The organism is Fastidiosibacter lacustris, assembly GCF_003428155.1.
Taxonomy (GTDB): domain Bacteria; phylum Pseudomonadota; class Gammaproteobacteria; order Francisellales; family Francisellaceae; genus Caedibacter; species Caedibacter lacustris.
This window is the reverse complement of sequence record NZ_QLIR01000003.1, coordinates 57,672-148,548: the sequence shown is the minus strand read 5'-3', so window position 1 is coordinate 148,548 and position 90,877 is coordinate 57,672. Positions and strand designations below refer to the sequence as shown.

At 35.5% G+C, this 90,877-nt stretch carries 82 protein-coding genes (1 of these 82 running past the window's edge); 54 read left to right on the top strand and 28 right to left on the bottom strand.

The genetic code is table 11. The features are described from left to right. From DNJ77_RS03045 to rpmA, 5 genes are all read left to right on the top strand, one after another. Positions 1-151: methylated-DNA--[protein]-cysteine S-methyltransferase (locus tag DNJ77_RS03045; protein ID WP_157966572.1), on the top strand; the 151-nt coding region annotated here is incomplete at its 5' end. 89 nt (positions 152-240) lie between these two features. Next, positions 241-819, top strand: coding sequence for an AAA domain-containing protein (locus DNJ77_RS03040; protein WP_116963528.1), 579 nt, complete (start codon positions 241-243; stop codon positions 817-819). A gap of 51 nt (positions 820-870) precedes the next feature. Continuing rightward, positions 871-2,871, top strand: a complete 2,001-nt coding sequence (locus DNJ77_RS03035; protein WP_116963527.1) for an AAA domain-containing protein — start codon at positions 871-873, stop codon at positions 2,869-2,871. Between the two features lie 221 nt (positions 2,872-3,092). Next, positions 3,093-3,404, top strand: coding sequence for a 50S ribosomal protein L21 (rplU, locus tag DNJ77_RS03030; RefSeq protein ID WP_116963526.1), 312 nt, complete (start codon positions 3,093-3,095; stop codon positions 3,402-3,404). 17 nt (positions 3,405-3,421) lie between these two features. Continuing rightward, positions 3,422-3,691: a 50S ribosomal protein L27 gene (gene rpmA / locus DNJ77_RS03025; protein ID WP_116963525.1), complete on the top strand. Its 270-nt coding sequence runs from the start codon at positions 3,422-3,424 to the stop codon at positions 3,689-3,691. 45 nt (positions 3,692-3,736) lie between these two features. Here the strand turns inward: rpmA and DNJ77_RS03020 are convergent, their stop codons facing one another. Together DNJ77_RS03020 and DNJ77_RS03015 are read right to left on the bottom strand one after the other, a co-directional pair. After that, positions 3,737-4,480: a 16S rRNA (uracil(1498)-N(3))-methyltransferase gene (locus DNJ77_RS03020; protein WP_157966571.1), complete on the bottom strand. Its 744-nt coding sequence runs from the start codon at positions 4,478-4,480 to the stop codon at positions 3,737-3,739. A gap of 142 nt (positions 4,481-4,622) precedes the next feature. Beyond that, positions 4,623-5,837 (bottom strand): amino acid permease, encoded by a 1,215-nt coding sequence (locus tag DNJ77_RS03015; RefSeq protein ID WP_116963523.1) that lies wholly within the window; start codon positions 5,835-5,837, stop codon positions 4,623-4,625. 324 nt (positions 5,838-6,161) lie between these two features. On the opposite strand from DNJ77_RS03015, the gene rpsB reads away from it, so the two are divergent. The 7 genes from rpsB (at position 6,162) to DNJ77_RS02980 (ending at position 11,450) form a co-directional block, all read left to right on the top strand. Then, positions 6,162-6,887 (top strand): 30S ribosomal protein S2, encoded by a 726-nt coding sequence (rpsB, locus tag DNJ77_RS03010; RefSeq protein ID WP_116963522.1) that lies wholly within the window; start codon positions 6,162-6,164, stop codon positions 6,885-6,887. Between the two features lie 29 nt (positions 6,888-6,916). After that, entirely contained in the window at positions 6,917-7,789 is an 873-nt protein-coding gene (gene tsf, locus DNJ77_RS03005; RefSeq protein ID WP_192877931.1) for a translation elongation factor Ts, read from the top strand. Positions 7,790-7,795: 6 nt separating this feature from the next. After that, on the top strand, positions 7,796-8,512 hold the full coding sequence (gene pyrH / locus DNJ77_RS03000; protein ID WP_116963520.1) for a UMP kinase: 717 nt from the start codon (positions 7,796-7,798) through the stop codon (positions 8,510-8,512). Between the two features lie 9 nt (positions 8,513-8,521). Further along, on the top strand, positions 8,522-9,079 hold the full coding sequence (gene frr / locus DNJ77_RS02995; RefSeq protein ID WP_116963519.1) for a ribosome recycling factor: 558 nt from the start codon (positions 8,522-8,524) through the stop codon (positions 9,077-9,079). A 3-nt stretch (positions 9,080-9,082) separates the two neighbouring features. Continuing rightward, positions 9,083-9,820, top strand: a complete 738-nt coding sequence (gene uppS / locus DNJ77_RS02990) for a polyprenyl diphosphate synthase (protein ID WP_239986734.1) — start codon at positions 9,083-9,085, stop codon at positions 9,818-9,820. After that, the gene (locus tag DNJ77_RS02985; RefSeq protein WP_116963518.1) at positions 9,817-10,623 is read left to right on the top strand and encodes a phosphatidate cytidylyltransferase; all 807 of its coding nucleotides are present in this window, start codon (positions 9,817-9,819) and stop codon (positions 10,621-10,623) included. Before uppS ends, DNJ77_RS02985 begins: the two co-directional genes overlap by 4 nt. 299 nt (positions 10,624-10,922) lie before the next feature. After that, positions 10,923-11,450: a DNA-methyltransferase gene (locus DNJ77_RS02980; protein ID WP_116963517.1), complete on the top strand. Its 528-nt coding sequence runs from the start codon at positions 10,923-10,925 to the stop codon at positions 11,448-11,450. A gap of 203 nt (positions 11,451-11,653) precedes the next feature. On the opposite strand, the gene DNJ77_RS02975 is transcribed toward DNJ77_RS02980, so the two are convergent. Further along, a complete protein-coding gene (locus tag DNJ77_RS02975; protein WP_116963516.1) occupies positions 11,654-12,187 on the bottom strand; it encodes a septation protein A in 534 nt (177 codons plus the stop codon). Between the two features lie 71 nt (positions 12,188-12,258). Here DNJ77_RS02975 and DNJ77_RS02970 point away from each other — a divergent pair, with 71 nt between their 5' ends. Then, the gene (locus tag DNJ77_RS02970; protein ID WP_116963515.1) at positions 12,259-12,882 is read left to right on the top strand and encodes an L-threonylcarbamoyladenylate synthase; all 624 of its coding nucleotides are present in this window, start codon (positions 12,259-12,261) and stop codon (positions 12,880-12,882) included. Between the two features lie 13 nt (positions 12,883-12,895). Beyond that, complete coding sequence (gene tldD / locus DNJ77_RS02965) at positions 12,896-14,341, top strand: metalloprotease TldD (RefSeq protein ID WP_116963514.1); 1,446 nt, start codon at positions 12,896-12,898, stop codon at positions 14,339-14,341. Positions 14,342-14,349: 8 nt separating this feature from the next. Here the strand turns inward: tldD and DNJ77_RS02960 are convergent, their stop codons facing one another. Beyond that, positions 14,350-14,691: an ArsR/SmtB family transcription factor gene (locus DNJ77_RS02960; RefSeq protein ID WP_116963513.1), complete on the bottom strand. Its 342-nt coding sequence runs from the start codon at positions 14,689-14,691 to the stop codon at positions 14,350-14,352. 245 nt (positions 14,692-14,936) lie between these two features. Here DNJ77_RS02960 and DNJ77_RS02955 point away from each other — a divergent pair, with 245 nt between their 5' ends. The 13 genes from DNJ77_RS02955 to DNJ77_RS02895 all read left to right on the top strand — a co-directional run bounded on the left by DNJ77_RS02955 (position 14,937) and on the right by DNJ77_RS02895 (position 32,091). Further along, complete coding sequence (locus DNJ77_RS02955; protein WP_157966570.1) at positions 14,937-15,731, top strand: ATP-binding cassette domain-containing protein; 795 nt, start codon at positions 14,937-14,939, stop codon at positions 15,729-15,731. A 55-nt stretch (positions 15,732-15,786) separates the two neighbouring features. After that, a complete protein-coding gene (gene pyrE / locus DNJ77_RS02950) occupies positions 15,787-16,434 on the top strand; it encodes an orotate phosphoribosyltransferase (protein ID WP_116963511.1) in 648 nt (215 codons plus the stop codon). Between the two features lie 150 nt (positions 16,435-16,584). Then, positions 16,585-16,851, top strand: a complete 267-nt coding sequence (gene rpsO, locus DNJ77_RS02945) for a 30S ribosomal protein S15 (protein ID WP_116963510.1) — start codon at positions 16,585-16,587, stop codon at positions 16,849-16,851. Between the two features lie 64 nt (positions 16,852-16,915). Continuing rightward, positions 16,916-18,991 carry a polyribonucleotide nucleotidyltransferase gene (gene pnp, locus DNJ77_RS02940; protein ID WP_116963509.1) on the top strand — a complete coding sequence of 692 codons (2,076 nt, stop codon included), beginning with the start codon at positions 16,916-16,918 and terminating at the stop codon, positions 18,989-18,991. A 26-nt stretch (positions 18,992-19,017) separates the two neighbouring features. Then, the gene (gene erpA / locus DNJ77_RS02935; RefSeq protein ID WP_157966569.1) at positions 19,018-19,368 is read left to right on the top strand and encodes an iron-sulfur cluster insertion protein ErpA; all 351 of its coding nucleotides are present in this window, start codon (positions 19,018-19,020) and stop codon (positions 19,366-19,368) included. 17 nt (positions 19,369-19,385) lie between these two features. Next, the gene (locus DNJ77_RS02930; RefSeq protein WP_116963537.1) at positions 19,386-20,006 is read left to right on the top strand and encodes a fumarylacetoacetate hydrolase family protein; all 621 of its coding nucleotides are present in this window, start codon (positions 19,386-19,388) and stop codon (positions 20,004-20,006) included. 45 nt (positions 20,007-20,051) lie between these two features. After that, positions 20,052-21,878, top strand: a complete 1,827-nt coding sequence (locus DNJ77_RS02925) for an alpha/beta hydrolase fold domain-containing protein (protein WP_116963507.1) — start codon at positions 20,052-20,054, stop codon at positions 21,876-21,878. Between the two features lie 86 nt (positions 21,879-21,964). Continuing rightward, positions 21,965-22,279, top strand: a complete 315-nt coding sequence (locus DNJ77_RS02920; RefSeq protein WP_116963506.1) for a type IV pilus modification PilV family protein — start codon at positions 21,965-21,967, stop codon at positions 22,277-22,279. 12 nt (positions 22,280-22,291) lie between these two features. Next, a complete protein-coding gene (locus DNJ77_RS02915) occupies positions 22,292-23,152 on the top strand; it encodes a PilW family protein (RefSeq protein WP_116963505.1) in 861 nt (286 codons plus the stop codon). Between the two features lie 106 nt (positions 23,153-23,258). After that, a complete protein-coding gene (locus DNJ77_RS02910; RefSeq protein WP_116963504.1) occupies positions 23,259-28,097 on the top strand; it encodes an NAD-glutamate dehydrogenase in 4,839 nt (1,612 codons plus the stop codon). A 291-nt stretch (positions 28,098-28,388) separates the two neighbouring features. Next, positions 28,389-29,708 carry an NCS2 family permease gene (locus DNJ77_RS02905; RefSeq protein ID WP_239986731.1) on the top strand — a complete coding sequence of 440 codons (1,320 nt, stop codon included), beginning with the start codon at positions 28,389-28,391 and terminating at the stop codon, positions 29,706-29,708. Positions 29,709-29,834: 126 nt separating this feature from the next. Further along, a complete protein-coding gene (locus tag DNJ77_RS02900; RefSeq protein ID WP_116963503.1) occupies positions 29,835-30,431 on the top strand; it encodes a UPF0149 family protein in 597 nt (198 codons plus the stop codon). 124 nt (positions 30,432-30,555) lie between these two features. Further along, on the top strand, positions 30,556-32,091 hold the full coding sequence (locus DNJ77_RS02895) for an NAD(P)H-hydrate dehydratase (RefSeq protein ID WP_157966568.1): 1,536 nt from the start codon (positions 30,556-30,558) through the stop codon (positions 32,089-32,091). Here DNJ77_RS02895 and DNJ77_RS02890 read toward each other — a convergent pair. Both DNJ77_RS02890 and rng read right to left on the bottom strand, forming a co-directional pair. Further along, positions 32,075-35,998, bottom strand: a complete 3,924-nt coding sequence (locus DNJ77_RS02890) for a YhdP family phospholipid transporter (RefSeq protein ID WP_116963501.1) — start codon at positions 35,996-35,998, stop codon at positions 32,075-32,077. The two genes, DNJ77_RS02895 and DNJ77_RS02890, sit on opposite strands and share 17 nt — an antisense overlap. Positions 35,999-36,022: 24 nt before the next feature. Further along, positions 36,023-37,501, bottom strand: a complete 1,479-nt coding sequence (rng, locus tag DNJ77_RS02885; RefSeq protein ID WP_239986729.1) for a ribonuclease G — start codon at positions 37,499-37,501, stop codon at positions 36,023-36,025. Positions 37,502-37,667: 166 nt separating this feature from the next. On the opposite strand from rng, the gene DNJ77_RS02880 reads away from it, so the two are divergent. The 5 genes from DNJ77_RS02880 to DNJ77_RS02860 all read left to right on the top strand — a co-directional run bounded on the left by DNJ77_RS02880 (position 37,668) and on the right by DNJ77_RS02860 (position 43,329). Next, positions 37,668-38,312, top strand: a complete 645-nt coding sequence (locus DNJ77_RS02880; protein WP_116963500.1) for a YfgM family protein — start codon at positions 37,668-37,670, stop codon at positions 38,310-38,312. Positions 38,313-38,332: 20 nt separating this feature from the next. Next, complete coding sequence (gene bamB, locus DNJ77_RS02875) at positions 38,333-39,487, top strand: outer membrane protein assembly factor BamB (protein WP_116963499.1); 1,155 nt, start codon at positions 38,333-38,335, stop codon at positions 39,485-39,487. A gap of 9 nt (positions 39,488-39,496) precedes the next feature. Next, complete coding sequence (locus tag DNJ77_RS02870) at positions 39,497-40,705, top strand: multidrug effflux MFS transporter (RefSeq protein WP_116963498.1); 1,209 nt, start codon at positions 39,497-39,499, stop codon at positions 40,703-40,705. A 136-nt stretch (positions 40,706-40,841) separates the two neighbouring features. After that, complete coding sequence (locus tag DNJ77_RS02865) at positions 40,842-41,894, top strand: methionine ABC transporter ATP-binding protein (protein ID WP_116963497.1); 1,053 nt, start codon at positions 40,842-40,844, stop codon at positions 41,892-41,894. After that, the gene (locus tag DNJ77_RS02860) at positions 41,872-43,329 is read left to right on the top strand and encodes a MetQ/NlpA family ABC transporter substrate-binding protein (RefSeq protein ID WP_116963496.1); all 1,458 of its coding nucleotides are present in this window, start codon (positions 41,872-41,874) and stop codon (positions 43,327-43,329) included. Before DNJ77_RS02865 ends, DNJ77_RS02860 begins: the two co-directional genes overlap by 23 nt. A 6-nt stretch (positions 43,330-43,335) precedes the next feature. On the opposite strand, the gene DNJ77_RS02855 is transcribed toward DNJ77_RS02860, so the two are convergent. The 14 genes from DNJ77_RS02855 to guaA form a co-directional block, all read right to left on the bottom strand. Further along, a complete protein-coding gene (locus tag DNJ77_RS02855) occupies positions 43,336-44,559 on the bottom strand; it encodes an aminotransferase class V-fold PLP-dependent enzyme (RefSeq protein WP_116963495.1) in 1,224 nt (407 codons plus the stop codon). A 109-nt stretch (positions 44,560-44,668) separates the two neighbouring features. Further along, complete coding sequence (locus DNJ77_RS02850; RefSeq protein WP_116963494.1) at positions 44,669-45,652, bottom strand: ABC transporter ATP-binding protein; 984 nt, start codon at positions 45,650-45,652, stop codon at positions 44,669-44,671. Next, the gene (locus DNJ77_RS02845) at positions 45,653-46,633 is read right to left on the bottom strand and encodes an ABC transporter ATP-binding protein (protein ID WP_116963493.1); all 981 of its coding nucleotides are present in this window, start codon (positions 46,631-46,633) and stop codon (positions 45,653-45,655) included. It lies immediately after the preceding gene. Between the two features lie 12 nt (positions 46,634-46,645). Then, on the bottom strand, positions 46,646-47,581 hold the full coding sequence (locus DNJ77_RS02840) for an ABC transporter permease (RefSeq protein ID WP_116963492.1): 936 nt from the start codon (positions 47,579-47,581) through the stop codon (positions 46,646-46,648). A gap of 12 nt (positions 47,582-47,593) precedes the next feature. Continuing rightward, entirely contained in the window at positions 47,594-48,532 is a 939-nt protein-coding gene (locus DNJ77_RS02835; protein WP_116963491.1) for an ABC transporter permease subunit, read from the bottom strand. Positions 48,533-48,661: 129 nt separating this feature from the next. Next, entirely contained in the window at positions 48,662-50,299 is a 1,638-nt protein-coding gene (locus tag DNJ77_RS02830) for a peptide ABC transporter substrate-binding protein (RefSeq protein ID WP_116963490.1), read from the bottom strand. A 138-nt stretch (positions 50,300-50,437) separates the two neighbouring features. Next, positions 50,438-51,685, bottom strand: coding sequence for an MFS transporter (locus tag DNJ77_RS02825; protein ID WP_116963489.1), 1,248 nt, complete (start codon positions 51,683-51,685; stop codon positions 50,438-50,440). A gap of 270 nt (positions 51,686-51,955) precedes the next feature. Beyond that, complete coding sequence (locus tag DNJ77_RS02820) at positions 51,956-53,161, bottom strand: MFS transporter (protein ID WP_116963488.1); 1,206 nt, start codon at positions 53,159-53,161, stop codon at positions 51,956-51,958. A 242-nt stretch (positions 53,162-53,403) separates the two neighbouring features. Next, the gene (locus tag DNJ77_RS02815; protein ID WP_116963487.1) at positions 53,404-54,012 is read right to left on the bottom strand and encodes a MarC family protein; all 609 of its coding nucleotides are present in this window, start codon (positions 54,010-54,012) and stop codon (positions 53,404-53,406) included. A gap of 108 nt (positions 54,013-54,120) precedes the next feature. Next, positions 54,121-54,561, bottom strand: coding sequence for a hypothetical protein (locus tag DNJ77_RS02810; protein WP_116963486.1), 441 nt, complete (start codon positions 54,559-54,561; stop codon positions 54,121-54,123). A gap of 69 nt (positions 54,562-54,630) precedes the next feature. Continuing rightward, complete coding sequence (locus DNJ77_RS02805; protein ID WP_116963485.1) at positions 54,631-55,716, bottom strand: 5-(carboxyamino)imidazole ribonucleotide synthase; 1,086 nt, start codon at positions 55,714-55,716, stop codon at positions 54,631-54,633. A gap of 132 nt (positions 55,717-55,848) precedes the next feature. Next, complete coding sequence (gene ligA, locus DNJ77_RS02800; protein WP_116963484.1) at positions 55,849-57,906, bottom strand: NAD-dependent DNA ligase LigA; 2,058 nt, start codon at positions 57,904-57,906, stop codon at positions 55,849-55,851. A gap of 184 nt (positions 57,907-58,090) precedes the next feature. Then, on the bottom strand, positions 58,091-59,968 hold the full coding sequence (gene dxs / locus DNJ77_RS02795; protein ID WP_116963483.1) for a 1-deoxy-D-xylulose-5-phosphate synthase: 1,878 nt from the start codon (positions 59,966-59,968) through the stop codon (positions 58,091-58,093). A gap of 86 nt (positions 59,969-60,054) precedes the next feature. Then, entirely contained in the window at positions 60,055-61,605 is a 1,551-nt protein-coding gene (guaA, locus tag DNJ77_RS02790) for a glutamine-hydrolyzing GMP synthase (protein ID WP_116963482.1), read from the bottom strand. Positions 61,606-61,771: 166 nt separating this feature from the next. Between guaA and DNJ77_RS02785 the strand changes: the two genes are divergently transcribed. Beyond that, on the top strand, positions 61,772-63,028 hold the full coding sequence (locus DNJ77_RS02785) for an HlyC/CorC family transporter (protein ID WP_116963481.1): 1,257 nt from the start codon (positions 61,772-61,774) through the stop codon (positions 63,026-63,028). On the opposite strand, the gene DNJ77_RS02780 is transcribed toward DNJ77_RS02785, so the two are convergent. Then, positions 63,019-64,062 (bottom strand): FUSC family protein, encoded by a 1,044-nt coding sequence (locus DNJ77_RS02780; RefSeq protein WP_116963480.1) that lies wholly within the window; start codon positions 64,060-64,062, stop codon positions 63,019-63,021. The two genes, DNJ77_RS02785 and DNJ77_RS02780, sit on opposite strands and share 10 nt — an antisense overlap. Positions 64,063-64,262: 200 nt before the next feature. Here DNJ77_RS02780 and DNJ77_RS02775 point away from each other — a divergent pair, with 200 nt between their 5' ends. From DNJ77_RS02775 to DNJ77_RS02695, 17 genes are all read left to right on the top strand, one after another. Beyond that, complete coding sequence (locus DNJ77_RS02775; RefSeq protein ID WP_116963479.1) at positions 64,263-65,612, top strand: SLC5/6 family protein; 1,350 nt, start codon at positions 64,263-64,265, stop codon at positions 65,610-65,612. A 66-nt stretch (positions 65,613-65,678) separates the two neighbouring features. After that, a complete protein-coding gene (gene ispB, locus DNJ77_RS02770) occupies positions 65,679-66,650 on the top strand; it encodes an octaprenyl diphosphate synthase (protein WP_116963478.1) in 972 nt (323 codons plus the stop codon). 1 nt (position 66,651) lies between these two features. Further along, positions 66,652-67,101 carry a YcgN family cysteine cluster protein gene (locus DNJ77_RS02765; protein WP_116963477.1) on the top strand — a complete coding sequence of 150 codons (450 nt, stop codon included), beginning with the start codon at positions 66,652-66,654 and terminating at the stop codon, positions 67,099-67,101. Between the two features lie 168 nt (positions 67,102-67,269). Then, positions 67,270-68,205, top strand: a complete 936-nt coding sequence (fabD, locus tag DNJ77_RS02760) for an ACP S-malonyltransferase (RefSeq protein ID WP_116963476.1) — start codon at positions 67,270-67,272, stop codon at positions 68,203-68,205. A 21-nt stretch (positions 68,206-68,226) separates the two neighbouring features. Further along, entirely contained in the window at positions 68,227-68,967 is a 741-nt protein-coding gene (fabG, locus tag DNJ77_RS02755; RefSeq protein WP_116963475.1) for a 3-oxoacyl-ACP reductase FabG, read from the top strand. Between the two features lie 115 nt (positions 68,968-69,082). Next, positions 69,083-70,075: a ribosome small subunit-dependent GTPase A gene (gene rsgA, locus DNJ77_RS02750; protein ID WP_116963474.1), complete on the top strand. Its 993-nt coding sequence runs from the start codon at positions 69,083-69,085 to the stop codon at positions 70,073-70,075. A gap of 163 nt (positions 70,076-70,238) precedes the next feature. Then, a complete protein-coding gene (ygfZ, locus tag DNJ77_RS02745) occupies positions 70,239-71,015 on the top strand; it encodes a CAF17-like 4Fe-4S cluster assembly/insertion protein YgfZ (protein ID WP_116963473.1) in 777 nt (258 codons plus the stop codon). After that, on the top strand, positions 71,015-73,036 hold the full coding sequence (locus DNJ77_RS02740; protein WP_192877930.1) for a UvrD-helicase domain-containing protein: 2,022 nt from the start codon (positions 71,015-71,017) through the stop codon (positions 73,034-73,036). Before ygfZ ends, DNJ77_RS02740 begins: the two co-directional genes overlap by 1 nt. Positions 73,037-73,196: 160 nt before the next feature. Next, a complete protein-coding gene (locus DNJ77_RS02735) occupies positions 73,197-74,315 on the top strand; it encodes an MlaE family ABC transporter permease (RefSeq protein ID WP_157966567.1) in 1,119 nt (372 codons plus the stop codon). Between the two features lie 2 nt (positions 74,316-74,317). Further along, positions 74,318-75,100: an ABC transporter ATP-binding protein gene (locus tag DNJ77_RS02730; protein WP_116963471.1), complete on the top strand. Its 783-nt coding sequence runs from the start codon at positions 74,318-74,320 to the stop codon at positions 75,098-75,100. A gap of 11 nt (positions 75,101-75,111) precedes the next feature. After that, positions 75,112-76,017: an MlaD family protein gene (locus DNJ77_RS02725; RefSeq protein ID WP_116963470.1), complete on the top strand. Its 906-nt coding sequence runs from the start codon at positions 75,112-75,114 to the stop codon at positions 76,015-76,017. A 2-nt stretch (positions 76,018-76,019) separates the two neighbouring features. Further along, positions 76,020-76,679: an ABC-type transport auxiliary lipoprotein family protein gene (locus tag DNJ77_RS02720; protein WP_116963469.1), complete on the top strand. Its 660-nt coding sequence runs from the start codon at positions 76,020-76,022 to the stop codon at positions 76,677-76,679. A 259-nt stretch (positions 76,680-76,938) separates the two neighbouring features. Next, a complete protein-coding gene (lptF, locus tag DNJ77_RS02715) occupies positions 76,939-78,033 on the top strand; it encodes an LPS export ABC transporter permease LptF (protein ID WP_116963468.1) in 1,095 nt (364 codons plus the stop codon). Next, positions 78,030-79,100, top strand: a complete 1,071-nt coding sequence (gene lptG, locus DNJ77_RS02710; RefSeq protein WP_116963467.1) for an LPS export ABC transporter permease LptG — start codon at positions 78,030-78,032, stop codon at positions 79,098-79,100. The genes lptF and lptG overlap by 4 nt, the downstream gene beginning before the upstream one ends. Before the next feature lie 5 nt (positions 79,101-79,105). Continuing rightward, positions 79,106-79,705, top strand: coding sequence for a 16S rRNA (guanine(966)-N(2))-methyltransferase RsmD (rsmD, locus tag DNJ77_RS02705; protein ID WP_157966566.1), 600 nt, complete (start codon positions 79,106-79,108; stop codon positions 79,703-79,705). Positions 79,706-79,750: 45 nt separating this feature from the next. After that, complete coding sequence (locus DNJ77_RS02700) at positions 79,751-80,419, top strand: trimeric intracellular cation channel family protein (protein WP_116963465.1); 669 nt, start codon at positions 79,751-79,753, stop codon at positions 80,417-80,419. A 67-nt stretch (positions 80,420-80,486) separates the two neighbouring features. Continuing rightward, a complete protein-coding gene (locus DNJ77_RS02695) occupies positions 80,487-81,149 on the top strand; it encodes a ComF family protein (RefSeq protein WP_116963464.1) in 663 nt (220 codons plus the stop codon). Positions 81,150-81,181: 32 nt separating this feature from the next. On the opposite strand, the gene udk is transcribed toward DNJ77_RS02695, so the two are convergent. The 4 genes from udk to DNJ77_RS02675 all read right to left on the bottom strand — a co-directional run bounded on the left by udk (position 81,182) and on the right by DNJ77_RS02675 (position 85,631). Beyond that, the gene (gene udk / locus DNJ77_RS02690) at positions 81,182-81,835 is read right to left on the bottom strand and encodes a uridine kinase (protein WP_116963463.1); all 654 of its coding nucleotides are present in this window, start codon (positions 81,833-81,835) and stop codon (positions 81,182-81,184) included. 113 nt (positions 81,836-81,948) lie between these two features. Next, the gene (locus DNJ77_RS02685) at positions 81,949-83,298 is read right to left on the bottom strand and encodes a S41 family peptidase (protein ID WP_116963462.1); all 1,350 of its coding nucleotides are present in this window, start codon (positions 83,296-83,298) and stop codon (positions 81,949-81,951) included. Between the two features lie 125 nt (positions 83,299-83,423). Continuing rightward, positions 83,424-84,701, bottom strand: a complete 1,278-nt coding sequence (locus DNJ77_RS02680; protein ID WP_116963461.1) for a replication-associated recombination protein A — start codon at positions 84,699-84,701, stop codon at positions 83,424-83,426. Further along, positions 84,702-85,631 carry a Ppx/GppA family phosphatase gene (locus tag DNJ77_RS02675; RefSeq protein WP_116963460.1) on the bottom strand — a complete coding sequence of 310 codons (930 nt, stop codon included), beginning with the start codon at positions 85,629-85,631 and terminating at the stop codon, positions 84,702-84,704. Between the two features lie 247 nt (positions 85,632-85,878). On the opposite strand from DNJ77_RS02675, the gene DNJ77_RS02670 reads away from it, so the two are divergent. Together DNJ77_RS02670 and DNJ77_RS02665 are read left to right on the top strand one after the other, a co-directional pair. Next, entirely contained in the window at positions 85,879-86,313 is a 435-nt protein-coding gene (locus tag DNJ77_RS02670; protein WP_116963459.1) for an Hsp20 family protein, read from the top strand. Positions 86,314-86,744: 431 nt separating this feature from the next. Further along, complete coding sequence (locus DNJ77_RS02665) at positions 86,745-87,035, top strand: hypothetical protein (RefSeq protein ID WP_116963458.1); 291 nt, start codon at positions 86,745-86,747, stop codon at positions 87,033-87,035. 81 nt (positions 87,036-87,116) lie between these two features. Here DNJ77_RS02665 and pyrB read toward each other — a convergent pair whose 3' ends face one another. Then, complete coding sequence (gene pyrB, locus DNJ77_RS02660) at positions 87,117-88,079, bottom strand: aspartate carbamoyltransferase (protein ID WP_239986728.1); 963 nt, start codon at positions 88,077-88,079, stop codon at positions 87,117-87,119. Positions 88,080-88,165: 86 nt separating this feature from the next. Here pyrB and coaE point away from each other — a divergent pair, with 86 nt between their 5' ends. Next, entirely contained in the window at positions 88,166-88,765 is a 600-nt protein-coding gene (gene coaE, locus DNJ77_RS02655) for a dephospho-CoA kinase (protein WP_116963457.1), read from the top strand. Here coaE and DNJ77_RS02650 read toward each other — a convergent pair. Together DNJ77_RS02650 and DNJ77_RS09990 are read right to left on the bottom strand one after the other, a co-directional pair. Further along, positions 88,762-89,448 (bottom strand): 5'-methylthioadenosine/adenosylhomocysteine nucleosidase, encoded by a 687-nt coding sequence (locus tag DNJ77_RS02650; protein WP_116963456.1) that lies wholly within the window; start codon positions 89,446-89,448, stop codon positions 88,762-88,764. The two genes, coaE and DNJ77_RS02650, sit on opposite strands and share 4 nt — an antisense overlap. 225 nt (positions 89,449-89,673) lie before the next feature. Next, on the bottom strand, positions 89,674-89,835 hold the full coding sequence (locus DNJ77_RS09990) for a hypothetical protein (RefSeq protein WP_192877927.1): 162 nt from the start codon (positions 89,833-89,835) through the stop codon (positions 89,674-89,676). Between the two features lie 252 nt (positions 89,836-90,087). Between DNJ77_RS09990 and DNJ77_RS02645 the strand changes: the two genes are divergently transcribed. Further along, positions 90,088-90,877 carry the 5' portion of an ATP-grasp domain-containing protein gene (locus DNJ77_RS02645; RefSeq protein ID WP_116963455.1) on the top strand. The gene runs 398 nt beyond the window's last position, so only the first 790 of its 1,188 coding nucleotides appear in the window; it begins with the start codon at positions 90,088-90,090; its stop codon lies off the right edge, out of view.

Genomic DNA, 90,877 nt, shown 5'->3' with positions numbered 1-90,877 from the left:
AAAAGCTGTCCGTGCAGTAGGAACTGCAAATGCTAAAAACCCGATATGTATTATCGTGCCGTGTCACCGAGTGATTAAAGCAGACGGAAAAATTGGTGGTTATGCTGGCGGTATTGCTTGTAAGCAGCAATTGCTAAAATTGGAAAGGTAAATTAATGTTAAAGAGTCATTATATCTAGTACACTGGATATGCTATTTTAGCTCAGAATCCATCTATACTCCTAAACTTCAACAGGAGATATTCTTGCAGTCAATGGACCTCCTGGCACAGGAAAGACAACGCTTTTGCTTTCGGTAGTCGCAACCCTCTGGGCAGAAGCTGCACTTAAAGGCGAAGAGCCCCCCTTAATTATGGCTTGCTCGTCAAACAATCAAGCGGTGACCAATATCCTTGAGTCATTTGGCAGAGACTTTTCAGTAGGCACTGGAGCATTTTCAGGGAGATGGTTTTCCGATTTCAAAGACAATAAAAGGGATGGTTTTGGCATATATATGGCCAGAAGCACAATAAAGGACAAGAGCCCGCACCAAACACAATTGTTCTTCAAAGAAAGAGAGAATGCAGGCTACTTTGAAAAAGCGAAGAGTAATTATCTAGAGCATGCAAACAAAGCTTTCAAAAAGCAAGATAAGATTGGGATTGATGAGAGCATCACTTTATTAAAGCGAGCCCTTCAAACCGAAGTGGAGAAGTTAAAACAGATTGAACAGGCATGGCGTGATTTTATTGCCATTGAAACTGAATTGGAAACGCGGAAAGATACTAAGTCTGATATTCCCAAAGTCATATATGAAGAGCTTGAGCGTCGATTAGGATAATTTCAAGGGAAAATATCTCAGAAGCTAGCGGAGCAATCCATATGGAATAAGTTGGTAGATTTTTTACCTACTGTTAAGAGAGTAAAACAAAAATCTATTGAACGATTGGTAAAGGAAAATGGTTATGCTTTTGGTGTGTTTGATGATTTTACGTCATTAACTAAGTTGAAAGAATTTGTTGATGATAAAGTAAACCAGCTTTCAACCGCATGGCAGAATTATCTGACTGCCCTTCAAGTTCTGGGTGTCGCTAAAGAGCTTGCTTCAAAGTTTATCGTGGAAATTGATGAACTGGCTGATACTAAAATTCGCTTCAAAATTTTCTTATTGACTTCCCATTATTGGGAAGGGCGTTGGTTACAAGATATGGAAGCTTATCTTAAACGTCAAAAATTATATGGAATTACTAAAGATGACGAGAAAAGCAAGACTCAGATTATGGAAGATTGGCGCCGTAGAATGAAACTAACGCCTTGTGCAGTCTCAACATGCTTTATGCTTCCAACGTTTCTACGAGGAAAAGAACACAATAACTCTGGGCAAGACGCTCCCAATCTGTATCTATATAATATGATAGACTTATTGATTGTGGATGAAGCAGGTCAGGTTTTGCCTGAGGTTGCGGGTGCTGCATTTACACTGGCTAAAAAAGCCTTAGTGATCGGGGATACCCGTCAGCTAGAGCCTATATGGTCAACCTCTGCTCATATTGATATTGGTAATTTGATTGAATCTGGTGTTATCCAAAAGGGCGAAAACAGCGATGAGAAATACAGAGAGCTTCAGGAACTGGGGATAAGCTCTGCAATGGGTAGTGCTATGATGATCGCACAACATGCAAGCAAATATCACTATAGTTCAGGTATGGAACGTGGTATGTATCTGTATGAACACCGCCGTTGTTATAATGAAATTATCGAGTACTGTAACGATTTATGCTATGACTGGAAGCTTGCAGCATTGCGTGGAAATGCTCCAGAGGATAACTTATCAGGATTAAGATACTTACATATTGATGGGAGGTGTGAGCAAGATAGCGGAGGGAGTCGTTATAACTTACTTGAGGCAGAAACGATTGCCGCCTGGATAAATGACAATCAAGAGCTCATCAAAGAAAGATATCCAACGAAATATCAAGAAGGGGGCTTGGGTGCAGTGCTTGCTGTGATCACTCCATTTTCTGTTCAAGTGGCAGCATTAAAACAAGCATGCACTCGATATGAGATAAAAGTAAAGGAAGAAGGGAAAAATGAAAAAAGTCATGGCATCATTGTAGATACTATCCACTCGCTTCAAGGGGCAGAGAAGGAAATCGTTATCTTCTCTAGTGTTTATTCCAAGCATGCAGATGGAAAGTTTATTGATGAGAGCCCAAGTATGTTAAATGTTGCGGTATCAAGAGCAAAGGATGGCTTTTTCGTGTTTGGTGATATGGATTTGTTCAATCCAGATACGTTTACTCCAAGAGGGAAATTAGCTCACTATTTGTTTAGGCACGCACACCAGCAAATTTATTTTTCAAAGCTGAAGGGGCTTGTAAGAAGCGATTTAAGAACCAGTCAAACGAATCCTTATTTGATAGAAAACGCAAAAGAACACGATGATTTCTTGTTAAAGACCTTATGTCAGGCAAAGTTTGAAGTTCATATTTTTTCTCCTTGGATGCAATTAAGAAAAATTCAAGCTATTAATGCCTACGCTATTATGATCGAGTGTGTTAAACGTGGTGTAAAAATCAATATCTACACCGATCCAAACAATATCAGCAATGAATATCAACAGCGGTTTTTGAAAGATAAGGCACACTTAGAAAGCCTTGGCATTGGAGTGAAATGTATTCGTAGAATGCATAGTAAGCTTTTGATTTGTGATGATATGATCTACTGTGTTGGCTCCTTCAATTGGTTTAGCGCCGCTAGAGAGCCTCACTATCAGAATCTTGAACATTCCTTGGTTTATACGGGAAGCAAGTTAAAAAATGAAATTGTGTTATTGAAACAGGAGCTTGAAAACAGAATAGTGAATATCAAAATCCCAGAGGAGCTCGTTTAGTGATCTAAATGTCCTAAAATTTGTGTTAGCTATTTCATGTATGCAGTATAGCTTAGTGTTTTTGAGCCAAATAAAGTATTTTTTAAAGGTATACTTGAATTTGGCTCTTGCTATTTAGCTCTAAAAACACTAAAATCCCAACGCTTTTTTATAAAGCTTTATTTTAAAAAATAACAAAAAGTCAAGCGGTGAAAAACCAGCTTGAGTAATCGGAGAATAATATGTTCGCAATTATTAAAAGTGGCGGTAAACAGCACAAAGCTAAAGAAGGTGCTGTGCTTAAGCTAGAAAAAATTGAAAAAGGCGTTGGTGAAATGGTTGAATTCACTGATGTACTAATGTTACAAAATGGTGATGAAATCAAAGTAGGTAATCCAGTTGTTCAGGGTGCCAAAGTCGTTGCTGAAATTATTGAGCAAGGTCGTCATAAGAAAGTACAAATTATTAAGTTTCGTCGCCGTAAGCACAGCATGAAGCATCAAGGTCATCGCCAATATTTCACGGCGGTTAAAATTACAGCAATTCAAGGTTAATTTAAGGAGTATAAAACATGGCTCATAAGAAAGCAGGCGGTAGTACTCGTAATGGTCGCGATTCGAATCCTAAGTACCTAGGTGTTAAGCGTTATGGTGGCGAGTTTGTTAAAGCAGGTACGATTATTGTTCGTCAGCGCGGAACAAAATTTCATCCAGGTGTAAACGTTGGTTGTGGTCGTGATCACACTTTATTTGCAATAGCGGATGGTATTGTCAAGTTCCACGTTGGTGGTGAGTTAAAACGTCAATATATTTCAATTGAAGAAAAGGCAACCAATGTTTAATTGAACATTTGTCTTATTCAATAACGGGCGCCATTGGCGCCTTTTTTATTTATTAAAATCCCCCCATAGTGCTTGTAAAATGGCGATAGTTGCAATCGGAGCGGTTTCTGTTCTTAAAATCCTTTGACCTAAAGCAATGCTTTGGCAGTCATGATGGGAGGCTAATTTTAGTTCATCTTCGCTAAAACCGCCTTCAGGACCAATATAAATATTAAACTGACTGACTTTAGGATATTGTTGTTTTAAGGCTTGGACATGATGTATTGCATAAGGCGATAACAAAAGCTTAAGCTCTACTGTAAGATTTAGTGCTTGCGAAAAGATAATAGGGGGATTTATTTTTGGAATAAAAACACGACCTGATTGCTCGCTTGCACTAATGGCAATTTTTTGCCAGTGTTCAAGTTTAGTGTTTATGCGTTCAAGCGAGAGTTTGTAGTCAACACGTTGGGTGATAATGGGCGTTATGTGCTTAACTCCAAGCTCAGTAGCTTTTTGAATAACAGTTTCTAGCTTATCACCTTTTGACAGTGATTGAAAAAGATGTATATCAAGTATGGATTCTCTCTCAATTAAATATTTGGTTGAAATATTGACAGTAACACTTTTAGGGTTAGCATCACAAATTTCAGCAAGGTATTCATAACCATCGTCATTATTGAATAAGATGACTTTATGCTTAACTTTATGGCGTAATACTTTAATAAGGTAATGACTGAGCTCTGTTGATAGTGAAAAAGTATTACTATGCATTACAACTTCAGGGCAAAAGATACGAGCAACTCTCATATGTATTATTAAATATTGTGATGAAGTAGGAGGTATGTTAGAAGAAATTTTCAAAAACTCAATCATATCCAGATCAAAAACTTTGATAAATACAATTAGAAGAAGGTAAATTTTCAATTTAGTTTAAAATCTGAACACAAAACTAAATAGAAAAATGGATCACAATGATGGCAATTCCTACTAGAAAAGAGGCAATCCACAAGAAACGAAACTGGCTGATTTTGTAATGAAAATGGTACCCTGATTGAGTGAGCTTAAAAGCAATAACAGCAGGCATCATTAACAAAAGTACAGCAATAAACACCCCAACATAACCAATAGCACTAATAAATAAGTTTGGATCGAGTAAGTTGACAAGTAACGGTATGATGAAGGTCAAGATGACTGCTGTTAAAAGTTTAAACTGAGTAGGTAAGCGGTTTAAACGATAGCTATCTACATTAAAGTGATAAAGAGCAAGACTCACCCCAAGATAAGATGTTATGACAGAAATATCCGTAAATATATTCATGCTGATGTTGGCAGATGAGTTTGTGATTTTTTCTTTTAAGGCATTTAACACATCACCAACGTTAGCAGAGCTAATGCTAACATGATCAAAAATAGAACTCATAAAGCTGACTGAGCCATGGAGTGGTAATACGCCAAGCACAGAAATAAGCCATAGGAAATATAAAAACAAAGGAATAATACTACCGATAAAAATCACTCTAAAGAGTGCTTTGACATCTTTATCAAGATATTCAGTAAGTGTTGGTATGATGATATGGGAGGTAAAAGAAGTAATGATAATAGGAATGGCAATAAATAGAGTAGGGGTGAGGTCAATTGGAGAAACGAGTAAATTTCTGATTTCAATATAATGTAGGAAGGTGATGCATACCAGTAATAAAAAAACGAGTTTTGTAGTTAATAATACACGATTAATGATATCTACAGCAGAAGTACCAATTACAACAATTGTACCAAATATAACAACAAAAATAAGTGCCCATGCGTTTTGTGAAATGTTTGGTAAAAGTGCATGAAAGGCAGAAGAAGCCCCAGAGATATAAGCAATACTAATACAATACATAAGCAATAAAAATGATATCCATGTCACGACAACGCCAGGCAGTCCCAAAGCGTGCTTTGCAATAGAAGCAAAGCTTGCGCCTTTTGGCATAGAAAGAGAAATATCAGCAAGTAGAAGTGCTGTATAAGTCATAATACACCATGCAATAAGCATAACAACACTACTTACAAGGAAGCCAAATTTTGCAGTAATAATTGGTAATGCTAAAATGCCTGCCCCAATTTCAGTACCTGTTACAATCATCGTGCAACCAAGTTGTTTTACCAGTGAATTATTTGTCATCTAAAGAAATTCCTAGTTTTTAAAATTCCTATGTTGGTAGTTTAACATTACATGATTTTACACCATCATAAAAGGTAAATGACCGAGATTGTTTGTACAGATTTTCTTGCAACTAAAGATTAATTCAATCTAGCAGCTGATGTCGATTTATGTTAAAATCCGCTCGCTTTTGCATGGCAATTATAAATTATCTATATCTGTCATTAGCAAAAAGCATAACGTTAAACAATAAAACACACGTCGCTCGACACACTTTTAGGGTGCCTTTATCAGGTTTGAAAGTGGGAGTGATGGCGGAATAACCCATACTTGGAGAATATATAAATGTCTTTAATGAAAGAAATGCTACAAGCTGGTGTGCATTATGGTCACCAAAAAAAGTTCTGGAATCCAAAAATGAACCAATATATCTTTGGCATTAATCATGGAATCCATATCATTAATTTGGAAAAAACTGTTCCATTATTTCAAGATGCAGTGAATTTTGTAAGTAAGAGTGCTGCAAAAAATGGCAAGATTTTATTTGTTGGTACAAAACGTCAAGCACAGGAAATTGTTTCTAAAGAAGCTTCGCGTTGTGGGATGCCATATGTTAACCATCGCTGGTTAGGAGGTATGTTGACCAACTATAAAACAATTCGTCAATCTATTAAGCGTTTACGTGACCTTGAGAAAATGCAAGAAGAAGGTGTTTTCGATCGAATGACTAAGAAAGAAGCACTGCATAATGAACGTGAAATCGAGAAACTTGAAAAAGCGCTAGGTGGCATTAAAGACATGGGTGGCTTGCCTGATTTATTAGTTGTGATTGATAGTAAAGAAGAACACATTGCAATTGAAGAAGCTAAGCGATTGGGGATCCCCGTTATTGCTGTTGTGGATACAAACTCAAGCCCGGATGATATTGACTATATTATCCCAGGCAATGATGATGCGGTAAAAGCAATTCATTTTTATTTGAGTCATTTTGCTGATGCAATTATTGATGCAAGAAAAGGTGCTCAAATAACAGAAGAAAAAACAGTAGATCTTTCTGAAGAAGAAGTCTAATTAAAATTTTATAAGGCGGAAGGAATTTTATAATGACAATTAGCGCACAATTAGTAAAAGAGCTTCGTGAGCGCACAGGCGCTGGTATGATGGAGTGTAAAAAAGCGTTGACACAAACAGGTGGTGATATTGAAAAGGCCATCGAAGAAATGCGTAAATCAGGTCAAGCAAAAGCAGATAAAAAAGCTTCGCGTATAGCAGCAGAAGGTGTTGTTGTAATGGCAAAGTCTGCCAATAAAGCAGTTATTATTGAAATCAATTCAGAAACAGATTTCGTTGCGCGTGATGAAAATTTTAAAGGGTTTGCGGATAAAGTTGTCAATGCAGTTGCAGCTTCAAATGCAAACACACTTGAAGAAGTATTAGCTTTACGACTCACAAATGGTGAGACAATTGAAGATACCCGTAAAGCATTGATTGCAAAAATTGGAGAGAATATTAACGTACGCCGTGTCGACAACTTGGAAGGAGAAACTTTAGGTGTATACAGTCATGGTGGTCGAATCGGTGTCATCCTTGCTATGAAAGGTGGTAACGAAGAACTGGCAAAAGACGTTGCAATGCATATTGCAGCTTCTAATCCACTTGTTGTATCTCAAAATCAAGTGCCAGCTGATTTGGTTGAGAAAGAAAAAGAGATTTTTATTGCCCAAGCACGTGAAAGTGGTAAACCAGATGATATTATTGAAAAAATGATTACTGGGCGTATTCGTAAGTTTTTGGATGAGCAAAGCTTGGCTGGTCAGCCATTTGTGAAGAATCCTGATCAAAAAGTTGAGCAACTCTTGAAAGCAAATAATGCGATAGTAACTGAGTTTATTCGTTTTGGTGTTGGTGAAGGCATTGAAAAAGAGGAAACGAATTTTGCTGCTGAAGTTATGAGTCAAGTTCAGGGGGCCTAAATAAATATGTCACACCCAAGTTTTAAACGTGTTTTAATCAAATTAAGTGGAGAATCTTTATCAATAAATGGTTTTGGTATTCAAGTTGAAGCCGTGAAAGAGATTATTCATGACATTAAACGAGCACAAGTAATGGGTGTGCAATTGGCAATAGTCATCGGCGCAGGCAATATTCTAAGAGGTAGTAAAGCACAATTTGGAGATCAAATTGAACGCAGTACAGCTGATACAATGGGGATGCTTGCGACGATGATTAACGCACTGGCGCTGTCGGATATTTTGACATCGAATGGTATTGACAATGAAGTACTCTCATCAAAAGGTATAGATGGTGTTATCCAAACATCTTGTCCTAAGCTTGCAAAATCTTATTTAAATACAGGGAAGGTCGTAATTTTTGCAGGAGGAACAGGCAATCCATTTGTAACAACAGACAGTACGGCAAGCTTACGTGCGGCAGAGATACAAGCAGATGCAATTTTGAAGATAACGACAGTTGATGGTGTTTATGACAAAGATCCAAAGGAGCATGATAATGCTAAGAAATTTGATGTACTTAGCTTTGCAGATGTTTTACGCAAAGAACTTGCAGTAATGGACCTTGGTGCATTTATCCAAGCACGAGATTTTAACATTCCAATTTGTGTTTTTAATTTAAATAATTCAGGTGCACTTATGCGAGTATTAAATAATGAGCAAGAAGGTACTTGGGTTAGAAATTAGGAGAAAAAAATGATCAAAGAAATTTTATTAGATGCTAAAGATCGTATGGAAAAAAGCTTAGAAAATTTACGTCACGACTTGGCAAAGATCAGAACAGGGCGAGCGCATCCAGACTTATTAGCGCATATAATTATTGATTACTATGGGGTAGAAACACCAATTTCTCAAGCAGCAAATATTACAGTATTAGATGCGAGAACCTTAGGTATTACACCTTGGGAGAAAGGGCTTACCGCAAAAATTGAAAAAGCTATTTTGATGTCGGATCTAGGATTAAATCCTGCTAATTTAGGTGATAGTTTACGCATCCCAATGCCTGCATTGAATGAGGAACGTCGTAAGGAGCTTGTAAAATTGGTACGGACAGAAGCAGAAAAAGGACGTGTTGCTATTCGTAACATTCGTCGTGACGCGAATTCAGATATTAAAGATTTACTCAAAGAGAAAGAAATTTCCGAAGATGATGCTAAAAAGGCGGAAGACAGTATTCAAAAACTAACAAATGATATGATTGCTAAAGCCGATGTCATCGTTCAAGAGAAAGAACAAGACTTAATGGAAATGTAACTTTTGAATATCTCAAGTCAGAGTTTGCCTAAGCATGTTGCTGTTATTATGGATGGTAATGGACGCTGGGCAAAAAAGCACTTTTTTCCGCGTACTTCAGGGCATAAAGCTGCAATTAAGAATGTGCGTTCAGCAATTGAGTTTGCTGTAGAAAAAAATATTGAAATCTTAACATTGTTTGCGTTTGGGCGCGAGAATTGGCAACGTCCAAAACAAGAAGTTGCAACACTTATGGAACTTTTTTCTGAAGTTTTGGTAAAAGAGATACCAATGATGCAGGAAAACAATGTTAAACTTTGTGTTGTTGGTGATCGCAGTCGCTTAGCATCAGATATTTTGGCTAACATCTTACAAGCAGAGCATGCAACGAAGTTAAATACAGGTCTAATTCTTAATGTTGCGATTGATTATAGTGGGCAATGGGAAATTGTATTAGCAACAAAGAAACTACTAAAAGCAATAATAAGTAATCAGTGTGATGTTGAGCAACTTTCAGAAGAGTGCTTTGAAAAATTTTTAATTGATAGTATTCAAACTCCTGTTGATCTTTTAATTCGTACCAGTGGTGAGCTAAGGATAAGCAATTTTATGATTTGGCAGTTATCTTATGCTGAATTATATTTTTGTCAAAAGTATTGGCCAGATTTTACAAAGAAAGATTTTCAGCGAGCATTAGATGATTATCAGCTACGCAAAAGGCGTTTTGGCAAAACGGATGAGCAGGTAAAAGGTGAAACGTGAAGGAACGGATTATTACAGGTGTTATTCTTGGGTTAATTGTCTTAGGGGCGATTTTTTGCTTAAGTAATACAATTTTTGATATTGCAGTAGCAGTTGTTTTGTTGTTTGCTGCTTGGGAGTGGACTGCTCTTGCAAATATAAAAAAAATCACTACAAAAATCATTTATTTAGCAATTAGTTTGGTGCTTATTTATCTATCACGGTATTCTCAGCTTACGGTTTTATTGATTTCACTTTTATTCTGGTTTTTTGCCTGCTATTTGGTATTGCGTTATCCTAATATTCCTTTTAAAGCCATTTCACCTGGTGCACGTTATGCAATGGGTTTTTTGGTTATTGTGCCAATGTGGATATCACTAAGCTTATTACATCAGCAAAAGCCTGCTCTACTGTTGCTGATGATGTTGGTGGTAACACTTGCTGATAGTGGTGCTTATTTTGTTGGTCGCCAATATGGTAAGAAAAAACTAGCGCCAATTATTAGCCCTAAAAAAACAGTTGAAGGGTTTGTGGGAGGTTTTGTATTTGGTGGTTTAGCAGGTGTTATCTGTGCACTTGTTATTAGTCATAGTCATTTTGAACAAACTATTTTAATCATCTTATCGTTTGCAATTGTAATAGTTGCTCTATTGGGAGACCTATTTGAAAGTATGATTAAACGTGAATGTGGTGTCAAAGACAGTGGCACGATTCTACCAGGACATGGAGGAATTCTTGATAGAATGGATAGCTTATTCTCAAGTTTTCCAATATTTGTTTTAATGCTAATTATATTTGGACTACTTGGTGTTGACTCCATGTAGCTTTTAGGAACTTTGTTTTTCATTTGTCAACGTTCAATTGATGTTGACATGAACAAACTCTGTGAGACAGTTATGTTTGTAGGGGTAGTGTTGTCATCTAGCATATTTTTTTATAATTTCAAATCAAAAATGACGAAGAAAATTGATGTACGCTGCATGAATTCCAACAGTTAAATCAGGTAAGAATCAATTGAAATCTAATCCAAATGGTGTGCGTAAAGGTACCGTTGCCGAGGTTATGGCAAATACTTTCAACTTGAATAACCATCTCGCAGAGAGCAAAGGCTGGGTTAAGAAAGATGATTAATTTGGAGCTAATAATAGGTGATGCAGTACAGAAATTAAAAGAAATGGAGGCAAGTTCTGTTGATTTGATAATTGCAGATCCACCATATAATCTAGGTAAAAATTATCAAAATAATATCGATAATAAAACATTTGAAGAATATCTATATTTTTCTAAAGAATGCCTTTTAGAAGCGAGTCGTGTATTAAAATCACATGGTACCATTTATGTCTTTATGGGATTTCGCTTTATATCTTATCTATACAATATTTTGGAGCGTGACTTAAACTTGCACTTCCATGGATGGATAGTATGGCACTATACTCAAGGAATCGGTAAAACAAAGGTGTTCTCTCCTAGGCACGATGATATTCTAATGTTTACAAAATCTCCAGCTTTTACATTCAATTTGGATGATATTCGTGTTCCACAAAAGTATTATAGACAAAGAAATAATATGCGAGGCGCAAATCCAGGAGATGTTTGGAAGTTTTCACATGTCCATTACTCTAATCCGATTCAAGGTGAGTATTTTTACTAAAAAGAATGTTTATAAATATTACATAGCTTTTGCTTGTCTAATGGAAAGTTCTAAAACTCAACTTATCGTTACAGTCCGTTAAAAATTACAGATTTATCACTCATTTAAACAATATTAAATACTACTGATTTTCAGGAGATAAAGAAGCATATAATTAAGAAACCTTAATCCAAACCAAAAGCGTCTTTTGGATTAGTGAAATGTTATTTATGATCAACATGCTTAGCCAGAAAAATTCCTTGGCCGATAACAAATATAAGCGTAATGCCAAGCATGCCAAAAAGTTTAAAATCAACCCAAATATCAGTCGAGAAAGTGTAAGCAACAAATAAATTAACAGTACCTAAAAATAAGAAAAATATTCCCCAAATGTTATTGAGTCTTTTCCAGATTTTTTCTGGTAGTTCAATATTTTCTTCCATTAATCGTTGAATAATTGGTTTTTGCATAAGGTAGGTTGAAAAAATAAAAATCATACCAAATAGCCAATTTACAATTGTCACTTTCCATTTGATTAAAGTTTCATCATGAAAATAAACAGTAGCACTACCTAGGGTTAATACCAATATAAATGTTACAACGTGCATCATAGAAACTTTTTTATAGCGAATAGTTTCATAGCTCAATTGAATGGCTGTAGCAATAATAAGTGCTATGGTTGCTGTATAGATATCATAAATTTTATACATGACAAAAAATATGATAATTGGGAAAAAATCAAAAAGCAGTTTTTTCATATTCTCTCCAGAGTGGGTTAATGGTACACTGAACTTAATTTTAGCGCTACAGTATAAATGAAGATTGTGCCATGAGCCAATATATTGAAATAAATCCCTATTCATCAAATAAAGCGCTGTTAAATGAGATCGTGGAAGCCCTACAATCAGGCAAAGTTATTGCTTATCCAACTGACTCAGGCTATGCTTTAGGCTGCAAAATGGGGTTAAAAAAACCATTACAGCAAATTAAAAAAATTCGTAACTTAGATGATAAACACAACTTCACTCTGATTTGTCGTGATTTATCAGAAATCTCTAACTATGCAAAGGTAGACAATAGTGTTTATAGATTACTAAAGCGCGCTACTCCAGGTAGTTATACTTTTATTTTACCAGCTACCAGCAAAGTGCCTGCACTTATGTTAAATAAAAGTAAAAAAACAATTGGCATTCGAATACCAGATCACTCTGTTCCACTTATAATTACTGAGGCATTAGGTGAACCCCTATTAAGTACAACGTTTATATTGCCAAATCAAGATAAAGTATTGATATATGCAGAAGAGTTTGCTAACGAGCCAAGTGCGCAACTAATCGATTATATTTTAGAAACAGATTATTGTGGATATGAACCAACAACGGTTGTTGATATGACTGAAATGCCAGCCAAAATCTTACGAACTGGCAGTGGTGATCCTACTATTTTCCAATAAATATGAGAAGTATATGCAGCAAGATTATTATTCAATTATAAATGAACATTTATTGCAACCTTTTGCTTTGAATTTAGAATCTCTAAAAGCACAGCTAGAGATTTTTAATCAAAAAACACTTGACTTTGGTGACCTATATTTACAGAAAATTATTGCAGAAAGTTGGATGTTAGAAGATGAAGTGGTAAAACATGGTAGTTTTGGTATTGAGCAGGGAATTGGAGTAAGAGCAGTCTATCAAGGGGAAACTGGTTTTGCTTATGCCGATGATTTAGCACTTTCTACTATTGAAAAACTTATTAAGACATCACTTTACTTATTAAAAAATGCAAACCCTTTAACCAAAACACAAAAACTATTTACACCAAAAATAAAGCGACTTTATCGTTCTATATCACCACTAAATAGTATATCTACTGAAGGTAAAATTGCATTTTTACATGAAGTTAATCGTTATACAAAGGCACTTGATAATAAAATCGAACAAGTCAGTATATCCTTGGCATCAAATATAGAAATGATTTTAATTTTAAATACCGATGGACTTTGCGTGATGGATGTGCGCCCCTTGGTGCGTATGAACATTAACTTAATCCTGCACAATGATGGCAAAAGAGAAAGCTATTCTGCAGGGGGTGGTGGACGCTATGATTATCATTTTTTTTTAGAAAACGAATTATGGAAGTCTTATGTTCATGAAGCATATGAAGGTGCCAAAACCAATCTAAATGCAAAACCCGCCCCTAGTGGTAAAATGCCCGTGGTTTTGGGTGCAGGTTGGCCAGCAGTACTATTGCATGAAGCAGTGGGACATGGCTTGGAAGGAGACTTTAATCGTAAAGGAAGTTCACATTTTTGTGGCAAAATAGGGCATAAAGTAGCATCTGAAAAATGCACTGTCATTGATGAAGGTTGTATTGAAAATCGACGAGGATCATTGAACGTTGATGACGAAGGGACACCAACTCAAAAAACCATTCTAATTGAGAATGGTATTCTAAAAAGCTACATTCATGATCGTATTTCAGCCAAAGCATTTAACGTCTCACTTACTGGAAATGGACGTCGCCAATCCTATGCGCATTTGCCTTTACCAAGGATGACTAATACTTATATGTTGCCAGGTGAGGATAAGTTTGAAGACATGATAGCAAGTATTGATCATGGTATTTATGCAACTCACTTTAACGGTGGTCAGGTAGACATTACATCGGGTCAGTTTGTTTTTGTAATGGATCAAGCATATTCAATAAAGAATGGTAAAATTTGTTACCCGATTAAAGGAGCCTCTTTAATTGGTCATGGACCACAAATTATGCAGAAAATCTCAATGATCGGAAAAGATTTTACTTTAGATAGCGGAGTGGGAGTTTGTGGCAAAGAAGGACAGTCAATACCTGTCGGAGTAGGGCAAGCAAGCTTAAAAATTGATGAAATTACCGTTGGTGGTAGTGAATAAAAAGGTGATTAATTAAACAGTTCAGCAATTGACTCAAATAATTGTCGAGTATAAGTTTTATTGATTTTACACATTCTAAATTGTGCTTTTCGTTCGCAAGTAATAATTCCTGCTTCTTCTAATTGTTGAATATATTGTGAGGTAACGGACTGCGATAGGTCGAGTTTCTGCATGATCATTCCGATAGTGACACCTTCTTTTTCAATATTAAGTTTCTCAGAAAAAAAGTTTTTTTTAGGTTCTAATAACCATAAAACGATATTAAGTCGATCTGGGTTAGCCAGTGCTTTGAACGCTTTTAAAGATAATTCTGTTTGATAAGTTGATCCTAGGCTCTTCAATATAGACATGATTAGATTTCTCCATCGTTAAGTTGATATCTATTTTTACCGATAGAATAGGGTGGAGTCAACTAATATACAAATAAGTGTTTAAATACTTATTTGTATTAACGCATATCCAAATATACACATATTCAAATATACGTATATTTGAATATACAAATATATTATTATATGAATTAGGGAATTTAACTATTGCTTTAACCTCTTTGTTTTAGGTATAGTTTTTTTATGATTTTGTTATGGTTTTTGTTGTGCTTAAAGTAGAAGATCTAGTCTTGCAGTTAAGACTAAAAAACATTACTGCTGAATTTATCCCTCGTAAAAAATATGCCATTATTGGCATCAATGGTGCAGGTAAATCTAGTTTATTAAATGCAATAACAGGAGTCTTTTCTCAAAAACTTTTATCGGGCAAAGTCTATATAAATGAAAAAGACATTTTGATGTTAAGTATAAAAGATCGTTCAAAATTGATCGCATGTTTATCTCAATATACAAAAGTATTATTTCAATACTCTGTTATGGATGTTGTTTTAATGGGTACCTATTCCTGTGCAATTCCACATGATAGTAAGCTTGAGGTTTTAGATTATATTTTTAAACTGTTAAGTTTATCTAAACAAAAAAATCAAAGTTTTCATACTCTTTCAGGTGGGCAAAAACAGCGTGTCCATCTTGCGCGCGTGCTTATTCAAATTATGGCAGATAACAATAATAGCGCTGAACGTTGGCTGTTGTTAGATGAGCATGCAACTGGTTTAGATTTATACCAACAAGCGCAAGTTTTCGAAACACTAAATCATATTTTAGCAACGCGTAACATTGGCGTTATTGCAGTGATGCACGATATTAATTCAGCAGCAAAATTTTGTGATGAAATGCTATTGATTCATGAAGGTAAACTTTTAAAAAAATCATCACCCAAAGAAGTAATACTTGATGATAATTTCGAAAGAGCATTCCAAATTAAGGTCAAATATCTTAGCAAGGAAGATGCTTTTTTATTTTATTCTAAGAAAGGTTCTGATGCTAAAAATTATATTTAAAGTCGGTCAGATTTTGCTATAGTGGCGTTATGAAAAAAAGTATGGTAACTAAACGATGATGAATCACATTTTCTTTGATGCAGCGATTAGCGCTAGTGCGCTTAAATTTGGTGAGTTTAGATTAAAATCTGGCAGAATAAGCCCCTATTTTTTTAATGCAGGGCTTTTTAATAGTGGTAAGACGCTGTATCAACTTGCGGAGTGTTATGTACAGAAAATCATGCAGGAGAAGGTTGCATTTGATGTAGTGTTCGGACCTGCCTATAAAGGTATTGCCCTAGCAGCACTTGTGGCTTCAATTTTATTTTCAAAATATAATATTGAAGTTGGATTTTGCTATAATCGTAAAGAAGTAAAAGACCATGGCGAGGGTGGGATATTAGTTGGTGCTAACATTACTGGTAAGCGTGTACTGATCATTGATGATGTAATTACCGCAGGTACTGCAATCAAAGAAGCTATTAACGTAATTTACGCACAAAATGGTCATATTGTCGGTGTCTGTGTAGCGCTTGATCGTCAAGAAATTGCGCCTGGTCAAAACGTTTCTGCTATTCAATCACTTACAGAGACATATCGGTTTCCTATTTACGCTGTAGCTACATTGCGTGACTTAATTGAATATATACAAGTTAAAGGTCAGATTGAAGAAACCTTATTAATACGCATGAAATCTTATCAAAAAAACTACGGAGTTACGTAAAAATAAGCCTTGGCTTTGCTTGTTGTTTCTAAAAAAAGCATGTATTATACTGCGTTGCTAAACTGTCACGGTTTTTTATGTTTCTAAACTAACAAGGAAAACTAAAAATGGGAAGTTTAACACAATACAAAATCTTAGGAGAAAAACTTTATGTTAAGCACCGAGCAAAAAAAGGTAATCGTCGTTGAACATCAACGTTCAGAGGGCGACACAGGCTCACCAGAAGTACAAATTGCATTATTAACTGCACGTATTGAAGATTTGCAAGGTCATTTCGAGCAGCATAAGCAAGATTTCCACTCAAGACGTGGATTATTACGCCTTGTTAGCCAACGCCGTAAGCTTTTAGATTACTTAAAGAGCAAAGATATTGAGCGCTATCGCGTATTGATCGATCGTTTAGGTCTACGTAGATAAGAAATAATAGTTGATATTCATTGGCACGACACATTGCAAAACAATGATAATTTAAGGTATACAAGTGAAAATATTTAAAGAAGTCTTTCAGTTAGGACAACATCAGGTTATTTTGGAAACAGGTGCGATGGCACGTCAAGCAGTAGGTTCTGTGACTGTTACAATTGGCGATACTGTTGTATTGGTAACCACAGCTGCTAACAAAGAGGTTAAGGAAGGTATCGACTTTTTCCCATTGACAGTTAACTACCAAGAAAAATCTTATGCAGCGGGCAAAATTCCAGGTGGTTTTCCACGTCGAGAAGGGCGTCCAACCGATTATGAAACACTCATTTCTCGTTTGATTGATCGTTCATTGAGACCACTATTTCCGGAAGGCTTTTATAATGAAGTTCAAGTTGTTGCAACCGTTTTATCATTTGATCCTGAGGTACCACCTGATATTCCAGCGCTGATCGGTGCTTCGGCTTCGTTGCTATTGTCTGGAGTTCCGTTTGAAGGACCAGTTGCAGGTGTGCGTGTTGGTTTTATCGATGGTCAATATATTTTAAATCCTTCATTTGCAAAGCAAGGGATTTCTGAGCTTGATCTGGTAGTTGCTGGTACAAAAGATGCCGTTTTAATGGTTGAATCAGAAGCTAAAAGCTTACCAGAAGATGTGATGTTAGGTGCCGTATTATATGGTCATCAACAAATGCAAGTAATTATTGAAGCGATTAATCATTTGGCAAAATATGCAGCAAAACCACGCTGGGAATTTACACCTAAAATTGAAAATAAAGCACTAAAAGAGCAAATTAAGACACGTTTCTTTAGCGAAATTAAAAGTGCATATCAAGCAACAGAAAAACAAAAGCGTACGCAATTATTAAATAATTTAAGAAAGACTGTTATTGAGTCGATTATTGTTGATGAAACCGAATTAGATGAAGTATCAGTTGACGAAATTAAAAACATCTTTCACGATATCGAAAAAGAATTGGTGCGTAAAAATATTTTAGATGGTTTCCCACGTATTGATGGTCGCGATACACGTACTGTGCGCCCAATCAATGTTAAGACAGGTGTATTGCCTAAAGCACATGGTTCTGCTTTGTTTACACGTGGTGAAACACAAGCATTAGTTGTCACAACGTTAGGTAACGACCGAGATGCCCAGTTTATCGAAACGCTAAGTGGTGACAAGAAAAATCGTTATATGCTCCACTATAATTTTCCACCGTTTTCTGTTGGTGAAACGGGCATGATTGGATCGCCTAAACGCCGTGAAATTGGTCATGCAAATCTAGCAAAACGTGCTACACAAGCGGTTTTTCCAAATGAAGAGATTTACCCTTACGTCGTGCGCGTAGTATCCGAAATCATGGAATCTAATGGCTCAAGTTCAATGGCAACCGTTTGTGGTGCATCTTTGTCGATGATGGATGCGGGCGTTCCACTTGCAGCCCCTGTTGCAGGCATTGCAATGGGACTGATAAAAGATGGTAGTAAATACGCTGTTTTATCTGATATTTTAGGTGATGAAGATCATTTGGGTGACATGGACTTTAAAGTAGCAGGTACACGTTATGGCATAACTGCGTTACAGATGGATATCAAAATAAAAGGGATTACGCGCGAAATCATGCATGCAGCTTTAGAGCAAGCAAAAGAAGGGCGTTTACATATTTTAGGTATTATGAATGAAGTCATTTCTGAATATAAAATGCAAACTGCTGATAATGCGCCACAGGTTGAAATCATTACGATTGATCCGGCTAAAATTCGTGATGTAATTGGTAAGGGTGGTGTAACCATAAAAGGTATTACTGAGAAAACAGGAGCTTCAATTGATACTTCAGATAATGGTGAAGTAAAAATTTTTGCAAGAAGTAAGGATGCATTAAATGCTGCAATTGCTGAAATTGAAGCATTAACGGCAAGTGCTGAAATTGGGCAAACTTATAGTGGGAAAGTGGTAAAAGCATTAGATTTTGGAGTATTTGTGAACATTCTGCCTGGTAAAGATGGGTTGTTGCCATTTTCTGAGCTTGAAAATATAGGTGTTAACCCAAATACTATGACTGAGGGTAAAACCCTTAAAGTAATGGTGCAAAACATTGATCGCATGGGAAAAATTAAGCTTGTACCAATACAATAAAAATATAGTTAATGATATTTAAGGATATGAAGATGGCTGTGCAACTTGCTCAACCACTTAATTTTACTAATGCTGCAGCATTAAAAGTGAAAGAGCTTATCAACGAAGAAGAAAACGTTAATTTGAAGTTACGCGTCTATATAACAGGCGGTGGCTGTTCTGGTTTTCAATATGGATTTACTTTTGATGAGGAGCGAAAAGAAGACGATATGATGTTTGAAAATCAGGGTGTTTGTCTATTAGTGGATGCAATGAGTTTTCAATACCTAATTGGTGCTGACATTGACTATAAAGAAGATGTAGAAGGGGCACATTTCATTATTCGCAACCCCAATGCTAAAACAACTTGTGGTTGTGGTTCATCTTTTTCAGTTTAACTCTTTATTTTATTTATATGCGTAGTGTTGCATTTAATCAAACTACAATAACACCTTCAAAAATCGTTTGTGTTGGTCGTAATTACCTTAAGCACATTCATGAATTAAACAATCAAGTACCTGATGAACCAGTACTTTTTATTAAACCAAATTCTTCACTATCCGATTGTTTAGTCATTCCAGCTAATAGAATATTACATTATGAAGCTGAATTAAGTTTTATGGTTATTGATCACCATCTAAAAGCTGTTGCTATTGGTTTGGATTTAACAGATAGAGCATTACAAACAACTTTAAAGCAAAAAGGATTGCCCTGGGAAAAGGCTAAGGCCTTTGATTCATCTGCAGTGTTTAGCAAGTTTATTCTACTTGAAGATGAAAGTCTTATTAAGCATTTATCATTTGCGTTATATATTAATAATCAACTTAAGCAAAAAGGTGATTATGCACATATGATTTATAAACCGCAAATGCTAATTTATCATATAGAACAATATTTCAGCATGTTATCTGGTGATATATTGATGACAGGTACACCAGAAGGCGTTGGAGAAATCAAATTAGGTGATACGTTTAAGGTTGAATTGTATTTAAATGAAAAAATGTTATTACGACAGTCTTGGCAAGCAAGTTTATAACCTAAATGTAAACTGATATGTTGAAAATAAGGATCAAATAAAGTTATGTGGGCAATTATTGGTAGCAGTGGTTTTGAAGAATTTGATGAGTTTGAAATAATCGAGCCCTTACCAAGAGAAACACCTTTTGGCTTGTGTTCAAATGGACTCTACCGTATCAAGGTTAATGATAAAGAAATGCTTTTCTTATGTCGAACAGGACAATCTGAAAATATTCTGCCTTCTAAAATTAATTATCGGGCTAATATTTATGTGCTTAAAAAATACGGAGCCACAGCGATTTTGGCACTATCGTCGGTACGAAGTTTACAAACCATCATCAAACCTGGAGAAATGGTAATTCCTTATCAATATATAGATCGTACTAAAGGGTTGCGTGAAGCTACTTTTTGTGATGATGGAATTTTAGCTTATGTATCACTAACACATCCAATTAGCGAAGAGGCGGCAAATAAAATAAAGCAGTATAAGAAAAACTTTGACTTCCCTATTCATTTTGGTCAAGTTTGTATTTGTATTGACGGACCTCAATTTCCAACGATGGTAGATGCAAAATGCTATCAGGCAATGGGAGGTGGTGTTATTGGTATGACGGCTTTTCCTGAATTTGTTTTAGCAAGAGAGGCAGGACTCCATTACTTGCCATGTAATTTTATTGTTGACTACGTGCCTTGGTCAAATAACATTATCAACAATGATTGTATTTTACAAACTCGTTTTGATAATCATGCTAAAGCTGTAATGCTAGTGAAATGGGTTGGTATGCACTTAACTGAATTTGCCCTATCTGATTGTAATGATTTAGGTATTGCAAGCAGTATAAGTGGTTTGGGTGATAGGATGACACCCAAACAGCAAAGTTGGTTTAGCGTTTTAGCGAAGTCAAATAGTGTATCAGTGCAGGTTAAACCAAAATCTGAACTAAGAGAAGTCACACTTTATCATGGTTTAAAGATGATTCCAGATAAATTACAAAACTTATTGGATTTCGTGAATAAATATAAAAAAGAGAGCCCACTTAACATTGAAAGTGTGCGTAGGTCCGCATCATCACTCATGTTATACGCTGGAGAAAAAATTGAACTTACCTCGATTAGGGATTTTGCACTTAAAATTGATAAACGTGAAATTAATGTACGTTTATACCATCCTGATCCCAGTAAATATCTTCCAATTATTATCTATACACATGGTGGTGGCTTTGTGTCTGGTACATTGAACTCTTTTGATTCACCTTGTCGGTATTTAGCTAAAATAACCAATCGTGTGGTTTTAGCTATTGACTATCGTTTGGCTCCTGAAAATCCTTACCCTTCAGGGCTAGATGATGTTTATATTGCTGCTAAATGGGCATATAACCATGCACATGATATCAAGGCAAGCAATGAAGATTTTACTTTGGCAGGAGATAGTTCTGGTGGTAATTACACAGTTTTATGCATTGAGAAATCATTACAAACAAGAGATTTTAATGTGACTAATCAGATACTGATTTATCCTACAACTGATCTTAGCCATAATACGGAGTCGATGTGTGAGTTTAGCCAGGGTTATTTGTTAGAATCACGCAATGTTAATTGGTATAATGAGCAATATCGACCAAAAGGTATAAATGCCGATGACTCACGTATATCACCACTTTATATTAAAAATCTCGAAAAAATGCCTCGCACCTTAGTTTTTACTGCAGGTTATGACCCATTAAGAGACGAAGGATTATTGTTTGCACAAGCATTAATGGAGCGGGGGGTAGATACTCATCATTATCATTTTGATAACATGATTCATGGGTTCATTAATTTTGGCAAATTGGTGCCGCAAGAATGCGAAATTCTTTATCAACGGATTGATCGGTTTTTAACAGCAAGGTAACACTATAAAAGTACCGTGATTAACTTTTAAAAAAGATGGTACTATCTATACTGAGTTTAGAATCTAGCAGTATTTAAGGTTCAGCCATGAAAATTGAATTAAAAAAACAAAATGGATTTAGCTTAATTGAGTCACTCGTTGCTCTTACCATTTTAGTCTTTGTTTTCAATTCATTTATAACCGTAATGCTGCGTTCAGCAATAGTTGCCAATCGTACTAACAGTCAAGTTGAGATTGAATTTTTACTTGACAATCGAGTTGAAGAGTCCTGGATAACAGGTCAAAACATGGATCTCTCGCCTACAGGAAACATTAACTTTTCAACAACAGCTACAGAATTAATTGGTAGAAACATCATGTTAAATATTGAACAAAAAAGAATTTATGCGGTGAGTCCTTAAGGAGCACACAGGATGGCTAGTTATCTAAAGAAACTAAAAAAACAACAAGGAGCATCGCTTATTCAAGTATTGATTGGTATCTCTGTGGGTGCCTTTGTTTTAGTGATTGCAGCAGAAATGTATTTTACGGTACGTAATAGTTATACGCGTACCGTAACACAAATGACGGATAATACGCGTGCAAATCTCGTTTCACAAGTTATCCGTAATACTATAGATAAAGCAACTTCACTTTCACCTTTTGGAATTTGGCCTTGGCAGCAAGTTGATGTGCGTACTTTAAGCTTTAATCCACTAGTTTATCCCCCTATCTATGCTGCAACTTTATTAAACTTCTATAATCCTCCTAACCAGGTATTAGGGACACATATCTTAATGTTACAAAGCATGGTTAGCAGTCAATTTACCACATCAGGAATTAATCAAGGTGACAATCCTATTCCAACAACTTTAGCAATTGGAAAAAATGATTTTGTATTACTTGCCGATCAGGCAGGATATCAGGTCATGAAAGCCACAGCTAATGCCTCAGGTAGCTTAGTTTCTGTTGAGCAAGGTCCAGCAAGATCCTATGCAATCAATAGTTTTTTAGCTCAATATCATGTTTATATCTTCTATTTGCGTGAACTTAATGGTGTAAGAAGCCTCATGCTTAATGTGGATGGGGAAAGCAAAAGTGATGAAGTGATCAGAAATGTTGAAGACTTTCAGATTCGCTATTTTATTAATGGCGCCTGGAGAAATATAGATAATGAAGGTACTCCAGGTTATCTAAATAGTTGGTATAAAGAAACAAAGGGTATTGAAATTCAATATCAAATTAATGCTCAGCAATATACACTTATTATCGCCTTAAAACCTAACCTTTTATAAGGTACTAAAAAGTTTAAACTAAAGTAAAGTAGGGTATTGAGAGACAGGCAAAACTCGCTTATTATGCTTGCGTCTTTTGTCAACAAAACAAACAGTAGGTTTAAAAATGCACTACAACGAGAGAACGCAAGCGCTTATCGAAAAATTAACAAGCATGTTCAAGGACAAATTTTCAGTACAAAATGCAAAGAATCTCGAGTCACTTTTAAAAGCATATATTCGAGTGATTTCAGAAAAAGAATTGTACAGTCGCGAACTTCTTGATTTATACGGCTCTATCGTATCTTTTTGGAAATACATTTACAAAAACAGTGATAATGATTTATTAGTACGTGTTTACAATCCAGTATATGAACAAAATGGCTGGGTATCACACCATACAGTCATAGAAATGTCATGTTATGATTCTCCTTTTATCGTTGATAGCTTAATGATGTTAATGTCTTCTATGGGTATTGGTATTCATTTTATGATGAATGTTGGGGGTATTGATTTAAAGCGCAATGCTAGAGGTGAGCTTACTGAGCTTGTTGATAATATTGGAGATAACGTTTCAATGCTAGATACTGCTAAATCATGCTTGGTTATAATGGAAATTGATCGTCAGAGCGATCAACGCCAGAATTTTGAGCTTATTGAAGCAAATGTTAGAGAAACCTATAAAAAGCTACAAGCAGTTATTCGTGATTTCGAACCAATGAAAAACGAATTACAAACCATGATTCAAGATGTCCAACGTCCGAAAAATAAAATTGCTAAAAACTATTATAATGAGGCAATTGACTTTCTAGAATTCTTAAAAAAAGACCATTTTATCTTTTTAGGTTATTGTGCATTTGCGGCAAAAAAAACTAAACACGGGAAGGTTTTTACAGCACAAAAAGATTGTGTCTTAGGATTATTCTCAGTGAATGATGACTATATTACTGCACTCAATGATATTCATGAAAAAAGTTTAAATATTAGTACAAATGTAGATGCAATTTTAACTGTTGCTAAGTCAGATCAGATTTCTCCAATTCATCGTCAAGCTTATATGGATGTTGTTTCTGTTGCTATTTATGATGATAAAAGTGAAATTATTGGCTATAAACGTTTGTTAGGTTTGTATACATCAACTGCCTATCATTCATCACCACAACATATCCCATTTTTACGCTTACGCAAAGAAATGGTATTAAAGCAATCAGGCTTTAGAAAGTTTGGTCATGCCTATAAAGCACTAAGTAATATTATTGACACTTATCCACGTGATGAGCTCTTTTTAAGCTCTGATGAAGAACTCTTTAATACTGCTCTTGGAATTTATCATATTCGTGAGCGCCAAATAATAAAGTTGTTCGTACGTAAGGACCAATTTAGTCGTTATTATTTTTGTATGCTTTATATGCCGAGGGATCGTTACAATTCCGATGTGCGTGAACGCGCCGAAAAGATATTGCTAAAAACTTTCAATGGTAACCGCATTGTGTTTAAAACAAACTTCTTAGAAAGTGTTCTATGCCGTATTGACTTTACAGTTTACTTAGATGGTAATTCAGCCTTTGAAAATATTGATTTTGAGCTGTTAGAAGAACAAATTAAAACAGCTGAGCGCCAATGGAGCGATTACCTTTTTGATGAATTAATTGAAGAGTATGGCGAAAATAAAGGTCGTTATTATTTCCAAGAATATGGACATGCTTTTTCTTCAGCATATAAAGATGATTACATTCCACGTAAAGCAGTTTCTGATGTTATTCATTTTGAAACCTCGCATAAAAATCGACTATCAATGTGCTTATACCAGGTTCTAGAAGAAAGCAGCAATAGATTACATTTTAAAGTTTTTTTACGTGATGAAATTATTCAGTTAAGCCAAGTGATGCCAATTTTAGAAAATTTTGGTCTTTGCGTATCGGAGGAGCGTCCATATAAAATTAGCCCAAAGTCAGGTGGATTTATATGGTTATCTGATTTTGGTTTAACCACTACTAAACCAGTTGATATTATGGAAGTAAGTGAATTATTAAAAGAAGCCTTTGCTGTTATATGGATTGGTATCACAGAAAATGATCGCCTTAACTCTTTAATCGTTTATGCTGGTTTAAATTGGCGTGAAGTTGCTTTAGTAAGGACCTACACACGCTATGTGGTACAAATTGGTATGCGTTTTAGTCAACAGCATATTGAAACCACATTTATAGAATACTCTGATATTATTCGAGAAATAATAAAATTATTTGATATACGTTTTAACCCAGAATATGCTAAAGAAATGCGTCAAGAAAAAGTAGAAGCTTATCGTCAGTCAATTAAAAATAAATTGAGTAACGTTGCAAGTTTAGATCAGGATAAGATCTTGCGCCGTTTATATGAAATCGTTGAGGCAACCCAACGCACAAACTTCTACCAAAAAACTGCAAATAATGAATATAAAGAATATATTTCTTTCAAGCTCATTCCAGCAAAAATTTCAGAAATGCCAAAGCCTGTACCTATGTTCGAAATTTTTATGTATTCACCACGAGTTGAAGGCATACATTTACGCGGTGCAAAAGTTGCTCGTGGTGGACTACGTTGGTCGGATCGAAAAGAAGATTATCGCACAGAAATATTAGGCTTAGTTAAAGCACAACAAGTTAAAAATGCTGTTATTGTCCCACTTGGTGCAAAGGGTGGATTTTTACCTAAAAAATTACCTGTTCACTTAGGGCGTGATGCCGTAATGGAGGAAGCTATAAGCTGTTATAGAATGTTTATTAGTTCTCTTTTAGATATCACTGATAATATTAAAAATAATGAAATTATCAAACCACAAAATGTCATTTGTTATGATGAAGATGATCCATATTTGGTTGTTGCAGCTGATAAAGGTACGGCGACTTTTTCAGATATTGCTAATGAAGTGGCTGTTCAATACGATTTTTGGCTAGGGGATGCGTTTGCTTCAGGTGGTTCAAATGGCTATGATCATAAGAAAATGGCAATTACTGCGCGTGGAGCATGGGAGTCAGTTAAACGTCACTTTAGAGAAAAAGGTAAAGATATCCAAAGCGAAGATTTTACAGTGGTTGGTATTGGTGATATGTCAGGGGATGTGTTTGGTAATGGAATGCTATTGTCTAAACATATTCGCCTAATCGCTGCTTTCAACCACATGCATATTTTCATTGATCCTAATCCAGATGCAACTTCTAGTTATGTAGAAAGAAAACGGTTATTTGATATGCCGCGCTCAACTTGGGAAGATTATGATAAATCTCTTATTTCACAAGGTGGTGGGATATTTAGTCGTCTAGTAAAAAGTATTAAGTTAAGCAATGAAATTAAAGCTTTACTGCAAACAGATGCTGATGAACTTGAACCAAACAAATTAATTCAACTTCTGCTTAAAGCAAACTTTGAATTACTATGGAATGGAGGAATTGGTACCTACGTTAAGGCGCATACTGAAAGTCATCAAGATGTAGGTGATCGAGCCAATGATTCATTACGTGTTAATGGTCGTGATCTAAACTGCTTAGTAGTGGGGGAGGGGGGGAATCTTGGTTTTACTCAATTAGGTCGTATTGAATATGCCTTAAAAGGTGGTGCAATCAACACTGATGCGATAGACAATGCCGCAGGAGTTGATTGTTCAGATCACGAAGTGAATATTAAAATTCTACTTAATGCAGCAGTCGAATGTGGTGATATTTCTATGCAAAGTAGGAATAAGTTATTGGCAGAAATGTCTGATGATGTAGCAAAGTTGGTGCTTGAAAATAATTATAGTCAAAACAGGACTATTGCTAATGAGTTGAAATATCAGGAACGCTACTTTGTTGAATCTTATGCACGCTTGATGCGTGAGCTTGAGCGTAAAATGCAACTTGATCGTGAAGTTGAATATTTGCCAACTGATAAGTTATTACAAACAAGAGCTGTATCTGGTAAAAGCTTAACTGCTCCTGAGTTTGCTGTGATTATGGCATACACCAAAACAATGATTAAACAACAAATCTTAAAGTCAGACTTGCCTGATGACCCTTATTTTTCATTCTTTTTATTATGGGAATTTCCAAAAGTATTACGCGAAAAGTATGTGAATTTAATGCAAAGTCATAAGCTTAAAAGAGAGATTATCGCGACTCAAATTACCAATGCTGTAACTTTATACATGGGTGTTACTTTTATTCAGAGACTATATGATGAAACTGGTGCTTCTGTTGCCGATATTATTAAGGCATTTTGTGCGATTGTTGAAATTTTTGGCTTGAATCAAATATGGCAAAAGGTTGAAAACCTAAATGGCAAAGTTTCTAGCGAAAGCCAACAAGAATGTTTGCAAATCTTATTTAGATTTGTTAGACGAAATTGCCGTTGGATATTACGTAATGAGACACGTGGTTTTGCAATTAATCAAACTATTGAAAAATATGCCATATCAGCAACTGAATCGTTAAAAGTTTTCCCAAGGCTTCTTATTTCATCTGAAAAACAACGTATTGAGCGTAAATCTGCTGCGTTGTTAGAAGCAGGCGTACCACAAGATATCATTGATAGTGTCTTGTCATTTAAAATGGCAACCTCGGTAATGGATTTAACTGCGGCAATTGAAGTAATTCAAGATGAGAAGCTATTTGAAGAAATTTCTATTTTGTTGAATCAAAAATTATGGTTGTCATGGTTTAGGGGATGTATTAATAACTTAGGTAGTAAACAATCGTATTGGGGTACGCTTTCAACTTCAGCATTAAGGGATGACTTAGATAAATTACAATATCGCCTTGTTAAGCGCGTGATTGAGCTATGTCTAGATATTGAAGGTGTTGAAGCAAAAATACAGTATTGGCTTGACCTTAATAAAAGCTACATTGCACGCTGGTTAGGTTTAATTGAAGATATGCGTGCCGATGAGCCTAACCTTGAATCCGTAAATATTGCTTTTAGAAGTTTAGATGACCTTGCTCGCGCAAGGTGAAACAGAGACAAGATAAAACAGAAATGAGCTCTACGGAAAGGAGTTTTTTCATTTTTTGTCTGAGTCTCACATCTGGGAAAAACCAGATATGTGTTTTTTTAGTTGTTAGGAGATAAAATTTATCTTTTATCTTTATTAGGTATTAATTTAACATAATATATATTATGAGAATCAAAGTAAATCAGCATATTGTAAGCAGGTTTAGGATTTAGGTACACTAGTATGTTTTTTATTTCATGATACAATACCGCGCTGGAATGTCTCAAAGGTAATAAGGTTTACTCAATAATTATGAATTTTTTACAAAATTACTTTCAATTTTCTAAATATAATACATCTTTACGCACTGAACTTATTGCAGGTTTAACCACCTTTTTGGCGACGCTGTATATTATTGTTGTTAATGCGAAAATTCTCTCACAAACTGGAATGCCAGAAAGTGCACTTGTGACAAGTACAGTGATTATTTCAGCCTTTGCCTCGATTGCTATGGGAGTTTATGCCAGAAACCCTTATGCTTTAGCACCAGCAATGGGAATGAATGTCTTTTTTACGTACACTATCGTTAAAGCTTGGGAGATTCCTTGGCAAGTTGCACTGGGTGCGGTTTTTTGGTCAGGTGTACTATTTGCACTTTTAGCTATTTTCAATGTTCGTACTAAAATTCTGGCTGGCATCCCTGATGGTGTAAAGCATGGTATTGGTGCAGGAATTGGTATTTTTATTGCTTTGGTTGGCTTTTATAATGCTGGTGTTATATACCAAGCACCATCTGGTTTGTTGGCAATCGCACCATTAACAGCAGAAACGCTTATATTTTTGATTTGTTTTTTTGCGCTTACCATTTTTCTAGCGCTACGCATTAAAGCTGCTATTTTATTGATGATTGTATTGGGTTGCATATTAGCTTTTCCAGTTGGACGCATATTTGGTGATAACATCATCATGCACTTACCAAACGATATTGTATCATGGCCAGATTTTTCACTCTTTTTTGCAATTGATTGGTCAGGTAGCCTAAAAGTAGCTGCTCTTCCTGCAATTTTTACTTTTCTATTTATCAATATTTTTGATAGCACTGGCACCTTAATCGGTCTTGCACAATCTTCTAATTGGTTTGATAAAGATGGTCAACCGATTCGTATCAAACAATCCCTTATCGTAGACTCATTTGCATCAGCAAGCTCTGGCCTCATGGGCAGCTCCCCTACTTCGATTTACGTTGAATCTGTGACGGGTATCTCCGTTGGTGGGCGTACTGGCTTAGTAGCAGTTATCGTCGGAATATTGTTTTTACCCTTTTTGTTTTTAGCACCCATTGTAATGATGGTCCCAATGTACGTTGTCGCACCTGCTTTAGTTATTGTGGGAAGTTTTATGTTATCCTCCGTTAAGCAAATTCAATGGGATGATACATCCCATGCCATTCCTGCATTTATGACTATTATTTTGATGCCACTTACGCTATCAATTTCAGAAGGCATCGTTTGGGGGATGGTAACATGGTTTATTATCACCATGATCCAAGATCGCAGCCAAATCACGCCAATGTCTTTAATTATTACCATTTGTTGTTTTTTAATCATGTTAGGCTCTCTCAAAGTCTTTTAAAATCATTTATACTATTTATTACTTTTAACCCCACTCTTATTAAATTAAAAATAACTTTATTACGTTCTCTCATGCGTTATAAATTCAGCATGGATATAAAAAAATGATACTAAAAACGGAGTATATATGAGCCCTAAAGCTGATAAAAAACGACCCTTAAAACTCGATCTTAAGAAAATCAATGAATTTGATGAATTACTATTAAACCTGTATCCTGAACCAGAACAAAACTTCACTGGTGATGAGCATATTTTTTCATTATCCATGTTAGATGGATATTTAACTGCAGTATTACTATGCCCTGAGTTTATAGATGAGCAAGATTGGTTAGAAGGTGTTTGGCAAGAAGGTTCCTTGCCACATTTCAAAGACCCAGCAGAGCAAACTAAATTGCTTGAAGGTATTGCTCAACACTACGATACACTTAAGCACTGTTTTGACAATGAACTTGTTGACTTTGAACCATTCGTTTATCATAAAATGTACAAAGGTCAAGCCATGCCTGCGATTGACCTTTGGCTAGATGGGTTTGAACGTGGCTTTGAGTATTTTGAAGCTGCATGGCACTTAAATCCACAAATTGAATCTGTTATTGATGAAATATTAGGCTTTGATGATGAATGTGATTTTGAGAATTTGTCTTTAGATCAACGTAACAAAGAACTTTCTAAGCTTTCTGATTTAATTATTCAACTGTATGCTTTAAAAAAGTCAAGCTCATGAATAAATCGAACTGTTAGATTCGTTATGAGTACCATTCTGACACGACAACCACTGCTGCCCTATTGCACTTTTGCTTTATAAAAAATATGCTTATCACACAAATTTATTGAATCAACAAAAAATCATGACTCATTTTAAAAGTCTCTATAGTGCCAAACAAGCTTATGATATAGATCAATATCTTATTCATAATAAAAGCATTAACAGTCTAGATCTTATGGCTAAAGCTGCTTTTGCTTGTTTTAATGAAATTCAAAAGCAATGTCCTCAACGCATTGTTGTGATTGCAGGTTATGGTAATAATGCAGGAGATGGCTTTATGATTGCAGCGCTTACACATATGGCCAATATTGACACACGTATATTCACTACTATTGATGATGATCGATTAACCCCAGATACCCAATATATGTTGAAGCATGCAAAAAGTTTAGGCATTGATATAAAATTGTTATCTTATGTTGATCATGATCTTTTTGAAGAAGCGATTAAACAAGCAAATGTTGTGGTTGACGCGCTTTTTGGCACTGGCATTAATCGTGATATCAGTGGTTATCTCAGTACAATTGTTAAAACGATTAATGCTCACAGTCGTTATACCTTAAGTGTTGATGTCCCATCAGGGGTGTGCGCTTCGACTGGTAAGTTATTTAGTTGCGCCATCAAGGCCAATACAACCGTAAGCTTTGTCTGCAACAAAATAGGACTCTATACAGGGGAAGCTCCTGATTATGTCGGTAATCTCATTTATGCTCCACTTGTTAGTGAGGATATGTTTGATTCTAGCCTTCAACCGCAAGCAACTCTATTAGACCATAGTGATCTAAAAAGCTATATTTCTCAATTACTCAAATGCAAAACTATTAACAAAAATGACAAAGGAAACGTTGGTATCATTGCAGGTGATAAAGGGATGTCTGGTGCTGCTATTATGACTGCAACTGCCGCATTAATCATAGGTGCAGGACGTGTAAGTTTATTTACTCATAAAGAGCATGCCACTTTTATCAACCTGAATCAACCTGAGATTATGTGTTATGGAGTTGAGCAATTCAGGGACGTTGAAATGCTAATAAATAAATTAGATGTTCTTGTAATTGGTCCAGGCATGGTTGAATCTATGCCTTGGTCACAACGTATTATCACTGAAGCACTTAAGTTTAATAAAACTATGATTATAGATGCCGGTGCATTAGATTTCTTGAAATCAATTCAACTTCGATGTAATCAAGATCAACTGCTCATTACACCACACGAAGGCGAAGCAGCAAGAATATTAAATACAACTGCAAGCATAGTTCGTAATAACCGTATTGAATTAACCAAAACACTGGCGGATCATTATCATACACAAGTCTTGCTAAAAGGTGCTGGAACTTTACTCTACACTGAGAATAAACTTAAGCTTTGCCGTTATGGACATCCTATTTTAGCAACTGCTGGCTCAGGTGATTTACTTACAGGCATGATTGCAGGTCTTGCTGCACAACTTCAATCCGTTAGTAAGGCTGCTGAGTTTGCTGTTCTTTTACAAGGGATAGCCAGTGAAAAATATGCTAAAGAAAAAGGTGTTTATGGCTTTAGCGCCACAAAATTACTACAAGCCGTGGTAGATGTGTTGAATGAGTACGCCTACCCCCCCGTTACTGAACTTGCTTAAGTGTCGGCTTATCCCAATTACCGACCACATCAAAGCTAACAAGACCCATATTTCTAAATAATGTATTGCCTAAAACCTTACCACCCAAATAGGTGGCAAGAGCAACTACTGGTCCCCCCAAAGCACCAGCTACAGCAGCTGTGGTGCCCGAAAAATGAGGTTGATATTTAATTCTTTGATTCAATGTTTTGTTTAAAATGTTAATATCTCCTTGCACAATAAGTGCAAAACCTGGCGTGTCAATCACAACTGAAGGCTGGCTTATGGCAATGCCATCCTTTAAGTCATATCTACCCGTGATATGGTTAAATGGCATCCCTTGATGCTCAAAATCGTTATAAGGTAAAAATAATCGTTTAAAATAAGCATCTAAACTTAGTAAACCTATGTATTTTGCAATACCTGCATCTATCGACAGAATTACGCCATTTAGTAAGTCGATACTTATGTTACCTTTTATGTTTGAGAAACTTGGCATGAGTTTTGACCAGCTGAAATTTGCATTTAGATCCCCAGATGTACTTTTAAGAAAGTTTTCATAGCCAAAACTATTAAGTAAATTTCCCCAATTTAGTGAAAATGCATTAAGTTGCAAGGTACTGCCTTGTGGTGATAACTGCACACTTGCTAAGAGTTTTGAGCTTGGATCATAGGCTGACAATACTGGAATAAATAAAACGCCAGCACGTATATTAACCGCTACTAAGATATTTGGAATACCATATCCACCTAGTTGTAAATTAGTTAATTTAATGTTGGCATTTGGAATTTTTTGTAGAGTATTAACGTTAAGCACCTTAGCTAAAACACCTTTAAACTGAGCATCGTTTCGAGTTTGTTGTTCTTTTTCTTTTTTAACTTTATCGCTAGATAACCTAAAGGATAAATTATCTGCGTTTACTTCTATTGGCTTTTGTAAAGCTTGTGGTATGTCAATAGTTATTTTAACTGAATTATTAGCCGTCAACTCAATATTTGTATAATGTTGACTTACTGCTGTTTTAAGGTTGACATCCTGGTAAATCGTATTACAAACATCAAGTAAACCTATATCCAAATTGATTTTTGGTTTAAGCCAATTACTTAAATTGCGATAGATGCAATTAGCATAATTTGCAACGATGAGACAATTATCATAACTTGTTTTTTTATCTTCCACCAAGGGAGTATTTAGTGCTGTTAGTTGTTGTAGTTGATTTTGAGCACGAAAGGTTAAGATTGCTTGGTCAACCATATTTGCTAGATTCAATAAGAAATCTAAACTGAGTTTATGGATGTGCCCTGTCATACTCAATGCGCCTATACCTTTGTTGCTAAAGTTAAATCCCGTTGTTAAATCTGTTTGATTTGCAATATTTAGTTTAGTTTCAACTTCAAATTGTGCTTTTGAAATTTGTTGAATGTCAATTGGTTTACCTATGTTATTGTCCTTTTGCCATGAAAGCTTAAGCTCAATTGGCAAAGATTCAAAAGCTGTTTTATTAAATGGAGCACCTAATGTACTTGTCAAACCTATAAAATTACTGTCTATTTTAAATTCGCCTTTATCAAAATTACTATTGAGTGCGAAGCTAATGGGCAAGGTTCCTGACAGTTTTTGTTTTGTACTAAACTTTGTTAATGGATTGAAGTTTCCTTCTGTAAATGGAATAGTCGTTTTGCCTGTTAGCATGACAGTCGGGTTTTTGGGATTTTCTACGTTAAGCGACCCTGTTAATGCGACAGGGAAATTCTTGTTTAACATAGCTTTTATTTGGTGTATAAAAACATTGCCATTATTGAATGCAATTTCACCTTCCATAGCATAGATGTTATATACAAATGGCTGATATATAGATAATAAACCATCATTGATTGAAACTTTACCATAAAAGCGATGATGACGTGACTGATCACCGAATGGAATCTCAATCCCTAGGCTTATACTTGTGTTAGCCTGTAATTTTGCATAATGGCTTAGCTCATTCACTAACTTGCCATATTCTGTACTTTCTAAATACGTGTAAGCTTGCTTACTATTTGTGTCAGCACTACCAGTGATAGTAAGAGTTGCTGGGGTGTTGCGAGCAATGTTATCAACACTGACGTGAGCTATTTTAATTGGAATTCCACCTAGCATTCCCCTATCGACCTTAGCGCTTAATTGTTCATTGTCAAAGTGAAGACTACCATTAAGCCCATAAGCAACACCTAAACCAAAATATGGTATAAGCTTTCCATCTTGAATATTAGCATCTATTTTAAAAACACCTGAATCATCTGCAAATGGAATATTACGTGCCACCCCTTTGATTTTAAGACTTGCATCAACTGCTTTTGCACCATATAAAGATTTCATTAACCAATCATAAAGCGCTATTGGAATACCATGTTTGGGTAAAAAAGATTGATATTCCGTTGTTACATGTTGTCCAGTTAGGTTTGCTTTGATATCTAATGTAAAATTTAATGGCTGATCAAGTGGAACGTCGATATTGCCTTTAGCAGAAAAATTAATTGTTTTGTTATTTAATTGAAGATTTGGCACATAAACGATGACTTTATCTTGTTGTTTGATGATATTTAATTCGCCAACAGCGTTAAATTGTGGCCATACTTTTGTAAACACCGTATTTTCACCCAAGGTAAAATTTGGTGCATTTAATAAAATTTTTGCACTATTTTTTTGCCACCAAAGTTGTCCAGTTAAACCGGTAAAATCAAAGCGTTTATCACTTTGTGTGACGCCTAAATCATTGAAGTTGGCACTTAGTTGCACACCATCCATATTCATTTCCTGTAAATCAAATGAAAGTTGTAGATTTGTGAGCTGCCCTGATAAAATTAAGTCTTTACGCCATTTAACAACATCTAACTGAGTCAAATTTGAAAAATCTGCCAAATTAAAGCGTGAAACATTCACCATTAAGCGATGATTATCCAAAGCCATGAGCGTAGATCTAAATATATAATGTTTATTGTGCGTTACGAAGGTTAAAGGATTTACGTCTAACATAAAGCGACCTTGGTAGCGAAATAGCCTTAAGTTAAAGGATATATTTTTAAACTTTGTTTTCTGCAGCAATTTAGTTTCTAATTCTAATTCAGATAACTCCCCGATCATAGAAATCTCATCCAAGCCTTTTATAGAACTTTGAATAAATAGATTAATTTGATTTCCTATCAATGGCTCAAACTTGATTTTATCACTAAGGTTATTAAGCACACTAATAAGTACATGTGCTTTATCCATTAAATTACTATCAAAGTAATATTTATCATCCTTTTGTTCGATAACTGCTGTTATTTCTACTTGTGTATTTTGCTTAGCTATCAAAGGTGAAATTGCTATGTTTAATAAGCCTTTTTGTTGCTTTCTTTTTGTATAATCCATATTTAACGTAAGTTCCCAGGCTATACCCTGACTTCTTAGATCAATGACAACTATCATTCCTTTTAAGCTTAACCGCTGTTGTTGAAGCAAGTAATCCAAAACTCTCGACCAACATCCACCTATCTGATTGATCTCTTCTACAGATAGTAACTGCAAAAATTGATTATCAATTTTATTTGTTTCTGAATAATACTTCAGTTTTGGTGAATCAATCACAATCGACTTCGTCACAAAATTCCAAGCGATTAAAGATCGAATTCCATCAATTCTAACTGTCATTTCAGGAATATTCAGTGAAAAATCATGGCCATTCACCATAATTTGACCAACCTTAACTACAGGATCAAGACCACGCCAATCAGCATATTCAATTTGTAATGATACTTTTGAACCTGTCACTTGAGAAAGCACATCTTCAATCGTATGTTGATAACTTGGCAACAGCCTTAATAATCCATATCCTACTAAGATCACAATCAGGAGAAAACTGGCAAAGACAATTCCAAGCCATAAAATAAAAACACGTCTTCTCATAAATTGTCACCTAAGTTTATTGATTTAGATTAATACAATATCATACATTTGTTGAGCATAGCTGAATTCTGCTTGCAGCTTAATGGGTTTCGAGATAATAATTTCAAGTTCTCCTAACCCAAATGATTCATCATTTTGCAAGGCATCAACAACTGCGCTTGATGCCACTATTAGAAAACCATTGCTTTGGTAAGTACAGGCTTCTCGTTTAATTTCTCTAAAAATTTCATAACAAATCGTTTGTACAGTTTTAATCCTACCTTTGCCTTGACACATTGGACAAGGTTCACATAAAAACTGAACGAGGCTTTCTTGAGTACGTTTACGCGTCATTTCGACAAGTCCCAATTCAGACAAACCAGAAAAAGTTGTTCGTGCATAGTCTAACTCTAGCACTTTAGCCAATGCATCTAAAACCTGTTCTTTATGCTCGTCATCTAACATGTCAATGAAATCAATAATGATGATTCCACCTAAATTACGTAATCTCAATTGTCTACCAATGACGCGTACCGCTTCTAAGTTGGTTTTGAAAATAGTTTCTTCTAGATTCACCATTCCAACGTATGCTCCTGTATTGACATCAATAGTTGTCATTGCTTCCGTTTGGTCAATGATAATGTAACCACCTGATTTTAAAGGTACTTTTCGATCTAATGCTCGCGCTAGTTCTTCTTCGACGCCATACATATCAAAGATAGGATTATCAGAACGATAAAGTTCAAGTTTTTCACGTACGCCAGGTACAAATTTGTCGCTAAATCGGCACAGCTCGCTATACATATCAATATTATCGATTCGAATACGCTCTACCTTATCATTAGCAAAGTCACGAAGCGTTCGCATCACTAAGCTTAAATCTTCATATACCACACCTGCCTTTGTTACCGTGCTTGCAGAATCAACAACACCTTGCCATAGATTTTGTAAGAAAATAATGTCTTTTCTTAACTCTTTAGAAGACAACCCCTCTGCTACAGTGCGAATAATAAAACCACGTGGATATTCATAGCCAAGCGCCTCTTTCATCACTTGTTGCAAACGCTCTCGTTCTTCTTCTGATTCAATACGAAGTGAAATCCCAATATGATCTAAATCCGGCATGTGGACAAGATAGCGTGAGGCTAGAGATAAATGTGCACTTAAACGTGCACCTTTGGTACCTAATGGATCCTTTAATACTTGGACTAAAATGCTTTGACCTTCTCTTAGCCAGTGGCGTACATCCGCCTCCTTACTATTTAAATCGATTCCAGCACTTTCATCTGAAGCAATTGGCATTACATCTGAAACATGTAGAAAACCTGCGCGCTCCAAGCCAATATCGACAAAAGCAGCTTGCATACCTGGTAACACACGTGTAATTTTACCTTTATATATATTACCAACTATGCCACGTTGATTCTCACGCTCTATATGTACTTCTTGCAAAACCCCATTCTCAATCACAGCCACACGCTTCTCATGTGCTGCTATATTCATTAATATTTCTGCTTTTACCATAACAGCTCACCATTTAAGATATCTTTATCCGCGCTTATTTTACTTAATTTCATCCATAGCTGTAGCGTTTTTTCAACAATTTTAAGATACCTTAATATTCCACTACAGTGCTACCAAGCTTTATGTTATATTTGCGACCAATGTCGTTACCTTACGTTTTATATTCATGACTGAACAATTGGATACTAATGAGTTTGATAAAACCAAGCTACTATGGAAAAAATATAGAACATCTGTTGTTACCATTATCTGTTTGGTCTTAATTGTCATTGTTAGTTGGCAATATTGGCAAAAAAGACAGCTGCAAAATGATGTTGAAGCAATTGAGCTTTATCAAAAAATGATGTTGATTTCTGAAAACGTTACTGGCAATAGTGATATTATAATCAACCAAGCACAAAATATTATTAATCTTTATCCTAAATCTATTTACTCAGATTTTGCGCGTTTAGAAATTGCAAGGCAATCTGTACTTAAAGATGATTTAGCGCAAGCAGTAGCAAGTTTACAGGAAATTGCAAACAATTCGATTAACCCAAACGTTCAAGCAATTGCAAAACTACGACTTGCACGTATTCAAATGGCTCAAAACCAAATAAATGACGCAATCACAACGCTCAATAGCATTAAACTTACGGGTTTTTCTTTATCCAAAGCCATGCTATTAGGTGATGCTTATTTTGCTAATAAAGATTATTCAGCAGCACAAACGCAATGGGAACTTGCACTCAAAGAGACACAAAAACCTGAGCTTACTGATATTAAAAACCTACTGCAAATAAAAATTGATAACCTTGCTGCACTTAAGTAACGTTTAATTTAGGAATATACATGAAAAAAGCTAAAAGAATTTTTATCGCTTCTCTATTAATCACCATTCTTGGCAGTACGCTCACTGGTTGTGGTAACAAGAGTAACGATATTCCGCCTAAACCACTTGTTGAGTTTAAACCTAACGTTGAAGTCAATTATGTTTGGGATAGGAGTATTGGTAATGGCAACGGTGGTCAAGTTGATTTAACATTAACGCCTGTAAGCTTTAATAATATTATATACACCACAAGCTTTGATGGTTACATGAGTGCTGTAAATGCTCAAACAGGCAAACTTTTATGGTCAACGAATACTGATCTTAAACTCAGCTCAGCTGCTAATGTCAGTGGTCAATACGTCGTGGCTGGCAGCTTGTGTGGCACAATTATTGCACTTGATCGTAACACAGGTAAAATCTTGTGGAAAAATGTCCTGCCAAGTAGCCTTTTTTCCAAACCCACAATTGTCGATAACGTTATTTATGTTCAGACACATGATGGTAGCCTCTCTGCTTATGCAATCAGTGATGGGCAGCAGTTATGGACACAAAGCACCCCTATCCCAGATGTCATGCTCATTGGCAACAGCTCTCCTATTCTTTATCAAGATTTAGTCATAGCAGGAACATCATCAGGTAGCTTATGGGGGCTTAAAGCTGACAGTGGAGAAAAACAATGGGATAACCCTATTGCACTTCCTCAATCTGGTTCCCCTGCTCAGCAAATGGTTGACATCACCGCCACTCCGATTATTGACAACGACAAACTTTATGTTGCTACTTTCCAAGGCAACTTAATTAGCTTTAATACTAAACTTGGTAGTATGAACTGGCAAAAAAAAGCCTCCATTTATCGTAATCTTGTCTTAAATAACGAAGCATTGTTTGCTGTTGATAGCAAAGGAAATATCACAGCTTATAACACTAAAACGGGTGACACACTCTGGCAAGCAATAGAATTAGAAGGTAGAAAACCCTCTGCGCCTTTATATATAGATGGTTTTATTGTTGTTGGTGACTATGAAGGCTACATTCATATACTTAATGCCAAAACAGGGAAATATCTCAATCGTGTTCAAGTTGGTGGGGATGGCATAAATGCTCAACCAATTGCAGTTGGCAAAACAATAGTCGTTCAAACTAATAATGGCACACTTGCAGCCATTGACCTTTAAAGTAAAAAGATGAATCAAACAACAAGTAAGGCTGCTGCTTTTATCACTCCATCACTCTTTATTTTGGTATTGATGATTTCAGTAGGTCCTTTTGGTGATACCATTTATGCACCTTCATTACCAAGTATTGCTGAAGCCTTCAACACTCCCTATCATAATGTTCAATTGACGATTACTTTTTATCTTTTAGGTTATTCTATCAGTCAAATCCTATATGGTCCGTTTTCAGATCGTTTTGGTCGTAAGCCAATTATGATTATTGGTTCTGTCATTTTCCTTATTGGTTCTACAATTTGTCTGATGAGCCCTAATATTGTGATTTTGATTTTTGCTCGTTTTTTACAAGGGTTTGGTGCATGTGCTGGGGCTGTTATTTCTAGCGCTGCCGTAAGAGATGCTTTTTTGCAAAAAGATCAAGGTAAAGTGTTTGCCAAGATGAATACTGCCTTTGCAATTGCACCAGGTGCTGGTGCAATCGTTGGAACCTTTGTGCCTTGGCAATTTAACTTTATTGTTTTATTTGTGCTGTCAATTATTTTGCTTATTTTTGTTATCTGGTTATTTCCAGAAACTTTAAAGCAAAAAAATTATGGTGCTACACGACCATACAAATTTGTCATTAATTATTGGAGCTTATATGGTACACGCGGCTATTTTGTCTATTTATGTATTTTAGGTTTAAATATTGGGATGGTTTATAGCTGTTTGGTTGAGGCACCTGGCATTGTAATTAACATTTTGCACTTACAAAAGATTTGGTTTATCGTCATCGCAGCAGGGATTGTATTTGCTTTTATGCTTGGTTCTATACTATGCACTTATCTTTGCCATAAAATGAGTCAAAATGGCATTTTACTTGTTGGCATGTTAATTAGTCTTTGTGGCGCATTATTGCTGTTAATTTTTATGCTATTTGACATAGTACATTTATATAGTTTACTAATTCCCGTTATTATTCTTTTCACTGGTATTGCCTTTGTCATACCGATTGCTACTGCTAAAGCCTTGGCACCTTTTACCATAACTGCAGGTTCAGCATCCGCAATGATGGGTTTTTTTCAAATGGGAACTGCTTCATTAATCACTGCAATTATAACGATATTGCCATTAAGTGATACGCTCTCAATGCCAATCAGTTTTACCATATTATCAGTTTTGAGTATTATTATTCTTATTGCTTATACTCATCGCAAATTCCCTCGCCATCAAACCCAATAAAATGCTTCGCAATTGGAATAGCACATGCTAAATAATAGCATTATACTTTTAACCACTTCAACTTTAAGGGTGTGACAAAAAATTATTCAAATCGAATTATATTTAATTTTTTATAAAAAAGAGGTGGAAAAATAGGATGATTGAAATTCAAAATCTAAAAAAAGAATACCTAACCAAGCATGCTCGTCACGTTGCCCTTAAAGGAATCAATCTTAAAATCCAAGATGGTCAAGTATTTGGCATTATTGGTAAAAGCGGCGCTGGTAAAAGTACACTTATTCGATGTATTAATTTGCTCGAAGCTCCAAGCGAAGGTCATATTTTGATTAATGGTGAAGATATTACCAAGCTTTCAAATGAGAAGCTAAGAAAAGCACGTCAAAAAATTGGTATGATCTTTCAACATTTTAACTTATTGTCTTCACGGACGGTTTATGACAATATTTCTTTTCCACTTGAATTGCAACATGTTAGCAAGGACAAAATTCACACCAAAGTAAATGAATTATTAACACTAGTTGGTTTAGATCAAAAAGCACGTAGTTATCCAGATGAGTTAAGTGGTGGTCAAAAACAACGTGTTGCTATTGCACGCGCTTTAGCGTCAGAACCAGTTGCGCTTTTATGTGATGAGGCGACTTCAGCGCTTGATCCTGAAACAACAGATCAAATTCTAACGCTGCTCAAAAGGCTAAATAAAGAGCTTAACCTTACTATCATTTTAATCACGCATGAAATGGACGTTATCCGTAAAATTTGTGATCAGGTAGCAATTATTGATGAAGGTGAAATTCAAGAAACTGGAACCGTTACAGAGCTTTTTTTAAGCCCCAAAACCGCTATTGCCAAAAGCTTTACTGAAAATAGCATGCACTTGAAATTACCTGAAGAAATTCAAAGCAAACTTTACAATGACCCTTATCAGGCTGAACACTTATCTCCTGTTATCAAAATGACTTTTCTAGGAGACAGTATTACTACACCTGTGATTGCTGAGCTAAATAGCAAATTTAAAGTCTCTTGTAACATTATTCAGGCCAACATCGAACGTATTCAAGCTCAATCAGTTGGGATCACTATTTGCCATATGTTAGGTGAGAAAGATAACTGGGAAAAGGCATTAGGCTTTTTGCATCAACAACAAATCAAAATCGAGGTAATCGGTTATGCTACAATCAATGCTTTCTAGTTTGGCACTTGCAACTTGGCAAACCATTTATATGGTATTTATTGCCACTGCTATTGCAATAATTGGCGGTTTAATATTGGGTGTGCTTCTGTATTTATCACACAACAAACAAAACTTAAGCATCCGTTTGTTTAACCAAGTGATTGGTTTTATTGTGAATATCACGCGTTCCATCCCATATATTATTTTATTGATATTGCTTTACCCAATAACAAAAATAATCGTTGGCACGACAATTGGCACAACTGCATCAATTGTGCCTTTAGCCATAGCTGCGCTACCATTTTATGCACGTTTAACCGAGTCAGCCATCTCAGAGGTAGATAAAGGTCTTATCGAAGCAGCCAATGCTATGGGAGCCACTAAACTGCAAATCATTTTTAAAGTTTTATTACCTGAAGCCAAAACGCTATTAGTAGATTCAGCTACCTTAACTACTATTGGTCTTATTGGTTATTCTGCAATGGCTGGGATCGTTGGTGGTGGTGGACTTGGTGACCTTACCTATTTCCAAGGTTATAACAATGGCAATTATTTCTTGTTATATGGTGGTGTCATCTTACTCATTGTTTTAGTGCAATTATGTCAATCTTATGGTAATTACTTAACAAATACGAAAAAACTTACCAGTATGTGGGTACTTGCTGGCATCTTAGTGTTAGCTTCAATTGCACAAATTGGCTATAACGCTTATCAGGACACACAAAATAAAAATATAATTACTGTTGGTTATGCACAATCATCTGAGCAGCAAAAGGTCATGGAAATGGCACAACAAGTAGCCAAAAATGAATATGGTTTAAATGTTAAACTTGTTTCATTTGGCGACTATAATCTTCCTAATCGTGCCTTAAATAATGGTGATATTGATGCTAATGTATTTCAACATATCCCATTTTTAGAAAACCAAATAAAAGAGTTTGGCTATAAGCTGACTGAAATTGGAAAAACCTTTATTTATCCTATGGGCGTCTTTTCAATTAAGATCAACTCACTGAAAGAAGTCCCTATGGGGGCTAAAGTAGCCATCCCAAATGATCCAACTAACAGAGGTCGTGCTTTAATGATACTTGCTGATGCAGGACTCATACAACTTAAAACTAGAGCAAGTTGGAAAGCAACGCTAAGCGATATCACTGATAATCCTTATAAACTGCAAATTATTCCATTACAAGCCGACCAAATACCAAATAACTTAAGTAGTGTAACCCTTGCAGTGATTAACAATGATTTTTTACCCAAAGCAAATTTAACGCTAAAACAAGCCCTTTTTGTTGAGTCTAAAGATTCGCCTTTTGCTAATATTATTGTCATTCGTGACAATAATAAAAATAATCCTCTATTAAGGAAATTTATCCAAGCCTACCAATCTCCCCAGGTCAAAAAATTAGCTGAAAAACTTTATCCAGATGATGCTGCGATTCCTGCTTGGTAAACGTCATCAGTTCAACATTTTCATTGCTTTATTCAGTCCTTTTATCAAGGCATCTACATCTTCTTGAGTATTATAAATACCAAATGAAGCACGCACCGTAGAAGGCACATTAAAGCGTTGTAATAACGGCTGTGCGCAATGATGTCCTGTGCGTACACATATCCCAGACAAATCTAACAAAGTCCCTAAATCATTAGCGTGAAAGCCATCAATGACAAATGTAATGACAGCTGCCTTGTGTTCACTTTCACCTAAAATTCGCAAACCTGGAATGGTTTTTAAAGATTTTGTTGCATATTGTAATAATGCTTGTTCATGTGCAGAAATATTATCCATTCCAACGCCTTGCACATATTCTATTGCTTTTGACAAACCAATCACACCAATAATATCAGGTGTCCCTGCTTCAAACTTATAGGGAGGATCAGCAAAAGTCGTTTGCTGCATCGTAACAAGTTTAATCATATCTCCCCCACCTTGATAAGGTGACATAAGCCAATGCCATTTTTCTTTAGCATAGAGTACTCCTACCCCTGTTGTACCATAAAGCTTATGAGATGAGAAAGCGAAAAAGTCACAATCTAAATCACGTACATCGACTTTTTGATGAACAATCGATTGTGCACCATCAACCATAATAGCAATATCAGGATAGTTTTGACGAATTTGTTGAATAATCTCTTTAATTGGATTTATCGTACCGAGCACATTTGAACAATGTGTTAAAGAAATAAGTTTGGTTTTAGCTTTTAAAAGTGAAGGTAAAGCCGACAAATCAAGCTCGCCTTTATCTGTCACAGGAATATATTTAATCACTAACGGCTTGTGTTTACTCATTAATTGCCAGGGTACGATATTGGCATGGTGCTCCATTTCGGTGATGAGAATTTCGTCACCAACTTCAAAATAATCATCTAATAGTGAGCTTGCCACCAGGTTAATCGACTCGGTTGTGCCTTTTGTAAAAATAATCTCCTCAAGCTTTTCTGCATTGAGAAAGTTCTGTACGACCTTGCGCGTACCTTCATATTTTTCAGTGGCTTGATCACTAAGATAATACACACCACGATGAACATTCGCATAGTCATTGGTATAACTTTCTTTAACGGCATCAATCACTACATTTGGTTTTTGCGCTGATGCGCCTGTATCTAAAAAAACAACTGGCTTGCCATGAACCATTTGTTTTAAAAAGGGGAAATCGCGACGAATGTTTTGAATGTCTAACATAAAAATTCACATCATTCTTAAGTCTTATCTATTAAGATATTGTAATCAAAAAAAATGTTGCTCTAAACAATTATTTTTAATTAACTTATTTCAACATTACTTACCCCGTTTATATCTTAATACATGCAGCTTTTCTGTCGTTGGTGACTTCATGAAGTTTAGGCTTCTCTTTAACACAAATCTCATCTGCTAATGGGCAACGTGTACGAAACACACATCCTGATGGTGGATTAATAGGCGAAGGCAAGTCACCTTCCAAAATTTGAATTTGTTTATTTCGTTCTAACGCTGGATCTGGTAAGGGTACAGCTGACAATAATGCTTTCGTATAAGGATGTTGAGGAGAATCACATAAAGACTTAGATTCACCAACTTCCATTACATTACCTAAATACATCACCATAATTCGATCGGAAATATGCTTTACCACACTTAAGTTGTGGGCAATGAATAAAATTGTCAACCCAAGCGTTTGTTGTAACTCTTTTAATAGGTTTACCACTTGTGCTTGAATTGAAACATCTAAAGCACTTACAGGCTCATCACAAACCAAGATAGAAGGCTTTAAAATCAAGGCACGAGCAATACCCACACGCTGGCATTGACCACCTGAAAACTGATGAGAATAACGGTTAATATGTTTGGGAGACAAACCTACCATCCGCATCATCTGCTCAACACGTTCACGCCTTTGTGATACTGACAAATGTGGTTCATGCACTTTTAGGGGTTCCGCAATAATATTACCAATAGTAATACGCGGATTAAGTGAAGCAAAAGGGTCTTGGAAGATCATTTGAATTTCTTTACGTACGGGTTGCCAAGATTTTTTACTTTTTAATGCAGTTAAGTCTTTGCCTGCCCACACGACTTTACCTTCTGTAGCCCCCACTAAACCTACAACAGCACGAATTAAGGTTGATTTACCACAACCAGACTCACCAACAATACCCAATGTTTCACCTTTTTTAACCTCAAATGATACACCATCAACTGCTTTAACAAATCTTGTCTGTTGCCAAGGCCAAGTTTTTTTAAGTGGAAAATATACTTTTAAATTTTCAATCGTCAATAATGCTTCTGCAGTGCTCATCTATACTGTCTCCAATCGTTGTTGTGTATAAAAACATGCAACTAAATGTGTATTTTCCTTGTCTAAATTTTTCAAAGTAGGTTTTTGCATCGCACACGTTGTCAATGTAAATGCACATCTTGGTGCAAACGCACAGCCCCGTGGTAAATTAGATAAATCAGGTGGTTCCCCGGGAATGGCTTGTAAACGTGTACTTGGGATATCAACGCGAGGCGTTGCAGCCATTAAGCCTTTAGTATAAGGATGATGACTATATATAAATAAATCATCTACAGCTGCCGACTCAACAGCTGAACCACCATACATCACCATCACCCGATCACAAGCACCTGCAACTACACCAATATCATGAGTAATCAAAATCGTTGCCATTTTAAATTCATTTTGCAATTCTTTTAATAGCTTTAAAATCTGTGCTTGAACAGTTACATCTAACGCAGTTGTTGGCTCATCTGCGATTAACAGTTTAGGTCGACACATTAAAGCCATTGCAATCATCACACGTTGTCGCATCCCACCTGAAAATTCATGTGGGTATAACTTAATACGATTCTTGGCATCTGGAATATGTACTGCATCTAACATTTCAATCGCCTTTCTTCTAGCTTCCGCTTTCGAGCAATTGCGATGGGTAATCAGGGTTTCACTTAATTGATTTTCAACTGTAAGATAAGGGTTTAACGAGGTCATTGGATCTTGGAAAATCATGGATATTTTATCCCCACGAACCTTATTTAATGCCGCTATTGGCATTCCAATTAGCTCTTCTTTATCAAACTTAACCGACCCTGAAATCACTGCATTTGAAGCTGATAACCCCATTAATGCCAAAACGGTTTGGCTTTTACCTGAACCTGATTCTCCTACGATTCCTAAAGTTTCGCCTTGGTTTAAGCTAAAGCTAATTTTGTTAACTGCACTAACGAGTCCATCGTTGGTTTTAAATTTTACTTCTAAATCTTTTGCGACTAATAGTGACATATTTCTTTCCTCCTAACGATGTTCACGTGGATCAAGTGCATCTCTTAAACCATTACCGACAAAATTAAAACATAACAAGGTCGTAGTTAAGAAAATTGAAGGAATAATAAGTAGCCACCAATAATTGAAAGCAATGACCTGTACACCATCACTGATAAGTCCACCCCAATCTGTCATTGGTGGTTGGACGCCTAACCCCAAAAAACTTAAAAATGCGGCTACCATAATCACAACAGGTACAGTTAATGTAATATACACAGCAATAATACCAATTAGATTTCTAACAATATGACGGGTAATGATAGTGTGCTCTTTTACGCCACACACATAAGCTGCTTCAATAAATTCTTTGCTCTTTAAACTTAAGGTTTGTCCACGCACAACACGTGCCATATCCAACCAACTTACCGCACCAATGGCAATAAACACCAACACAAAATTGCGCCCCAAAAGTGTGACCAATAAGATTGCAAAGAACATAAATGGTAAGCCATAAAGCACATCGACAATACGCATTAAAATATTATCAATTTTATTTCCAAAAAATCCCGCTGTAGCGCCTATTAATGTACCAATAATCACACTAACGAGGGTTGCCACCAAACCAATTTGCAAGGTCACACGTCCGCCAACCATTACTCTGGTAAATACATCACGTCCCAAACTATCCGTACCAAACCAATGCTTAGAACTTGGTGCTTGATAAACCTCTGTTAGGTTTTGATGAGCATAGGTATAAGGTGAAAACCAAGGTAATACAATCACTGCCAACACGATTAATCCTAATATCATAAGACTAATCATCGCTATTTTATTCTTTCTAAAACGCTCCCAAGCGTCATAATAAAGGCTCCTACCCTTAAACGATTGCTCATGTGAAGTATTAGCGACCTCTTCTAAGAAATTTGCATTTTTCTTTTTTTGTTCAACTGTGAAACTTTTTGCCATGATCGCTTCTCCCTAATAACGAATTTTTGGATCTAAAAAGGCATATATAATATCAACAATTAAGTTAAATAAAATCACCAATAAGCTATAAATAATCGTTAAGGTCAAGACAAGATTATAATCACGGTTTATTGCACCTTGTACCACTTGAACGCCAATACCAGGAATTGTGAAAACAGTTTCCACAACAACCGAACCTGTTAAGATCCCTGCAGCAGCTGGTCCTAAAAAAGATACCACGGGCATAAGTGAAGGCTTAAGCGCATGCCTCCAGACAATTCGTGGCATGGATAAACCCTTAGCTTTAGCAGTACGAATAAATGGAGAGCTCATGATTTCAATCAAGCTACTTCTTGTAATTTGGGTAATAATCGCAATATAAGGGATCGCCAATACGATCACAGGTAGAACCATATCGCTCCACGACCCCCAGCCTCCTGCCGGAAACAAACCTAGAATAACAGCAAATATAAGTACCGCTAAAGGCGCTGTTACTACGATAGGTGTTGAGATAAACGACATTGCAACCACACCGATAATGTGGTCTATAAAGTTAAATTTAGTATTACGTGTAAGCGCTGAGAAAGCACCAAAAATCACACCCAAAATACTTGCCAAAATAATACTAAACATACCCAACTGTACTGACACCCAAAAACCACCTTGAGCACCTGCTGGAAAAACAAGCTGATTAATTGATTGGCCTTGATACTTATAGGAATACCCCAAATTACCATGAATCAAATCATTTAAATAATATAAAAACTGTTTCCAAAGCGGTAAATCTAAACGATATTGATGATGAAGTTGTTTTAACACTTCTGGAGGCAGTGCACGCTCTGTTGCAAAAGGATCTCCAGGGGTCATATGCACCATTAAAAAGCTAATTAATACCACCACAAATAAGGTGGGAATGGCGCCACCTAAACGTCTCACTATATAACCAAACATTTAATTTTCCCTCTTTCATTTTATTTTATGTGCGCATAAACTGCTTACCAGTATGGTAAACTATTTTAGTTTTACATCGTATTTTCGCTTACAAAAAAACAAATTAAAAATATCATATTTTTATATTACTTATGATTGATATTTAAATGAAAACCACTTGTCATAAACATGATCAAGGTGATTCGTTTGCATATTGTAATTTTGAACGTATGGTTTGACCAAGTGAATAACTGGGTGGACAAAAAGTGGCGCAACTGGATAATCATTCTGTACGATATTTAAGGCTTTTGTATAATAAGAAACTACATCATCTACTATTAATTGCTTTCGCCCTTCCAATATCAAATTATCATATTCAGGATTGCAATATGCTACATTATTTTGTGGATTATTACACGTCCACATTGAGGCGAAATTATCAATGGTATTAAAATCAGCCGCCCAGCCATCACGTGCAACACCATCATAATTATGAGTTTGACGAATTTTTAAAAATACTTTAAATTCCGAATTTACCAAGTTGACTTTCACACCTAAATTTTGTGTCCACATCTGCGCAATCGCTTCCATAACTTTCTTATTTTTTTCATCTGTGTTGTATTCAATTGATATACGAAGTGGGTTAATTTTTGAGTAGCCTGCCTTTGTGTATAGTTGTTTAGCCAATTCTAAGCGTTTTTCTTGACCCCAATCACTCCATGTATATTTGATATCTTTATAACGCCCCTTATCTATATCAGCAGGGAAAAAGCTGTAAGCTGCAATACTACCATCTCGTATTACTTGCTTAACCAATGCTTCGCGATCAATAGCAAGAGATAATGCTTCACGTAAATCCTTATTATCCTTAAACGGTGGTCTGGTTAAATTAAAATCAAGATATTCTAATGCTAACCAAGAAGTTGCTTTCAACTGATCACCATATTTTTTTTCTAGTGTATCTAAATTAACAGACGGGACATACATCAAATAATCTACTTGCCCAGAAGCATAAGCATTTAACGCTGACATACGCTCAACGATTGGTAGAAATTTAACGTTTTGAATATGAACATTTTTTGCATCCCAATAATAAGAATTTTTGGTGACTAAAACATATCCATTAGGTACCCACTCTTTTAGCTTATACGCACCATTGCTAATGAGTTTACCCGCTTGGAAAAAGCTCTGCCCATATTGGTCAACACCTTCCTTATAAACTGGATAACTAATAGGGTCGGCTACAATGCTAAGAAAATAATAAACTGGATAATCTAACTGTATTTGTATAGTATGTGCATCTAATGCTTTAACACCGAGACTTGAAACAGGCTTCTTGCCATCCATAATCGCTTGCGCATTTTGAATTGGTGCAAGTTTATACGCCATCTCAGATGCCATGTTAGGATCTACTGCTCGCTTAAATGCATAAACAAAATCCTCAGCCGTAATTGACTCCCCATTAGACCATTTAGCATCATCACGTAAATAAAAAGTGTAAGTCATACCATCTTTAGAAACTTCATAAGACTTCGCCACTCCAGGCACAGGGTTATTCGCTTGATCCTCAGACATCAAACCTTCACCAACGTCATACAAAATTGAAGCTGCTGCATTCGTTTGTACATGTATAGGATCTAATGATTCAGGTTCAAAAGCATTTCCACGCACCAATGTGTCTTTGTCTTTTAATGCAAATTCTGAATGACTTGTACTACTGTTATCATTACCACAACTAACCAGTAATGCACTAGATAGAATAAATGTCATTAACTTAATATGTTTCATATTTCTCTCCCCAAGAATTTTTCTTTATGTGACACTATGTCACACTATATCACACTAAGTTAAAATTTTTTAATCTAGTTTTCACGGAAAAATAAGGAAAAAGTGTAAAATTCTTACTAGCTAAGATTCAAATGGTTTTTAAATACGAATATTTCGAAAGCTACAAAAACTAATAAGCAGTATTAAAAGCATAATAGTTGCAAACCCCATTGACCAAAACATATGCAGTGAAATGAAATATCCACCTAAAAATCCTGATACACCCCAGCCAAATCCTTTTGCTAAGGTATATAATACCCCAGAAATAAAGCCTTGATATGCAGAAGGTACCGCATTTGAAAATCCAACAACTAATAGTGAAAAAACTACCATATCACCAAATGCAACCATAAAGCTTACTGCGTAAATCCAAAACTTACTCAATTGCGGATAAAAAGTAATAAGCATAGCACCAAAGCTTCCTATAAGCATAGCGATCACAGCAATAATAAATAACATGTTATGATTTAAGAACCTTTGCAAAATAGGTAATAATACCAACGCTGATACCATTAATGATAAGCCAATAAAACTCACTAAATAACCAATATCACTGATTGAAAAACCTAAGCTTAATTTTGCTAATGGTTGAATAAATTGAAAATACATTCCCCAGGCAAGCTGATCTAGCAATAACAACCAAACCAAAACACCAACCTTTTTTTGTTTTAATAAATGCAACAAATCACATAAGACATTCTTTTGGTGTGTTACCCTTTGCTGCTGATAGTAATGCTCAGGATAATAACCAATTGCAACGATAAAAAACATCACTATTGCTAATAGGACCACAACGTAATATGGCGCCATATAGTTTGCATAATTAATCATCAATAAACTACCAACAGTGGGACCAATAACAAATGCTAATCCTGTAAAAAACTGCAAAAGACCAATCCAAATTAACTTTCTTTGACTTTGATATGCAGCACTAGAGACACTGGCAATCACCACAGGAAACATGCCATACAATGCGTGCCCCAAGATTGCCCCCGCCACAAATAAAGTGATCAGTTGCCAATGTTCTGCCAATATTGCAGTGATTGCCGTTATAATAAGTGCCACAGTTGAGATGGTCGCAATAGGTTTTCTACCCACATGATCTGAAATAACGCCCCACACAATATTTGCAACTAACCCTGCGATCTGTCCTCCTAGTAAAAAAATACCATAAATAATTGAGGCGTTATACTGATTAGCAAATGAACTACTAAAAGGAGATTTTGCGTCAAAGAATAATTGTACATAGCTAGGATTAATCAAAGCAAACATAAATTCTGTTGAGAAGATCAATAGGTAAGCCTGTAAAAAGAAGCGATATGAAACATTGGCAGATACCTGTCGCATAGGATCAAGTTCCTTAAAAATCGAGTATTATTCCAGGCTTGATATTAGACAAGACTACCATTGCAAAGTCAATTTAATTTTTAAAATTATGGCTTTTCAACTTCGGGTCTAGTCGGAATACGTCAGTAAACCTGTCATGGTTTTTTTAAAATAGCTCTCTATCCCTTATGTCATCTATCTTTGCGGGGATGCTGTTTAAATCTAGCACAAGCTCCCCATATTGTTTTAGATGATCAGTCATCGTGGCTCGTAACAAAATCCTGAGGGACGTTAATGATTAGGAAGAGCTGTGGGTTCGGTTTGTAGCGATTTTTTCAGTGTAAATATAAACAATAAGAATGTGGTTATGCTCAATAATGCATATGTAATAAACAAAGATACTAAATTGCTTTTATCGACCATAGATACTGGAATGCCCAATATAAAGACGATCAACATTCTAATAAAAGATAGCATTGATGATGATATTCCTGTTAAATTGAGCTTGTTGGTAACACACTTTTTATTCGCTATAGGCATTATTACACCGCTTCCAAAAATACAAACAAAACCACCAAAAGTTACTGAGAAAATACTTACAAAGTTGATAGAATGAAATAGCAGATAAATCATCGTTCCAACAAAAGTAGCACTTATACCAATAATTAATATTAAATTATCACTTATATGCTTTGTTATAATTCCGCAAGAATAAGTCCCTAAAAAGAATGCTATTGCGATGAATATATACATAAAACCATTTTCAGAAACATTTAAATTTAGTACGCCTTGAAATAAGAAAGGAGTAATCATAAGATATGCCATACCATAAAAAAAAGCTAAAGATGAGATTAATGCATAACTCATAAATTGTTTATCAACAAATAAAGAAATAAAATTTTTCGTCAAATATTTATAACTCTTAGGTTTAACTCTACCTTTCTGCATATCATTAATAATTAAAAATTTAACACATATATATGATAGAACTGAACAAACTATTAAAAAAATAAAACTGGATTGCCAACCTAAATAATTGTGTAAGTACCCACCTAATATTGGAGCAATAGCTAAAGCAGTGGTTGCAGCCATAGATAAATATGACAAGATTTTAGTTAATTTGTAATCTTGAAAATAATCAGCAGCTAATGCTCTAGTAATAACTGGTACAGAGCCTATTCCTATACCCACAACAAGTCTACTTGTCCAAAACAGAATCCCATTATACGCAACTAGAGTTACTACATTTCCAATTAAGCAAAGAAAAAGTCCAAACATTAGTATTATTTTTTTTCCATATTTTTCGGCGAAAAACCCATAAAATGGTGCAGATATTCCGCAGCCAAGTAAGCAGGCAGTGATAGAACCAGTAATCATAGATTGATTAGATGATAAATCTTTAACTATTTCAGGTAGTGATGGAATATAAATGTCACGTGAAAAAAGACTTAATAAAGTAATTATTAAAAATACGCAAAGCATTCTGGTATAAGTCATTTTCTAGATAGACCTCATGCTTTTTCTTCAGACATAATATTATCCCATTCATATTCCCATAAATAATCACCAAATTCAGCTTTATAGAATTTACGCTTCGTAAACCCTCCTCGTTTCATTAATAACTCCCTGTGTCATAAAGTTGTATTATAACTTTAACAAACTGTCAACTAGTATTTTTTGATTTTGTTACGTTCAATTTTTGCAGAGTCCTTTCAAGGTTTGCTGATAAAGCAAAGACCTTAGCTTCCCAAAACTGGGAATAAAAGTATTAAACCGCTTGCTGCCATTTGAATGGCAATAGCTGCCAATATTAATCCCATTATCCTTGATATAACCGCCATTGTTTCATCTCCTATATGGCTTGCAAATTTAGGTGTAAATTTCAAAAGCAGCCAAAAAAATACAGAAATAATCAAGCATATGACACTAGCATAGATAAATTGTGTAATCGTAAACTCATTAGCGTGGCTAATAATCACGACCATCGATCCTGGTCCTGCAATGACAGGTGTTGCCATTGGTACCACTGCAATAGACGGATATTTTAGTTGTTTTGTTTTCTCTTTATCATGCGTATGACTATGACCTTTAATCATCGACAAAGCGATTCTCAAAATAATCAAGCTTCCTGCAAACTCAAAAGCACCTATACTGATCCCAAAAAAATTTAATATTGGCCAGCCAATCCATAATGCAATCATTAATATGCTAAATATAGCAATAGCACAAGTTTTAGCGGTTTTATTGCATTCTTCTGTATTTCTATTTTCAATTAATGCACTATAAATCGCCAAGTTACCAATTGGATTCATAATAACAATAAGGGCAACCGCAAAGCTTAATAACATCTATTTTCTCCTATTTGGGAATCTAAGAAAAATTTGCAATATGCTGATTGAGGTGTTATTTTTTTGTTGATTTATTTGTGAAACATTTAAAAGAAAAAGCACCTCACCTTACTCAGTGATAACTAAAGACTCATTAAAAGCAAAAAAGCCCTCAAGTACAATTTGGTGTAAAATATCTTCACATTCTTCATTGTAATAATGCGCGAGTTTATCAAGTGCTTGTTGATAGTATTCTACAGATCGCGCAAGGTTGTTAATTTCAAATTTTTCCATAAGGTCAAGGTAAACTTGCAAACGAATAAGTGCCTCGTCTGCTGACGCCGTTGTAAAGAACACAGGAGCACCTTCATCCTCTACTTCACCCGCTATAATTGACACTGCATATAAGCTTGATTTATCACTTTGATTAATAATTTGAAAATCAACAGTTAAATTCCAATCCAAAAGATCACCAAGCTGATCTGCCATATCATCAATCGCACGCATTTTCTCGCGTATACTTTGATTTAAGTTATAATAACTTTCTATATTTTCAGATACTTCAAACATATTTTTCCTTTCTATTCATCGAATCTTTTAACATGGTTGTGACACCCCAAAGTATACAGTGCCTTCCAGCTAGAACTCCTCTAAGCATGATTTCGCTGCAACATTTTTATAGATTATATTCACGCTTTCAATAAATGTCTCTAATTCATTATCAACAATATTAATGTGCCCCATTTTACGCCCAGCTCTTAGTTCCTTGCCATAGCTTTTAACATAAACGTTTTCTGGTAATTGGCACTTAGGTACATTCTCTCCAATAAGGTTAATCATCATAATGTGTCGCGCATTCACTTTGACTTGGACAATCTCTTCTTTAGTAATTGCCAACATGTGATTTCTAAATTGACTGATGTTCGCACCATCTATAGACCAATGCCCTGAGTTATGTACACGTGGAGCAATTTCATTGGCATATAATGTATTACCTTTAACAAAAAATTCCATCGCAAAAGTCCCGACATAATTAAAATGGCGAATAAATCTTTTAACAACTTCTTGAGCAACCATACTTAATTCACTTGCATCAGTTAAAACATGTGTTTCACGTAAGATTCCTTCTCTATGCTCATTGCGCACTAAAGGATAAAACACGATATTGCTAAATTGATCACAACTTGCAACTTGTGACACCTCAAAGTCAAAATTAACAAAACTCTCTGCAATTAGGTCATATTGCCCTAAAGCATCCCATGCTTGTTGTAAATCAGCAGCCGCTTTAATGACAAACTGCCCTTTTCCATCGTAACCAAAACGACGTTTCTTTAATACAAAAGGAAAGCCCAACAGATCCTTTGCTAGCAACAAGTCTTCTTTTGAGTTTACTTCGATAAAATTGTTCGTTTCAATCTCTAATTCGGTAAATAGCTTCTTCTCTGCTAAACGATCTTGTGCTACCTTTAAGGCTCCAATTGCAGGATAAACTTGCGTTTCCTGTGCTACGGCTTTCAGTAATTCAACCGAAATATTTTCAATTTCATAGGTCACCACGTCATAGCTTTTAAGCTTATTTTGCCACATTACAATTTCATGAGCATTACTGTGCCCATTTTGATTAATTTCAGGTAAAGGGTATGCATCAATTTTAAAAGCTAAATCCTTCACACTTTCAATCAGCATTTGCGCTAACTGACCATTTCCAACTATCGCTATTTTCATTATTTTTCCGCTTTTTTATTCTTATGCTTTTGTTTGCATTTTATTTGCAATCACTTAATTAAATAGTATATGTCGCAAGGTAAAACGTTCTTATGTTACTAAAGTATTTGATCTCTTTTACTCATAACTTACTCACAAATCAACCGAAAATAAAATGTCTTTTAGCTTATCCTCTTCCATGACCAATACGTTTAGCGCTTGTGCCTTAGCAAGCTTTGAGCCTGCTTTTTCACCTGCAATCACAATATCGGTTTTTGCTGAAACATTACCAATACATTTAGCTCCTAAGCTCTCTAATTTAAGCTTTAGCTGATCACGAGAGAAATTACTAAAACTTCCAGTAATAACCACAGTTTTACCATAAAAAGGATTATCTTTTATTGCTTCTAGATTATTGCTTATAAGTTTTTCAGGATTGATAATGACTATGCCGTTAGCTAACAACGCATCAATCATCTTCTGGTTATAATCATCATACCAAAACTGAACCACACTCTTAGCCATGACCTCACCGACATCATGAATACTTTTAAATTCCTCAAGATCAGCTTTTTTAATTTCCTCCAATGATCCGAAGTGATTCGCAAGCGCCTTAGCACTTACCTCACCAATATCTTTAATGCCAAGTGCATAAATAAAACGGTGGAGTTGAACTGTTTTACTTTTTTCTATTGCCTCAAGCAGGTTTAATGAAGACTTACGCCCCATTCGCTGTAATTGCATCAACGCTGGTAGAGTTAGCTGATATAAATCACTTGGTAAACTAATTAAACATTTATCAACCAATTGATCAACGATTTTATCTCCCAGTCCATCGATATCCATGGCTTTACGAGAAGCAAAATGTTTAATTCGCTCTTTTCGCTGTGCTTGACAGTGCCAGCCACCTGTGCAACGAGCAATTGCCTGATCTTCGATCGTTTCTATTTTAGAGTAACAGACAGGACAATTTTTTGGCATCACAATTGCTATTAACGCATTTTGGCGATACTCTGGCAATGATCTTACTACTTCGGGGATGACATCACCTGCACGGCGTACAATAACCCTATCATGAATATGAATATCTTTACGTTTAATTTCACCCATATTATGTAGAGTTGCATTAGAAACAATTACCCCACCAACAGCAACAGGCTTTAACCTTGCTACAGGGGTAATTGCACCTGTTCTACCTACTTGAAAATCCACTGTTATAATTTCAGATTCCACTTCTTGGGCTGGGAATTTATGCGCTAACGCCCAGCGTGGTGCTTTAGCAATAAAACCTACTTTATTTTGTAAACTCAAAAGGTTCAGCTTATATACTAAACCATCAATATCATATGGTAAATCTGCGCGCTTATGACTCATATAAGCATAATAATCCATAAGTCCTTTTTCACCTGTGACAACTTTCACTTCATTTGTTAATTGAAACCCCCAATCCTTTAACTGTTGCATGAGCTCCAATTGCGTCTTAGGTAATTCAAAATCTAAGTATATGCCAATGCCATAAGCATACATTTTAAGCTTACGCTTAGCTGCAATACGAGAATCTAGCTGTCGAATACTACCTGATGCGGCATTTCTAGGATTAGCAAAAAGTTTGTCGCCTTTTTTTTGTGCCACTTCATTCAAAGCAAGAAAATCTGCTTTATTGATAATAATTTCCCCCCTTACTTCTAACTCAAGTGGAAGATCCTCACCATGCAGCTGCAAAGGAACATTACGAATTGTTTTGACATTTTCAGTGACTTTTTCACCTTCCACACCATCACCACGTGTTACGGCATAGTCTAGTAAGCCATTTTTATAAAAAATACTGATTGCTAAGCCATCAAGCTTTGGTTCACACTCAAAATCAAGATGAGTTTCATTTGTTAATTCACTTAAACGCTTATAAAAGCTCTTAACATCCTGTTCATCAAAACCATTTGATAATGATAACATTGGTACTTTATGCGCAATCACTTCAAAGTAGGGCAAGGGTTTACTCCCTACTCGTTGTGTTGGTGAGTATGAAATATCAAGCTCTTTTTTATGGATATTTTCAAACTCTACCAAAGTTTGATATTTTTTATCATAAACTTCATCACTAACGATAGGATTATCTAATGTGTGATATGCGTAGTCATAATAGTTAATTTCATCGCAAAGTGCTTGATACTGAGCTTGAATATGTTTTTGATTTTTGGTCACTAAATCCATAGAAAGATAGGCTAAAATGGAGTAACAACATCATACTAGAAAGTACATAGAATTGGAAAGTTTTTACCTAAGTTATCAGTCTCTTATTGGCAAACAAAAAAGTCAGGATTGAGCAGGCTTGTGATTGTTGTTTAGACATTTGATAGACTTTGAATATTGAATAATATAACGTCCTATTAAAATCTTAGGACTGTTTAACTTCCATTATTAACTCAATAATTTTGGCAGCTGAGATTCCAACTTCTGCTAGAAGTTCTTTTTTATCGCCATGATTTTGATAGTAATCTGGAAGACCAATATTACGAACTTTTAAGTTCGTCATTAAATCATGTGTCACTAAGTATTCATTAACTGCAGATCCTGCTCCACCCATCACCACATTTTCCTCTAGTGTGAGTAACAAACTATGTTGGCTAGCTAATTGCTCAATCATTTTTTCATCTATAGGTTTAACAAAACGCATATCGATAACTGTTGCATTAACTACTTCAGCTACCTCTAATGCAATAGGCAATAAAGTACCAAAGTTCAAAATTGCAACCACTTGACCTTGTCTTAGTAATTTGGCTTGACCTAATTTAAGGTCAAGCTCTGGTGTAATCCCTTTACCCACAACAGCTCCTCTTGGGTAGCGTACCATTGCTGGTCCTTTATGCTCATAACCTAAGCTTAGCATATGATAACATTCATTTTCATCGCTTGGTGTCATAATAACTGTATTGGGAATACAGCGCATAAAGCTTAAATCAAAACTTCCTGCATGTGTTGCACCATCTGGACCAACTAAACCTGCCCGATCGACAGCATAAAGCACATCCAAATTTTGAATGCTAACATCATGAATAACTTGATCATAAGCACGTTGCAAGAAAGTAGAATATATAGCCACCACTGGCTTAAAGCCCTCACAAGCCAATCCTGCAGCAAAGGTTATCGCATGCTGCTCAGCAATGGCAACGTCATAATAGCGATTAGGATATTCTTTGGAAAAACGCACTAAATCAGAACCTTCACGCATAGCGGGTGTAATACCAACAAGTTGACCACTCTTAGCTGCCATATCACATATCCAATTACCAAAAATATTAGAATATGTGGGCTTTGTAGCAACCTTAGCGGATTGTTCTACTTTTTGCTGTGAATTAAATTTAGGATTAACATGATGAAAAGCAATCGGGTCTTCTTCCGCCTTATCATAGCCTTTGCCTTTTTGGGTTAACACATGTAATAACTTAGGACCTTGATGATGTTTAAGGGTTTTTAAAGCTTCAACCAAACCATCTATATCATGCCCATTTATTGGCCCTACATAATAGAAATTAAGTGCTTCAAATAAATTTGCAGGAACAAACATGCCTTTAGCTTGCGTTTCTATACGCTTTGCAATTTCAAACGCGCCAGGCAATTTCTTAAGTATTCTTTTACCTGTTTCACGAAAATTGTTATAAGCAGAACCTGATAGTAATTTAGTCAAATGTGCAGTTAAGGCCCCCACGTTTTCAGAAATTGACATTTCATTATCGTTCAGTACCACCAATATATCGGCGTGCATACCACCTGCATGATTAAGTGCTTCAAACGCCATTCCTGCAGTGAGCGCCCCATCACCAATGACCGCAACAGATTTATAGTTCACACCTTTTAATTTATTGGCTTCAGCCATACCAAGAGCAGCTCCAATTGAAGTGCTAGAATGCCCAACACCAAAACTATCGTATTGACTTTCTGATCGCTTAGGAAATCCTGATAAACCACCTGACTTTTTAATAGTGATAAGTTCATCCGCACGCCCAGTCAAAATCTTATGGACATAGGTTTGATGTCCCACATCCCAAACCAAGCGGTCATTCGGTGTACCATAGACATAGTGTAATGCAATAGTAAGTTCCAAAGCACCTAAACTGCTGGCAAAATGCCCACCTGATACATCTAAAGTTTCAACAAGGAACATGCGTATTTCAGTTGCCAAAACAGATAACTGGCTAATAGACAATCTACGCACATCATGCGGTGAATTGATTTTTGAAAGGAGTGGATAATTAACACGATTGGTTTTTGACATAGTACCAAGTGGTTCTTTAGTTTGAGAATAGTATCCTTCACTATGCTTATTTTCTCAAGCAAAACAACTATTTTACTCGAGAAAAACTACTCCCATTCAATCGTTCCAGGTGGCTTTCCTGTTACATCGTAAACCACACGTGAAATGCCTTTGACTTCGTTGACAATACGATTAGAAATATGACCAATAAGTTCATAAGGTAAATGAGCCCAACGTGCAGTCATAAAATCTATAGTTTCAACTGCCCTTAATGCGACAACATAGTCATATTTACGCTGATCACCCATAACTCCCACTGATTTAACGGGTAAAAAAACCGTAAATGCTTGACTGACCTTGTCATACCAACCACTTTTTTCAAGCTCTTGCATATAAATTGCATCGGCTTGACGAAGAATATCAGCATATTCTTTTTTGACCTGCCCCAAAATACGCACACCTAAACCAGGTCCTGGGAATGGATGGCGATACACCATCCGATAAGGCAATCCAAGTTCAATACCAACCTTGCGTACTTCGTCCTTAAATAATTCTCTTAATGGTTCAATCAAAGCTAACTTCATATCTTCAGGTAAACCACCTACATTGTGATGTGATTTAATCACATGTGCTTTACCTGTAGCACTCCCTGCTGATTCAATTACATCAGGGTAAATTGTACCTTGTGCTAACCATTTAGCCCTCTTAAGCTTACTTGACTCTTCATTAAAGATATCGACAAATAAAGTCCCAATCAACTTACGTTTTTGTTCTGGGTCAGAGTTACTATTTAGTTTTTCAAAAAAACGCGATTCGGCATTTACTCGAATGACTTTAACGTGCATATTCTCAGCAAAAGTCTGCATGACCTGATCACCTTCATGCAAACGCAGTAATCCTGTATCGACAAATACACATGTTAATTGATCCCCAATCGCTTTGTGTAAAAGTGCTGCCACTACAGAAGAATCAACGCCTCCTGATAGACCAAGTATTACTTCATCTTCTCCAACTTGTTTGCGAATCTTATTAACCGCATCTTCAATGATGCTTGCTGGATTCCACCGTGCTTCACAACCACATATTTTGAATGCGAAGTTTTCTAATAGCTCTTTGCCATAAGCTGAATGTGTAACCTCAGGATGGTATTGCACTCCAAAGAAAGGTTGACATTTATGTGCCATAGCAGCAATAGGCGCATTTTCTGATGCTGCAATCACTTCAAAGTGCTCACCAAGCTCAACAACCTTATCGCCATGACTCATCCAAACATCTTGTACATCTGGAATGCCATTATATAAAACGCTTGTTGTTTTTAACTCGATCTTAGCATAGCCAAACTCACGCTTATCAGAGGAAGCTACCTTACCACCAAATTGATGCACCATCGTTTGCATCCCATAGCAAATTCCAAGTACAGGTACACCAAGCTCAAACACACATTCAGGTGCGCGAACACACTCTGACTCATTAACAGACTCAGGTCCACCTGAGAGAATAATTCCTTTAGCAGCAAAGCTTTTAATGTGTTCAATAGCCACATCATATGAATAAATTTCGCAATAAACACCAATCTCACGCACACGTCTGGCAATGAGTTGAGTATACTGAGAACCAAAGTCAAGAATTAGTAATTTATGTTGATGTATGTCTTTCATGACTAAAAGATTGCCCTAAGCCTTATTCAAAATTTTCAGGCGATTATATCACGCACGTAAAACTTTTCACCCATTTGCGAAAAATTGCCCACAAAAATACTGATTGCTCAATTAACACTTGCTATGATTAGCACCAGATTAACCTAACTTGTACATAGATTTTGTTATGGATATTAACCTCACTTTGATTGCTTTGGCTCTATTAATTTTATGTTCTGCGTTTTTTTCTGCTTCTGAAACCGCAATGATGTCGCTTAATAAATATAAGCTACGTCATCTTGCAAAGCGCAAAAATAAGGCAGCAAAACGCAGTTTAAATTTAATTAAACGCCCTGATCGCTTACTTGGTATGATTTTAGTAGGTAATACATTTGCTAATATTATTGCGTCTGCCATACTAACAAGCTATGCTGAGCAGAGCTTTGGTCAAATTGGACTTGTGGTTTCAACCATTAGCTTGACCATTATTATTTTGTTATTTGGTGAGATTATTCCTAAAACCTTGGCAGCCGTATTTCCAGAGCAACTTGCTTTTCCTGCCTCACCTATATTGTGGCTGCTACTTATGCTTTTCTATCCACTGGTATGGTTATTAAATAGCTTTGTTAATATCTTATTTAGATTATGTGGTCTTAAAATTAAACACAAAGAAACCAGTGAACCATTAAGCAGCGATGAAATTCACTCTGTTGTTCATGACTCAAAAAGCAAATTAGGACCCCGAAACAAAAACATGCTGCTTGGTGTGTTGGAGCTCAACCAAATTAAAGTATCCGATGTCATGATTCCACATCACAAAGTTGAATGCATTAACTTAAGCTTAGATATTAACAACATCATCAAACAAATCGTCAATGCTAAGCATTCTATCTTAATCGCATGCTATGATACGATCGAAAATATTGCAGGCATCATTTTAACAAGAGAAGCTTTGAAATTCATCACCAAAGATGACACCCCCACTTATGAAGAAATTTTAAGCTTACTCAATGAACCTTATTACACACCTGACAATATCTCTATTCAAACTCAATTGATTGACTTTCAAAAGAAAGGTATGCGTTTTGCTACTGTTGTTAATGAATATGGTGAAATCGAAGGTATTATAACCGTTGAAGATATCATTGAAGAAATTGTTGGTGAGTTTGCCGATACCTATAACTTAGAAACCCATATCAAAATTGGCTCTGACAATACACATACCACGACAGGAGATACAACCATTCGCGAGATTAACCGCCACTTGCACTTGCATTTGCCTACTCACGGCGCGAAAACAATCTCTGGTTTTATCATCGATGAACTGCGAGAAATTCCCATTGGGAATTGTTGTCTTAAAATAAATGATTATGTTGTTGAAGTAAAAAAAGTAGAAAACAATATGATCAAACTTGTCAAAATTAGGTATATACATCACGAATGATTTTGCAAACTATCTGTTTTTAAATTTTGTGTTTTTTCAATTGCCTGCAAAGTATCAACTATCATATTCAATGAAAAAATTAAGGTGCTTGCATAACGAAATTCCACTTGTATATTAAGGGTTTCTGTAAATGCTGCTAATAACTTGGTTAAGCACTTAAAATCATCACTATAATCATCGAACTTTTGTTGTTTAAAGCTATTGCTTATCTTCTCAAAAAGTACTCTAATTGCCTCATGTAATGCTTTAAACTCATTACTATTAGCAAAGCGTTCTCTTTTTTTGGGATACCGATTGATATACTCATATATCACACAAGTATAACGATAAAGTTGACGTAAATAACGCGTTGTTGCCTTGTACTGCTTTAAATGGATTTTTTCTTTCTCATATACAATTTCCTTTTGCAAGGTGATCTGTTTTGAAAAGTGTGTAAAAATCTCCACCAGGATGTCTTCATGATCATCACCTACAAATAACTTTTGATGCAATTTATTGATGCACATCATACTCTGTGAAAAAGACTGATATATGCGTCTACTGGCACGTATTGGAAAAAGATAACGATTAACGATAATAGCAATTGTAATACCAATGAACACTTCTGATGCTCGATAAATTGCAATCTCTAAACTCGCACGACTACCAAATAAAATAATTGCTATAGTAATAGCACCTAACACACCAGCGTACATATATTTAGTCGATGCCGTTGCAGTAAAGACACCAACAGCAATTAAACACAGCCCCAACATCATCTGCCAAATGGGAAAGCCTGGCATTAATAATAAAATCACAATTGAACATAATGTCGCAACAATAGTACCTAGAAATCGCATTTTTGCCTTCTCAAGCGCACCACCTAAATTAGGTTGGCTTGACATTACAACCAATATTGTTACCACAATCCAAGCATACATTTCTGGCACATCTAACCAAAACCCAAGCCAGCACCCTACTAAATAGCCAATTACAGTAGCTATAACCGCTTTAATTGCGTTGATCGAAGAATAAACGTTACTACCTAGAGTCATCTTTATATCTCTTTTAAATTAAATAATTACTACAAACTTTGATGATCACATAAGTTGATCACCCTTATAAAGGAAAACAGTATTTCATAGTAAAACATCCAATAGATGGCTATAAGTATAGCGATAAATATTAGTTGGTTTTAGATGACAAGCAAAATGAGATTGCTATCATAAGGACATTATTATTTACAGGAATTCATATGAACCAAATATCATCTATCCGTTCAGCACTTTACTCGTTGATTATTGTTGCTGCCGCAATTGGTTTGTTTTTATATTCACAAATTAGCAAATACCCAATCGAGTATAACAATATCAGTTTTATTTTTGCTTATATTCTGATGCTAGTTTTTATTAGCATGCCTGTTTTGATATCGGAATCTATATCCGGTTTTTTAAGTAAGAAAAAGCTTTCTGGAAGTTTACACTACATGACAAAATCTAACCGATTACGGTTTGTGAGTCTTCTCTCTTTGCTGCTTGCTGGCTTGATACTTATCATTGTTATTAACAATATGAGTTTACTAACCACAAGCCTAGTCTATACAAGTCACTGGTACATGGACCACTCACCTGAAAAAACGCTTTATATAATCCATCAGTATGCTTTGACAATTAGTGTTGCGTTGAGTGTTTTGATGATCGTTATTTTGTTTATTACTCAAACGGCTAAGCGTTTTTTAAATCTAAGTGCTGCTTTTTCCACTCTTGGTATCGCCTGCTTAATTGGGTTATTTATTATGAATTCAATCACCTTTAAAGCAGGTGTAATCACCACTGATTTCTTCATCCCAAATTTTTCTCTTTTGACCAAACAACAGGTCTGGATAAATGCTTTAACCCTTGCATTATTCTCAGGTCTCATTGGTTTAGGGATCAATACTGTTTTTGGCACCTATCTTACTGCACAATGCTCTATTCGTCGCTTTAGCTGGATATTTATTATTGGCAGTGTTATTGCAGCGATTGTGATTATGCTTATTCAAAACTTTTATGTTAAAAGCACCAAATCTGCTTCTGAGATTTTAGGCTTTGAATATGCCTACACATTGAATTTACTTGCATTTGGTTTATTTTTCTTCTGCTTGTTAACTGCTGCAATTTTACTATGCCAAACTTTTAAAGGACTTGTCACTCAAAATATCAAAAACACAAAATGGTATGTGTATCTACCCTTTTTTATTCTATTACTTGCTGCTGTTATCATCTATCAGCACATCGTAAAAGATGAGTTTAAACAAATAATCCAATCGGAGCTAATAATAAACCTAATCTTTGTAATTACTTATATAGAAATATTAATTTTTGGTTGGATTTTTGATGCCCAAAGACTCAGTTATCAGTTACAAAAAGCAACACAAATTAAACTATCTGCTATTTATAATCTAAGCTTACGTTTGATTGCACCTAGTATTATCCTAAGTGCTTTTATTCAAAAGATTTACAATATCTGGGTTGTAACGAACTGGTTGACCATGCTTGTTATATTTATTTTATCTCTTATTGTCACTACTCTCTTTGGTTCATTTTTACATCGCCACTTCCAGTAATCTACTTGACGCAAACTTATCATCACTTTATGCTCTCGGTTAGCGATATATTTAAGAAAAAAAAGAATGTTAAACCTAAAACAAATTCAACAACTCATTACTTATGATACTGAGCAAAATAACGATGTCATCGTTGAACAACTTGCTTCTGATGTTGTTTTAATTAATCAAATCAGTCAACATATTATTCACAGTGGTGGTAAGCGTTTGCGCCCATTATTACTCATGCTTGTTGCGCGAGCCCTTAACTATCAAGGTCAAGCTCACACCAAAGCCGCAGCCATTATTGAGTTTATTCATACTGCAACGCTTTTACATGATGATGTTGTTGATGAATCTGATATGCGTCGTGGTAAACAAACTGCTAATAATGTTTTTGGTAATGCCGCTTCAGTTCTTACTGGTGACTTTCTTTATTCACGCGCCTTTCAGATGATGGTTGAGTTAAATGAAATATCAATTATGCAAATACTCGCAGATGCCACTAATAAAATCGCAGAAGGCGAAGTTTTACAATTATTGAACTGTCATAACCCTAATGTTACAGAAGATGGGTATATGCAAGTAATCTATTGCAAAACAGCTAAACTTTTTGAAGCAGCATGTGATGTAGCAAGCATTATTGCAAAAGCCAATAGCATCGAAAAACAAGCACTCCACAACTATGGCATGAATTTAGGCAACGCCTTTCAAATTGCAGATGACATCTTAGACTATATCTCTGATGTAGACACTTTGGGTAAAAACATCGGTGATGACCTTACCGAAGGCAAAACCACACTACCTGTAATATATGCACTACGAAATGCCAATAATACAGATGCTAATCTTATCCGTAATGCAATAGAGCAAGGTCACCACCCACAAATGGATAAAATCATTAATATTATTAAACAAAGTGGCGCCATTGAATATGCCATAGGCAAAGCACAAGATGCAGCACAAAAAGCGATTGATGCAATTGAAAATTTAGCTCATTCTTCTTATAAAGAAGCACTTATTGCCTTAGCACATATTGCTGTTGAAAGGACACATTAACATGTCCCAAACCCTACGCCCAAACTTCTGGCAAAAAATTGCTCTTTCTGACATGACAGCTTCTGAATGGGAAGCGCTATGTGACGGTTGTGGGCTTTGTTGTTTACATAAACTGCAAGATGATGAAACCAATGAAATCTATTACACCAAGGTTGCTTGTAAATTATTAGATTGTAAAACATGTCAGTGCAGCAATTATCCAAAACGCAAACAACTTGTACCTAACTGTTTACAGTTAGATGTCTATCACCTACGACATGCTCAACATTGGTTGCCTAATAGTTGCGCTTACAAACGCCTATATCAAGGCAAAAATTTGCCCAGTTGGCATCCACTTATCACTCAAGATAAAAACAGTGTTCACAAGATTGGTATTTCAGCCGCACGTTTTGCTATATCTGAGCTTAAAATCAAAGGCAATTTAGAGGATTATCTTTTAGCAAAACCTTAAGTTTTCAAATACTGATAGATGTTTAGTGCATTTTATTGCCTAATCAAGCTGTCGTGCTGCCTAAAATACTACCAAGCCTTAAATTAAAGTTTAAACAAATAAACCTTTTGAAGATTGGCGTAAAATTCACTAGCATAATTACGTATTTTAAACTACAGGAATTAAGTTATGACGCATACTGCAATTGTTTTCCCAGGTCAGGGTTCACAAAAGATTGGAATGTTAAGCGATTACTATCAGCAATTTGATGAAGTTAGAAAAACGTTTGCTGAAGCAAATGACACACTTCAATTTGATCTGTGGGAAATTATTCAAAATGACGAAGAAAAGCTCAATAAAACTGAATACACTCAACCTGCGATACTTGCTGCAAGTATCGCAATTTGGCGTATTTTATCGATACACAGTAATACTCAAGCCAATGTTTTAGCTGGTCACAGTTTAGGTGAATATTCAGCATTATGTGCAGCTAATGGTATTCAGTTTTCTGATGCTTTGAAGCTTGTTCAACTTCGCGGGCAACTAATGCAATCTGCTGTTACAGACAAGGCTTGTGCAATGAGTGCCATTTTAGGATTGACTAATGAGCAAGTCATAGAATGCTGCAATACCGCAAACGATATGGGTATCGTCGAACCAGCTAACTTTAACTCGCAAGGTCAAGTCGTTATTTCAGGTGAGCTTCAAGCCGTCGAAAGAGCTAATGAAATCGCCAAGAAAATGGGAGCTAAGCGTGCACAAATTTTACCAGTGAGCGTGCCTTCTCACTGCTCTTTAATGAAGGAAGCTGCAAAAAAGTTTGCCATTGCGTTAGATAAAATAAATATTAAAAAACCTGAAATAAAAGTATTACATAATTATGACGTTGTCTCACATACTGATGTTAAAGAAATTAAACACACCTTAATCAAACAGTTGTATTGCCCTGTTAAGTGGACTCAAACTATTGAACAAATGGCTAAAGATGGAATAAATACTGTGATTGAATGTGGTGCCAGTAAAGTATTAACTGGCTTAAATAAGCGCATTATTAAAGAGCTTAACTATTATGACACTTCAACAGTTGATACATTTGAAAAACTCATTGAACAAGTAAAAGCATAAAACTAAATACAAGGATAAATTATGGATTTTAAAAACAAAATCGTGTTCGTTACTGGTGCTAGCCGTGGAATTGGCGCTGCGATTGCTAAAAATTTCGCCGAACAAGGTGCTATAGTCATAGGCACTGCCACCTCAGAAACTGGAGCACAACAAATCACTGAAAGCTTGCAACAACATGGTAAATGTTATGGCTTAAAGCTAAATGTTACGAATACCGCTGAAATTGAAGTTGCTTTTAACTGGATGAAAGATAACACAGGTCATCCTGATATTATTATTAATAATGCTGGTATCACAAAGGATAATCTCACGATGCGCTTGTCTGAAGAAGACTGGTTAGATGTCATTCGCACCAACTTGGATTCAGTATTTAATATTTCAAAAGCAGGAATTCGTCATATGATAAAAAAACGCTGGGGTCGTATTATTACGATTGGCTCTGTTGTTGGTACTTCTGGCAATCCAGGACAAGCTAACTATTGTGCAAGTAAAGCTGGCGTTATTGGTTTTTCTAAATCATTAGCTCAAGAAATTGCCTCTCGCAATATTACAGTTAATGTTGTTGCACCTGGTTTTATCCAAACCGATATGACTGATAAGCTTACCAACGAGCAAAAAGCCACCATCATTAAGCAAATCCCTGCCCAAATTTTAGGTCAACCTAAAGATATTTCAGCAACTGTTTTATTCTTGGCATCAGAAGGTGCACGTTATATCACAGGTCAAACTATTCATGTCAATGGTGGCATATACATGGCTTAGTTTATATTGATTAAAAAAACATAGAGTAGAACCTATTATTTAATTTCTATTCTAGTTATATGTAGTTATACTAACCAACAATATAAGTTTTTTTACTCAATATCGTTACAAGTGCATGGTCAAACGGAAATTAAGCAAGCAGCAATTACGAAATATTCAAAACAACAAAGCAAATCAACTTTCTGAAGATTTATCTTCCATTTTGAGCGGACTTGCTATCTCGCACAGAGGTAAGTTTATTGAAGTTGAGGCAGAAAATGGGCAACCTATTTTTTGCCAATATCGCCAGAATTTAGGCACCATTGTCGCAGGTGATAAAGTGCTTTATATGCCACAACTTAATAGTGCGTATGGCATTATTTACCAAGTTTTAGCACGTAAAAATGCGCTTATTCGCCCAAGTAAACTCTCGCATACGCATAAAACCATGGCTGCAAATATTGATCAACTTGTCATTATGATTGCTGTGAACCCCCTTCCTATTGAGCATTATATTGATCGCTATTTAGTTGCAGCTTGGCACATGCAAATCACGCCAATTATTGTGCTTAATAAAATGGATCTGTTTGACAATTCTGATAACAAACTTCAGTTAAAAGAGATCATGACTTTATATCACACACTAGGCTACATTTGCATTAGCTGCTCGGCATTATGCGATAAAAACTTACAAGCATTAAAAGATATGCTCAGTCATAAAACATCTATTATCGTTGGTCAATCTGGTGTAGGTAAATCCGAAACTCTCAACGCCCTTTTTGGTAAGCAAATTGCCCAAACTGGTGAAATATCCGAACAAAATAATCGTGGTAAACATACCACGACCACCGCCAGACTGTTTCACTTAGATCAAAATACCAATATCATTGACTCCCCTGGTATTCGAGAGTTTGGCATTTGGCACCTTACTGAAACGGATATTTTTAATGGATTTAACGAATTTATTGAACTTGATAATAAGTGTCAGTTTAGGAACTGTCAACACCTTGAAAATACCAAGGGTTGCGCACTTGATCAAGCTGTGAAATCTGGAAAAATTTCAAGGCAACGTCTGATTAACTATCATCGCTTAATTCAGGAAGTAAAAGAAAATTACAATCAATGGTAATATTACCCACCATAAAAATACAATTGACCTTATTATTTTTTGTTCTTTGATAAGCTAGATTGCAATACCTAATTTTAAATGTTACAAGCAAAAGTAACAACTTTACTTTACACTCTAAATCCGTTATTTTGCCAGCAATAAATAACCGTTTACCGTACCATCTATGAATTACCATATTTATCAAAACATCCATATTGTTCGCGCTCATGGCGTTGATTGCATTAAATTTTTACAGAGCCAATTGACAAATGATTTGGCACTTTTAAATCACGACAACCTAATGCAGTTAAATGGTCTATGCAATCAAAAGGGTCGCCTTATCGCATTATTTTTCACTTACTTTATAGATGAGCAAACGCTTTTATTAGCACTACCTGATAACCTAACTGATCAGGTGTTAAGTGCATTAAGAAAATATGCTGTATTTTCTAAGATTAGTTTTGATCCCTGTGATAACCACCAGTTAGTATATAGTAACCTTCCCGCACAAGAAGGTTTTTTATTTCAACACAGTATTATTGTCAATACTAAGCTTAAAGAAATAAACTCCAAGCTTGATTATAAAACTGTCTGTAAAGAAAATATTTGCCAACAACTGCCCTATATTGATATCAAAAATAGTGAAGTCTTTTTGCCTGCTGAGCTTAATTTAGATCAATTCAATGCTATATCCTATCAAAAAGGTTGTTTTATGGGACAAGAAATTATTGCGCGTATGAAGTATCGTGGCACATTGAAAAAATCACTTCTTAGCCTTGAAACAGAAACCGCTTTGCCTATCACAGATAAACTGCAAGATTTAGAACTAAAAAACGTTGCCGATGTGGTTAACCAAGTCAATATCGATAACAAAAGTTATATCCTTGCTGTACTTAAGCATGCCGTAAATGAAACACCTATTATCTTAAACGGTGACATAGAAGCCAAGATTATTGCATGATTATGCATAAACTTAATCCTGAGCAGCAACAAGCAGTCAAATATATCAGTGGTCCTCTCTTAGTTTTAGCTGGAGCAGGCAGTGGTAAAACACGTGTCATTACTGAGAAAATTGCGTATTTGATTCAAACCTGTCATTACAGTGCAAGTAGTATTCTTGCTGTTACATTTACCAATAAAACCGCTAAAGAGATGAAAACACGTGTATTATCACGCTTAGAAAATGACAATACACGCGGCTTATGCATTTCGACTTTTCATAACTTAGGACTTAACCTGCTTCGTAAACACCATGCAAAACTTGGCTATAAAGCAAATTTCACATTATTTGACGAACAAGATTCACTTACACTCATCCATGAAATCGCATATAGCGCTTTTCAAGTAACCAAGCAAGTTGCAGCTGAAATTAAACATCAAATTTCTCTGTGGAAAAATGCTCTTTTGACGCCTGATCAAGTCAACCTTTCTACTAAAAATAGTAATATCAAACAAGCACATGAAATCTATATCCAATATCAACGATATCTTAAGGCTTATAATGCTGTTGATTTTGATGATTTAATCTTTATTCCTGTACAACTCTTACAAACTCATTCTGAAGTAGCCGAATATTGGAGTAACAAATTGCATTATGTTTTAATCGATGAATATCAAGACACTAATGAAAGCCAATATCAGCTTATGCAACTTTTGGTTGCCAGGCGCAAACAATTTACCGTCGTTGGTGATGATGATCAATCAATCTATGCTTGGCGTGGCGCACGACCTGAAAATCTATTCGCATTACAACAAGATTACCCTACATTAAAAGTTATTAAACTTGAGCAAAATTATCGTTCCAGCGGTCGCATTTTACATGCTGCTAACACCCTTATTGGCAATAATCCACATCTCTTTAATAAAAAACTGTGGTCAGTGCATAATTATGGCGAACCAATTCGCGTACTAATCACCAAAAATGAAGAGGATGAAGCACAACGCATTGCAAGTGAAATCATGACACATAAAATTAAAAATAATACTTATTTTAAAGATTATGCGGTCCTTATACGTGGTAATCACCAATCTTTTTTGTTAGAACGTTATTTTCAACTGTATAAAATTCCTTATGCGATCAGTGGTGGCAGCTCATTTTTTGCCAAAACAGAAATAAAAGATGTTTTAGCTTATTTTAAACTTTTGATCAATAGTAACGATGATTGTGCTTTTTTACGTATAATTAATACTCCCAGGCGTGAAATTGGTCCTTCTACCTTAGAAAAGCTTGGTCAATATGCCAGTCGCCGTCAGATAGCGCTTTTTGATGCAATCACTGAAATAGGCTTAGAAAATGAGCTTAAACCTATTGCACTTCATAAACTTAAACAATTCCATCAATTTATCTGCCACTATCAACAAAAAATTAAACATCCTGATACGCTTCGCCAAAGCTTAATTTCACTTATGACAGATATTCACTATGAACAATGGCTTACTGATAACGCAAGTAGCCTCCAGCAGGCAGAAAAACGCTTTAAGAATATCCTTGATTTAATTGATTGGATTACTGAAAAACCACAAGACGATGAGAAAGAGCTCCATTTTGCTGAAATTATTAATCGTATGCTTCTACTGGATATTATCGATCGTCAGCAAGAGCAAAAACAAGACGAAAAAGTTCAAATTCTAACCGTCCACGCATCAAAAGGTTTAGAGTATCCTCATGTCTATATTATGGGAGTTGAAGAAGGACTATTACCTCATCAGCAAAGCATTGATGATGACTTTATTGAAGAAGAGCGTCGCTTAGCTTATGTTGCGATTACACGAGCGAAATACACTCTCACCTTAACGTTAACCAAAGCACGCAAAAAGTTTGGTGAATCCATCGTTTCATACCCCAGTCGCTTTCTTGATGAACTGCCACAAGATGATTTAAGCTGGAGTGGGAAATCCGAGTCTAACCACCAAGAACGTAAAGATATTGCTAAAAGTAACCTAGCTACACTTAAAAATCGATTTATTAATAATGCTCAATAACCACTTTTCACAGACATTTCTATAAAAAAAATACATTTTTTCATACAGATTTTTCTTTGGTATAGAGACTTTTTACATAAAATCATCGACTGAGATAGCAATAAATAGATATACTTTGATTTTAGTTGTTTAATCATAGATGACTTACTTAAGTGCACGGATGAAAAGCAAAAAAAGTATAAAGAATAAAAAACAGGCTCACTTTCATGTTGAAGCATCAACATTGATGCTAAATGGTCAGTGGTGTTGGCACTCGATTGACCAAAATATTATCAATAAAATCAAATCCCTTAAAAAAACTATTGAGCAAATAGATATTAAATATATTGAAAGACTTGACACCATGGGAGCTTATTTCATTTACAAAATTCAGCAAATACTTAAAAATGTAAGTCTTGTTGCAACTGAAACACAAATAAGTTTGATTAGCCTTATTGCCAAAAATTATACCGTTTATGATAGTAGCCTCCAGCCTTTAAATACTTACGAAAAAGTGTATCAAATTGGCGAGCAGACAACCAACTACATCAAAGATAGTAAAAATCTGGTTGCCTTTATTGGTGCAACCGTAATGAGTTATTTACAAGTAATACGCACTCCTTTTGCTACACAGTGGCGCTTACTTCTTGATATCATCACCCAAACAGGAGTCAAAGCGATTGCTATTGTATCTTTGCTTTGCTTTTTAATTGGTATCGTACTTTGTTATCAGATTGGTTCACAGCTTAAAATTTATGGTGCTAATATTTTTGTGGTCGATTTGTTAGGCATCTCACTTTTGCGTGAATTTGCACCTTTGATTACCGCTATTATTGTCGCAGGACGCTCCGCTTCGTCTTTTACCGCTGAGCTTGGCACCATGAAAGTTCAGCAAGAAATTGATGCACTTAAAACATTTGGTATTAGTCCTATTAAACGCTTGATTCTGCCTAGAATTATTGGCATGGTTATAGCCTTACCTTTACTGATTGTCATTGCTGACATTATCAGTTGTATTGGCGGAATGGTAATGGCAAAAGCCTCGCTTGGCATTAATTTTTATGACTTTATCCAGCGCTTTTCTACTGCTGTATCGTTTAATAACTACTTGACAGGTTTAATCAAAGCACCCTTTTTTGCGATCATCATTGGAGCCGTTGGCTGTTATCGCGGGACTATTGTTAAAAATGATTCATTAAGTATCGGTCAAGAAACAACTAAAAGCGTCGTTTATTCAACCTTTTTAATCATTGTAACCGATGCGCTATTTTCAATTTTATTTAGCACTATTGGAATATAAATATGCATAAGATTGATAATCAACCGATTATTGAAGTTAAAAACTTAGGGACGTGTTTTGATGGTGTATGGGTACATAAAAATCTTAACTTGTCTATCTATCCTCACCATATTACTGCGATCATTGGTGGTAGCGGTTCAGGCAAAACCACATTAATTCGAGAAATCTTGATGTTACAGCCTGTCACCGAAGGTGAGATTTTTCTACTTGGGCATAAGATATCTGACTTATACGACGATGAAATTAAAAGGCGCGAGTTTGCAAGTCAAATGGGTATGATGTTCCAAGGAGGTGCACTTTTTAGCGCACTAACTTCTCTTGAAAACGTCATGTTTCCGCTACAAGAATATACATCATTTAGTCGAGATATCGTCATCGACCTTGCTAGACTTAAACTTAAAATGGTTGGACTCAAGGAAGATGCTTACAATAAATATCCTTCACAGTTAAGTGGCGGTATGCTAAAGCGCGTTGCACTTGCGCGAACACTTGCACTTGATCCTGCTATTATCTTTCTTGATGAACCTTCAGCTGGATTGGATCCTCATTCAATGTATGAGCTAGATCAGCTCATCTTACAGTTAAAACAAGGTCTTAATCTATCAATTATTATGATTACACACGAACTAAAAAGCATTTGGCGTATCGTTGATGAAGTTGTTTATATCGATGATAAACGCATACTTGTGCACGATACTGTAGAAAATGCTGTAAAAATGACACAGTATGAAAATTTAAATAACTTTTTTAATGGTCCTAAAACCACGGTTAACAACGTAATTTAAGGTATAAAAGTATGAAAAACAATCGTTATTTCATCGCAGGTTTGTTCATTATTATCACAAGTTTGCTCATGATATTTATTGGTTTTTGGCTTACCTTTGGCTTAAAAGATATTAAATATAATACCTATATTGCGCGTTTTAATGAATCAGTGAACGGATTAAATGTTAATGCTGCAATTAACTATAATGGTGTTAATGTCGGGAAAGTCGAAAGTATTAGGATTGATAAAGAGAATCCCAGTATTGTGATTGTCGTCATGCAAATTCAACAAGACATTCCTATCTACACCACAACCTATGCAAATTTGGTACCTCAAGGTATTACAGGACAAGTTTTTATTACGTTATCTATTGACAAAGATACAACCAGAGAGCTTATTGAGCCAAGCTCCAAACCGCCTTACTCAGTTGTTAAAACCAAACCTTCTTTTTTAACCAATATTGTTAATCAAATGAGCGTTGTTGCCGATCAAATAAGCCAAATTTCTACACGTGTTACTAATATTATCAGTGATGAAAATGTTCAAAAGATCAATCATATCATGACAAATATTGAAGATATTTCGAACTCGCTTGCGACAAGTGGTCACAACATTTATCAAAGCCTAGAATCTTTGAATATTATTTTAAACAACACAGCTAAAAGCTCTGCTTATTTTGATCAGATAATAAATAACATAAATGTTGCGTCTAAATCAGTCGCTCAAGCGTCAAATGATGTAAGCTCTATCATAGCAAGTTTTAATAACCAGACTCTACAGGGAATCAATAATGTCTTATTGCCACAATTAGTACAGACATTAGATAATGTTAACCAAACTTCTTTAGAACTTTCAGTACTCATTAAAAAACTCAACCATAACCCTTCAATTTTAGTACGAGGGGAATTATCTCAAAAACCTAACACTGGAGAATAACGATGATCAAGTTTACTTCCCCAAAAGTTATTTTAGCAATCTGTTCAACACTTTTAATAAGTGGCTGTGGCGTTTTAGCGCCAATTTCAACTCCAGAAACCAAACAATATCAAATACTTCCTCCTAATTTACAAACTCAAAAAGATCAAGGTGATCAGAGAGAAGCAATTTCACAGCCTGACAAAAGTTATAACCTGACCTTATTTGTTACACCCTTAACTGCTGCTGAGCCTTATAATTCAACCGTAATGTATTATCGTGAAAACACATCATATCAGTTATTAAGTTATAGTGAGAACAGTTGGGCAGTTCCTCCTCAACAAATGTTAAGCAGAAATACGTTGCAAGCCTTGCTTCAATTTCATAATTTTAAAAATGTTGTTTCAAGTAACTTCATTGGCTACGCCGATTATCGGCTTACTGGAAATTTAAATCAGTTAACACAGCTAATTCAAAATGGTAATAGTAGTGTTATCCTATCTGTGACTTATACACTAACCAATGCTAACTCAGGAAAAGTTGTTGCAATTCAAACGTTCGACTTAACAGAAAAATCAGATGCAAACGCAAAAGGTTTTGCAATCGCCACTAACAAACTCAGTCAAACACTAACAAGAGATATCAACAGCTGGTTGGTAAGTCAAAAATTTAACAGCAATTGAAGAAATATGTTATGTTAGTCTAATTGTAACAACATAAAAATCAATGCGCAAAATAACTGATTTTCTGATAGATTCATGTAAAATACACCCAGATTTATTTATTAAGGTTACAAACTTTAATGAGGTTCTTATTAGATTCCAAAATACATTTGAGATGAGTGTGCTACCTTTTAAAGGTAGTCATCTAGAGTTTATTGTGAGAAATAATTAAGTAATAAAAAACGTTTAAGCTTAAAACAAACACTTAGAGGGTGAATTATTGATTTTACTGCGCTATTTAAACCGTGAATTGGTCAATATGACAATGGCAATTATATTAATTTTGCTACTAATTGTGATCAGCAACATGTTTGTTCGATATTTGTCTATTGTTTCAGGTGGTAATATTGAAGCAGATGCCGTGTTTAAAATGATTTCAGTAATGTTACCTAAATATATTGCATATCTTCTGCCCATTAGTTTTTTCTTTTCTATCCTCATTGTCTATGGTAAATTATTTGCCAACAATGAACTGACAGTTGCGTTTGCTTGTGGAACAAGTTGGTTTCGCCTATTTAAATTTATTCTTATTCCCGCTTTAAGCTTATTTATTATCGAAATTATTTTGACTTTATTCATTCTACCTAAGATGGACCAAAATTATTTCCTTGTTCAAAAAACCACAACAAAAAATTCTTTAATTAGTTTTATTCAACCAGGTCAAATCATTCCTTTTAATGATGGCAAACAAGTTGTCTATACCAAATCAACTGATAGTGATGGCACCATGTACGATATCTTCATCTATCAACAAAAACCCAATAATGCCAGCACCATCATTACTGCGCCAATCGGTTATGCTGAAACGCGTCCAGATGGTAATCAGTATCTAATTCTAAAAGATGGCTATTTTTATGATGCTCAAGCTGGTACAGCCGAGCTTCAAAAAGGTGAATTCAAAGAAGCGACTCAATTTATATCTTCTAAAGTCACTGTGGGTTATAACTCCTCCATCGAATCAGTACCTACATTTGAGTTACTTGGCAGTAACAATCCACTTTATCAAGCAGAGCTGCAATGGCGTTTAAGCTTTCCTTTAGCAATTTTAGTATCCACTTTAATTGCGCTTGCAATGTCTAAAATGCGCCCACGCCAAAACCGTTATAGCAAAATTATTCCTGCTATTTTAGTCTGTATCATGTACTTTAACTTGTTGTCCTTATCTAAATCATGGCTTAACGATGGTACAATTCCCAGCTGGATTGGGCTATGGTGGATTCATATTATCTTTGCAGTGACTATGCTAATAATACTCAAGCGTTATAATGGCAAACTTTTTTATTATCAGACTGCAAAAAGTGAGGTAAAGGTATGAAGCGTCTGACCTTATACGTCGCCTCTACTGTTTTATATACTTCTTTTATTATGATATTGGCACTAACTGCTATTTTCTTATTGTTTACCTATATTGCGCAAGCAGGTGATATTGGTAAAGGTAAGTATACAGCTCTAATAGCTTTTTTATATGTAGTATATCAGGCACCTGCTAATATTTACCTTATCATGCCTGTTTGCGCATTATTAGGGGGGCTTATGGGATTAGGACTTTTAGCTAACAATAGTGAGCTTATTGTTATGCGTGCATCTGGGCAATCAATTAGTCAGATTGCAAAAGGCGTACTGTTAGCCGCATTTTGCTTAGCACTTATTACTTTTTTAACAGGTGCTTATATTGCACCTTATTTCCAAAAACAAGCCACTATTAACAAAACGCTTGCTACAGGTGGTAATGAAGCTTTAGTACTATACGATACGCAAACACTATGGGTACGAGAAGGTAATGCTTTTATTCACGTTGGCAAAAATGATACTGATGGTAAACTTAGCAACGTTACCAAATATACGGTTGATAACAATCAACTGACTGCTATTGATCATGGTGATAGTGCAACCTTTGAAAATAAACAATGGCAAGTCAATAACGTTGTCAGTACCCAAATTGGCAAAGACAATAGTGTTGTTTACAAAGATGCTAAACAATATTGGAATAACTTATTGCCCCCCTCCTTACTTAAAATCATTACTTCTAACACAGATTATTTAAACCTAAGTGAGCTGATTGATTACATCAAAGTTAATAAAGAAGGACAACAAAATGCTAACCGTATCTGGTTAAAATTCTGGCAAACTTTCTTCCAACCCTTATCACTTATCATTCTTATGCTGATTGCAGTACCATTTTCATTAGGTTCAATGCGCTCATCTGCTTTGGGTTATAAATTTATTATTGGTATGCTGTTTGGCTTTAGTTTTTACATTATTAATCAAACGTTTGGTCCATTTAGCCTTGTTTATAACTTACCCGGATTCTTTGGTGCGGCAATTCCAAATGTCATTTTCACCTTTATTCTAGGCTTTTTATTTTGGAAAATGCGTGAGTAATGGTCATGCCAAAGAACGTTCAAAAATCAACACTTATTAAAAATCAGTATAGCCAGCTGCGCATTATTGCTGGTAAATATAAGTCACGCAAAATCTCTTTTCCAACAATAGATCCCAACTTAAGACCTACATCTGATCGCTTACGCGAGACACTTTTTAATTGGTTGATGCCTTATATAGTAAATGCACGCTGTCTTGATGCTTTCGCAGGCAGTGGTGCATTAGGATTTGAAGCACTCTCAAGGTTAGCGCATAGTTGTGATTTATTCGAGTTAGATAAAAACGCACTCGCTTTTTTAAACCAAAATACTCAACGTTTAAATATAGGTAATGCTCATATTCTCCACGCTAATGTGTTATCTCATCTGCAAAACCCAATAAACTATGACATTATTTTTCTTGATCCTCCTTTTAAAAGCGAACTACTTGATCGCGCACTTAACATTATTAATCATAATATTCATATTACTACTAACACAATTATCTATACTGAATTTGCTACCAAATCACCACCTAAAGAACTTGATTTATTTGAGATCATAAAACAGACTCAACAAGGTGACGTATCTGCATATCTACTATATAAAAAGCTTGGTAGTCGCTAAGCTTAGCGTTATGATACCCCTCGCGGTTTTCAGAAGATTAATTATATGGCATTTTTAGTAGATAAAATTATTATTTTTCAAATCTTATTTGTGATTGGAATTACGGCTGAGAGCATGTCTGGGACCATTTCTGCAGGTAGAAAAAATATGGATTTATTTGGGATTATTACAATTGCTACCATTACTGCACTCGGTGGTGGAACCGTACGTGATATCTTACTGGGTTATTACCCTTTAACTTGGATACTTTATCCTGAGTATATTGTTGTTACCTTCTTTGCATCAGTTGTTGCTATTTTTGTTGCTAAACATATCATAAGACTACATAAATTTTTCCTTATTGCTGATGCGCTTGGTCTTGTGACCTTTGCCTACCTTGGAAGCGATATTGGCTATAAAATTGCCTTGCATGCTGTTAACAATGATGGATTCACTGTAATCGGTAGTTTTATTATTGCCATTATCATGGCCATTATCACTGGAATTTCTGGAGGAGTGTTAAGAGATATCCTATGTAACGACGTACCTTTGGTTTTCCAGGCAGAACTTTATGCGATTGTCGCTGCTGTAGTTGGATTTCTACATACTATTACGCTTTATTTTCAAATTGATAATCTTATTAGTGCGCTTACCATTATTGGCATTGGCTTTTGTTTAAGGTTATGCGCGATTTATAAAAATTGGCATCTACCACGTATTAAGTATTTTTCCTAGCAAGAAGCATTATTCAAAATTCCTGCTTAAATAAAAGCTATGAAGATACTTCAATTAAAAACAAAAAATGTTTATTTTAAAAGTCCTAACCATCCTAAAAACAATTTTCATTCATTACCAATGTATTTTATGTTTACAAAAGACCAAACAAGGGTTATGTCAACATTGCCAAAACGCTTTAGCAAAAGAATCCTTGCTTCATAAAAGACGTAAACTTACAATTAATGGTCAACCTATTACATTATATGCTTTTAATCATTTTGAGGGTTTAACACGTAAGCTTTTATTTCTATTCAAATATCAAAAAAATCATATTGCAGGAGTTTTTCTTGGTCAGTACATGAAAAAAGCATTTCAGCGTCAGCCTTTCTTAAATGACGTTGATTATATTTTACCAGTTCCCAGTCATCGTTTGCGCTTTTTAGTGCGTGGATTTAATCAAGCAGAAATTTTGGCTAAACATATTATAAAACAAAACCAAATATTGGATATACGTTCAATCAAACGCATGAAATACACCAAACCTCAAGCAAAATCAAACTATCAACAAAGGCAAATACAAATGCATAATGTATTTATACAAACTAAATCTATATCAGCACAACACCTATTAATTGTGGATGATGTTTATACAACTGGGGCAACGATTACATCACTAGTCAACACATTACAAAATGAACCTACCAATCAAATCACAAAAATAAGTATACTCACTCTTTGTTTAGCTTAGAGTCTTCATTTTTCAAACTCTAAGGGCATGCCTCAAATTGTTCTGCTGAAACGTAATAACTCACGTACTTTTGAGCGAATGAGATCAATCGCAATCTTATTCTTACCTCCATGTGGAACAATAATGTCAGCATATCGCTTTGCAGGTTCAATAAATTGTAAAAACATCGGACGCACAGTTTCTAAATATTGCGTTACTACACTATCTACACTACGTCCACGTTCTTTTTGATCTCGAACCAAACGACGAATGAAAGAGACATCCATTGGAGTATCCATAAAAATCTTAATGTCCATTAAATTACGAAGCCCTGCATCAGTAAAAAGCATAATTCCTTCTAAAATTAAAATACTGGTTTGTCCACTAATTGGTAGCGTTTTGTTTTTAACACGACTATGGGTTGCATAATCATATATTGGTACATCAATATTTTGTCCTGCAATCAAGGTTTCTAGATGCGTTTTTAACAAAGTATGCTCAAACGCATCTGGGTGATCATAATTCAATTTGTCAAGTTGTTCTCTTAATAAATGACTATTGTCACGATAATAATGATCTTCTGATAACACAGTAACTCGCGCAGATTCAAGGTCTTCTAACTCTTCAACTATCGTATTAGATAACAGGCTTTTTCCCGAGCCTGATCCACCTACTACGCCAATGATTACAATATTTTTATCCAGCATCTGCACAAAGGTCGAATAAATGATTTTGAGACATTCTAGCGATTTTTTTTAAAAAAGCAGTATAATTTTCTCTTGGTTTCTAGTTTTCTCATAATTTTAAGAAACCATTCTATTTATGACTCCATAATACTTAAAGCTTTTAAAATACTGATTGCTTCAGCTAATTGATTATCCTTAGTTTCTAAGGTTTGCGTTATCTTATAATCTTTTTTATAATCCTCTAATGCCTGCTTGGTTTGTTTATCTTTTATTTTATCATTATTCGATAAGATAGCATGATGAAAACTACTTTCATCAAATGTCAATGATTCAGTTTGATTATCCTTATTTTTACCATCACCCATAGTGGTAACCAACAAAGTTCCCTCGCCTTCAACGATCACATCAGGAATCACACCTTGTGATTGAATCGCTATACCATTTGGTGTGTAATAGCGAGCAGTTGTAAGTTTAACCGCATTGGTTTCAGAAATTGGAATAACAGTTTGTACAGAACCTTTACCAAAGGTTTTCACTCCAACAATAATTGCACGCTTATTATCTTGTAATGCCCCAGCAACAATCTCAGAAGCTGAAGCAGATCCCATATTTACTAATACCACCATCGGTAAACCATTAATATAATCATTGCTTACGGCATAGCTAGTACTTGACTCTAAGGGGTTACGTGATTTGATATAAACAATTTTTTTAGGATTAGCTGGATTAGCCTGTAAAAAAGTATCACTAATGGCAACGGCAGAATCCAATAAACCACCAGGATTATTGCGTAAATCCAAAACATAGCCTTTTATCTTTGGATTATCCTTTATAAGTTTATCAATATTTGATTTAAGCTCTTCTGCGGTACCACCTTGAAATTGGCTAATCCGAATATAGCCATAATCATCTGCAATTATTTCTGACTTCACGGATTGAAGTTTAATATTTTCACGTATCAACGATAATATAATTGGTTTGGGTGTTTTATCTCTTACTAACGTGATATTGACTTGTGTACCAGGCTCTCCTCGCATTTTTTTAACTGCCTCATCAAGTGCCATACCAGTAACATTTATATCATCAATTTTAATGATATAATCACCAGCTTTCACACCCGCACGATGCGCTGGAGTATCATCTATAGGAGAAATCACTTTAATCTGCTCATCAACCGAAGTAACATGCATGCCAAGACCTGCAAACTCTCCATGAATCGATAGTTGTAAATCAGCAAAATCGTCATCGTCTAAAAAACGAGAATGTGGATCAAGAGATTTCAACATGCCATCAATCGCACTTTCTAAAATCTCTTCATCACTTAACTCATCTACATATGCTTGTTTAACAAGCTCTATACTGCGTGACAATTTATCTATATGCTCCTGTGTATTATTTTGACTTGGTTCTGCTGAAGCTGCAATTAAACTTACAGTAAGAATGTTTAACGCTATTGTTGTTAGGGTAAATACTTTTGGCTTCATGATGGTCTATACTCCACACTCATTTTTTGCACTACTTTAGCCATTTCCTCAGCTATCTCTGATGTAGCAGTTATATTCATCCAATCTGTAATTTAAGTGTAGGAAGGATTTAATGAATTTCAAACCTACTTTGATTTTAAGTAAGATAGTTTTTGGCTAATTTTCTGCTCAAGTCCTCTATCTGTTGGGTAATAATATTGACGATTCACATTATCTGGCAAATAACGCTGTTTAACATAACCTTCAGGAAAATTATGTGGATATTGATATTCTGCACTTATCTTTTCACCTATTGGTTTAATGTTTCTCAAGTGGATTGGAACACTAACCTCTGAATAATTTTTTAGATCATCAAATACACTTTTATATGCCATATAAGCAGCGTTACTCTTAGGTGCACATGCCAAATATACTGCTGCTTGAATAAGTGGTAAACGCCCTTCTGGTAAACCAAGCCTTTCATAAGCTTGCCAAGCATCTAAAGCTAAGCCAAGAGCTTTTGGATCAGCATTACCAATGTCTTCTGAAGCAATACATAACATTCGCCTCGCAATGACCAATGGATCTGCACCACTTTCAATCATATTAGCAAGCCAAAAAACAGCTGCATCAGGATCGGAGCCTCGAACCGATTTATGAAAAGCAGATAACTGATCATAAAAATAATCACCACCTTTATCCATCTTATGCGCATGCTCAGATAATGTAATTGCCAGTAACTCATCTCCTAGTTCAATCTCTTTTTTTATATTGATATCTGCTGTATTTGCCACTAAAAACATAGCTTCCAGAAGGTTCAAGGCGCACCGACAATCACCAGTTGAAGCATAAAAAATCTTCTCTATTGTACTGTCTTTTAAGGTCAATGGATAACTGGATAATATTTTATCACAACTCAAGGCATGCCTTAATAATGCATTCATATCTTGCAAAGTTAATGGCTTGAGTTTCAATACAGTCAAACGAGACAGCAAGGCATTGTTTATTGAGAAAAACGGATTTTCCGTTGTTGCTCCAATTAAAATCAAATCCCCATTTTCAACATGCGGTAGCAGTGTATCTTGTTGCGCCTTATTAAAGCGATGAATTTCATCCAAAAACAAAATGGTCTGTTGATGACTCTCTTCATAACGTGTTTGTGCACTTAATACAGCTGATTTAATGTCTTTTATACCAGCACTTACAGCAGAAAGTTCAATAAAGTAGTCGTTAAGTTCATTTGCTAACACCTTGGCTAAGGTGGTTTTACCAACACCTGGTTTACCGTATAAAATCATTGATACGATCTGCTTTTTAACCAACATTCGTGCCAAAATCTTTTCTTTTGCTAGTAAGTGCTGTTGACCAAAATAGTCTTGCAACGACTGTGGACGCATTCTAAAAGCTAACGGTATTTGTTTCATCTATTCCTTCTGCTTATAACTATTAACGATTTCATACAGCATCCCCTCGCGCAAGGCCCCCTCGGATTTCAGCATTTTTTTAATGCCTAGGCGATTAAACAAAGCATAAAGCACACAAAACCCACCTGCTAGTATATTCTCACGATCAGAACGTAAACCATTAAAATGAACATTTGCTACCACTCTTTTTTGTAAAAGCTCTGCTGCCAATATCTCCATAACATCCCATGTAATACTGCCATCTGACCAATTATGGGCAAGTGCTAAATCAGAAATGGAACGAATTGTGCCAGAAGAGCCTAAAGCAACATCCCAACCTTGTTGAATATATTCAGCTACAATAGGATCAAGCAAATTATAAGCATAATTAATTGCTTGTGAAAAATTAGCTAGCGTTAATAATCCATCGTTAAAAAACTGATTTTGGACACTCACACACCCCATTTCCAAACTCACTAATGATTTTAGATTTTGCCCTTTTCCGATTACAAGTTCAGTTGACCCACCTCCAATGTCAACGATAAGCGCCTTTTTCTTTTGTGCTTCGACCACAGCAGAGGCGCCAACATAAACAAGGCGAGCCTCTTCTTCTCCTGAAATTACTTCAACCTTAGCTTTTAAAATACGTTGTGCCTCATCTAAAAAGTCGTAGATATTTTCTTTTGCTTTACGCAAAGTATAGGTCCCAACAACCTTCACTTCATCAACTTGGTAATGCTGAATTGATAATGCAAAATTTTGTAAACACTCTAAGGCACGTGCTTTTACTTCGTCTGTTAATCGCATATCTTCAGTTAAACCAGCTCGTAATTGCACCTTGCTTTTTCCACGATACAGCTCTTGAATCTGCCCTTCTATTGTGACCTCTGAAATCAACATGTGGAAACTATTTGAGCCTAAATCAATCGTAGCAACTTTTTTACTCGACATATATTCCTTATTTTCCTAATTATCAAATCTACGGCATCATATCACATGTCACTACAATGCCAAAGTCATTCATTTTAAGCTTTATTAAAGATAAAACATAAAAAATATTTTTACTTGAATTTGATTTGAACATCCTTATTTATTGCATCGGATATGCCATATGGGTATCTAAAAATCAGCTGGCTTGATGATAGTCAACTTGCTGCTTTTTTATGAATTACACTTGCTAAATATTAGGAGTAAAAATATGAATACATTAGACTCACTTGTTAGAAATGCTATCGGCTTTGATCGTTTATTTGCTTTAGCTGAAGCAGGTAAACCGATAAGCTATCCACCATACAATATTGAAGTACTTGGAAAACAAGATTATTTAATCAGCATGGCAATTGCTGGATTTAATGAATCTGAAATCGACATTACTGTTCACCAAGGGAAGCTTACGGTAACTGGCAGTAAAATAGATGATAATAAAGAGCGTAAATTTATCCATCGTGGAATTGCTGAGCGTTCATTTACTCACACTTTTGAGCTTGCTGATCATATTGAAGTTAAAGGAGCACAATTTGAAAATGGGATTTTAAATATCTCACTGATTAAAGAAGTTCCTGAAGCAATGCAACCTAAAAAAATAAAAATTAATAATCAACCCCACGCACAAACTATTGAACAAGTAAAATAATATTTATATATACTGTAACTACTCTCTAAGAGTCATTGCGAAGCATTTTGCAATATCTATAGACATTCTTAAGCGTTATGATTGACTTTGCATTTAGAGGCAGGGAATCCGGAATATAGATTATTTTAAATTTTTACTACTTTTCACTAGTCATATGCTTAGCTTTGCGATAAAGTATTATCTCCAGATAAGAAGCTTAGAATAATAACCTTTGGTACTAGTTTAAAAGCATTTCATTGGCTTGCAAACTAACTTAAGCAAAAGGCTACCAAACGCTTAAACCATGTGTTCAAAGGAAAAATAAGCTGTCTACTGAATACGGACTTATATGATAACGAGTTATAAGGAAAAGCTATTTCGCCAAGCTGGCTTTTAAATCAAATCAAGCCAAAAAAATATAAAGTAAGGATTTAAGAATAGGGAGTAAATTAATGAAAAAAATTACGGTTGAGACAAAAATCGCACTACATTACAATTGCTCAATTTTGGAATTTTTTCAACGCTGTATTGAGCAAAAGATGCAACCTCATCAAATTGCTAAAGTATTAGATTGCAGCGTTAGTAATTTAAGACGTATTGCTCGTAAATATAACTTTAACTTTTACCATACAGACCCCACACCTATGCTTGCACAAAGCAAAAGCTTTTTAAAGAAAAGCCTTACAATAGATAATTTTTTATCGCGCAGCTGGCAGGTGAGTCGTTTTGCATCCTATAGCTAGTAACGATATCAAAATTAGGTTGGATTACGCCTTATCCTACCTCTTGCAGAGGTCGAAGGAAAATAAGTTTTGTATTCATTACTAACAAGCTTTATGGTTTGCAATAAATGAATTAAAAAACAAATTGTATAAGATCGCTTGGCGCATATATACACCATTTTTGGCCTGCTGAAAATACCAGGCATATTTGGTTGCATCAACAGAAGTACAAACCTCGTGAATGCGTGGTAAAGGGTGCATGACGATCATCTTATTGCGTGCTTGTTTTTTTAGCATTTGAGCTGTTATCACGTACTCCAGCTTATGCTGTTCGTTTCCAGTAAAACGCTCTTTTTGTAGTCGAGTCATATATAATACATCTATCAAACCCAATACTTGTTCCAACTTCTCTATACAAGTAACAGTAACATTCTTTTGTTTAAGTTTTATCAAAATTTCATCTGGAATCTGTAAAGCCTTTGGCGCAACGTAGTAAATTGTAACATCTAGGTAATTCATTAACGCATAACTTAGTGAGTGTACAGTTCGACCATAGCGTAAATCCCCTACCATTGCTATTTTAATACCATCTATCTTGTTGAACTTCTGTTCAATTGTAAATAAATCGAGTAACGTTTGAGAAGGATGCTCATTTGCTCCATCTCCCGCATTAACAATAGGAATGGCAGAAACAGCTGCTGCACGTTCAGCACTTCCTACTTCAAAATGGCGCATGATAATTGCATCAGCATAACCATTTAACATATGAATCGTATCAGTTAATGACTCTCCTTTTTGTGCAAATGATGTGCTCTGCGCGTCAGAAAAACCTATGACACTTGCGCCTAAACGGTGAATTGCTGCTTCAAATGATAAGCGCGTGCGAGTCGAGGCTTCAAAAAAACAACTGGCAATAATCTTATCCTTTAAACTCCCTTGAAGCTTTCCATGATAGGCTTCTTTGGCTAAACACATTAAATGATCAAGTGCCTGTCGATCTAAATTTTTAATACTGATTAAATGCTTAGCTGAAGCGAGATTAGAACAAGGTAACATGTTTTGCATAGCAACTCCATTAACTGTTTAGCTACAAATATTTGGCAAACGTCGTTATCCTATCAAGAAACAAACCCAAGGTACACCAAAAAAACATGTATCCTGTCGCACTTACCGGTGGAATTGGTAGTGGAAAAACTACTGTCGCTTCACTTTTTGCTCAACGTTACCATATTGAGGTAATTTGTGCTGACCAATATGCCAAGAAAACAATTGAACTACCTCATGTTATCGAAGCAATTTATCAGCATTTTGGCAAAAACGTCGTCCAAAATAACATGAAGGTAAATCGTTTAGCGTTAAGAAAAATCATAAGTCTTAATGCTAAAGATCGTTTATGGCTAAACAACCTCATGCACCCAATTATTCGAAAGCAAATTGAAGATGCGCTTAAACTAAGTCAATCAGCTTATACAATTGTTGACATCCCTTTATTAACTCAATCGACTTTAAGCAATTATTCTTACCTTAAAAAGGTCATTTGTGTTTGTGCTCCCTTTGAAATAAAGGTTCAAAGGATAATGGCAAGAGACAAGCAAACAAAGAAAAATACAATTTTAATGATTAATAGTCAAATAAGCGATGATGAACGGCGTAAGTTTAGTGATTTTATCATCGAAAACGATCATGAGATTAGCTTGCTTCTTCCTCAAATTGATAAAATCCATAACAGTATTATGGTAAATTTAAACTAAATGGACTCCACTAAAGACAAGATTAACTTCGCTGAACGCTCCGCAGCCATTGCAACGAATTTAGGAAAATCATCAACTGCCTGCCCATCTGCTGTATCCGAAATAGCACGCAAAATTAAACATGGTGTGCTAAGCTCACGACACACTAAATTTACACTCGCCCCCTCCATTTCAATCGCATGCGCACCAAAGTGCTTGGCGATATCGATCTTGTGCTGAGCATTATGGATAAATTGATCTCCTGTTACAATAATGCCTTGTTTTAGTTCAATACTTAGCATTTGCGCGACTTGTTCTAGCTTTGTTTTTAAATTATCACAAGTGGAAATAAAAACCTCATTTCCAGGAATCTCGCCTCTTTTTCTCCCAAAGGCAGAAATATCAATATCATGCTGTGCAGTTTGAGTGGCAACGACTAAATCTCCAACTTGAATATCTGTTGCAGCTCCACCTGCTACACCTGAAAACAATAGCATCTGAGCACCAAAGCGCTCAATCATAATAGTTGCACTTAATGCTGAAAACACTTTACCAATCTTACTATAAGCTAGAATAAGCTCATGTCCGGCATATTGACTAAAGTAATATTTATTATTGGCATATTCTGTTACTTCATACTTATCTACCGCTGTTAAAATAGGTGTGATTTCGGCTTCCATTGCACCTAAAATGGCTATTTTCATCGTTTAAAACTTATTGATTAAAGCTCATAATGACGCTCACTATACTGAAGGTTATTAACTTTGCAAACACTTTAAAACTTTGCATTACTGTGATGCAAAGTTTTAATATCTTTATATATTTCTAATGAAATAAGCTTTGTTCTCCTTATGGAGTCCACTTAACCTCTTTTAGAGAGATTATTATAATCCATCCAAAATACACAAAAGGATACAATTTATTAATATCTAAATAAAATTGGTTGCAATAATCATCAAGCATATGTATGCTCCTGCTCCTGCTCCTGCTCCTGCTCCTGCTCCTGCTCCTGCTCCTGCTCCTGCTCCTGCTCCTGCTCCTGCTCCTGCTCCTATGGTCAGTATGCAGAATATAATGAATAAAAAAAACAAAAAGGAGTTATCATTTTATGCAGCAAACAATACCTGCACAAACGGATCAACGATTTAATCTAGACAAACACCGTAGTGAGTTTTTCTATGATTACTCGCCATTTATTACGGCGTAGCACCCAAGAGTTCTCATGTAACACTTGAAACAAAATTGTGATCGACTGAAATTTGACTTTTTGCTGTATCAAGAAATATCGGCACAAGGTGCACAAAAAGTTATCATAATTAAATGGATATATAGGATATAAAAATATGAAAACATTACTGATCATCGACCCTATTCATTCCGCAGGTTATTTATCCACAGCTTTAAAGGAACAAGGGATTTACTCCATCGCTTTATTTTCGGACATGAGTAATATAGCTGCATTCAATCAACCTGCTGCACATTTATTCGACCGTCAGATTCATTTGCATGGGGAACAGAATGTGGATACTGCAATAGAGGCACTTCAGAACTTTCGCATTGATTTCGTACTAAATGGATGTGACCAGCATTTACCTTTTGCCGAGGAATTAGCACGAAGGCTAACACCGAACACAGCCAATAAACTGGAATCTTTGCATTTACGGGAAAGCAAATTTTTACAGCAACAAGCAATGGCAGCATCAGGCATGCCAGCCATTCAACAAATGTTATTTGATTGCACCATACCCGAATATGAAGCGGTTATACCCTTTAATTATCCTGTATTTGCCAAACCTGCTAACGGTGGAGGATCTATTGGTATATTCATGGCAAAGACTTATGAAGAATTGATAGAAAAACTAAAATCAAGTCCTAAAATGGTCAACTTTGACCCTATCCACCATTATCTGATTCAAGAATATATAGAAGGAAAGGAGGTGGTTATAGACTCTTTCTCAGTGAAAGGAAGACACTACATCAGTAATATATTCACCTACCGCAAGAACTACTATCTAGGCAGCCCTGTATATCGAACCATAGAGCCAATATATGATCATGGGCTTAGAAATCAAGTGATAAGTTTTGTGGAAAATGTCCTAAATGCTTGTGATTATCAAAATGGCTTTGCTCATA

Excerpts from the sequence above, each read along its gene's own strand:
- DNJ77_RS02695 (WP_116963464.1), top strand. The coding sequence starts at position 80,487 with ATGTTTATTTTAAAAGTCCTAACCATCCTAAAAACAATTTTCATTCAT.
- DNJ77_RS02820 (WP_116963488.1), bottom strand. The coding sequence starts at position 53,161 with ATGACTTATACCAGAATGCTTTGCGTATTTTTAATAATTACTTTATTA.
- DNJ77_RS02720 (WP_116963469.1), top strand. The coding sequence starts at position 76,020 with ATGATCAAGTTTACTTCCCCAAAAGTTATTTTAGCAATCTGTTCAACA.
- DNJ77_RS02970 (WP_116963515.1), top strand. The coding sequence starts at position 12,259 with ATGAGCCAATATATTGAAATAAATCCCTATTCATCAAATAAAGCGCTG.
- DNJ77_RS02910 (WP_116963504.1), top strand. The coding sequence starts at position 23,259 with ATGCACTACAACGAGAGAACGCAAGCGCTTATCGAAAAATTAACAAGC.
- DNJ77_RS02725 (WP_116963470.1), top strand. The coding sequence starts at position 75,112 with ATGAAAAACAATCGTTATTTCATCGCAGGTTTGTTCATTATTATCACA.
- lptG (WP_116963467.1), top strand. The coding sequence starts at position 78,030 with ATGAAGCGTCTGACCTTATACGTCGCCTCTACTGTTTTATATACTTCT.
- DNJ77_RS02830 (WP_116963490.1), bottom strand. The coding sequence starts at position 50,299 with ATGAAACATATTAAGTTAATGACATTTATTCTATCTAGTGCATTACTG.
- DNJ77_RS02920 (WP_116963506.1), top strand. The coding sequence starts at position 21,965 with ATGAAAATTGAATTAAAAAAACAAAATGGATTTAGCTTAATTGAGTCA.
- DNJ77_RS02905 (WP_239986731.1), top strand. The coding sequence starts at position 28,389 with ATGAATTTTTTACAAAATTACTTTCAATTTTCTAAATATAATACATCT.
- DNJ77_RS02900 (WP_116963503.1), top strand. The coding sequence starts at position 29,835 with ATGAGCCCTAAAGCTGATAAAAAACGACCCTTAAAACTCGATCTTAAG.
- DNJ77_RS02680 (WP_116963461.1), bottom strand. The coding sequence starts at position 84,701 with ATGAAACAAATACCGTTAGCTTTTAGAATGCGTCCACAGTCGTTGCAA.
- DNJ77_RS02930 (WP_116963537.1), top strand. The coding sequence starts at position 19,386 with ATGCGTAGTGTTGCATTTAATCAAACTACAATAACACCTTCAAAAATC.
- DNJ77_RS02805 (WP_116963485.1), bottom strand. The coding sequence starts at position 55,716 with ATGAAAATAGCGATAGTTGGAAATGGTCAGTTAGCGCAAATGCTGATT.
- coaE (WP_116963457.1), top strand. The coding sequence starts at position 88,166 with ATGTATCCTGTCGCACTTACCGGTGGAATTGGTAGTGGAAAAACTACT.
- DNJ77_RS02850 (WP_116963494.1), bottom strand. The coding sequence starts at position 45,652 with ATGAGCACTGCAGAAGCATTATTGACGATTGAAAATTTAAAAGTATAT.
- ygfZ (WP_116963473.1), top strand. The coding sequence starts at position 70,239 with ATGAATTACCATATTTATCAAAACATCCATATTGTTCGCGCTCATGGC.
- DNJ77_RS02915 (WP_116963505.1), top strand. The coding sequence starts at position 22,292 with ATGGCTAGTTATCTAAAGAAACTAAAAAAACAACAAGGAGCATCGCTT.
- DNJ77_RS02840 (WP_116963492.1), bottom strand. The coding sequence starts at position 47,581 with ATGGCAAAAAGTTTCACAGTTGAACAAAAAAAGAAAAATGCAAATTTC.
- pyrE (WP_116963511.1), top strand. The coding sequence starts at position 15,787 with ATGATGAATCACATTTTCTTTGATGCAGCGATTAGCGCTAGTGCGCTT.
- rsmD (WP_157966566.1), top strand. The coding sequence starts at position 79,106 with ATGCCAAAGAACGTTCAAAAATCAACACTTATTAAAAATCAGTATAGC.
- DNJ77_RS02845 (WP_116963493.1), bottom strand. The coding sequence starts at position 46,633 with ATGTCACTATTAGTCGCAAAAGATTTAGAAGTAAAATTTAAAACCAAC.
- rpmA (WP_116963525.1), top strand. The coding sequence starts at position 3,422 with ATGGCTCATAAGAAAGCAGGCGGTAGTACTCGTAATGGTCGCGATTCG.
- erpA (WP_157966569.1), top strand. The coding sequence starts at position 19,018 with ATGAAGATGGCTGTGCAACTTGCTCAACCACTTAATTTTACTAATGCT.
- rplU (WP_116963526.1), top strand. The coding sequence starts at position 3,093 with ATGTTCGCAATTATTAAAAGTGGCGGTAAACAGCACAAAGCTAAAGAA.
- DNJ77_RS02895 (WP_157966568.1), top strand. The coding sequence starts at position 30,556 with ATGACTCATTTTAAAAGTCTCTATAGTGCCAAACAAGCTTATGATATA.
- DNJ77_RS02865 (WP_116963497.1), top strand. The coding sequence starts at position 40,842 with ATGATTGAAATTCAAAATCTAAAAAAAGAATACCTAACCAAGCATGCT.
- rsgA (WP_116963474.1), top strand. The coding sequence starts at position 69,083 with ATGGTCAAACGGAAATTAAGCAAGCAGCAATTACGAAATATTCAAAAC.
- fabD (WP_116963476.1), top strand. The coding sequence starts at position 67,270 with ATGACGCATACTGCAATTGTTTTCCCAGGTCAGGGTTCACAAAAGATT.
- tldD (WP_116963514.1), top strand. The coding sequence starts at position 12,896 with ATGCAGCAAGATTATTATTCAATTATAAATGAACATTTATTGCAACCT.
- rng (WP_239986729.1), bottom strand. The coding sequence starts at position 37,501 with ATGGTAAAAGCAGAAATATTAATGAATATAGCAGCACATGAGAAGCGT.
- bamB (WP_116963499.1), top strand. The coding sequence starts at position 38,333 with ATGAAAAAAGCTAAAAGAATTTTTATCGCTTCTCTATTAATCACCATT.
- DNJ77_RS02780 (WP_116963480.1), bottom strand. The coding sequence starts at position 64,062 with ATGACTCTAGGTAGTAACGTTTATTCTTCGATCAACGCAATTAAAGCG.
- DNJ77_RS02675 (WP_116963460.1), bottom strand. The coding sequence starts at position 85,631 with ATGTCGAGTAAAAAAGTTGCTACGATTGATTTAGGCTCAAATAGTTTC.
- frr (WP_116963519.1), top strand. The coding sequence starts at position 8,522 with ATGATCAAAGAAATTTTATTAGATGCTAAAGATCGTATGGAAAAAAGC.
- dxs (WP_116963483.1), bottom strand. The coding sequence starts at position 59,968 with ATGTCAAAAACCAATCGTGTTAATTATCCACTCCTTTCAAAAATCAAT.
- DNJ77_RS02810 (WP_116963486.1), bottom strand. The coding sequence starts at position 54,561 with ATGTTTGAAGTATCTGAAAATATAGAAAGTTATTATAACTTAAATCAA.
- DNJ77_RS02775 (WP_116963479.1), top strand. The coding sequence starts at position 64,263 with ATGAACCAAATATCATCTATCCGTTCAGCACTTTACTCGTTGATTATT.
- DNJ77_RS02925 (WP_116963507.1), top strand. The coding sequence starts at position 20,052 with ATGTGGGCAATTATTGGTAGCAGTGGTTTTGAAGAATTTGATGAGTTT.
- DNJ77_RS02975 (WP_116963516.1), bottom strand. The coding sequence starts at position 12,187 with ATGAAAAAACTGCTTTTTGATTTTTTCCCAATTATCATATTTTTTGTC.
- DNJ77_RS02670 (WP_116963459.1), top strand. The coding sequence starts at position 85,879 with ATGAATACATTAGACTCACTTGTTAGAAATGCTATCGGCTTTGATCGT.
- rpsO (WP_116963510.1), top strand. The coding sequence starts at position 16,585 with ATGTTAAGCACCGAGCAAAAAAAGGTAATCGTCGTTGAACATCAACGT.
- pyrB (WP_239986728.1), bottom strand. The coding sequence starts at position 88,079 with ATGCAAAACATGTTACCTTGTTCTAATCTCGCTTCAGCTAAGCATTTA.
- fabG (WP_116963475.1), top strand. The coding sequence starts at position 68,227 with ATGGATTTTAAAAACAAAATCGTGTTCGTTACTGGTGCTAGCCGTGGA.
- DNJ77_RS02765 (WP_116963477.1), top strand. The coding sequence starts at position 66,652 with ATGTCCCAAACCCTACGCCCAAACTTCTGGCAAAAAATTGCTCTTTCT.
- ligA (WP_116963484.1), bottom strand. The coding sequence starts at position 57,906 with ATGGATTTAGTGACCAAAAATCAAAAACATATTCAAGCTCAGTATCAA.
- DNJ77_RS02650 (WP_116963456.1), bottom strand. The coding sequence starts at position 89,448 with ATGAAAATAGCCATTTTAGGTGCAATGGAAGCCGAAATCACACCTATT.
- DNJ77_RS02735 (WP_157966567.1), top strand. The coding sequence starts at position 73,197 with ATGAAAAGCAAAAAAAGTATAAAGAATAAAAAACAGGCTCACTTTCAT.
- DNJ77_RS02665 (WP_116963458.1), top strand. The coding sequence starts at position 86,745 with ATGAAAAAAATTACGGTTGAGACAAAAATCGCACTACATTACAATTGC.
- DNJ77_RS02960 (WP_116963513.1), bottom strand. The coding sequence starts at position 14,691 with ATGTCTATATTGAAGAGCCTAGGATCAACTTATCAAACAGAATTATCT.
- DNJ77_RS02870 (WP_116963498.1), top strand. The coding sequence starts at position 39,497 with ATGAATCAAACAACAAGTAAGGCTGCTGCTTTTATCACTCCATCACTC.
- DNJ77_RS02700 (WP_116963465.1), top strand. The coding sequence starts at position 79,751 with ATGGCATTTTTAGTAGATAAAATTATTATTTTTCAAATCTTATTTGTG.
- DNJ77_RS02730 (WP_116963471.1), top strand. The coding sequence starts at position 74,318 with ATGCATAAGATTGATAATCAACCGATTATTGAAGTTAAAAACTTAGGG.
- DNJ77_RS02855 (WP_116963495.1), bottom strand. The coding sequence starts at position 44,559 with ATGTTAGACATTCAAAACATTCGTCGCGATTTCCCCTTTTTAAAACAA.
- DNJ77_RS02685 (WP_116963462.1), bottom strand. The coding sequence starts at position 83,298 with ATGAAGCCAAAAGTATTTACCCTAACAACAATAGCGTTAAACATTCTT.
- udk (WP_116963463.1), bottom strand. The coding sequence starts at position 81,835 with ATGCTGGATAAAAATATTGTAATCATTGGCGTAGTAGGTGGATCAGGC.
- rpsB (WP_116963522.1), top strand. The coding sequence starts at position 6,162 with ATGTCTTTAATGAAAGAAATGCTACAAGCTGGTGTGCATTATGGTCAC.
- DNJ77_RS02785 (WP_116963481.1), top strand. The coding sequence starts at position 61,772 with ATGGATATTAACCTCACTTTGATTGCTTTGGCTCTATTAATTTTATGT.
- DNJ77_RS02880 (WP_116963500.1), top strand. The coding sequence starts at position 37,668 with ATGACTGAACAATTGGATACTAATGAGTTTGATAAAACCAAGCTACTA.
- pyrH (WP_116963520.1), top strand. The coding sequence starts at position 7,796 with ATGTCACACCCAAGTTTTAAACGTGTTTTAATCAAATTAAGTGGAGAA.
- DNJ77_RS03015 (WP_116963523.1), bottom strand. The coding sequence starts at position 5,837 with ATGACAAATAATTCACTGGTAAAACAACTTGGTTGCACGATGATTGTA.
- DNJ77_RS02980 (WP_116963517.1), top strand. The coding sequence starts at position 10,923 with ATGATTAATTTGGAGCTAATAATAGGTGATGCAGTACAGAAATTAAAA.
- DNJ77_RS02860 (WP_116963496.1), top strand. The coding sequence starts at position 41,872 with ATGCTACAATCAATGCTTTCTAGTTTGGCACTTGCAACTTGGCAAACC.
- DNJ77_RS02835 (WP_116963491.1), bottom strand. The coding sequence starts at position 48,532 with ATGTTTGGTTATATAGTGAGACGTTTAGGTGGCGCCATTCCCACCTTA.
- ispB (WP_116963478.1), top strand. The coding sequence starts at position 65,679 with ATGTTAAACCTAAAACAAATTCAACAACTCATTACTTATGATACTGAG.
- DNJ77_RS02890 (WP_116963501.1), bottom strand. The coding sequence starts at position 35,998 with ATGAGAAGACGTGTTTTTATTTTATGGCTTGGAATTGTCTTTGCCAGT.
- DNJ77_RS02815 (WP_116963487.1), bottom strand. The coding sequence starts at position 54,012 with ATGTTATTAAGCTTTGCGGTTGCCCTTATTGTTATTATGAATCCAATT.
- guaA (WP_116963482.1), bottom strand. The coding sequence starts at position 61,605 with ATGAAAGACATACATCAACATAAATTACTAATTCTTGACTTTGGTTCT.
- DNJ77_RS03020 (WP_157966571.1), bottom strand. The coding sequence starts at position 4,480 with ATGAGAGTTGCTCGTATCTTTTGCCCTGAAGTTGTAATGCATAGTAAT.
- DNJ77_RS02825 (WP_116963489.1), bottom strand. The coding sequence starts at position 51,685 with ATGCGACAGGTATCTGCCAATGTTTCATATCGCTTCTTTTTACAGGCT.